This is a genomic window from Nostoc sp. 'Peltigera membranacea cyanobiont' 210A, from assembly GCF_002246015.1.
Taxonomy (GTDB): domain Bacteria; phylum Cyanobacteriota; class Cyanobacteriia; order Cyanobacteriales; family Nostocaceae; genus Nostoc.
Genome location: NZ_NOLJ01000009.1, coordinates 57672 through 170014, shown reverse-complemented (window position 1 = coordinate 170014; position 112343 = coordinate 57672). Strand labels below are relative to the sequence as shown.

Sequence of the window (112343 nt, the reverse complement as noted above, 5' to 3'; positions counted from 1 at the left end):
CACACCCCCCACACTCCCCACACCCCCTGAATTTATCACTTGTGAGAAGTGCAGATATCGCACTTTAGAAATCCAGGAGTAGCCTTAGCTAATATCTAAAGTTTAGGATAGGCAATCCGTTGGTGATGAAATTGCTGCCAAACCTGGACAAAAATATGAGCAATTTGAGACATCTCTGCCCGTGTTAACCCTGAATCTACCAACTGATTATCCTGCCAACGTGCTTTCAGGATTTTATTTACCATTGCCAGTGCTGCTTCTGGGGTTGCGTCTTTAAGGGAGCGTAATGCCGCTTCACAAGCATCAGCCAATATAGCAATCCCCGTTTCTTTGGATTGAGGAATGGGGCCGTCGTAGCGGAAATCTGATTCGTGTAAAACTTTTTCAGGATTTTGTTGCTGTTGCTGTGCTTGTTGGTAGAAATAGGCAATTAAAATGGTTCCTTGATGTTCAGGAATAAATGCCTGAATAGCACTCGGTAGCTTGTGTTGACGAGCCATTACCAACCCTTCGCTCACATGCTTTTTGATAATTTCGGCACTTTTCCAGGGATCATTAATCACATCATGTTTATTAATACCTCCCATTTGATTTTCAATAAATCCTAGAGGGTCATGCATTTTACCAATGTCATGATAGAGAATCCCAGCCCTAACGAGTTCCACATTACAATTTAATGCTCGTGCCGCAGCTTCTGCTAGAGTAGCGACAAACAGTGTGTGCTGGAAGGTTCCAGGAGCTTCATTAGCTAGGCGTTTTAATAAAGGTCGGTTGGGATTGGACAATTCAGCCAGACGAATAGGTGTGACTAGATCAAATAAAGCTTCTAGGTAGGGGCTTAAACCTAGTGCTAAGATGCTCCAAACTAACCCTGCTAAACCGTTGAGGACTGCTGCACCCAGCACAGCATACCAAAGGGGTGCGATCGCAGTGTTGACCAACAAATAAACTACTCCCTGCGTCAACCCAATTAAGATTCCCAAAGTAGCTAATTCCTCTCGCGTTCGCAGTGCTTCTCTACCAGGGAATCGCCATTGTCCCGCCATCAATCCGCCAAGAATTCCGCCAGCTGCACTAGGTACTAAATAATGCCAGCTAAGTTCCGTTCCCATTGAGAGCAATATCGTTAGTAACCCCATAACAGTACCTCCGATCGCAGTACCGTAGAAGCTACCAAGAAGCAAACCAATAGCAGGTAAGCCTGTAAATGATTTGGTCAAGATTATTAGCAACGGCGTACTGAGAGTAAGGAGCAGTATCAAGAGATAATCGCTCCGTCGTAATTTGGCGTAAATCCTTCGTTCTACCAGTTTGAAAACAGCCACAGCCAATGCCACTATTCCACTAAAACGAATCAGATGCAGCCAATCGATTCCACGTTGGCTCAAGTGAAAGTGGTCTAATAGGACAAAATCAGCCTGGGTAATTTTTGTGCCAGCCTGAACGATAACTTCACCTTTTTGAATGCTGACGATCGCCGGTTCTACTGCTTCGGCTGCTTGTTCTGCAATCAGCTTGGTTTGCTCAATATCTTTAATTAGATTAGGTGCGATCGCCGCTGATAGCAATCGCCTTGCTAAAGGTTGTGCTGTTTCTGGCACAGAAACACTCACCTGCATCCCGATTGCAGAGTTCAGGTTAGCCTTGGATAGCCCAGGATAAATGCCCTGTGCTAACATTCGGTCTAAAGTTTGACGCACTTGGATTTGAGTTTTTTGCCAATCTGTATCAGACAGGTTTAAGAAAGTGGCATTGTAAAGGGTTTCGGGTTGGGCATAGACGCTTTGCGTGTTGTCTTTAGACATCGCGCTCAGGGCTTTTAGGCTGATATTATAGCGCTGACGAGCTTGGGCGATCGCTTTTAATAGTTGAGCAAAAGCCTGGGAGGAGTTAGACTCTCGGTAAGTTCGCAGTTTTTTCACTGCTAGCTGCTGGGCAGAATTTAAACCAGTCAGATTGCTATTTTTATCCAAACCTCGTAATACTTGCTGCCATTGAGGTTCTGGTACTTGTCGCAGGTAAGTTTGTGTAGCAGTAGACAACAATGAAGTCTTAACAAAGGGAAAATTGCCCAAATTTTCGCGGATTTGATTGCCTTTTGTGAATAATTGCTGGAGATTTTGGTGAATTTGCTCATTAATTACTGGATCGTCAACCCAGACTGCTGAAGCACCGCTACGAGCCTCCCTGCGTCTTTCTTCTGTTGTTTTTACATCTTCAACATTGGCTGAACTTGGTGCGGTAAGTGTTTGAGGAGCTATCTTATCTACATCCAGCTTTGGTTGGTTATAAAAACGGTAGCCTAGTCCACTGGAGAGAGATAGTACGACAAACACAAACATCCCAGCAGAATAGAGACGGTTTTTTAGATGCGATCGCTTACTCTTAGGTCTAGTTTGCCTGTAATCCCTACGAAATAAACTCAAACATCACCCCCAAAAACTACACCACTATAGTGCTTGTTCATTATACTTGGGCAATTTATCGATATCAGTGACCAATCTATTTTATCTACAACAAAACTTACTTGACATTCCTCCCTTATCTAACTTACTACCCTACTACCGCAGGTATTCTTTAAGGATTGCTCTATTTTAATATTTTGCCATTCTCCCACAGTTGGCGATGGGCTACGCCCCAGCATAGGCGATGGTGCAACCATTCTTTTAGGATGGTTGGACAACAGCACCCGCATAGCGATCGCAACCTATTCAAAATTAACTTTGAATGTAAAAAATTGCCCCGCACTTTGAAAAGCTAAGTAAGTGCGGGGATATTTTATTAGCAGTTATCTTAAAGCCATTTAGCTTCTTCTCTCATGCAACCGCTCATCATTCGTATTAACGTCTAATTCCTCACGACGAACAGTACCTTCGGCTTCAACTGTATCCTGTTCAACTACTTTCTTAATTTTCACTTCCTCGCGCAAAACGGCTTCCTTCTGAATATTCGGGGTTTCTTCATAAAGATCCATCCGAGTAACTTCTCCTTCACGGAAGTTAGCCTCAGCAGGCGATACAGTTCTACCAGCTTCGTTTGGAGTAGTGCGTTCAATGATTACGCGTTCTTTTTCAACTGGCACAGCAACTCTTGCCGTCTCAGTTTCAACGTGTTTGCCAACAGATACTTCTCCTGTCTTAACACGGGATTTATTGGCAACTAAACGTTCTTCGTATAGTTTCAGGTTTTGATGATCCTGCTGATTCATATCGTAAAGATTTGGTTCATCTTCATACGTATATGTATTGCGATCGCTAGAGACTGGTGGAGCATTTACAGGTGTCGATGTCTCTACAGGTGTTGATGTCTCTAAAGATGCTTGTCTCATTGGAGTCCGATAAACTCCACGCACCTGTTCCTCATAATCGTAATCAATCTGTTCCAAATCATTAAAATCTGGTAAATTTTCTACTTGCTCCTTCGTCAGCCCAATGGCATACACGCGTCGATTGCTATAGCTTATTCGGGAACGCCCAATTGGTAACAATACTTGTCTGCCAAAGAACCAAAAACCTGTGTCAACAACTAAATAGCGGAAATGACCTGAATCATCCACCAAGATGTGTTTTACAGTCCCAACTTTATCGTCATTTATATCTGAATAGACATCAAAATCCCTAACTTCATAGCTATCAAAATCTGTATCACCATAGTTACCAGCAAAGTCTTCGATTTTATATAAAGCCATATTCTTTTTCCTCCTACATCTATATTTACAATCGTAAAGATATAATTTTTTAATCCTTCTTTCTCAAGAAAGATATTAATGTCTAAAAAATCATTACTGTTGAATTAATTGTTTTAAAAAATTCGGGTTAATCAAACCAAAAGTAAATCTCTGCATAAGATTATAGAGGCTTATAACTAACTTGTTAGACCTGAAATCAGCAAAAATCTCGGAGAAATTCGCACTTATTGAGCATTTTGTTTATTAACAGGAGTCCGAACAATATACTGATTAGCAGGTAAATTAATAGCAACTGCTTCTATCTTTCCTTGGGAAACTAAAGTTTGATAAACTAAAGCCGTAATCTCTCCTCTAGTTGCAGGTTTACTTGGATTAAGAACTTTAGGATTTGGATAGTTGACCACTATATTTGCTTTAGTTGCGGCTGCTACATCTCCAACTGCATATTGCGGAATCTTATTGGCATCTGCATAAGTGTTAGTAATAATAAATGACGCAGGACGGTTAATATTTACAGCATTAGCTGCTATGGCTGAGGCTTTTGATATTAATAAAGGCTGCATTAAAGTAGTAAATCCAATCGGCATTAAAACACGCCTTTTTACAGGTTTTTGTGCGGTTTTTTGAGGAACTACTCTCTGCATGACTGTGGGTACAGTAACTGCGGATGTACCAGTAGTTAGATTCAGACCTTTATTTAAAGCAACTATAGCCTCAACCTTAGAAACCGATTGATTGGGACGAAAGTATCCACCAGGATAACCTGTCATAAATCCTTGTTGATATGCTTCTTCAATGGGGCGAGTAGCCCAATAGTTAGTAGGAACATCTTTATATACAGCACCACTTGCTATCTGGCGAGTTGGTGGTTGGTCAAAAGCTTTACGAATAATTGCTGCAAACTCATCTCGGTCTACTGGTTGTTCTGGTCGAAATGTACCATCAGGATATCCAGTTACAATATTTCTTGCAGCCAAACCTCGAATAAATGGCTGTGCCCAGTAATTAGGTTGAACATCACTAAAGGTAGTTGTAGGGGAAGATTGAGCAGATGTTTCTAATGCTCCAACTGCTAGTACTGTTAAATTTAAAGTTAGTAAAGATACACCTGCTGAAACGAACTTAGTTAACTGTGTTACGATCCATGCCCCCTGTTTTTTCAATTCTTCATTATTTCTAATACTTCAATAGTTATTAAAAAATAGTGGAAATTTAGTGGAGAAATTTATCCCACAACTTGAAATACTACTAAAGACTGACTATGTTTATTACTTTAGATATAGATAACGCAAAAATGAAAATATCAAAAACGTCAATGTTTTAGTGACGGCTTATGTTAATAGAATAATTTTGGTTCTTCAGTACCTGTTATGCCAAATTATTAGTTAAACATCAAAACTAGACTTTAAAATCAAGTTTAGAAAGCTTAAGTACCAAGAATGGACTAAAATGTTAAAAACAATGCCTGCTTTTGTTGTGCAGCAATATTTTCAGCTTTTTAGCAGATTAATTTAGCATACTAAGTACTGAATAGCCATAATTTTATAGCAATCTTATTTTAGTAGTGAAAAATATAGATTAGGAAACGAACCGCATAGATGCAAAGCGGCCTTCCCGCAGTGTAGGACGCAAAGGAAAGAAAGAAAAAAGAGAAATATAATTTTCACGAATGATTTAGGACTGGTATAAATCTAAGTAATAAAATATAAAACTTGCTTTCGAGAATAAAAATATAGCAGAGTTCTCCACGGCTTTTCCACTATTTAGATTTAATCTAAGTCTCAAACGATAAATTAATGAAATTTTGCTTGTATAAGTTTTTTGCTACCTTGGCTATCAGTTATTTTACTATGTACCCATTTTACGGACAAAAATTAAGTGTTAATTGAATATGAGATACATGTTTAAAAAAATCTTTCTTTGGGTAGTAGAGTTATTGTCTGAAAACGCAAGATGGTTAGCGGTAGGAGGGTAGAATGCGTCAACTCATTATCCAAGTACCACGAGGAAATGGAAAAGCTGTTATCGACATTGCCAAATCTCATAACGGCACAAATCTGGCTCGATTTGAAGGAAATGCAGAAGAACCGATTGATGTAGCGATCGTTCATGTTTCTAATCGAGAAGTTGGCAAAGTTCTGGACAAGTTGCAAGACTTACCCAAAGTACAAATTACGCTCATACCAACTGGTGTGATGACTCTGCAACCCCCTGCATCGGAAGCGCCGCAACAAGTTGTAGATGTGGAAGAACGCAGTCCGATTGAGATTTTTCTTTCTGGTTTGCAAAGTGTTGGCTCTTGGCGAGGTTTTCTTAGTTATGCAGCACTGGCAGGCTTTGTAGTCTGGATTGGCTTGTATACTAATACAGCTTACTTGCTGGTGGCGGCAATGCTGATAGCACCGTTTGCAGGCCCAGCAATGAATACAGCGATCGCTACTGCATGGGGCGATCGCAAACTCTTAGGGCGGAGTATTTTACGATATTTTTCCGCTTTAGCAGTCACAATTGCCACTACTTGGCTACTTAGCCTGATATTACGGCAAGAAATTCCCACCAGTTTAATGGTAGAAAGTAGCCAAGTTTCAGCAGTAGCAGTGATTTTGCCATTGGCAGCCGGAGCAGCAGGAGCGCTCAACTTGGTGCAGTCAGAACGGAGTAGTTTAGTCTCTGGGGCAGCAACCGGAATGTTAGTTGCCGCTTCCTTAGCTCCACCTGCGGGAATTGTCGGTATGGCAAGTGCAGTCGGTAGGTGGGACATGGTAATTTCGGAGCTATTCTTACTGTTTTTGCAACTATGCGGCATTAACTTTTCAGCAGCGCTCTTGTTCCGAGTATTCGGGCTGTCTGCTCAAGGAACTCGCTATCAGCGTGGTAAAAAACGGGTATTCTTTTCTGCCTTAGTAATAACTGTCATCGCATTGGCTCTTTTGCTCACTTGGCAGTTCTCTAATTCTCCCAATTTACAACGCTCTAGCCTTACCCAACGTGCCAACGCCCAAGTTCAGAAAACTGTGGAACAAGTTGGTTTAGCAAAATTAGTTGAGTCGAATGTGCGCTTTACGCGATCCAATATTCAAGGGCAGGATACCCTGCTATCTGTTATTTATGTGCAGCGTCAACCGGGAGTTACAGCGTCTAGTGAAGAAATACGCTCACGCCTCACCCAATCAATTCAAACCCAATTATTGAAACAGGACTTAAATGTAACACCTCTAGTTGATGTCAACGTACTAGAAACCCCTGCTAGTAAACAATAAGACCATTTATGAGTAGATCAAAGCTTTCAGAAAAACAAGCCCTAGAAAAAGAACGTAATGAAGTCTTGCAGCAGTTGGAAGATTGGCTAGAAATTCCAATGCTGGTGCTGGGCTTTGTATGGCTAGCACTATTCATCATCGAGATCATCTGGGGATTAAACTCTTTACTGGAAGCCTTTAGCATCACTATTTGGATTATTTTTATATTAGATTTTCTACTTAAACTAGCGATCGCTCCTCATAAACTTTCTTATATCAAAAGCAACTGGCTAACAGCTATTTCTTTAGTGTTACCAGCATTACGTACTTTTCGGATTATCCGAGTCGTCCGCGTACTACGAACAGCGCGGGCTGTGCGAGGTTTACAGTTGTTGCGAGTTATGACTCGTGCTAACCGAGGAATGCGGGTTTTAGCAGCAAGTATTAGCCGTAGAGGATTTGGTTATGTTGTGGCATTGACAATGATTGTTACTTTAATAGGAGCAGCAGGGATGTATGCCTTTGAAAACGAAGTTCCAGTGGAATCAGGGCTGCACAACTACGGCACTGCTTTATGGTGGACAGCAATGCTAATGACAACGATGGGTTCTGACTATTTGCCCAAAACGCCCGAAGGTCGGGTGCTTTGTTTTTTCTTAGCGTTATATGCGTTTGCCGTGTTTGGTTATGTCACTGCAACTCTGGCGACGTTTTTTATTGGTCGTGATGCCGATGATGACGAAGCAGAGTTAGCTGGAGCGAAATCGATTCAAATGCTTCAGAGTGAAATCGTAGCATTGCGCGGGGAAATTCAAGAATTATTGCATCAAAGTTCTGAGCGTTAACGTTAGCAAAAATTACTTAGTGAGGAAACTTGATGAATGCAGAAATCTCGACAGCTTGGGACAAGGTTCAAAGCATGATTAACGGGTTCATCGCTTTGCTACCCAACATTATCTTAGGATTAATTGTCTTCATCTTCTTTTTGTTTATTGCCAGCAGAATTAAAGCACTGGTCAAGCGATTAACTCGCAACCGTCGCTACGCCCGGAATTTAGGACTAGTACTAGGAAGGTTAGCGCAGGGATTGACAATTTTGATTGGGTTGTTTATCGCCCTTTCCATTGTAATTCCTACATTTCAAGCTGGTGATTTGGTACAACTTTTGGGAATTAGTGGTGTTGCAATTGGTTTTGCTTTCCGCGATATTTTACAAAATTTCTTAGCTGGAATTTTAATTCTGCTGACTGAACCTTTTCAAATTGATGACCAAATTGTTTTTAAAGGCTTTGAAGGAACGGTCGAAAATATTGAGACACGCGCAACAACAATCAGAACTTATGACGGTCGGCGGATTGTCATTCCCAACTCAGAATTATTTACTAATTCAGTAACTGTAAACACTGCATTTGATAATCGGCGATTAGAGTACGATGTCGGCATTGGCTACAACGATGACATTGACCGTGCCAAGCAGTTAATGCTAGACGCAATGCTTAGTGTAGACGAGGTTTTAAAAGACCCGCCTCCTGATGTACTAGCAATGGAACTAGCCGAAAGCACTGTCAACATCCGGGTGCGCTGGTGGGTTCATCCACCACGACGCGCAGATAATCTGATTTCGCGGGATAAAGTGATTATTGCAATCAAGAAAAAGCTGGTTGCAAACGGTATTGATTTGCCCTTCCCAACTCAACAAATTCTGTTCCACGACCAGACAGAAGAGACAGATGGAAACCGTTCCCGTCAGCGTGAAGGTTGGCCCGCAGGTAAAGGTGAAGTACCGAAGCCTCGCCGCATTAGTGATTCACTTAGGTTACTTGCTCAAGCACGCTCCTCACAAGATAACAACGGTAAATTAGATTCTCAAACCAACGAACAATGATAAATGTCAAGATAAGCAAACTGTGGGATCAGCTCCACTCAAGTTACTGGTTCATACCGGCGGTTATGGCGGTAGTAGCTACTGCTTTGGCTTTTACAATGCTTAATCTTGACCGCACAGGCAAGGTAGATATTGATTATTGGTGGATTTATACAGGTGGAGCAGATGGAGCGCGATCACTGTTAGGATCGGTTGCAGGTTCGATGATTAGCGTTGCTGCTACAGCCTTTTCAATTACAATTGTGGCGCTTCAATTGGCTGCTTCCAATTTCGGGCCGCGACTTCTGCGTAATTTTATGCAGGATACAGGTAATCAAGTTGTACTAGGCACATTTATTGGTACGTTCATCTACTGCTTGCTTGTACTGCGAACAATTCATGGAGAAGGAGATGGATACGAACAGTATGTGCCACAACTCTCAGTTACAGTCGGCACTTTACTCGCAATTATTAGCATTGGTGTATTAATTTATTTTATCCATCATGCTTCAACAATAATTCAGGCATCTCACGTAATCGAAAATGTTAGTGAGGATTTACATTCAGCAATTAAGCGGCTATTTCCAGAAAGAATTGGGCATGGTGAACCAGAACATAGACCAGGAATTGAAGAAATTCCCATGTCCTTTGAGAAAGAGGCTTTACCGATTCGAGCTAATGACACTGGCTATTTACAAGCAATTGATAATGGGGAATTGATGGAAATTGCTTGTAAACATAATTTGCTAATACGCCTTAAAGTTAGACCGGGAAAATTTCTAATTCAAGGTAGCGATTTAGCCTTGGTTTTTCCTGGAAAAAAAGTAAATAAAAAACTTACCAAACAAATCAATGATGCTTTTATTTTAGGCAAAGAACGTACAGAACAACAGGATATAGAGTTTCCAATCGATCAATTAGTAGAAATTGCTCTGCGTGCCATTTCCCCTGGAATAAACGATCCATTTACTGCAATTCGCTGTATTGATCGAATTAGCGCAGGACTGTGCCACTTGGTTCAAAGAGATTTTCCTTCGCCCTATCGCTACGATAAAAATCAAAAATTGCGCTTCATTGCCGAAGGAGTTGATTTTCAAGGATTGGTTGATCGTGCTTTTAACCAAATTCGGCAGTATGGAAAGTCGGATGCAGGAGTAACTATTCGTTTGTTAGAAGCTATAGCTGTAATTGCTACTTACACCAACAATTCTAAATATCAAGTAAGCCTGCGCCATCATGCTGACATGATTTTACAAGATAGCCGTGAGGGACTCTCACAAGAACAAGACTACAAAGATGTAGAAGAAAGTTATTATCAGGTCATTAAAAATTTAAATAATGATGACAATAATAAGGATTGGGATTAATCAGAAGAATAGCGTTTTAAATTAATATTTTTGAGGTAATAATTATGAAAATTTTGAATTGGAAAGGTTATCGAATTATCGCATGGATAGGACAGGCGCTACTAACAATTTTTGTCATAGCCGCAGCAGTTCAAGGTAAATGGTCAAATGCCTTGGGTCTTGCAGTCTTCCTTGTCATATCCTTTGTGTTTGTCATCCGAGATGATAAATTACCCACTTTATTTGATTTTTTGTTTGTGTTGGCTGCATTGCTAAATGCTACTGGTTGGGTATGGGATTTATTTGGTATGCCAGGCCCCTATGACGAAATTGTTCATGCTTATACGACTTCTGCAATTACCCTAGCACTTAGTTTTTTAGTCTATAGTTCAATGTTGAATATATTTCGGAATCATACACTTTTGTATTTAGTGACAATTACTAGTTTTGGAATTGCTGTTGGTGCTTTGTGGGAAGTCACGGAATGGTCTGCTGGTAAAATTCTCAATACTCAAGTGATTGAAAGTTTGGATGACACCATTATTGATTTAGTCATGGACACTCTCGGTGCTGGATTAGCAGCTTTAATTAGCCTTTGGGCGTTGCGAAATTGGACAAGTCGTAAAGCAGAGGCAAATCATTCGCAAACTGAGACATACATTTAAATTACATAAGATTTAATACTTTAGAGAACTATGAAGACATCAAAAACTAATTTTTTGGCTCGGAAACTAACAACTTATCTGCTGCTACCTTTTATCGGCATAACGGGAGGATTTTTGAGTAGCTGCTCAACAGATTTTTCTGGAAAAGTTCGTCCTCCAATTGTTACTTCTCCGAGAGTTAAGGAAACACAGAATCAAAGTTCGCGCCCTCTAACACCAACTGCTGAGGACAACAATTTTGTGGTTGAAGTTGTCGAAAAAGTAGAACCAGCTGTAGTTCAAATTAATACTTCCCGAACTATCAGAAGCGCAGTACCACAGTTACCTGATACATTAAATGACCCATTTTTTCGGCGCTTTTTTGGTGACACTGTACCAACACAGCCTCAAGAACGAGTAGTGCGGGGTGTAGGCTCTGGTTTTATCATCGATCCTAATGGACGAATTCTCACCAATGCTCACGTTGTCAACAATGCAGATACGGTGACGGTATCATTTTCTGACGGTCGTACTGTTGAGGGCAAAGTGCTAGGACAAGATACGGTGAGCGATGTTGCAGTTGTGCAAATTCCTGGTAATAACTTACCAGCAGTAGAAATCGCAAATTCCGATACTTTAAAACCAGGACAATGGGCAGTTGCGATCGGTAATCCTTTGGGTTTACAACAAACGGTAACAGTAGGTGTTATAAGTGCGATCAACCGTTCCTTAAATCTCTCCACCAGACCTAGTAGTTATATTCAAACCGACGCAGCAATTAACCCCGGAAATTCAGGCGGGCCACTCTTAAATGCTCGCGGTCAAGTCATAGGCGTTAACACTGCAATTATCCAAGGTGCTGAAGGTATTGGCTTTGCCATTCCTATAGATACAGCTCAACGAATTGCCCAGCAATTAATTACTCAAGGTAAAGTTGAATATCCTTACTTAGGTCTTCAGATGGTGACACTAACACCTCAAGTCAAGAAAAGAGTCAAGGATTATCCAAACAGTAACGTCCGCATTGTAGCAGAGCAAGGAATTCTTATTATTCGCGTTATTCCTAATTCTCCTGCTGCCAGAATCGGATTGCGCCCAGGAGATGTTATTCTCAAAATTAACAATCAACCCGTTACTACGTCTGAAGAAGTTCAGCAAATTATTGAAAAGAATGGCTTAAATAATAACTTACAAATCCAAGTGTTACGCAACGCACAGAACTTAGCATTTACAGTAAAACCTGAATCACTGGCATCTCCAAACAACATCCAGCCTTAAGTTTGTAAAGTAGATAATATTTACCTTAATTTTTCATTGCTTTCAACAGATTATTCGGACTTGCCATTTATCTTACCCAATACTTTTGCGTCGTGATTATCTTTTTTATTTTTGTGCCAGTTGTTGAGTACATCCTCGACTAAAACTTCTTTTATCCATGTTTGAAACACAATTACTAACGGAACAGCGAGAAATACACCCAAAAATCCAAAAAATCTGCCAAAAAACACCACTGCTACCAAAGTAACTGCTGGCAGTAGAGATGCTTGGCTTTTCATCACTAAAGGCACTATAACTAAACTTTCAACCTGCTGAATTCCAAAGTACAAAGCTATAACTGCGGCGATTTTCCAAGGTTCTTCATTTAATGCTAGCAGTGCAGGCGGAATCACACTCAAGGTTGGCCCAACATTTGGGATAAATTCTAATAATCCTGCCAAAATAGCATTAACTAATGGCAATGGTATTCCCAAAATCAACAGTCCAATATAGCTGAATGTTGCAATGACCAGCATAGTCAGTAGCGTGCCTTTTATCCAGCCAGTCAACGAGACTGCACACTTATTTAGAATGTCATCAACTCGCTGACGATAAAAAGCAGGAAATAACATTATAAATCCCTGCCGATATGGCGAGGGATTGACTAATAACATGATGGTAAGAGCTACAAAAAGCAGCAAACCTAAAATAAGAGAAAGCGAGCTACTGACTAAGCTAAAAAAGTTGTTTATTAATCGATTTAACCAATCTTGTAAACCTTGGGTGATATACCTAAGTCCTCGAATATTTTCTAATAGTTGGTCAGGAATTACATTTTGTAACCAATTATTCCACGATCGCAACCGTTCTAGTCCCATAGGCATAATATTACCAAATTGTTGTAATTGGTCAATAAGACGCGGCACAATCAGTGCAAAAAACCCGACTAAAACGACCAATAAGAGAATAACTGATATGGCAACTGCAATGCCTCGATTAATGCGAAATCTTTGAAAAAACCTCACTAGTTGATTTAGGATTGTAGCTAAAACTACTGCTGCAAATACCACCAAAAGTATTTGTCGAATTTGCCATAAAACATAAAGAGATATAACAAGAGCGAGAAACCCGATCAATTGCCCTAAACGCACAATTCACCTCCAAAATTTTGCTATTTATAGCCTAAAAATTCACTTTCCCAACTTCTCCTTTATTCAATAAATTATTTAATTTTATTTTTTTAATTAGCTTGTAATTCCTCAATTTCTAACAAACTAACAATTACCCCAGCAATGGGTATAGAAAGAAATACTCCTAATAAACCAGCTATTTGTGTACCAATTAAAAGAGCAAAAAATACTACTAGGGGATTTAAGTGAACTGTGCTTTGCATTACACGAGGTGCAATCAAATTATCTTGTATTTGTTGCAAAACTATGCAAGAGATTAATACTTTTATACTAATAAACCAACCACTTTGTACCAATACAATTAGAGAAACTAAACTAACTCCTAGTGTAGCTCCGATACCGGGAATCAGGTCAAAAAGTCCCACAGTGATAGCTAGAAGAAACGGGAATGGGATATGAAAAAGTGCGAAAACCAAAAAAGTGGCAATGCTAAGAATCAATGAGATTAGCAATTGACCTCGCAAAAAACCAATGAAGTTTTTTTGAATAGCTGTTGCAAAGCGATCGCGTTGATTATCGGGAATCTTATTAAGAATCAGTTGCCAGATTTTTTCTCCATCAGTCAGTATAAAAAAGGCAACTACAATAATAATGATAAATCCGACATAACTTTCTAATAAATTGGGCAAAAAGCTTAACATAATGTTTATACCAGACACAACCCAGTTGCGAATTTGTGTTTCTACTGTCTCTAAATTTATTTGAATATTTCTAGCGGCTAATGCACTTTGTAATTCATTAACAGGATTGTTACTAGAATTAATAATTTGTAATAGTAAACCTGCTAATTGTTGTATTTGCGTAACCAAAGTATTACCAACAAATAAAAATAGGAAAATTATTGTTAATAAACTGATAACCATAACTGTACCCAAGGCAAAACCTCGCCTCACAAACCTTTCTAAGTAGCGCACAGGATAGTTAAGAATGAGTGCTAAAATTGTCGCAAAGGTAAATATAAAAACTACATTTTTGAAATACCAGAAAACTTTTACTAATACCCAACCACAAGCAGCAAATAGTAAGAAGCGAACTAGTGTATTTGTACTAAGCTTACTCCAAAAAGTTTTTTTAGTTGGTTGTTTTGTAGGTTTATTCATATATTTGGTTATTTTTATTTACTAAAGCTATGTTTTTAAATATTTATCTTCGATTTATACAGTTCAATATTCGAGTGATTAGTTGTGATTGTTTAATATTTTTGTTCATACAATCATCAGCACCGATCGCAAATATTTGCTCAACAATATCTGCTGATAAATTATCAACCAGAAACAGCACTGGTAGCAATTTCCAGTACGGATCGTTACGTACTACCTGACAAAGTTCAATGCCATTGATATGAGGCATTTCTACATCTAAAATTAGCAGGTCTGGAGAAAATTCTGTCAGAGTATCCCAGAAATCTCGTGGATCTTCAAGAGTTTTTAGAGTAAGTCCCAATGGTTCTAAGGTTTGTCGTATGACAGTTAACGCCTGTGCATCATCGTCTACAACCATTACTCTCGCTTCAGTAATACGATTTTGTTGTAAAACTTGGGCCACTGACTCCAAAATTTGGCTAGGAGGCATGGATTTTTGCAAAAAAGCACGTCCGCCAGATCGTGCAACCTCTAGGCGTAGGCGAAGCCCGCCCCAGGCATCGCTAAAATCATTTCGCTCTGTAAAAATTAACACAGGTATTTGTGGCGATCGCTGGGATAATTCTGTTATTAGCTTCAAACTATCTTTCTCAATATCAAGATCGAGTAGCACCACATCAGGATTTAAAGATATGATTATACTTCTGGCGGTGGCGATATTAGTAGCAATCTTAACTTGTAGTTCCTGATTCTCAGCTTCATTTCTCAATTCCTCAACTACTTGTTGATCGTTACTAATTACTAATAGTAGACTTTGGGTTTGTTCAACTGGGGTTTTTTCTAGTTCTCGTTGCAACTCCATCAAAAGATTATCTAAATAAAAACATTTAACTTGGCTAATAGGTTTTTTATTTTGAAGTAAATCTCCAATTTCATTAGCTAATAGCGAACCTTTTGGAAAGCCAAAACTACCCAAAGAACCAGCTAGCTTGTGAGCTTCTTGCTCTGCTTTCTGCCGCAATTGAGCGTCAAGTTTACCTTTTCTTAAAGCATCAGCTGCAAGTTTCAATACTGCAATGCGCGAACCAACCTTATCTTTAAAATTTTCCCGATCTTGAGCAATGGCTGTTAGTAGAATTTGCTGTTGATTTAAATCTATTTCTGACTCAGGTTTAGGGCAACTCTGCTCATTCTCTAGAGCTTTTAAACGATAACCCATTCCATAGACAGTTTCTATAAAATCATAGTTAGCACCTGCTGCTTTTAGCTTTTGCCGTAAACTTTTGATATGAGATTTTATCGTATTTTCTTCAGGTGGATCTTTTTCAGTACTCCAAAGTTGATCTACAATCGTACTCCGGCTAAAGATGCGCTGGTTGTTGCGTAAAAAAAGGTCTAAAAGGCTAAATTCTTTTGCTGTTAAATTTAGAGAAATATCTGCATAAGTCACTTCACAAGTACTAGGATCGAGACGCAACTCTCCCCATTCCAAAACTGGAGGTAAAGAAGTATTTCCCCGACGTAATAAAGCACGAATCCGAGCTGATAACTCTTGAAAATCAAATGGTTTGACTACATAATCATCTGCTCCGGCATCTAAACCGATAACTTTATCAGTTTTAGTGTCTTTTGCCGTTAAAAGCAGAATCAGCATTTGATAACCTGACTGCCGTAATTGTCGGCAAAGACTTATGCCATCTAGCTTTGGCAGAACAATATCTAACAAAATCAGGTCATAGTTACAGACATTAATCAATTCCCAACCGGCTTCACCATCAACAGCAATATCAACCACATAATTTTGTTTTGTAAGAGCTGTTGCTACAGCTTGAGCAAGCAAATCATCGTCTTCAACCAACAGAATTCTCATGAAAATGTTTGCTTTTAGAAGCAACCCTGAGTGCTGTAATCAAATTTCTCTAACTTAGGTTATGCCCTTTTCAGTTTTATATGGCATCTATCAAAGGCAAGGTTTAAGCAACAGATTCGCTGCATCTAACCTATTTTGAAAAAACTTTGTACTTGGGACTGTTACAAGTCAAGACAGTAGAAAACCCGGTAGTAATGTAGCATTAACAGAGCGATACTGATATAGACTAGAGCGAAAACATGATGAACTTGTGATGATTGAGCAGTTATTCACCCCAAGAGTTAAGTAAACTGAATTAATTACACAATGTCATTGCGAGCGATCGCAATGACATTAAATATTTTTGTTCATCTAGTTACGAATAGCTACGGTATGATTACGCCGGATGTCGTTTGACTAACAGCCACACCAGTGATACATCATCGATTTTGTTAGGGTGCGATCGCGTCTCAGTCAGCAATTCAAAAAAATATCTATCGCAATCATTTTCCAAATGGGTATTACAGTCTTTTTTACAACCCACTAAAGTTGTAACCAACTCCGATCATCAGCCCGACATCTGTTTCATCTAAAAACGCCGCATTTACTCCTGCTGTTGCCGTGAGGTTAGTACTCAAAGGAACATCTACGCCACCCGATAAAAGCAAACCAACGTCTGGATCGTCACTAGTTTCAATCGCTACGCCAGCCCCAACGTATGGTGCTAGAGCGAATGTATCTTCAAAAGCATCTGCTGTCCGAAAGTTAAAGTCATAGGTGAGAGGAACCAGAACAACAGGATCGTCCTCAATCGCTACAGATGGTCGTACAGATAAAGTACGCGTCAGCCCAATTTTGCTGATCACCATAAAACCACCTTCACTTAAAGCTGAATCACCACCTAAACCAATGTTGCCAGCAACTCCAATATAGCTGGAGCCACCACGGGTAGTTCGACCTGGAGCAACATCTACTTGCGCCACCTCAGCAGAAGTTTTAGAAGCAGGTTGTGTTGGCTGGGGAACCAAATCGACTGCTGTTGTTGAAATTTTACCAGGATTTGGTATTTGTGCTTGAGCAGATAATCCACTTCCAAGCATTGTGATTGTGGAGAAAATAAACAACGCAGAAAATCGCTGTAACCGAATACTATTCATTTTTCAAATTTCCAAATAATTTTGCATAAATAAATCAGGCATTGAAAAGCAATCTAATATGCAATCAAATTGCTGTTACTTTCCTAACTGATTTAAGCTGATGTCAGCCAACTTCATTAACTGTATGGATAACACCATTTCTCGCCTGAATTACACTTTTGAAGTTATCTAGAAAAAGTGGAAAACTTGTGGATATGAGCAATATTTGCAAAATTTCTCAGAGTTTACCAGACATTTTACCCAGGCTGGCAACAACGGCAATTAACTCAGCTGCTCTAACTGGTTTGGCAACATGTAATTGAAACCCTGCTGCTAATGCCTCTTTGTAATCTTCTACCCTGGCATACCCCGTCAGTGCAACAGCAGGAATCCGCCCACCTCGTTCTGCTTCAATTTCTCTGATTTTACGCATCAGCGCGTAGCCATCCTCGCCTGGCATCCCAATGTCGCTGATTAACACATCTGGATGTAATTCTTCTAGTGCTTTAAGTCCTTGTTCTGTAGAGCTAAAAGTACTAACTTTTGCTCCACACTCTTCGAGTACTACGGTAATCCATTGCCGCACATCTGCCTCGTCATCTACAACCAGCACTCGCAAGTTGGTAAGGGGATTGGGGGATGAGGGAGATGAGGGAGATGAGGGAGATGGGGGAGATGGGGGAGATGAGGNATGGGACTTTTTTCTGGGCGCATTGTGTAATCACACCTTTACGAGATGAGGAGGAAAGACTTTCTCCTCTGCTTTCTTCTAAAATGGGCAACTTGACTGTAAATGTTGCACCTTGCCCTATTCCTTGGCTCTGGGCTTGGATTGTGCCACCATGCAGTTCTACCACATGACGAGCGATCGCTAGCCCTAAACCTAATCCTTTATCTGACCGAGTATGACTACTATCTGCTTGGCAAAAGCGCTCAAATACATGAGGTAGAAAGTCAGCACTGATACCCTTACCCGTATCACTGACTTGAATTTGAACATAGTTAGAAATTGAGGGTTGGGAAAATTCTTCCCCACTCCCCAATTCCTTTGACAACTGCACCTTAATTCGTCCGTCGTTGGGTGTAAATTTAATTGCATTGGTGAGTAAATTTAACACAACTTGTTGCAAGCGATCTGAATCACCCGAAATTTTTTCTATTGAAGTATCAAGTATAGTTTCAATTTGAATACTCTTAGCATCTGCCAGTGATTGTACAACCTCGATCGCGGCTGTAATTACTTCTACTAAATCTACCAAATCAATGGAGAGTGAAAGTTCTCCTCTAACAATCCGCGAAATATCAAGTAAGTCTTCAATAAGTTGCATTTGCAAATTAGCATTGCGTTCAATTATCTCCAGTGCAAGAGTTACTTTAGCTTCATCTAGCGCACCCGTTTGCAACATCCCCGCCCAACCGATAATTGCAGTCATGGGGGTACGTAATTCATGGGATACTATTGCTAAAAATTCATCTTTGGAACGGTTTGCAGCTTCTGCTACACTTTGTGCCGCCTCGCTAACAGCGCGTGCAGCTTGTTCTCGTAGCAGCAGTTGCTCTTTTTCTTCCTCGGCTTGTTTGCGCTCAGTAATATCTTGCATAATTTTAGAGAAGCCGCGTAGATTTCCATCTTCATCTCGTAAAGGTGTGATTACACAATGCGCCCAGAAAAAAGTCCCATCCTTACGGAGATGCCAACGATTTTCTTTAGAAAAACCCTCAGTTACGGCTTTTGTTAATACTTGTTGTGGTTGTCCGCGCTCAATTGCTTCTGGTGAAAAAATTCGCTCAAAAGGTTGACCAATAATTTCTGCTTCTTGATAGCCTAAAATACGTTCGGCTCCAATGTTCCAACTAGTAAAGTTACCGTTGGGATCTAGCATGAAAATTGCGTAATTAGTTACTCCCTCTATTAGCAATCGATAACGTTCTTCGCTTTGGCGCAGAGTGTCTTGAATTTGACGTAGAGACTCGTAATTATCCTGTGCGGCTCGCGCGTTTTTCTGAGCTTGCGATCGCGCATCACGCAGTGCGGTGTTAAGTGAGCTGATCAACACTGCTACCAGCACAAACTGAACCAACCCCACCACACCGAACCCAGTAACAGACAAAGAATAGAAAGGGAGCAAAAGGAAGTAGGCGCAGACTATGGCAGACAAAAAAGTTGCCAACAATCCTGGGTTTAAGCCACCATACCAGGAACTAACCATGACAGCAGCTAAAAACAGTGGGTAAATAGAATTCAGCCTGTGTAGCTGCCATAGAAGCAGTGTCAGCAGTAAAGCCAGTAAAACCGTTAAGAATGCAATGCTATAGCCTTTTAGCTGCGAGAATCGCTGTTCGCGGGGCGTTCCGTAGGGAAGGCGGGGCAAAGCCCATCGTGTCAATCTCCACATTTTCTATTACTTTTGGTCTATTACTTCTGGTTATGTCATAGGTTTATTAAACTTCTACCCTAGTTTTCCACTTTCAAGTTTTACCATTAGAAATTAATCTTAAGAGGATGGTAGCTTTAAACAATGCCCCTCATTACATTGGAATAATTAAAGCACTAAGTAATAATAATTTAAAAAAGGAAAATAATAACGATGACCTCTAAGCAAATCTTAGTTATTGATGATGAAGATGACATCCGTCAATTGATTCAGACTTGTCTGGAAATAATGGGGGGCTGGAAGGTATTGACTGCTACTTCAGGTAATCAAGGATTATTCTTAGCTCAGTCATCTCAACCCGATGCTATCCTTTTGGACGTAATGATGCCTGATATGGATGGTTTGACAACTTTTCAAAAACTACAAGCTAATCAAATAACTAAACACATACCTGTGATTTTCCTTACAGCAAGAGGACGTAATAATGACAAAAGCTTATTTAATAATCTAGGTGTCAGAGGCATAATCAGTAAACCATTTAATCCTCAGAAACTAGCTGTTCAAGTAGCAGCAGCCCTGAGCCTGAGCTAAAGTATATTACAAAATCTAGTGTTTCCAGTTTAGCTATTCCTAAATTATTTGTGGTAATTTAAATGTCAGAGATAAGATTCTTGTAGTCTCTCTACTTTAGGATAGATTTGCTTTAAAAAAAGGTCTATCTATAGTTTTGTTAGTCTCTTTCTGAAGTCATAGTTTTTTCCGAAAACATATATCCTCCACTAGTTTTCCACTTTTACTCTCTAATTTAGAACTCAATCAATAAATAGTAGTTCTGAATTTAAGATAAATTCTTTTCAGTAAAACAACTAGTATTTCAAAAATTAAATACATTAATTAGTGAGTTTTATTATATAGATGAAATTAAACTCTAATTTCCTATATTTACTTAAAATATCTACTTAGGGGGTATATGATCAATAATTTAGAATCACTTTCACATCCACCAAGCAAACAAAAATTTGCTGCTACATTGCGTTTAGTAAGTCGAATTAGCTTTTGGGTACAATTAGTACTTGGTGGTATTTCTGGCATTGCTGTATTGTTAGCATACTTTAGCCGTAACATTACTACTCAGACAAGCAATGCAGGTATAGGGTTTGGGATATTTTTGGCTATTGTTGGTATTTTATTGCTGTGTTTTCGAGTCTATTGGGCTTTGCGTTATCGAAAAATGGCTAAACTTTTACAAACACCAAATTCTCAAAACCATCCCAGAAAGGAAGACGTAATTCAAAATTTACGAATTGGATTGCTTGTGAGTTTAGTAGGCTTATTAATAGCTTTTATTGCTTCGGAAGTGACGGTTTCAATCATTTTGGGTAAAGCAGTAGCACAACCTCAAGGTGTCGCAATTTATCAGCCAGAAAACGTAATTCGTTCGCTAGACATTTTTGTAATGTTAGCAAACGTCAACATGATTGGCGCTCACTTTTTTGGTGGAGTTACTTCTCTGGGTTTACTCTATTGGTTAGAAGACTAATAGGCGCAGTATTGATTTGATTTTGTCAGCTGTTGCCATGGAAGTACTAATCTATATCTAAAGTAGTATTTGCCAAATATATTAGAATTCTCCTCGACTTTTCCACCATTGAGATTTAACCTCAAAATACAGTCTGTTTTCATGTCTCCTCTTTTAGTTGAGCGGCTCAACTTTCCCTAAAGTACATAATCAAAAATTTGAATTATTGCAAAAAAAAATTAAAGATTCTCTAAGTTAAGAGGATTTATCATCTTTCACTAGATGTCACTATTGGGATTTTAAAACAACAAGCAAAGATAAAATTATCAGGAGGTATTTATGTACAAGTTCAATCATTCTTCTTTCAAAAAAGTTGGATCGGTAGGAACAATTTTTGGAACATTGCTGATTGCTTTGTCTGCAATGAGTCAATCAGCAGTAGCACAGCCGCGAATTTCCCAAATTAATCCTTGCCCTAGAATTTTCTACGAAGAACCACACCGTAATCGAGTTATGGTTCCAGCAGGATGTCCACCGAATGCTGCAACTTTAAGATTTGAAAGACAACAGCGAACTACTGGTTCTCAGAGTATTATGGTTCCTGCCTATCCTATGAATGGAAGACGCACAAATGTTAATGTCATACAACCACCTGCTCCAGAAAGTCGGCAAAGTGCGATCGCAACTATCACACCAACAGCAGGTACAGTCGATGTGAAATTGAAAAATAACACTAACGCTGGTATCTCTTATCAAGCAATTGGTCAGACCCAACCTCGATATCTAGCAGGTGGACAAGAGTTTGTCCTACGAGGCTTACCAACACCTATTAGTATTACTTTGGTACGTCAAGATGGTGGACTGCTTAAAGTTATGCCCACGTCTACTTCTGAAGGGACACTCGCAGTCTCGTTAGATGAAACAACCAATTTCGATGACAATCAAGGCGTATTGAGAATTCAAAGAGATGGTCAAGTCTTTTTGAATTAATATAATTCACCGCAGAAATGTTGAACGCCTGAAAACGCTGATAACAACAAATCAAAAATTTTGTAGTCGTTCAATAATATCAGGTTCAGTTTAAAAATTATCACTAGGACTGACGTAAAAGATTTTGAATAATAAGTCACGATCTGAACCTGATAATTAGTTAACCCAAATGGAGATTTTGAAATGACCAACTTTATGCAAACTAAATGGAGTTCTAAAGGAACAATTGCTCTAGCAATATCTGCAATGCTGCTTGGAGGTTGTACCAACGAATTAGATCAACAGGCCGGAGTACCAGAAACCAATGTGACTACAGAAGAAGTCGCAGATAATACAAACGAACTAATTGGTAAAACTGTAACAATTAGAAGTACACCCGTCAGAAAATTGGGGCCGTCAACTTTTACAATTGCCGATAAGCAATTTTTTAGTGCTAAACCAATTTTAGTTGTAAACGCTTCGGGTAAAACTTTCACCCTGCCTACTGACCCAAATACACCAATTCAAGCGACAGGCCCAGTTCGTAAGTTGGTGATTGCAGATATTAATCGAGATTACAACTTGGGCTTAGATCCAAACTTGTACAAAGAGTACGAAACCCAACCTGCAATTATCGCTCAATCAATTGCACTTGCTCCTAAACCAGGTGAAATTACCACAAACCCTCAACTATACTACGGTAAAAATTTGGCAGTGACAGGTGAAGTGGAAAACATCAGAAATGCAAACTCATTCACTCTTGATGAAGACAAATTATTTGGTGGACAAGACTTGTTAGTGATCCGCGCCAGTAATCCGAAAGGAACTGTCAATGAAGGTGAGAAAGTTGCAGTCACAGGTGTGTTGCGCCCGTTTGTTGTAGCTGAATTAGAACGGGATTACGACCTTAAATGGGATTTAACCTTACAAAAGCAGCTAGAAGCAGAATACAGAAATAAACCTGTATTAGTTGCAACAGACGTATATCCCTCAGCAATTCCGCAATAAGGTATTCTATAGCATTGTCTATCAGGAAAGCTTTTCATCAATAGCCTCAAGATAAATAAGAACAAGGACAATGAGTGACAATTCTCAAAGGGGAAATTTCTTACAGGCGTTAGGTCAAGCAGGGGTATTAGTTTTCCTGGTAGCGATCGCTCTAATAGCGAGAAGTTGTAGCTTTTTTGACGCAAAGGCAACTATCACTAACACATCTGAAATCGCTGAAAACACTGACGAATTTATCGGTAACTCTGTAACAATTAAAAGCAGAGTAATTCAGAAAATTGGTTCGAGTTCATTTACGGTTAGTGATGCACGCTTCTTTCGCGGTGAACCTCTTGTAGTTGTTAATGCTTCAGGCGTGCCTTTTAATCTACCATCTGACGAAAATATTAAAGTGCAAGTTACTGGTCAGGTTCGTAATTTAGTAATTCCCAAAATTGAGCAAGAGTTTAATCTCAACATACAGGACGAATATTACAAAGATTACATCAATAAACCTGCAATTATTGCTCGATACCTTGTATTAGCGCCTCAACCTGGCCAAATAACACAACGTCCCGAACAATATTATCGTCGTCAAGTTACAGTTACGGGGAAAGTAGAAAATATCCGCAGTCCGGTTTTATTAACGCTAGATGAAAACCAATTGTTTGGTGGGCAAGATTTGCTAGTTTTATTAAAAGCACCGCCCAAAGTAGCAATAAATCAGAACCAAACAGTATCGATAACTGGTGAAGTTCGTCCTTTTGTTATTACTGAAATTGAGAAAGAATATAATTTCACCTGGGATCTAAATGTCAAAAGAGAGTTAGAGGCTGAGTACGGCAACAGACCTATTTTAGTTGCTGAAACTGTATATCATCCTTCTTAGAAATTCTCAGTTTTTTATGACGGTCTTAAATGCTGTGCTTTCTGTAAGACTCTATGAGATCATTATGTAGCTTTTCAATTACACCTACACAGATTAGAGCCGTAACAAGTTTGGGTGGATAGCAATGAAGTAGCTAATTGAGGATAATGCTGGATTTAGAACACTTTGAACAAGTTTGCTGGCAAGGGTTGTTCACTAATTTTGAACACTGTAGTTAACTTGAAGAAGATTATGCCAAATTCTTTTTCTTTTATTTACTCTCGTTTCTATCGTCGCTGGTTGTATTTATTACTGTCAGTTTTAGTAGCGGTTGGCATTGGTGTGGGTTCACCCCAAAAGACACAGGCAATTTCATTGTTTGACCTCTTGAATCAAGGAATCCAAATATTTCAGCTATCCACTATTTCTGATCGAGAAGAAGTCCAACTAGGCAAGCAGATCAATCAACAGTTAGTTAATAGTGATATTAAGCTTTATCGCAATCAGAATGTGAATCGCTATGTCAATCAAATTGGTCAATGGTTGGCGACAAATAGCACTCGCCCTGATATTCCTTATACATTTCAGGTAGTTCAAGATGAGAGTGTAAATGCCTTTGCCACAATGGGAGGCTATGTTTATGTCACTACCGGATTGCTAAAAGCCGCAGATAATGAAGCTCAATTAGCCAGCGTTATCGCTCACGAAATTGGTCATATTGCTAGTCGACATTCAATAGAACAGATGCGAGAAACAGCGATCGCTCGTGGTTTTGCCACAGCAGCCGGATTAGAACGTAGTACAGCAGTCCAAATTGGTGTGGATTTGGCATTACGCCGTCCTCATAGCCGCCAAGATGAATTTGAAGCCGATCAAAGAGGACTGAGGACTTTAGGACGTTCTGGTTATGCTCAGTCTGCCATGATTGCTTTTATGCAAAAGTTACTCCAACAGCCTTCAGTACCGACATTTTTGAGTACTCATCCCGCAACAAGCGATCGCATTACTGCCTTAAAAAGTGCAGCTAATTCTCAAAAAGCTCATAGAGGTGGCGGTTTAAACAATACTGTATATGAGGAAAAAATTCAACCTTTAAGTTAGTTAATCATAAAATTAAACAGTTTTTACAGGAGTAAAAAACATGGCTTTGTACAAACTTGGCGAATACAATCCCAACTACAAAGATGAAATTTTTGATGCTAATGACATCAAAAAAATTGATGTTTATGCCGATGATAACAGGGTTGGCTTTGTTGTAAATATATTAGTTGATGAAAGTGATGGACGTTTCCGGTATTTCATCATTGATACAGGCTTCTGGATTTTCGGCAAAAGAGTATTGCTCCCGGTGGGGTTAGCTCGTCTTGACTATGAGAAAAAACATCTTTTTGTTCCTAAATTAACCAAAGACCAAGTAAAAAATCTACCTGAATTTAGCGAAGATTTAGCAATCGATAATGATTATGAAGAGAAAGTTAGAGGGGTTTACCGACCTTTAGTGCCATCAGTAATGCCGGGTATGTTAGGTACTCCTGCTCTTTATAATTACACGCTAGAGCCTTACTTTTACGAACTGAACGATCCCAACTTCAGAACCTATGAAGAAAACCTGAGAAATGGGAGAAATCCAAACAGAGCAAAAATTTGATCGGAGGGTGTTAGAAAAGTTCTCTTATCGGTATCAAATTGGCTGTGTTTAATTTCGGAGAAATATAAATTTATGAATACTCGATTCATGCGCTCAATAATTTTACCATTAGGGTTAATTTCTGCATTGTTTTTGGGGATGTTACCCTTTAGTTTTGCACCTGCTAAGGCGCAGACAACCTCAATTACAGGTAGGCTTTCAAAATACTCTCCTGTGAAAGCTCCCTTCCTTAGACCTGGATCTCGTGGACAGCCGGTGAGAGATGTGCAAGCTGTCTTGAAATATTTAGGATTTTATAACGGAGCTATTGATGGTATTTATGGCCCTAGAACTGCTACAGCAGTAGCTACCTTTCAGCGATCGCAAAGAATAGTTGGTGATGGTAGGGTAGGAGCGCTGACATGGCAAGCTTTACGCAGTAATATACCACCCGTGCGTCGTCGTGCTTTCTAAAAATTTTAAAAGTCTAATTTATTACTAGCACTGGCGACTAAAAATTGTGGCTAACAATATTAGTACAAATGAGCAGAAAATGAATAATAAAAGCCACGATTTATCAACACATACTAGTAACAAACAGCAGCCACAAAACACTGTAAACATCCCAGATTCACCCCAAGGTTGGGATAACTTGAAATGGCTAGGCCCTAGTTTTTTGTGGATGCTTTCGGCTGCTGGTTCAGGTGAATTGCTATTTACACCAAGAATTGCCGCACTTTATGGTTACACCCTATTATGGGCGCTACTTGCTGCTGTGGTTTTGAAATGGTTTATTAATGGTGAAGTTGGTCGTTTTTCAGTTTGTACCGGTGCAACCATCCTAGAAGGTTTCAAACAACTTCCCGGCCCCAAAAACTGGGCAATCTGGCTGATTTTGCTGCCGCAGGTAGTGGTAGCAATTTCTACCGTTGCTGGACTTTCAGGAGCCGCCGCGACAGCGCTAATTTTGGTTGCTGGAGGAAGTGTGCAACTATGGACAGTAATTATTATTGTTGTGACAGCTGCGATCGTACTTTTGGGGCAATACAACGTAGTAGAAAAGATTTCTTCTTATGTAGGGATTGCCCGTACTGTAGCAGTGGTAGCTGCGGCTATTTTCGTTTTCCCTAATGTTCGCAAACTAGCAACCGGGTTAGTACCGCAAATTACACAAGATGTGCAGTATCAAGAAATACTACCTTGGCTGGGTTTCATGTTGGCAGGAGCAGCCGGATTAATGTGGTATTCCTACTGGGTAGAAGCCAGAGGATATGGTGCAGCCAGTGTTAAAGGAAAACAGAGTATAGACCCCAAGCAACTCAACCAGGAGCAAAAAAAGAAGCTGCGTGGTTGGCTAAATTTGATGACTATATCCAACACTTTAGCAGTGGTTGGTGCGCTTTTAGCGGCGTTGTCTTTCTTGATTCTGGGTGGTGAGTTGCTGCGTCCCCAAGGACTTGTACCCAAAGAAAATCAAGTAGCGGAAACTCTGGGTAGTCTGCTGGGCGATCTTTGGGGGCCATTTGGCTTTTGGTTTATGGTGGCGATCGTTTTTATTACCTTTTGTAGTACCGTACTATCGGTAGAAGATGGTTTTGGACGAATGTTTGCCGATGGTACGCAGATATTACTGCAAGGGTTTGGCGTGCGGGGACGCTGGACAAATGAAAAGTTTTTGCAACGTGTGTATATTGTAGTGCTACTGGTAGCCTTACCCATCGCCGTTTACCTGTTTTTCGGTGAACCTGTCGGTTTACTACAAACCGCAGGCGGAATTGAAGCTGCTCACATCCCCATCGTTACTGGACTGACTCTTTATTTAAATCATCGAATGTTGCCCAAAGAACTGCAACCATCAAAAATTATCTTTGCTGGAACAGCGATCGCTGGCATATTTTTTGGTGTATTTGCAATTATTTATCTGTTGCAACTGCTTGGTATAATTGGCTCAAGCGGCGCTTCAGGTTAATAAATATAGTGTAGAGAGCAGTTTCATCTTTCTGAATTCTAAATAGTTGCTATGCCGTATGACACTACCCAATTCACCCCTAGAACCAATTAGGCAACCAGTTAAAAAAATAACTTCTCTCCCTTGGTTTGAGCGATTAGCACGATTAGGATACGCAGCAAAAGGTGTCGTTTACTTTATTGTTGGGTTACTAGCAGTCCAAGCAGCCATTGGTTCTGGTGGTCAAAGCACGAATACATCTGGTGCGTTAAAAGCAATTGTTGTCCAACCTTTTGGAAAATTTTTGTTAAGTATCGTTACCCTCGGAATTATTGGGTATGTACTTTGGCGTTTAGTTCAGACGTTTTTTGATCCTGAAAAAAGTGGAAAACCAATTAATGCTAAACGAATTGTTCAACGGATTGGTTATGCTATCAGTGCTTTAGCCTATACAGGATTGGCTTTGACATCTGTAAAACTCATTATGGGTTCAGTTGTTGGCGATAGCGATTCAACTGAGGATTGGACAATATATATCTTGGCTCAACCCCTTGGGCGATGGCTAATAGCACTGATAGGGATGATGGTAGTTAGTGTTGGTCTTTTTTACCTTTATAAAGCGTATAAAGGCAAATTCCGTTACCATTTACAACTTTCTCAAATGAGTCTAACTGAGCAAAATTGGGCAGTGCGTATGGGTAGATTTGGCATTGCTGCCCGTGGCATTGTTTTTGGCATTATCGGCATTTTTTTGATGCTGGCGGCAATTCAATCTGATGGCACTCAGGCTAGAGGGTTGGGTGGTGCATTGGCGGTTCTGACACAACACCCCTTTGGTCTTTGGCTTCTGGGTGTAGTGGGTTTGGGTTTGATTGCTTATGGCATCTATTCAGGAATAGAGGCTCGCTATCGGCATATTGCTAATTTATAATTTTTAACGCAATCGCTAATTTTTGCTGCATTTGTAAAGCTGGTATCTTGCCATTAATTGTTCAACTTTTTAACTAATTATCCTGGCTATTTTAGTATTTTATCCAAAATTACTAATATTTTTGCAAAAATACCATAGTTGAGAACCTTTTGTTATGACTGTTTCGACCAAACCCCTTTCTAATCGCATCGCTATAGTTTTCGATTTTGATGATACTCTGGTTCCAGATACCGTTGATGCTTTGTTAGAAAGCTTAGGTATTGATGCTCTGGAGTTTCGCCAAGAAAAAATTCGACCCTTAATTGACAAAGGTTGGGATAAAATTTTAGCTCGATTTTATGCGCTAATTGAAGAGTCAAAACGACAAGACAACAAAATTACACAAGAATATATTGCTAGCTTTGGTCAAGAATTAGCTCCCTTTGATGGCGTTAATAAAATGTTTGATCGCTTGCAACAATGCGCTCATGAATCAAATTCAAAAGTAGAGGTAGAATTTTATTTAATAACTTGCGGTATGCTAGAAATTGCTCGTCATAACTGTATTGCTCCAAATTTTAAAGCGATGTGGGGTTGTGAATTTTCTTATGGCGATCGCAACGGCATAGAGTTTTTAAAGAAGATTGTCACTCACACAGAGAAAACCCGCTATCTTTTTCAAATTGCCAAAGGTTTTGATGATTATCAAGATGATGGTAAAGCATTTGTATATCGAGATTTACCACCAGAGGAATTGCACATTCCACTGTCACAGGTAATTTATGTTGGTGATGGTGCGTCAGATATTCCCTGCTTTTCTTTAATGAATCAAGAACAGGGTACAGCGATCGCATTATATAAAGACAGCACTCCAGAAGAATGGGGACAAGATTTAAAAATGACTCAAAGTCAACGGGTTGCTAACCTCGCGCCTGTTGACTACAGCGAAAATTCTGAACTGATGCAATCTTTAACACTCGTGGTAGAAGGTCTTTGCAAACGGATTGCTTTGCAGCAATTGAGTGTAAATGAGTAGAACTGCGAAAAACAACGCAGAGTTAGAAATCTAGAAAATATGGAGCCACCATGTTACAAAAATTAGGTAACATCACATTTAATAACGCTAAGACTCCTCATTGGGTTCTTACAATAACTGGAGTAATACTTACTACAGGTTTACTCTCTTGCCAATCACAGACCCCAGGCAACCAAGTTTCTCTTATTGGTGCTGGAGCATCCTTTCCTGCTCCTTTGTATCAAACTTGGTTCGATGTTTACAATCAACAAAATCCAAATATCAAAATTGACTATCAATCAATAGGTAGTGGTGCTGGTGTTAACCAGTATTTAAGAAGAACTGTAGACTTTGGAGCTACCGATGCACCTTTAACAGAAGAAGAACGTCAACAGTTTCGAGCAAAATACAATACTGAACCGATTCAAGTACCGTTAACGGGTGGTGCTGTTGTCTTTGCATACAATTTAGGAGGAAATGTCAACAATTTAAGGCTTTCACGCCAAGCCTACTGTGGCATTATTCAGGGTGATATCAAAACTTGGGACAATCCGCTAATTGCTAAACAAAACCCTAACGTTAAGCTATCAAATACTCCCATCAGGTTTGTTCATCGTTCTGATGGTAGTGGTACTACCTTCCTCTTTACCAATCATATTAGTGAGGTGTGTCCCAACTGGAAAGCAGGTGTTGGTAAGTCAATCAACTGGCCTATAGGTGTTGGCGCTAAAGGTAATGAAGGGATAACAGCGCAAGTTCAACAAACTCAAGGAGCCATCGGCTATGTTGAGTATGTCTATGCCAAGCAAAGTAATTTGAATATGGCAACTCTAGAAAATAAAGCTGGCCAATTTGTAGACCCATCACCAGAGTCTGCCGCTAGAGCCTTGCAAGGACAAACAATTCCACAAAACTTTGCTTTGGAAGTTCCAGACCCTCCAGAACAGCAAGCCTATCCAATTGTAGGTTTAACCTGGCTTTTGTTATATAACCAATACGATAATCCTGCCCAAGCAACGACTCTCAAAAACTTTGTTGACTGGGCGCTGACTCAGGGCGACAAATACGCTTTACAACTTGGATATATACCTATATCGAATGAACTTGCCCAAAGAGTGCAATCAACAGTTAGTGAAAAAGTAGCGGCTCGTTAATGTAATATTAATCACTTTTGTGAGTTGTTGCGATCGCAACTATGCCAGCTTTGTTGAGTCAGAGATGCAGATATACAGCATCCCTGGCTTAATTCCAGCAAGTCTGAGAATGTTTTACTCAGCACTATCATTTACATTTCAGTAATTAAAAACTCATCATTATGCAAAATCTTTGGTACAAAAATGCAATTTTTTACTCCTTGGATGTCGAGACATTCATGGATTCAGACGGCGATGGTATTGGCGATTTCCAAGGACTAACTAAGTGTCTAGATCATCTTTCTGGACTGGGAATTACCTGTTTATGGCTATTACCGTTTTATCCTTCTCCCAATCGAGATAACGGCTACGATGTCATGGACTACTACAATGTCGATCCACGATTGGGGACACTAGGAGATTTTGTACAGTTCATACATCAAGCTAGCGATCGCGGTATTCGAGTTCTGGTTGATTTAGTGGTAAATCATACATCAAATCAGCATCCTTGGTTTCAACAAGCGCGTTTAGATAAACACTCTAAGTATCACGATTACTATGTGTGGTCGGAAAATCCACCTAAAACCAAGCCAGAACAGATAATTTTTTCTGGAGTAGAGGACAGTCTTTGGGAATACGACAAACAAGCTGATGCTTACTATCTGCATCACTTTTATAAAGAGCAGCCTGATTTAAATATTGCCAATCCTGCGGTACGGGAAGAAATCTACAAAATTATGGGTTTTTGGCTGCAACTTGGTGTGTCGGGGTTTCGCATCGATGCTGCGCCATTTTTAATTAATCCACTTGGCATCCCAGATTGTCCAGATTTAGAAACTTTCCTCAAAGATATGCAAGAGTTTATTACCTCGCGTCGAGGTGATGCAATTCTGTTTGCAGAAGCAAATGTAAGTTCTGAGAAAATACCCGTCTATTTTGGTAATGGCGATCGATGTCAGATGTTGTTTAATTTCTTGCTCAACCAATATATGTTTTTAGCTCTGGCACGTAAAGATTCACAAACTTTACTTGACGGGCTGAAATCATTACCTGATATTCCTGACATCGGTCAGTGGTTAAATTTTGTCCGCCACCATGACGAACTCAACCTTGACTTAATTAGCGATTCCGAATGCCAAGAAGTTTTTCAGGCTTTCGCACCGGAAAAGAATATGCAAATTTTTGGCAAAGGCGTTCGTCGTCGTTTACCACCAATGTTAAAAGGTGACAAACGTCGCATTGAACTCACATACAGTCTGTTATTCAGCTTACCTGGGACACCTCTGCTACGCTATGGCGAAGAAATTGGGATGGGTGAAGACCTTTCGCTTGAGGGGAGAAATAGTGTCCGCACAGTCATGCAATGGTCAGATGCAATCAATGGCGGCTTTTCTACTGCTTCATCAGATGTTCTTACCCGACCTGTAATTAAAGAAGGAGAGTATGGTTATAAACGGGTGAATGTAGCAGATCAACAACGCGATCGCAACTCCTTAATCAATTGGATGGAACATATAATCCGTATTCGCAAACAGTGTCCAGAGTTTGGTTCGGGTAAATGGCAAATTATAGAAACCGATCAACCGTGTGTGTTTGCTCACTGCTGTGAGTCGGAAGGTGAAAGTGCGATCGCTTTACATAATTTAGGCGATCGCTCGTGTACAGTCACGCTAAAATTTGATGAGTATAACCATTTAATTGATATATTTGGCGATTCCCAATACGAACCTCTGGATGTTAATTTGCCTTCCATCCCAATAGAAGCATACGGCTATCGCTGGTTTCGCGTTAAGTAATTCAACAGCTTATACCAATTCTCCAAAATCAAGCAAAAGCTCATCAGCAATGGCGCAATAATATCTTTAAGAATATCATCAAGCGGCTGTTGCGGTTCTCTTTGCCTTTTTAGCTGGAGGTATTGTACTCAATGTCCTTAAGGAAGAATTACCAGAACAGCGAGAAAGCCGCTTTTGGGCGTTTGCATTCGGTGTGCGTTCGGCTATGCAATTCTCTTATTAGCTCTTTAATTATTAACTGTCCCGTCGCCGAACCATATTAGTTAAAAAGCTTAGTAACAATATTGTAAAAATAACTATCACAAAAGATATCCAGTTAAATTCAATACTAAATCCTTTTGTGTTATTTATCCAACGGAAAATCCAAAAAGAATTATTACCGATAATAAATGAAGGAACTTCTAAAGTTTTCAATACTGGTATTAGTAAAAAGCTAGAAATTAGCACCAACGCCAAAGCCATAAAAGCAAGGTTTAACAAAGCTTTTACACCTGAACGCTTACCAGTTTTAGCAAAAGGAAGTTCTCGGCAAGTCACACTAGGAGGTGCGTAAATTGCTATGCCTTCTTCTCTATCTTCGACTCGAATTGACTGTGGACAACGTAGCAATTGTACTGCTATCCAGATATCTCCAATTGCACCGCTTGTATTGAATGCAATTACCCAAATTAACCAGCTTGCTTGGGGAAAAATTGCTAGCAGTAACAAACACGCAACATCAAGGACTATCAATGGTGCTAAACCAATGAAAATAAAAGCATTCCGGCGAAACAAGTCACCTGGTGAAGTGGCGTAAGCAAGAGGTAAGAAATACTTAAATTTAAATCCATAACGTGGCGAACCACCAAAGGCAGCAAACGCTATTCCATGCACCAATTCATGAACAATGATGGTGATAAAAGTAATGGCCAGTAAAATCACAAAAGCAAGAATACCTCGCCAAGCTCCACCTCCAGCACTTTCTACACTAAAAATTACTGCTTGTTCGTGAATGATGCTATAATACCAGCTTGCACCTGCTGCTGCCAATATTAACAGTAATGAACCTAAAGTAGTCCAAATCAGTGATATTTCTGGAGTTAAGCGAAATACATAAATTGGCTCATTGCGAGTTGCTATATTCATAATTTCTGCTAATTATTAATCCTTGCTTTCCAAATTAATAATATTTAGTGTTTATTTCATCACTCTACAGGTTTATCTAGCTTCAAAATCCTTATTTGAACGCCTCTTGTAGTTGTTCAGATGTCAAAGATTTTATTAAACTTAACGGTAGTGGTTGCTGACTAATTGTATTAACGTAATCTGGACTCAAGTAGGAAAGATAACTTGACTGTTGGGCAACATACGTTTCAAAAAATGGAACACTCAAAGCTTTAACATAACGACGTGCCAAGGCTGGACTTGAACCGATTACCTGTGTAGGAACAGGTATGGTGGCATTTGGTGATTCTGCAATAGTAGAAAAGTGTGTGCCGCCATTGATAAGTGCTAAATATTTATTTTGAGTTGTTAGCCAAGTAAAAGGTTCAATTTGCTCTGTTAAAGCTGGAGCAACAGTATCAGAACTACCAGATACAATCATTACCGGAATTTTGATTTGACTGAGACTAGCTTGACCAAAAATACTGCTAACGACTGGATCAATAGCAATTGCTGCTTTTATCCTGGGGTCAGATAAGTTGTATTGAGCGTTTGGTAAATTGACCGCCAAACATTGAAGGAGAAGCGAAACATTTAACGTATTTTCCAAAGCTGGGCAGTCAGCTTTCAGTTGCTCAAAATTAATCTTTGCACCCGCCAATGCCAATGCTGTATATCCACCAAATGATTGCCCTACTACACCAACTTGTTCCAAATTTAAACGTCCACTAAATGTTGAATTAGACTTTGATAAACGAGTGAGTTCATCTAGCAAAAATTTAATATCTAAAGGTCTGTCAATTAGTTCTCTAGGATTAGTAACTCTATCTGCTATACCTGCTAATAATGCTTGTATTTGTTGTGAATTACTGCCAGGATGTTCTGGAACAGCAACCACAAAACCATAAGAAGCCAGATGTTCGGCTAAATACGCAAAACTTGTTCTGTCGGAACCAAGTCCGTGCGAAATGACAATTATCGGACGAGGAGTTTGAGCAGTTGGGAGGTAAATATCAGCAGGAAATCTCCTCTGACGTGAGAGGTCATTAAGTGTAATTGTTTGTTTTGAGAAATTAAAACTTCCGGTTTTACCCAAGTCCATTAATGGAACGGTCTTAAGTGTAGAAGCTGTAGTTACTTTTTGTTGGGATTGTTGGTTAATAAATGCTACTGCATTTTGAGTTTGATTGACTAAATTCTGTAATGATTCTGCAATTGCCAAACTCTGGTTCAAGTTAATTGAAATTGCACTTGCCGGAAACTTGCTTAATACATTTAAAAGCGTAAACTCTTTTTGATCTGCGGCTGACAAAATCAGTGCTGCACGAATTGCATAAAATCCTGACAAGTTAGATTCTGTCTGAATAACTTTCCCTAACTTTTCTAATAATCGTTCGCCAATGGGTGTATAAAGAAACTGCGAAACTTCTACTTGATTTAGGGGAATGCGAGTTAGTAAAACTTTTCGCAGTTGAGCTAGTTGCTTTTTGTCTACATACTTTCTATATGCAGCTAAATTCTCGTCCACTTTGCCTGTTCTAGCATAGGTTTCGAGTGAACTAATTGGGATAGACCTTTCTAAAATACCGTAATTGAATCTTATTCTCTCTGCACCTAAAGCGGGATAAGCAGTTAATGTAGGCAGCAAGCCTATACTAAAAATTCTCAAAGCCAATTTTAGCCAAACAGGTTGTTTATTTATAGTTTTAGTCATTAGATATCACTTGAAATACTATATTAGGCAACGATAAAATTAGCAGATAATAAAATTTTATAGAGATTAATATCTCTTTCAACTAAGCAGGCATGACCACTATGAGGTAAAGTTATTGTTTGAGAATTAGGAAAAATATTATTTAAATGTTTTGCCTCTGCTTCTGAAGGCAAAAGTCGATCATCTCTACTAGCAATTAGTAAGACAGGTTGAGTAATTTGAGATAATTTATTCTCATCAACATCAAATTCTCTCATCAGGGATAATCGCTGATTAGCAGTTTCTTGTGGTGCGGAACTAGTTGATTTTGAAAGAGCAAGTCTTGCAGTAGGTGAAATTCGACTTAAATTAGCTAGAAAGGGTAAAGATAAAAATGAGGATATTTTATAAAATAGTTGAGGTGTGTAAGGAAATAAAAGTGAACCTAAGTTTAACCAAGGTACTCGATGAAATGAAGAAGCAGAATTAATTAAAATAATCTTTGTAAATAGCTGAGGACATTTTTCTAATACTTTCAGCGCCAAGCAACCACCGAATGATTCTCCACAAAGATAAACGTGCGATTGCGGTACTTTTTCTAGTTCTATCTTGGTTAAAGTTGCTACTTTTTCTGTCATTTCATCCCAACTTGTTAGAACATCAGGGGGAATGACAAAACAACGTACATCAAAAGCTGCTTCTAAACCTGCTGTTTGAATGTACATCAATTCCTTGCCAGTCTCATCCATTCCAGGTAGAAATACAAAGAGTGGATAATTAGAGTTAGATAATTCGGGAGTTAAAAAATAAGGATGACTATGAATTTTAGATGGCATAAAGAAACTAATTTACGAGAACAAGAGTGATAATTTCGATAAGTTAGTAAAAAATTTTAGCTACGACTCAATTAACTCAGAAGTCAAGCTGTTTTTATCTACATCTTTTTGGCTATTGACATCATCAGTAGTTGCTTGCAAAGAATCTTGATCTATTTGATCTACTAAACGTAAATCAAGCAGACTGGCGACCCAACCAGCCGTCAATCCTTGGAAAAAAACTGTCATCATTATTGTCAAAAATACTAAGGCTTTAATTGAATCACCGCCATTGATACCCTGTTTTGTCAGTGAAACTGCAAACAAAGAGGCTAAAGAAGCAGCTACAATTCCACGAGGAGCAACCCAAGATAAAAATAACTGCTGTTGCCAGTTAAAACCTTGATTCCAGGTAGATATTAAAATATTAATAGGACGCACTATTAGCATCAGCGCTAGAACTGTCAGAACACTACCCCAACCTAAAGCGAAAACACTGGCAATTGATAAGTCTGCTGCTAACAGAATGAACAAAACCGAATTAGCTAAAATGCTCAACTGTTCATTAAACTTACGCAATAAAGATTCTGAAGGTAGGTTACTAGCTCTTAAAACTATCCCCATAACTACAGCAACCACCAAACCAGACTCACCACGTAACACCTGTGCCAAACTAAATAAACCCCAGACACTAGCTAAAACAACTAGATTTTTTAACTCTTGGGATAAGAATTGATCCTGTTTGATAATTTGGGATAGTAACCAGCCTCCAGCAATACCAATAACTACGCCTATACCCAAACGCAAAACTAGACCCTTAATTAAAATGAGCGGCTCCACATTTCCACTCAAAACAAAGTGAAGCACAATCACAGCCAAAATTGCACCAATTGGATCGATAAAAACACCCTCTCCTTCTAAAAGTGTTGAGACTTTTTTTTCTACACCAATTTGTTTGAGGAGTGGATTAATTACTGTTGGGCCTGTCACAACTACTAAGGAGGCATAAAGAAAAGCAATTGACCAAGGAAATTCACTCAGCCAGTGTGCAGCCATTCCAGCACCAGTTAAGGTAATCAGTACTCCCAAAGTGACAAGATTGCGAAGACTACTAGAAACCTCTTTTAACTCTCCTAACTGTAGATTTAAACCACCCTCGAATAAAATCAGCGCCACTGACAGCGAAACCACAACTTCTAAACCAACGCCCAGTAAAGATGGATTTAAAAAATCAAAACCATCTCGTCCCAGAAGAATCCCGAACAGAAGTAGCAAGACTATACTAGGAATGTGAAAATAACCAGCTAGAACTTGAGCAGCAATACCAGCTACAACTGTTGCACTGATCAGAATAGTAATGGGCAAGGATTCTTCCATAGAAAAATTAAGTCGTGCTGTACAACCTCCTATAATTGAATCTTCCTAAATTATGAGGTTTATATTTCAGGAAAAAATATAGCTATTTACGCTGTGCTGTACTAGCTTTTTAACAGGCTGATACTGGCGCGACAGGCGGGAGCATAGTTTACTTCACTAAAGGAGTATACTAACGCACTGCTAGCGATCGCTAACTCAATACGCCTGGGTTAAGGGCTACTGGCAACAATTTTGGGTTTTCGAGACGCGATAAATCGCCGTCTCTACAAATATTTTGTTGCTCATTCTGAACTGTATTGGCTACTAACTCACTTACCTAAATCGACAAGATTGATTTACAGTCGGAGTCTCTTCAAATTGCACCATTATTAAAACAGCTGGCGCATCGCCTACTGTTCCAGATAAGTGACCTTTATGACCTTGCGCGTCTGTTTTCGTACCCTGATCTTCTCCAAAGGAAATTTCGCCTTCCCCCATCTCGACTCGCTGTCCGTCCATAGTCTCCACAAACCAGCGTCCCGACAAAGGGATGATCCATTGGGGTTTTGGGTTTTCATGCCAGTTACCAATCCATCCCACGGGTAGCACAGTAAAGGTGATTGTAGCACCAGACTGCTTCAAATTAGAAAGCCATTGCGGTGAGGTATCCGGGGCTATGCCTTTTTCCATGAAGTCTTCAATTTGACAACGGGATTGGTGACTTATACCGTCGTCGTCAGTCCAGACGTGCCAGTATTCAATTGTTGGTTTGGGTGATGAGTTATTCTGCATAATAATGGCTCTTTTTGATCCGAAATGTATTGAAAGGCGAACTAGAAATTAGGAATTACGAAATTCTAATCGTATAATTGCGTCCTTCCCATTTGCTGCTTTCAATCCAGAAAAAGGTAAAGTTGATGGGCTGTTGCTGATTATTATAAATAGCAATATCTACAAAATTAACCCCTAATTTTGTAGAAGTAGCAGGTGTATTTTTGACGGTTTGCCAATTATCATCTGACCAGTGCAAGTGAAAAGATGCTAAAGCGTGAATTCGCAATGTATAGCCTTTTTTAACTTTGTCTATTTGTCGGTTAAATTTCCAAATTTCCAACGATTTACACTGCTTTCTTTCGCCTAGATATCGATTCGTTACCTGTGGAATCAAATCAAATACCTGACCATCATGATTTGACCGTAGCAATTTGATATACTCCGAATGTGCCCACATCAAAGGCATTGCCGAACCTGTTGGTTTTCCTAAATACAGATGATTCTCAGATATATCTGCTTCATCCCAAACCTGTTCAGGTAGTAAACAGGTATCTGATGCAAATCCTTCTATCGCCTTAATATATGTTTTGACATCGCCGCCCATAGCTAATTCATAATGTCCCCGTTCTCCTGTTAAGAGAGGCCAAGCGCGTCCCTTACCAAAACCAGTATAAGGACTGCCGTTTTCTTGCTGTCCGTAGCCGTCGTGGTTGTAACGATGCCAACAAGGCCCAGCAGATGTATCTACTTTTAAAACTGCATCAATTACTTTGACAGAATCAACAATAATCGGGTCATTTGGTTTGCGAATTCCATAGCGGACTAATTGCAAAAACCCGCCATCAACAATTTCCTTCGCGGGAAATTCTGACGGTTCGCCAGGTGGTTGACTGCTGATAACAAGAGTTCCTTGGTTAGGATTTTCGTTGGGTTGAGGATTATTAATATCTGTAGGAGTAATCCGAATGTAATGGCGTTTGATGCCAGGAACTAAAGTGCCTTCAGTAGTAACTGTCCAAGCTTCGATGTGAGATTCTAAAAAATCAGCGTATTCTTCGATAAAGTTTGCTGTTGCTTCATCGCCACGTTCACGAACAAATTGAGCAGCACAAATTAAGGCGGCAATATTAGATGCTAATGTTGATGGTGAATAACCACTATTTTCTTCCCAACGTTCTTGTTGGGTAGCTGGGCCGTGACGAATTAAATAACCCGCCGCCCGTAAAATCATCGGATAAATATCGAAGTTTAAACAAGTTTTTTGCTGATGCAATAACCATGCTAAGAGAATGGGAAATGCCACCTCATCAAGCTGGATACCTGTCCAATAAGGTTTCCCATCAACCCAGAAATTTTGGGGAAAACCGCCATCTTCCTGCTGACTAGTGGCGAGATAAATTAGCGATCGCACTGCTGTATCAGTTTCCCCAGCAGCCACTAAACCTGATACACTGCTAACCATATCCCGCGTCCAGACAAGGTGATATCCTCCTTGGTCTTGGTCGTCTTTGGCTTCACCCCAAGGGATAGCCAGAGATGCAATTAATGCACCTGGATAGGTTTTGTCTTCATGTGCCAACAACAGACTAATGCTGTTGTGATACAACTTACCCTGATCATAAGAACTATTTTCTAATGGTTTGATGCCCTGGCGCGATCGCTTCCACTGTTCGTTATATAGCTGCTTCTGCTTTTCAAAAGGAATATTGAGTGACTGAAACAGTGTAGAAATGGCATTATGTAGATTTGTCCCAAATGCCAGTCCTAGAGTAAACTCTTTACTGCTGTCTAAATTTAGTTCTCCAGTTAATGCTATGTTGCCATCTACAGCACTATCAAACTCCCAATCCATCTGAAAGTTATCAGCTAAATCTGTCCAGCCGTCACTTTCACCAACGTAGCCAGAAGAAAGACGGGTAAAAGGAATTGTTGCACCCATCGCTAACCATGTTCCTCCTTTCTCGGCTGTGAGAATCCGATGTCCAGCAACTTGTACAGCGTAACCATTATTCCCTCTACCTCCAACTTCTAGATGCGGCGCACACAAAGCGTATAGCTGGAGTTGGGAAATAAAATCGCTATCTCCTGTTAATTTTGTGCGTTGTAAAATACAGGATAAATGTGGGTCAGCAATTACTTCTTTGATTACAGCATAACGCCCTTGTGGATCGGAATTAGTGATGCGATATCCTAAACCATGAGTCCACATCGGTTCAACTTTTGATTTAAGATGGCGTTTCTCTTCGTGAAAAAAGCTTTTTCCATCAGAAATTAGATACTGTAAATCCCGAACTTGGGGACTGTCTACTGTGGGATGGTAGATTTCAGTCACAACACCGTTCCAGATAGTAAACCAAATGTTACTAGAGGTAGAGTAAGCTGTTCCCACTCCATCTTTATTGGCATGAGTCCATCGAGGATCGATACCCGGTGAGCCAAAAGCCTGTCCTTGACCGAGAATTTTTACCATAATTTTTTGTCCAGTTCAGTGCTGTAGTTGATTTTCCTTTGATTCAAAAATTATTGAGAAGTTTGAGAATATTTGCGAGATGCAGTTAATGATTTAGCTTCAATAAAAATTTGTTTTATTTCCGGATGTTTTTGGCTAATTTTTGCTTCTAAACTTTCTACAGTTAAAGCTATTTCTTCACCTGTAAGATTGTGAGAAAATTGAATTTCTAAATTGAGTAATACTTCTTTTGGAGCAAGTTGCATTGTTAGCACCCTGATAACTTCTTTCACTCCTGGTTCTGTTTTTGACAAAGAACGAATATTAGCTATAGTTTGAGTATCTGCACTTTCACCAACTAATAAACCTTTACTTTCTCTCGCTAGTACCACTGCTACTATAGCTAAGATAATGCCAATAATAATTGAGGCGATACCGTCAAAATAAACATTATTAAATAAATGTCCTAAAAATATTCCGATTAAGGCAACGAATAAACCTAAAATTGCAGCAGTATCCTCAAATAATATTGTAATTACTGTGGGATCTTTACTATTTTTGATAGCTTGCCAAAAATTTTGTTTACCCTTAGTCGGCAAAAACTCTTTTAAAGCTACAGTCCAAGAATAACCCTCTAATAATATTGCCACACCTAACACAATATAATTCCACATTGGGTCTTCTAGCGGACTGGGATTAATTAAATGAGTAATTCCTTCATAAATCGACATCCCGCCACCAATGGCAAAGATGAGGATGGCAACAATAAAAGTCCAGAAATAAAGTTCTTGACCGTAACCAAAGGGATGACTATCATCTGCCGGTTTTTGGCTTCTGCTAATTCCCAGCAAAAGTACTAGTTGGTCGCCAGTATCTACAACTGAATGAATACCTTCAGATATCATAGCCGAACTGCCAGTAATAGAGGCGGCGATAAATTTAGTAATAGCGATCGCCAAATTAGCCCCCATCGCCGCAAAGATTGTTTTTTTAGATGAATCAATTGCCATGATTGTAAATATTAGCTTCTAAATAGGTAAGTTTCTCACAGACTTCTTTCTCCTCTTAATCGCAGAATAATGCATCATGTTATGGTGTTCACTATGTTCTTGCTCACTGCCGCTATTCATCATTTTCAGCATATTCGGCCCGCCAGTTTTGAAGAACCGCGCAACCAATAAAGCTGCTAGAGCTAAAAACAAAATATTCAACACTGTAGTGTAGTTAAATTGGATAGATGCCTCAACTACTTTGGCGTTATGTTCTTGTGGTATTAATCCCAAAATTTGGAACAGAATTTCAATTATTAATGCCGCACTTACCATCGCTGCATAAAAAGCGATCGCTAGAAATATACTAATTTTCAAACCGTAATATTTGCGGTAAATATTTAAAATTGGCAGTATAATCAGGTCGGCAAAAATAAATGCAACTACGCCTCCAAAACTAATACCTCCATTCCACAACACAGCAGCTAAAGGAACATTCCCCACAGAACAAACAAAGGAAAATATCGCTACAATTGGCCCGACAATTGGCCCCCATAATTTCGACCATATAGGGTGATCTGTGAGAAAGAATGCTTGCCAAAAGTCGTTGGATACCCAAGCAGCCAAAGCACCTGCAATTACTAATCCCAGTGCAATATCTAACCACACCGAAACCCAGTCCATGACAAAGTAGTGGCTAATGGATGTAAACCCTTTATCAGAAAAAATTCTTTGCCAAATAGAACCTTCTGTTACTGACATGTCCATGTTGGCGTGTCCTTCCATTTTACCGGAAAGTCCCCGGTTGGCTTGCTGTTTAGCTGCTTTCACCATCTGGGCTTTTAGGAATACTTTAAACAGAAATACTAATATTACAATCATCAATAGCCCACCGACATACTCAGCTAAAGTAAATTGCCACCCCATTAATACTGCCAAGATAATGCCTAGTTCAATGACTAAATTAGTTGAGGCAAATTGAAATGCGATCGCTGCTGTAAAGTTACCACCTTTGCGAAAGATGGAACGGGCAAGGGCGACAGAAGCATAAGAACATGACGATGAAGCTGCACCTAAACCACAGGCTACTGCAATCGATTTTGGTGACGCATCTGGTAGTAGTCGGCTCATTTCCCCTTTGGAAATTACCGCTTGAACAATCCCTGATAGTGTAAAACCAAGAATGAGCGCCCAAAGAATTTCCCAGAACATAGAAAATGTCATGCTGAGTGCTAGAAAAATTCCATTTATGGGGTCGCTAAAAGGATTTATAGTGTTCATTTTTATCAATTATCAGAATAGTTTTATCCCAATTCCTAAGTAGTAGAAACTTCTAATTCACCATCGAGATGGGTAACTTCCCATTGGGTTTGTTCGCCATTGCGCCAAAATCGCAATCCCACCGTAGCGTCTCCCACGGACAAATTTGTGAGTTCTAAATCGGGTAAGCAATCTGGTAGATTCGGCTGTACTTTTAACTGTTGTTTGGAAGCATCAGCTTTGAGTCCTAAGATGGTACGAATGAGTAAGAAAATTGAACCAGCAGCCCAAGCTTGGGGTATATTAGCATCTGGGTAGGGGACTGGAAAGCTATCATCTTGGCGTTCAATTCCCGCAAACAATTCTGGCATTCGCCCAGCTTGAAAATAACTAGCAGCAGCAAAGATCCCCTCAGCAATGCGGTTAGCTTCTTGGTGATAGCCATACTTTTTTAATCCCGCCGCGATGATCGAGTTATCATGAGGCCATACACTACCCCGTTGATAACTAATCGGGTATATGCCGGATTTTGAGATGAAAGAGTCCGTACACCCCAACCACACCACATATCTGGTTGAAAAAGTCGGTTAACAAGTTTTTCTGCTCGTTCCTGTGGGACAATACCAGACCAGAGGAGATGACCAGGATTTGAGGTAATTGATTGAATTTGCTGCTTTTTATCGTCTAATCCTAAACAATAAAAGCCAACTGAATCCATCCAGAATTGTTCATTAAATCGTTGATAAAGTTCTTCGGCTTTTTGACGCAGCTTTTTGGCTTGTTCTTTTTCGTCCCAGATTTCATAAATTAAAGCTGCCCTTAGCCACGCATCATAAACGTAGCCTTGAACTTCACATAAAGCGATTGGCGGCTCGACTAACTGCCCATCGGGGTAAACTATTGCGTCACCCGAATCTTTCCAACCTTGATTGCGTAATCCTTTTGATGAACGAGTTAAATACTCAACAAAGCCATCGCCGTCAAAGTCGCCGTATTTGTCAATCCAATTTAGGGCTTTTTCTAGTGGCGCTCGACATTCATCAAGCATACTGACATCGGCGTTCCAGTTATAGGCTTCAGATAAGGTAACAATCCAAAGGATGGTAGTATCTACTGTTCCGTAGTAGGGATGATATGGAAGTAGGTTGAGTGTGGTTAACTCATCGCGCCGCATTTCGTGGAGCATTTTGCCTGGTTGGGCATCGTGCCAATCATCCAACTCAGTTGCTTGGAGTTGAGCTAGTTTCAGTAACGTGCCACGAGCAAATTCATGATAAACTGCGATCACTTGCAAGCTAGCAATTATTGAGTCACGTCCAAAAACAGCAACAAACCAGGGAATACCAGCAGCAGGCATCCAAAATTGATGTCCATTATCATCCACCTCAATGCGTAGCGCCCCCATATCTGCGATCGCTTGCTGATAGTATTCGGCAATTTCAGCATTAGACGATCGCAACTTTGTGGCATTAGTCAGAAATTCATCCCTAACCTTTCCCGCTTTCGTACTGTGAGGCACAGCACAGGTGTTTTGAGGTTTGAAGATATTTCCATCTGCTAAGGCTGTAAAATTGACACAAGTGTGCCATGTTTTCCCAGGAGGAATGACCACATCAAACATTAAACGACCATTGGCATAGCGTGGCTCAGAAGTACCACAAACTGGCTCAATCACAATACCTCGCAAGAAAGAGCCATTACGATATTCAGTAGTGAGTACACCATTTTCCCATCTGGTTTGTGTTTCACCTCGCGTCAAAATTTGCTGTGATTTGACATCAAAAATATCCGCAAAATCAGAACGCACAGCTAGCATTAATTGAAACTCAACAACTTCATTGTGATAGTTAGTTATATCAATATCTTCATGCATACCTTCCACAATATCGCGCCGAACAGTTACAAGCAAACTACCAGGAGGTAAAGAGTCGTTGATAGTAGGAAGTTGTGGGTTAGTGAATTGGTAAAGTGCATTATGATGGGTGATATTGCTAGAGGCTAACAGCGAAAGTTGGTAGCGATTAAGAGAAATTTCGTAGTAAGAAATTAGCCGTGTGTCCCAAACAAAAAAACCTTGAGGTAAATTCTCGTCGATGGAACCATCACTAGCCGTTACTAAAAAAGAGGAACCATCGTTGATGGTTATCAAACCCGAATTGACAGTAACTTTTGTAGGCATTTTCAATTAACCAATTCTGTGGCTTTAATTCCCCCGCTGACAACAAGCGGCAAGTTTTCTGGCTCTTTTTAAATCCCAGTTACAAAACTTAAGTACGAATTACGAATTACAAATTACAAATTACGAATTACGAATTACGAATTACGTTAGCGTAGCGGGGCGTAGCCCATTACGAATTATCTTAACCATTCTCTGTAAAACCCGGATACAAAGTCATCCCACCATCTACAAACAGTGTTGTACCATTGACATAATCAGAGTCATCAGAAGCCAACCAAACTGCTGCTTTGGCGATATCTTCTACATCACCCACACGTTTTGCTGGAATCAATTGTAGTAACTTCGCCTCTGCTTGTGGAGTATCCCAAGCTGATTTATTAATTGGGGTTTTGATTGCACCAGGAGCAATACTATTAACACGAATTTTGTGAGGGGCAAGTTCTTGGGCAATACTTTGCATCATCATATTAATACCACCCTTGCTAGTAGCATAATTGACATGACCTGCCCAAGGAATTACCTGATGTACGGAACTCATGCAAATAATTTTACCTGCCGCACAAGAAATATCAGGCTTCACACCTCGACGCAAGAATTCCTTTGCGGCTTCCCTAACACACAAGAATTGTCCCGTTAGATTTATCCCAATCACTGCATTCCATTGATCGAGGGTCATATCTATAAATGCTGAGTCTTTTTGAATGCCTGCATTACTTACTAAAATATCAATAGTGCCAAATTGTTTAAGCGTCTGGCTGAACATTGCCTTTACTTCGTCTTCTTTGCTGACATCAGCTTGAATAGCGAACGCTTCTCCATTAGCAGCTTTGATATCATCAACAATTTTTTGGGCTGATTCAGCTTCAGAATGGTAATTGATGGCTACTGCTGCACCTGATGCAGCCAAATAGCGAGCGATCGCTTCACCAATTCCAGAACTAGCACCCGTCACAAGTGCTTTTTGACCTTTAAGTAGGTAAGGGGAATAACTCATAATACTTTTTCAGAATTTTTGCTATGTATTTTCATTTGCAAAGTTTGAGGATAGCTGATATTGAAAATTTATGATTGAATCCAAATTGAAGCAAGCTGTCCTACGTTGAAATTTTTATACTAATTACAGATTTTGCTTATGTGTTTAATTTTTGACAGCTATTTTGGTGATTCTGGCATTACTTTAGAGGTTTGCAAGAACGAACGCTTCTAGCCATTGGAATAATAAATATATCTACCGAAAGAACTATAAAAATTTCATCACAATTTCATTATTGGATGAAATCTTTAAAGGATGAAGTCAATGAGAAGAAAAGGGGCAGGGAGCAGGGATAAAACCCCATAAATAAATTTATTAAAATTGGAAATTGGAGGAATTTAGCTAACAGGAAATCATAATTTATTTTTAGATAAGTCATCCCTAAGATAGTAGCTTTTTGCTCTATCTTTTAGGTATTAATTGTTAGGAATTCTAAATCTTGTCAGCATCAGCAAAATTCAAAATCTCCAAACAGTCAATACTGAATCCTATTTTTTACAAAATATCTAAGTAATCACAACGCCTGATACCCCAAGGAAAAAGCGATGTCTGCCTTACCTCTCAATAGCCAGAATCTACCATACCCCGATCCTTTGCACCCAATTATTGTTCACTTTGTGATTGCAATGGTGGTTTTTTCTTTTTTCTGTGATGTGGTGGGATATTTTAGCCGCAATGTGCGTTTATTTGAGGTGAGTTTCTGGAATATGTTTGTGGCTGCGATCGCAATTTTCATCGCGATTATCTTTGGCCAGTTTGAAGCAGGACTAGCCCAAGCCCAGAAAGCAGCCCAGTCAACGCTGAATTATCATACCGTCTTGGGTTGGTCACTGGGGGCAATTGTTGCCGCGATCGCAGCTTGGCGTTTTGTGATTCGCAACAGCAGTTCCCGAAGAGTACCGCCTGCTTATTTGGGTGCTGCAACATTGTTAGTGTGCCTAGTATTTGTGCAAGTGTATTTGGGGAGTAAACTGTTTTGGGTATATGGGTTGCACGTCGAACCTGTAGTTCAAGCCATGAAACAGGGAGTTTCACCATGAACCCGCAACTGATTGAGCAGTTGAGATTGCGGTTGGGCGCTAACGGATTACCTTATGAGATTCCTATACATCCGCAGTTAGTACATCTAACGCTGGGTTTGTTCATCATTGCCATCATTTTTGATATAGCAGGAGTGTTGTTTTCTTTAGAAAAACCTATTTTCAAATTTTTGGGATTGGCTGCCATCCGTTCTAGCTTTTTTGATGTCGGCTGGTACAACCTCATAGCAGCAGCAACTATCACGTTTTTCACGGTTGCGGCTGGTTTTTTTGAGCTACTTTTGGCAAATCCACCAGTCAATCAAAAGAGTGCTTGGGGGTTGACTGCTGGCTGGACAATGCTTTTACATGGTTTGGGTGGCGTTTTGCTGTTGGCGATCATTGTAGCCATGACTGTATGGAGAGGCTTGGAACGCTATCGCTGGCGTAAGGATGCTTCCAGACAGGTGCAGTGGAGTTACTTGTTAGCGGGGATTGCAATACTAGGCATATTATTCGTTCACGGAACTTTGGGGGCGCAATTGGGAGAGGAATTTGGGATTCATGTTACTGCTGCTAATACAATTTCCAGAAATGTTTACAACAAATAATTAAACGAGAATTTATCGAATTTTATGTTTAGTGTTTTTGAATATGTATTAATAGCGGTTTATGTAGCAGTACTGCTCGTCGTCAGTCGGTGGATTGGGCAGCAGGCGTTTTTTTGGATGCCTCCCCAAGCTACAGCAGAAGCACAACGGGTAGATGATTTATTTAGCTTCTTAGTCTCAATTGGAGCATTTATCTTACTTGGGCTGGTTGGCGTTATGGTGTATGCGATCGCATTCCATCGCGCCCCTCCAGAAGACTACAGCGAGGGACACCCCTCTAGAGGTGATGCAAGGCTAGAAATATTGTGGACAGCAACCCCAACTTTATTAGTAGTGTGGATTGCTTTCCAAAGCTTCAATATTTATCAGCAGTTAGATATTTTAGGTCTAAACCAAATTGTGCATTTGCATACACCCATAGAATCTGCCTCCGCCGCAACCATCACTGATGCTACCAAACCTGCGTCTGAAACTATTGATGTTTTCGTTAAGCAATGGGATTGGTCTTTTCGTTATCCAAATAATGTTACTAGCAATCAACTGCATCTACCGATCAATCAAAGTACTCGCTTAAATCTGCAAGCGCAGGATGTAATCCACGGCTTCTACGTCCCTGAGTTTCGCTTAAAGCAGGATATTATTCCAGGACGCGACATTGATATTGTGCTAACACCCATTCGCCCAGGCAAATATCGGCTAAAAGATTCTCAATTTAGCGGTACTTACTTTGCCTTAATGGAAACGGATGTATACGTTGAATCCCTCGATCAATATAACCAGTGGCTCACGCAAACTGCTACTAGCGAACAAACTCCAGTAAATCAGGCGGTTGCCGAAAATATCCAACCACCAAAAACATTGTTTAATAGCGGCTGGTATACCGTCACACCTGCTCAACCTGGTATTGCCAATAAGAGGAAGCAAAATAATGACACATGATTTTAGTCAAGAGATTACCGGGGATCGAGAATCGAAAAATTACCAGAACCAGCAGGGTAATACTTGGCGGCAATATTTCAGCTTCAATACCGATCATAAGGTGATTGGAATTCAGTACATGGTGATGACCTTCATTTTCTTCCTGATTGGTGGGTTATTGGCAATGCTGATTCGGGCTGAGTTGCTCACCCCAGAATCAAATTTGGTCGATCGCCCGCTTTATAACGGTTTGTTCACCATGCACGGGACAATCATGATTTTCCTGTGGATTATTCCCTTCAATGCAGGTCTTTCTAACTACTTAGTGCCGCTAATGATTGGAGCGCGGGATATGGCTTTTCCTTTGCTCAACGCCATCTCTTTTTGGATGTTGCCACCCGCAGGTCTTTTACTACTATCTAGCTTCTTCTTGCCAAACGGGACTGCACAAGCTGGGTGGTGGTCTTATCCACCAGTTAGTCTGCAAATTCCAGGTGGTGAACTGATTAACGGTGAATTTATTTGGATAGTCAGTTTAGTTTTGATAGGTATCTCTTCAATCATGGGGGCTGTCAACTTTATGACAACCATCTTTTGGATGCGGGCCCCAGGGATGACATTTTTTCGGATGCCTGTGTTTGTTTGGTCAGTTTTCAGTGCCCAGTTATTGCAACTGATTAATTTACCTGCCTTGACGGGTGCATTGATCCTGCTGTTGCTTGACCTATCCGTTGGTACACAATTCTTTAAACCCGATGGGAATGGCGATCCGATCATTTATCAACATCTATTCTGGTTCTACTCTCACCCAGCAGTTTATATCATGGCACTACCAGCCTTCGGTATTTTTGCTGAGATTCTGCCTGCATTCTCTCGCAATCCCCTATTTGGTTATCGGTCAGTTGCGATCGCCACCTTGGGTATTGCTTTAATCAGCATCTTCGTTTGGGTACATCACATGTTCACCAGTGCTACCCCTGGTTGGATGCGGATGACCTTCATGGCTACCTCAATGTTAGTTGCCATACCCACCGGTATTAAAGCCTTCGCTTGGACTGCCACCATCTGGAGAAGCAAGCTACATCTAGAGACACCAATGCTGTTTGCAATGGGAGGTGCAGCCATGTTTATTTTTGGCGGTGTTACTGGTGTAATGCTTGCTGCCACGCCCTTTGATATCCACGTTAATAATACTTACTTTGTTGTGGGACACTTCCACTACATCGTTTTTAACACGATTACAATGGCAATCTTCGCGGCAATTTACTACTGGTTTCCCAAAATAACTGGAAGGATGTATGCCGAGGGTTGGGGCAAGTTACATTTTTGGCTGACCTTTATTCCTGCCAATATTACCTTCTTCTCCATGCACCCATTAGGTTTACAAGGGATGCTACGCCGAGTTTCTTCCTACGATCCACAGTATCAAGGATGGAACGTCATTGCTAGCTTGGCTTCATTTTTACTAGGAGCATCTACCCTGCCTTTTATTGCTAACATAGTAGGCTCTTGGCTTTACGGGCCGCGAGCAGTTGACAATCCTTGGCACGCTACTGGATTAGAATGGACAACCTCTTCACCACCTCCGCGAGATAATTTTGAAGAGATTCCAACTGTCACCAGACCTCCTTATGACTACGGCAATCCAAAGTATTCAGTAATCGAAAATTCTAATAATGGTGAGTCTCTCTAGGGACTAGAGACTGGAGACTGAGAAATAGTTATCAATTCTTCAATCTCTAATCCCAATGCCCAATTCCCAATGCCCAATTCCCAATTCCCAATTCCCCAATTGAATTATGCAACGTCGCACTATTCATATAGATGAAAGTCCAATCCGTTTTGATCTGTGGCGGCGACGCTTGCCAAATTGGTTACAGCGCTTCCTACCAAGTGGTGGCGGCAGTCATGAAGATCATCATGGTAAAGGAATGTTCGGATTTTCCGTGTTCCTGCTGTCAGAAAGTATCATTTTTTTGAGTTTTATCTTTACTTATGTTGCTCTACGACTGACTACTAAAAATTGGCTGCCACCCGGTATATCGGGGCCGGAATTGTCTACAATTGTGGTTATTAATACGGTAGTATTACTTTCTAGTAGCTTTGTCATTCAACCAGCAGAAAATGCCCTCAAGCGTAATCAACTCACGAAATTTCGTTGGCTATGGTTAATAACGATCGCAATGGGAAGTTACTTCTTAGTTGGTCTGTTAATTGAGTGGAAAGGTCTCGACTTCAAAATTACTACAGGGTTAGTTGGTTCGACATTTTACTTACTAACAGGTTTCCACGGTCTACACGTCTTGGCTGGTGTTGTGCTTCAGATAATTATGCTGATTCGTTCATTCATCCCAGGCAATTATAATAAGACTCACTTCGGTACAAGTGCAACTACCCTTTTTTGGCACTTTGTTGATGTAGTTTGGGTCTTTCTTTTCTCACTTCTCTACCTTTGGCGAGCATAAAAAAAAATTCAGAAATTCCAATATTTTAAGGAGTAATGTGATGAATCTATTCTTACAAGAAAGACCAGCCTCAAAACGTACCCTAAAAACAATTCAAGAAACTCCAGCACCAGTTCAAGATCCACTAATTGCACGCGGATTACAAAAAGAGCAATATGCTGGCATTATTGGGCTAGCGATCGCTCTGATTGCTGCTGTCGGATTTTTTAGTCGCAGAGTGGAATATGCTATTGCATTTGCTGTGTTCCTCAGTGCTATTTTGATAGCTTTATTTTTATTCATCTAGTAAAGCTTTCATTATCTGATTTAACAAGATTTGCGAGGGATTTTATGAACAGCCCAGTTTATCAAACTGTAATTGTCGGCGGTGGTTTTGCAGGACTATTTACAGCCTTACATTTAGCTCACGAACATTATCCTCGTTCTGTTATCTTGATTGATAAAGACGAGCGCTTTTGCTTTAAGCCGCTACTATATGAATATTTCGATGGCGAGATGGATACTTTTCAGGTAGTGCCACGCTTTTCGGAACTACTTAAAGGTAGTGGAGTCATCTTTGTGCAAGATACAGTGCAATCGATAGACTTGCATCAACGGGAAGTCAAATTAGTATCGGGAAACTCCTATAATTACAGCAATTTAGTATTAGCCTTGGGCAGCGTTACTGGCTATCATCAAGTTGAGGGTGTTAGAGAAAATGCCTTTCCTTTCTGGACGCAAGCAGATGCGATCGCTCTTGAGCAACATTTACGTGACTGTTTGCAAAAAGCCATCCAAACTGAAGATGTAGAACAACGCAAAAAACTATTAACAGTAGTTATAGTTGGCGGTGGTGCAAGTGGTGTAGAAATGTCCGCTACTTTAGCTGATTTTCTCCCACATTGGTATAGCGCTTTGGGAGGAAATTCAAGTGAAATTCGTGTGATACTACTCAATCATGGTCAAAAAATCCTTGATGGCGATATTAACGATCCACTGCGCCCAATTGCTGAGAAAGAATTACAAAAACGCACTATACCAATTGAAATCCTCACGGGAGCAGAAGCCACTGCTATTCACCCTAATACAATTGAATATAAGAGCAATAATCAAGTTAACACACTGCCAACATACACCACAATTTGGACTGCTGGCACTTCCACTCATCCACTCATTCAAGACTTGCCAATTCCCAAAGAGCATCGGGATCATCATAACCGTCCCCTAGTCACTCCCACGATGCAACTACTCGACTTTCCAGAAGTTTTTGCCGGCGGTGATTGTGCAGCAGTTCAGGATAGTTCACTACCACCTACGGCTCAAGTGGCTTATCAACAAGGAGCCAATATTGCCCAGAATTTGAAAGCATTAGCGTTAGGAGAAGAACTCAAACCTGTTAAGGTTAACATCCGAGGAACTCTCTTAAAATTGGGGTTAAATGATGCTGCTGCTAACCTTTTCAATATTTTTGAAGTTGCAGGCGAATCTGGGCATTTAATCCGTCAAGGCACTTATTTAACGCTATTGCCAACACCAATTCATGACTTTAAAGCAACAACTGAATGGGTGGATGAAGAGATTTTTCATCACCACCTTGACTCTCACGATGTAGGTAAAAAAGTCGTGCAAGCAGTGGAAGTAGTTGGTGCAGGAGTTGTAGGTGTTTTAGTTGCGAGAAAATTATTAAAAATGTTGGGAGACGAGGAGAAAAGTAAATAAGGATTAGGAAGTGCTAAAAAGCTTTTTCCCTTGACATAATCTCCTTTAACAGAACGTTAATTATAAGTACAGAGGCTGTTGAATATGTCTAGTCAAACCGATGTACAAGTACAAAGAATCAGAGCTATTGGCTTAACAGTAACAAACTGTAATCGCTCTGTTGATTTCTACACACAAGCACTTGCTTTTGAACTCGTTTCTGACATTACTGTTGAAGGACAGGATTACAGCGACTTAGAAGGTGTGAATGGGGCAAAAATTCGCATTATCACTTTACGATTAGGTGATGAACTTATCGATTTGATGGAGTATCTTAATATTCAGGGTAAACCCATCCCCAGCGATTCACAAAGTAATGACCTGTGGTTTCAACATCTGGCAATTGTAGTGAGTGATATAGATCGCGCTTATGCACAAGTGTGTTCATTTCCCATTGAACCAATTTCAGTTGCTCCCCAGACAATACCACCTGAAAATAAAGCATCTGGTGGTGTCCGCGCTTTTAAGTTTAAAGACCCTGATGGTCATGATTTAGAGTTAATTTGGTTTCCGCCTGATAAAGGACAAGATAAATGGCATCAGAAAAACCATCGCTTGTTTTTGGGAATTGATCATAGTGCGATCGCTATTTCCAACACCGAGCAGAGTCTACACTTTTACTGCAACATCCTGGGAATGCAAATTGATAGCCGCAGTCTTAACTGGCGTGCAACCCAATCTCGCTTGGATAATTTACCAGGAGCCGAAGTCAAAATTACAGGACTGCGACCTGTTCAAGATGGTGTAGGAATTGAACTGTTAGACTATATTGTGCCTGGAAAAGGCCGCCCAATGCCGAGTGACTGGAAAAGTTGCGATATTGCACATATCCAAATTGAGCTAGTTGTAAATAATCTTGAGCAGTTAGTGGATAAGCTACGGCGTAACGGGGTTCAGTTTGTATCATCGCGGATTGTGCAGTTTAGCGATCGCTCTTTTCCTTACAAGCAGAGTTGTTTAGTTAAAGACCCTGACGGACACGCAGTCTTGCTGATTGTGGAATGATCTAAATCGAAATTTTTCAACCGTTTATTTTATACCGCCCTTGCTCTTCCCAAAATATTATGTTAGAGTTTCATTGAATGAACGTTCAATCAATGAAATATGCAAGGAAAAAGTTCACGACAGCAACAAGCTGTCGTGCGACGTGAACACCTAGTAGATACAGCATTAGCGCTGTTTTCCGAGCAAGGTTATGATGCAACGAGCATCAAGCAAATTGCAGTAAGGGCGGGTGTAGCAGTGGGACTGCTATATCATTACTTTCCAAGTAAGAGCGAGGTGATGAGGGCAGTTTGGGAACGGCACAGTTTTTTGCCAGAGTTACACGCGTTGCTTTTGGTTGAACATGGCGAGGCGGCGGCGCACGTTCTGCAAGACGTGGCAGAGAGGTTTTCGGCCATGCTCGATCGCAAAGAAGCGCTGTTTCGCCTCATGGTGCGTGAAAGCCAGAGTAACCCCGAAGTTGCGGACTGTCTGCACGCGATCGTGGAAGAAAGCATCACGGCGTTGGGGGCTTATCTGGAAACACGCGTTCGGGTTGGGGAACTGCGTCCCCACGATGGAACTTTGACCGCCAGAATGCTACTTGGAACAGTTTTGACCACGCACTTAGCGCGGCTGCCGACTCGCCCGTGGGCAGAAATAGTTGCCCAACTGCTAGACGGCATTAATTCTCACCCAGACTGAGATTAACTTTCATTGGAGGTTAAACACATGGAGACAACAATGAAAACGGACGTTATTATCGTCGGAGCAGGCCCCACCGGGCTTTCACTCGCCGTACAATTGATACGTTACGGCATCAACTTTGTAATCTTTGACAAAAAAGAAACTATCACAGATTTGTCAAAGGCTCTGGTTGTTCACGCCCGTACCCTGGAGATTTACGACCAAGTAGGTCTAGCTCAACAAGCTGTTGCAGACGGCGAGATCGTGCAGAAAGTCAACCTCATGCATGACGGCAAAATTAGCGCCCAAATCGATTTTTCCAACTTCGGCGGACAACTCAGCCCTTTTCCTTTTATGCTAGTTTTTGAACAAAACAAAAACGAGCGTCTGCTTTACGAGCATCTTCAACACAACGGCAAAGAAGTTCAATGGCAGACCGAAATGGAAAGCTTAACGCAAGATGCAAACGGCGTGAAAGCAGTTCTAAAAAATGCAACCGGCGAAACACAAACCATTGAAGCCCAGTATCTAGTGGGTTGTGACGGTGCAAGCAGTCCAACGCGCCATCTCCTCGACTTCCATTTTGAAGGTTCGACTTACCCACGTCTGTTTTATGTCGCGGATGTGGATATGGAGTTCGCAGCAGACAAGGCAACGTTTTACGTCACTCTGGCAGAGAATTCCTTCGTGCTGATCGTTCCCATGCAAGGCGAGAAGCACTGGAGATTAATCGGCAACCTGCCCGAATATGATGAGCAAGGCGATCGCGAAGTAACCTACAATGAAGTAGAAAACAAGGTCAAGCAATTGGTGCAGCGACCATTGGAGATTACAAACGTGCGCTGGTTTTCCAGTTACAAAGTACATACTCGTCGCGCCGAGAAGTTTTCCAAAGGTAGATGTTTTCTGGCTGGCGATGCGGCGCATGTTCACACACCTGCGGGGGGTCAGGGAATGAATACGGGTATCCAGGACGCTTATAACCTGGCATGGAAAATCGGGTTTGTTTTGAAAGGCTATGCCAAGGATTCAATTCTGGAAACTTACAATGAGGAACGTCTTGCCAATGCGAAACGGCTCTTGCAGACGACTGACAAGTTTTTTGATGTCGCGGCGGGCAACCAGTGGTATCTACAGTTTTTCCGTGACAACATTTTGCCAAGCCTTGCTAGTGTTGTAACACGATTTAGCGCAGCAAAAGAGTTTATCTTTCAGCTAGTTTCTGAAATCGGGATAAACTACCGCAACAGTTCTTTAAGTCTGCATCCAAGCGATTCTCGTGCCGAGAGGCTGCGCCAACGCTCCTTTGAGGTCAAAGCTGGAGACCGAATGCCCTATTTTCTGGCGGACGGCACTAACGTTTACGATCGCCTCAGCGCTCCGAAATTCCACTTACTTGTGTTCTCCAATGGGGAACACGACTATGAAGATTTGCAAGCGGAACTCGCAAACAAATACGGCGATTTTATCGATTTCAACGTTGTTCCGCTTTACCCACGCGTCGTGGAAATCTTCGGCAGTAATAAGCCTTTCAAAGTTTTACTAAGACCAGATAACTACATCGGACTGATCTCTACAGAATTATCCTTGGACGATCTCAAAAGCTTATATGGATGAGTTTATCGTAATTGAAAAGAAGCCCAAAACTCTGTCTGTTTAGAGTAATGAGAATACAATCTATTTAGCGATCGCTCTTTTCCTTATCGGCAGGGTTGTTTAGTTAAAGATCCTGACGGACACCCAATTTTGCTTGTCACAAAATTATCTAAATGAAAATACAAGGACTAAAATATTGCAATAAATATACGTTAAAACTGCATCAATTAAGCTTTTGTTCAAGGGTAGTGAGATAGTCGTAAGCACACATCGCATAAGCACGCACAATATTAATTTCATAGTGCTTACTATTTTCTTCCGTGAGATTGAGCAAGCTTCCTAAACTTTTGCTGACTTCCTTTGAAGTGAGAAGCCCCACTATCAATGCAGGATCAGTATTAATATTGAGATCCTTGCAAAGTTCTTTAGATGGTTTTGGGTTAGCACGGTGCTTCCAGCAGTTGGCAAATAACCGCAGAACTTTTAGCTCAAAGTCGCCTGGGATCTTTTTAAGATCAACACCTGTCTTATCAGAAAAGAGATTGCGACTGTCCATATAGGATATTTTCTTCGTAGAGAATTTATCTGGCAGAGCAGCTACAAGTAGTTTCATTTCACGCTCTACCCAATGAGATATGTCCACTAAGAGCAACTCTGCAAGTTTTATAAGTTCATAATTCCAGTCAGCTAAGTCGTCGAAGCACCTTTCTTTCTCGAAATCATCGGTAGCGCTTAGAGCCTGTGAGTAGAGCGTCTCTTGTTTTTCAAGGAGAGCATTAATGATAGTTTCTATACTCTCGGTGTGAAGTCTAAGTCCAACTTCGTATGGGATAAAAGAATTACGCATTGTCATATTTAGTGAACTCAGGCAAAGTTTTGAGCTTGGCGATAGATACTTTCAATTATCTCTCACAAAATTGCCTGTTTGGTACAATGTAGTGTTAACGATAAAATAACTCAACTTCCAAAAATCAAAGCATCGAGCGAATAAGCACCAGGGCCTAAAACCGCGATCGCAATCAGCATAACGCAATACATAAAAGCCTTTTCCCAACTTGGCGGTTCACCTTGTCCTAAAGCACCTTGATACTGTTCTTGAGGAATTAAGTATGGATCTTGAGCTACAAAAGGCTTACTTCCAGAGATGTGCAAATATATCGCAAAAATCATTGAGCAGAGAATGGGCAAAGTTGCTAAGAGTGTGAGGAATCCAATAATCAGAAAAATTCCGCCACCTAACATCGATGCAGCTGATAAAAAGCAAAGAAAGACAGGCGTTTTTAGAGACTCAGCCCACCGTCGAAGATGCGTTATCTTGGGATAGCCATGTAATATAAACAACCAACCAAGGCTAACTCTTAGTAGTAAAAGTGCTAATCCGGGAAATCCGTCAGGATACACAGGAGAAAGTGAACTTAACAAGTGTGGACTTAGCTGTGGGAAATTAAATGCAGCTAGGAAAAAAGCGAGTTCCTTCGGAATAGCTCCGCTTAACGCTACACCCAACCCAAATTGATAAATCATAGTTGTACACCACGGGTATTAAGGTCGATAACATATAACGAATGACCGGCTGTGATAAATAGGCGATCGCCTTCTTTACCACCGAAAGTCAGGTTAGCTGATGTCTCCGGTACAATAATTTTTCCTAAGCGAGTTCCATCGGGGGCGTATATCTGCACACTGTCTTGAGAACTAGTAAAAACATTGCTATGTTCGTCAACCCGCAGTCCATCCGGTTGTCCTGGTTCAATGACTGCAAATACACGCCCATTCTTTACATAGCGATTGCCCACAACTTCATAGACACGAATGTGATGAGGCCCTCCAGGAATATTAAATGCAGCTGTATCTGAAACATACAAAAGGCTTTCGTCTGGACTGAAAGCCAACCCATTAGGGCGTACCATATCTGTTACTACAGGATAAATCTCACCTGTTGCCGGGTCAAAGCGATAGACGTAACTTCCGGGTTGTTCCTGTTCGCCGCCGTAACCTTGGTTTGGCTCGGTAATCCCATAAGGCGGATCGGTGAACCAAATTGTACCGTCGCTTTTTACTACCAAATCATTTGGACTGTTCAGGCGTTTGTTGTCGTAGCGATCGACTAAAACCTTCCATTCACCATCATGTTCGCGTCGGATAATAGCACGCAGACCAGAGGAACAGGCAATCAGACGACCCTCTAAGTCACGGTAATTACCGCTTTGGTAATCAGATGGATCTCGTAGGACAGTCACATTGTCAGTGGGACTCCACCGCAACAGGCGGTTGCCGTGAGCATCGCTCCACACAACACTGTCATCTTCATGGAAGTAAACAGGCCCCTCGCTATGGACTGCACCGTTGGCAAGCTTTTGAAGTGAGGCTCCTGGGCGTACAATAGCAGGCAGGCGATCGTCATAAATCTCAATGGCTTCAGGCATAGAAATCTCCTGTTATTTAACTTGGCTACTGACGATAAATAGCAGGTTTAAATTAATACTAAAATACTATAGATGTATATTTAATATCGTGTAACCAACTGAGTACGCCACGGCGGAAATAGAGCAACCATTTAAAACCCCTAAAAAATTGATTCCATAATACTTTTGACTTCCGGCTTGCGGTACTGAGTGTAAAGTTTCTAGCTGTTTTCATCAGTTACTAAATACAATATTAAAGTTAATTATTATAAAGCTAATTCTTACTTTATTGATTTCTATTAACATTGAACCATAGATACAGCACTTCCTGCTGCTATGAGGTACAGATACTTGGGATGCTATTAGTAGTCTCTCAAGCTAGTAATGAAAAGTTTGTAGTAAGCACTTTAGTGCTTAGAAAATAAGGACTGAAGTCCTTACTACGAACTTTCTTACCTATTAATTTAAACTTGACAGACTATTAGCACAGATCAACGATAATTCGATCGATTAGTGTACCTCATAACTTCGGGAAGTGCTGTATAGATTGCACCAAAAGACTATTTTTATTCAAAATAAAGTTATTCATTTTTAAAATTAAATATTTTTTAACACATCAAATTAATAGCTTCATCAAAAATGCCAAGCAAAATTTATTTCCTATTTTTGTAAAGAGATTACATAGCTAATTCATACAATAGAAATAAAAAATGAAATTAAAATGAAATATTAACCTGTCTTTAGGCATAAATAAATATTAATCCATTAGAGAGAAGCAATATTGTAATTAAAGCTTTAGTCTAAGCATAAGAATCTGTCTTTAGAGCTATTTAAATTTTGATAAAATTTATAAATTAACTTAAAATATTGCCAAATTACTTGACGGCATCAAAGAAATTAAACCGTAATTAATATGAAATTACTAATTATCAATTATGACTAGCATCACAGAACATTACGACATCATTATTATTGGTACAGGAGCCGGTGGAGGTACATTAACTCACCGTCTTGCACCCACAGGTAAAAAAATTCTAGTGCTAGAAAGAGGCGACTTTTTACCGAGAGAGAAAGCTAACTGGAATCCAGAGGAAGTCTATCAAAAACATCGTTACCATACTGATGAGCAGTGGTATAACAGGGAAGGTAAAGCGTTTAAGCCTCAGACAGGCTACTGGGTTGGTGGCAATACCAAACTCTACGGTGCAGCCCTAATTCGATTCCGGGAGCGAGATTTTGAAAGGGTAATTTATAAAGAAGGAATTTCTCCAGAATGGCCTTTGAAGTATCAAGACTTTGAGCCATACTACACCCAAGCAGAAAAGCTATATGACGTGCATGGACAGGAAGGAGAAGACCCTACCGAACCACCTCGTAGCGAACCATATCCTTATCCGCCAGTGAGTCATGAGCCAGATATGCAGTCTCTTGCTGATGGCATTCGGGAACTGGGTTACTACCCATTTCATTTACCATTGGGATTAAAGCTTAATGAAAGCGATCGCACCAAGAGTCCCTGCATTCGCTGCGATACTTTTGACGGATACCCCTGTCTAGTACAAGCAAAAGCCGATGCTGATGTCAACGCCATTCGTCCGGCTCGTGAAAAGTATGCCAATGTTACTCTCTTAACTAATACCAAAGTCTTGCGGCTGCATACCAGTGAGTCGGGGCGAGAAGTGACAAAGGTAGAAACTGAAATTGGAGGAGAGCAACATTGGTTCACAAGCGATATTGTGGTTGTTGCCTGTGGTTCTGTCAACTCAGCTGCTTTGCTGTTGCGCTCTGCTAATGACAAACATCCCAACGGATTAGCAAATAGTTCCGATCAAGTGGGGCGGAATTTCATGAAACAACTGGAAACAGCCATAGTTTCCATACATCTAGAAGTGAATCACGCCAACTTTCAAAAAACCATCGCTGTCAACGATTTTTACTGGGGAGAGCCAGATTTTCCTTATCCGATGGGCATGGTGCAGAATACAGGTAATGTCCTAGCTGATATGATTCCCGGAGAAGCACCACCACTGATGGCTCCATTTGTCAAGCTGATTCCTCATTTTGAGCGCCATTTGCTGGCCGAGCGATCGGTGGGCTGGTGGTTGCAAACAGAGGATTTACCAGATCCAAATAATCGGATTCGGGTGGTGGGCGATAAGATTCATGTTGACTATACACTGAACAATATCGAAGCAAGCGATCGCTTAATTCATCGCTGGACATCTGTACTCAAATCAATTCCGCATTCAGCGAAACACGTCCTGCCATTTAGCATTTATCCGCGCACTCATATACCAGAACAAGCAGTTGCTCATCAATGCGGTAGTTGTCGATTTGGCACAGATCCCAAAACCTCAGTCCTTGACATCAATTGCCGTACTCATGATGTCGATAATCTCTATGTGGTAGATAGTAGCTTCTTTCCGTCAAATTCCGGTGCTAACCCTACACTCACGATTATGGCAAATGCGTTGCGTGTTGGCGCTCATCTAGCTGAACGTTTGAAGTAGAAAGTTTATTATTTCTAGGATGGACAAATTTATGAACGATCGACAGACTGATTTAGAAACGCAAAATCAAAACTCTCCAGAATCATCCTCTAATACTCATCCTATTACGACGGGATTGGGAGTTGTAGGAGGCGGGATTGCTGGAGCCGCACTAGGCCGCTCAATTGGTGGTAAAGTTGGTGCTGCAATTGGTGGAGTTGCGGGTGCGATCGCACTTGGAGTTGCAGCCAATGAACTGGTAGGATACACCGAGCAATTGATTGAAGAACTCCAACCAACAGTAGGCTTAGGATTAGGAGCCGATCATAAACCCGTTGAACTACCCTCTCACTATTCTTGGGAAGAATTACAAGCACTATCAAAACCTCAAGGTGAAAAAATGCAAGCTACCTAAGCCAAAAATTTTAATTACGAATTACGAATTACGAATTAATCATGTTTCCACTTTGGTTAAAAGCGGGTTTTTGGGATTTATTGCTGCTTTTGTCTTGAGTAAACTCGCTTGAAATTCCAACTTCAACTGTCTCTTGTAAATTGTGTGGGGAAACGTAATTGCAGTCATCGTGGCATTTATAGCAACGGATAGGAGGCTTAGTACACGTAGCGAAAACACCGAAATAAACTCTGCGTTACTTTGCGCTCAACTCTGCGCCCCTTTGCGTTTTAATAAACTTGTCCTAACACCTTTGGCGACTGCTATAACTCCTTATTCAACTTTCAACTCAATCACTTGTGGTTCACACACTCTAGGAATAATACTGACTTGTCCACAAAATTTCATTTTTGTATGGATTTCAAAACTATGCAGACATCAGTCTTAAGTAGAATCCAAATTTCATAATTATTTCACTTTTTTGTGAAAGCGTATTTAAATAAGGCTTTTAGCACTGGGTTGACTATGCGGCTGATATTAGTTGAGGATGAAGCAGATTTAGGTGCAGCAATAAAACAAGTCCTGAGCCATGAGGCGTATATAGTTGACTGGTTTCTAGATGGTACTCAGGCATGGCAATATTTAGAAACTGGCTGGACTGAGTACACACTTGCGATTTTTGATTGGATGCTGCCTGGAGTATCGGGGATAGAGTTGTGTAAATGGTTGCGCGATCGCCAATTAACTCTACCTGTATTGATGCTAACGGCTAAAGACCGAATGGAAGAAAAGATTATCGGTTTAGATAGCGGTGCAGATGATTATTTAATTAAACCCTTTGATATGGCAGAGCTGCTGGCAAGATTGCGGGCATTACAACGGCGATCCTCTTACGTAGGAACAACGCTGACACCTCAAGTCCAACCCCGACGCTTACAAGTAGGTTGCCTGACCCTCAATTACAGCACTCATCAACTTACTCGTCAGTATGGTCACGGTGAAAATCAAGTATTCTCTTTAACTGTCAAGGAATTTCAATTGTTGGAATATTTCATGAGACATCCTAACCAAATTGTCAGCCGCGACCAAATTATTAATCAGCTTTGGGAAATTGGTGCAGAACCAGTTAGCAATGTCGTAGCAGCGCAAATTCGCTTATTGAGACGCAAATTAGGAGAAGAAGAGAACGAATCTTTAATTGAAACTGTTTATGGTGTGGGCTATCGTCTCAATATTCCGGCTGCGGAAATAAGCAGATGATTTCTGCTAAGACAGCGACACTTTCACCAAGGTTATAAAAATATGGAACGCAATCCCATCTTTCACCAGACTCGGTTGCGCCTAGCAGCTTGGTATACCCTCGTCATGGGCGGTATTTTAGGGCTATCTAGTTTGGGGGTTTATAGTGTGGTTGCCCATGTCTACTATGAAACTATAGACCAGGGATTGCAATCAGTCGCAAATGCACTCCATAAAAGTATTGAACCAGCTTGGCAGCAACCCGGACAATTACAACGCCTGAATAAAGAATTTTCTTTAGAATTATGTGTGGCTCAGACAAATTGTTTGCCTAAAACAACAGCTATTAAAAAATCAATAACAGAGGCGGCGAATCCAGTTAATTACTATATACGTTTATTGGATCGCTCAGGAAAACTTTTTGCTAGTGGAGGCATAGAATTTGACAATTTTCCAATTACCTCAGCATTAGAGCATTGGCAAATATTAACAGATGACTCTGGCACTCGATACCGCGAAATCACTTTACCTTTGTATACTCAAAACCAGGTTTCGGGTTATCTACAAGTGGCGCGTAGTATCACTGATTTAGACCAACATCTGGTTTATTTAAGATTAGCTTTGGTATTAGGATTGCCAATTTCGATGATTTTCGTTGGTTTATCTAGTTGGTGGTTGGCAGGAAGAGCAATGCAACCTGTATATCTTTCCTACCAACAAATGCAACAATTTACTGCTGATGCTGCCCATGAGTTTCGCACACCTTTAGCAGCCATGTATTCTACTATTGAAGCTGCTATAAAGTTACAGCAAGAACCAAAATCCAATGGGGGCATTTTAGATGTACTCAAACGCCAAAATCGGCGCTTATCACAATTAGTTGGAGATTTGCTGTTATTAACGAGGATAGACCAAAAAGAACTAACAGGAGAATATCAGTCTTGCTGTTTGAATGATTTAATTAGCGACTTAATTGAGGAATTAGCATTTTTGGCAGTAGAAAATAAAGTAAATCTCTCTAAACAGGTGCAAGTCTCAGAGAAACTGTATGCGATGGGAAATGAAGAACAGCTTTATCGCTTAATTTCCAACTTAATTGCTAATGCAATTCAAGCTACATCTAGCGGTGGAAAAGTCACGGTTTTTTTAGAAAAAAGTGAGCTTTACACCATGATTAAAATTCAAGATACAGGAATTGGTATTGCTGTTGAACATCAACAGCGAATTTTCGATCGCTTCTACCGAGTAGATCGCGACGCCTACGGCGGGCTGCGCCTACGCTCTCGTACCTCTGGCGGTTCGGGTTTGGGATTAGCCATCGCAATCGCGATCGCCAGAGCGCATAAAGGCAATATTCACGTTCAAAGTCAACCTGGGCTAGGTAGTACATTTACAGTTCGACTTCCTCTTTCATCGTGATTTCTGGAAATAAATGTTGCTATTTAGTGCATTATTTATCTTGATAACGATATTCTATGCTAAGTAAGTTGGTGGGAATAAACCAAATTATACAGCAGAATTCAGAATTAAGGAGTCAGAATTCAGGAGTAAAACAGGCTTTGTACCTGGCTTTGAGACTTAGTTTGTGTACTTCACTAACTTGAAATCCGCTGTATTACAAAACATAAATATGCTTAAAACCCTTACCAATGACTAATGACTAATGACTAATGACTAATGACTAATGACTAATGACTAATGACTAATGACTAATGACTAATGACTAATGACTAATGACTAATGACTAATGACTAATGACAGTTAGCTTTAATTACACCGACTTACTTAAAGCTTTTGTTTAAAATCCAGAAGCTAAAACCATTTGATTTGGAGGAGTTTTGATAAATAATATTCGCGATCGCTTTAGGGGTTTTAAGCGCACAAGGGTTGAACCATCACAACTCAAACAGTTGGTACATGAATTGCTGGAAGAGTCTAGTCTCGACGCAACATATTTGATTTTGATTATTGGCTCATGTGCGATCGCTACATTTGGTCTACTTGCCAATAGCACTGCTGTAATTATCGGCGCAATGATTATCGCACCTTTAATGTTGCCAATTCGAGGTTTAGCCTTTGGTGCATTAATTGGAAATATTAACCTATTTCGTAAAGGCGTAATAGCAGTATTCTTAGGCACATTACTAGCACTTTTAATTTCTTGCAGTATCGGTTGGATCGTTAATCTACCTAGTTTCGGCAGTGAAGTGCTATCTCGCTCCAAACCTAATCTGCTTGATTTGGGTATTGCAGTCGCAGCAGGTTGTATCAGTGGCTACGCTAAGGTGAATTCAAAAATATCTGCTAGTGTGGCAGGGACAGCAATAGCTGTTGCCCTTATGCCCCCAATTTGCGTCATCGGTTTAGGTCTAGCAAAATTTAACTTGTCACTCAGCTTAGGAGCGACTTTGCTCTACCTAACGAACCTTTTGGGTATTAGCCTTGCTTGTATGCTGACATTTTTATTCACCGGCTATTCTCCTGTCGATCGCGCCCAAAAAGCGCTGCTATGGGCATTGGCGTTAACAGGTGCTTTATTGATACCTTTAACTGTGAGCTTTACCCGATTAGTTAGACAAGCAGAACTCGAAACCCATTTGAGAAAGGCACTCCTGAACCGAACTGTAACTTTTCAGCGTTTGGAACTACTGAAAACTGATACTAATTGGCTGAGTAATCCGCCTCAAGTTCGCTTAAGTGTTAGCGCACAATCACCTGTAACATCAAAGCAAGTAAGTCTGTTAGAAGCGTTTCTTGAAAAAGAAACTGGGCAACGTTTTTCCCTGATTTTTGAAGTTAGTCAGGTGAAAGAAGTCAGAGGAGAAAAATCAGATTCTCCTCACAAATAAGATAGATATCGACCGAATTTAAATATACGTTATTCTAAACTCTTCTACAGACGTATATAGCAATCCTATTTGATTAGTATTATATTTAGACCGTCCGTTTGTGCCTGGAGAATATATTCGCCTACCTATAAATTCCCAGCTTTCTGAGGAGATATTTGGACGGGTGGAGTCTATTGGACTGCGTTCTACTAAAATTCGTACTGTGGCGAAAAGTACTTTATTTATTGTCCCTAACTCAATATTAGCAAATCTGGAAGTGGAGAATATTAGTCGCGGTAAAAAGATAATGGTATTGCTCTACCTTGATTTTAATAAAAAGTTAGGAGAAAAAGAAGAAGCCTTAGTAGAACAGGTAATCAAAGAAAGTACTGATTCCTTGTTTGGGATCGATCCAGGTAGTACTAATATCGCTTTACCGAAGGATTCAGAAAGGGAAAATACCAGAGCTAGAATTACATTTTTTATTTTAGGCTCCAGTGAAAATTCTCTGGAATTAAGGAAGCGATTACTAGAATTGGCGAATGAAAAAGTTTCCAAAAAATTAAAATCATTTGGAATTGAATTTGTTATGCAAGAGCCTAATATTTATGTGGAATCTCCAGTAACTATGTAGAATTGAAAAACGACACAGGATGAACACTGTATCCAAATCTTTGGGGAAATACTCTAGCATCGCCCAGATGCCAAACAATACTAACTTTGACAACTTGGTATAGTTAGATATCAAATATAAATTTGTTTGAGTATATTATGATGCGTCGTTCTCTACGTTTTTCCTTTTTCTACTTAGTAGGAATTCTGCTGGTGCTTGGTTTGTGGTTGAGTCCGGGAATGGCACAAACTGGGTCAAAAGCTGCTGTAGTTGTGGATGGATACCAGATTTTTCAAGTCAGTGAGTCTGGTGAATTTAGCGCCAAAGAACGAGCTAACTTAATCAATTTACAACTAAAGGAGGCGGTAAAATCTGACAAAGCCATTCAGGTAAAAATTGAAGAACGTAACCAATTACCAACGATTTTATTGGGCGATCGCTATTTGCTAACTGTCACTAAAAATGATACTTTACCAGGCAGCAAACCTGATGAACAGGCTTCCCTTTGGGCTAAACAAATTCAGGAAGTATTACAACAATCTCAAGCAGAGCGAAGCTCACAATATATTCGCAACACTTCCATATTGAGTGCAAGTATTTTGCTGGGAGCATTTGCTATCTCCTGGTTACTCGGATTGTTCAGAAAACGGATTTTACGAATTGTACAGAGAAAATTAAATGATGCAAATGCAGAAGTTATAAATGCTGATTTACCCAAAGGATTAGCATTACTATTTGATTTAATCCTTTTCTTTGCCCGTGCTGGTATCTGGGCAAGCACTATTATTTATATCACTAATTTATTTCCCTACACTCGTCAATGGAGCTATCAAATCACCTATATTTTAAATTCTAGTTTCACATCTAAATTTATTACTCTGGGCAACAATTCTTACTCTTTAATCAACCTGCTAATTCTAGTGAGTTTATTATTCGCCTTAATAATCTTTGCTGGAACCATGACTAATATCCTGCGCTCTCGTGTTTTAAGTGTTGCAGGTATTAACCGAGGCGCTCAAGAGGCGATCGCCATTTTAACGAAATACAGCTTGATTGTAGTTGGTAGCATAGTCTTGCTGCAAATTTGGGGACTCGACCTCAGTTCTGTGACAATTTTAGCTAGCGCCTTGGGTATTGGGATTGGCTTTGGCTTCCAGGATATTGCAAAAAATTTCGGTAGTGGTTTGATTTTAGTTTTGGAACGTCCAATTCAGGTAGGTGATTTTATCGAAGTAGGAGATTTGCATGGCACTGTCGAGCGTATCAGCGCCCGCAGTACGGAAATCAGAACTCTCGACCATATTTCCATCATCGTACCTAATTCACGTCTTTTAGAAACTGAAGTGATAAATTGGAGCCACCGTAATCCCGTTTCTCGCTTACATTTACCTGTTGGCGTGGCTTATAGCGCGGAACCTGATTTAGTCAAAGAAGCATTACTAGATGCAGCCAAAGACCATCCTAATGTTTTAAATACACCTCCTCCCCAAGTACTTTTTAAAGGTTTCGGTGATAGCGCTCTCAATTTTGAGTTGCTGGTGTGGACAGCAGAACCTCACAAACAGTTTTTAATTAAGAGTGATTTATATTTTTCCATCTATGAAGTTTTATGCAAGCGGCAAATAGAAATCCCCTTTCCTCAGCGTGACTTGCATTTGCGTTCTGGGACTTTGGGACTTTCTCCGCAAATAGAGAAGGCTTTACAGCGACTATCTGAAGAATCTGCTAAGGGATACAATGATACAGCAACTTGATATCAGACCTGCCAAAAAAATGGTAAACATTCAAAATGTAAAAAAAGAAGATTATTGACCGTTTTTTCATCCTATTTATAGATAGGAAAAACTAACTAAAGGTGGAGTTCAATATCAGGATATTTTTATATTCTTATTAAGATTGACTAATTAAGCAAGTAAGATCATGAATGCAGATATATCCGCACTCTGGGACAGAGTTCAGGGAATGATTAACGGATTCATTGTCCTACTGCCGAATATCGTGCTGGCATTGATTGTCTTTGCAATCTTCTTCGCGGTGGCTAGAGCGATTAAGAGAGTAGTTAAACGATTGACTCGCGATCGCCATCAAGCTCGGAATCTAGGACTAGTACTGGGACGCTTGGCGCAAGGTACAATACTGTTAATTGGGCTATTTGTTGCTTTGTCGATTGTAATACCGACATTTCGAGCCGGAGATTTGATACAACTACTGGGGATTAGCGGCGTAGCGATCGGCTTTGCCTTTCGTGACATCCTACAAAACTTCTTGGCTGGGATTCTGATCCTCTTGACAGAGCCGTTTCAAATTAATGACCAAATAGTTTTTAAAGATTTTGAAGGGACTGTAGAAAATATTGAGACACGAGCGACAACAATTAGAACTTACGATGGTCGTCGCATTGTCATTCCTAACTCAGAATTGTTCACTAATTCGGTAACTGTAAACACTGCCTTTGACAGTCGCCGACTACAGTATGATGTCGGTATTGGTTACGGCGATGATATAGACCGAGCCAAGGAGTTAATGCTGGAAGCATTGCATAGTGTGCCGGAAATACTGAAAGACCCTGCACCTGATGTGCTGCTCATGGAACTTGCCGAAAGTACCGTTAATATCCGCGTTCGTTGGTGGATTAACCCGCCACGACGTGCAGATGACCTCGCCTCACGGGACAAGGTGCTTTCTACAATTAAGAAAACGTTAGTTGAAAACGGCATCGATTTACCCTTTCCCACACAGCAAATTTTACTCCATGACCAGACAGAAGAGATAGATGGAAACCGCTCCCGTCAGCGAGAAGGTTGGCCATCTGGTAAAGGCAAAGTACCAAAACCCCGCAACATTGGTGATTCACTTCTTTTACTTGCTCAAGAGCGCTCCTCACGAGATGACAACGGTAAGGTAGATGCTCAAATCAACGAACAATGAGAAATGTCAAGATAAGCAAATTGTGGGATCAGCTCCACGCAATGCACTGGCAACTCTATTGCCTCTGTGGTTCGATGAAAAAATAATTTTAAAACTATTTAATTCATGCTAAATATTCTATTTAACTGGAATCCCTTAATGGTCTTAGATTCTACCACAAGTGAAGTTGTAATTGCAGAACAACTCAAGCAATTTCTACTAGTATTATCTGTATCATTGGGTGTAGCAACACTACCACAAATTTTTAGTTGGTTTCGCCGCATTCCTTATACACTCTTACTGGTCATAGTGGGATTAGGGTTAGCATTCGTAAATGTGCGATTGGTTAATCTCTCTCCTGAATTGATTCTGATGATTTTCTTACCGCCACTGCTGTTTGAAGCTGCTTGGAATTTGAAATGGTCAGACTTAAAGCGGGATTTGTTACCTATTTGTTTATATGCAGTAGTAGGGGTAATAATTTCTATTGCTGGAGTGGCACTCGGTCTTCATCAATTCGCTGGACTTGAACTTAGCATTGCTCTATTAGTTGGAGCTAGTCTATCAGCAACCGATCCGGTTTCGGTAACGGCTCTATTTCGGGAACTTGGAGCAAGCAAACGTCTAAGAACGCTGATGGAAGGAGAAAGTTTATTTAATGATGGTATGGCCGTTGTGGCTTTTGGCTTATTAGTTGCTCTGCCGTTAGGTACTGCCAAACTTGATTTACAGTCTGCAATATTCGAATTTTTTCAAGTAGTAGGCATTGGTATCAGCGTTGGAGGATTAATTGGGTTTGGTATTTCCTATCTAACACAACGTTTCGACTTACCATTAGTAGAACAATCTCTTACCCTGGTTTCTGCCTACAGCACTTACCTAATAACAGAATATTTAGGTGGTTCTGGAGTGATTGGAGTTGTCACCACAGCTTTAATTTTGGGCAACTTTGGCTCACGCATTGGCATGAACCCGCGCACGCGGATCATTGTTACTGAATTTTGGGAATTTCTAGCTTTTTTTGTAAATTCGATTGTTTTTCTCTTAATTGGCGATCAAATTCGCTTTGCTATCTTAGGAGATAACCTAAAAAGTATTGCAGTCACAATTGTGGCGATGATTGTGGCACGGGCAGTATCTATTTATGCTTTAAGTAATCTTAGCAACTGGTTAGCTAAATCCGAAATTCCTTTATCTGAACAAACTGTATTGACGTGGGGTGGGCTACGCGGCTCTGTCTCCATTGCTCTGGCTTTGAGTGTACCAGCCATACTCCCGCAAAGGGAAGAAATTATTGCCACTGTATTTGGAGTAGTTTTATTTACCCTGTTAGTACAGGGCTTAACCATCCAACCATTATTAGAAAAACTCCAACTTTTAGGTTCGCAACCGCTACGTCAACAATACACCGAAGCAATTGCCCGTCAAGTTGCTCTCCAAAGGGCGCTGGAATATTTAGAAACAGCACAAAACCGTCCGGGAATTGAGCCAGAGTTTTATCGCTACCAGAAGACGCTGCTTTCAGGAGAAATTACCTTTTTGCAAGAAGAAATTGACAAGTTACTTGATGAATACCCAAATTTGCAAGAATTTTCAACCGAAGAACTGCGAGGGGAATTGCTGGCAATTGAAGCTGATACATACGCTGAGTTTGTCCGCGCAGGTAAGTTAAATAAAGAACTGTTACCTTTTTTGCAAACAAACTATGACAGAGCAGATGGGAAGGAATAAGTCTATACTGCATGGTAAGCGATCGCCAATTAACAATATTTTGACAGTTTTAATCGTCTTCCACAGCCTCAAATCCTCTCCCCATTATTCAGCAATTCGGGATGGTAATCAAATTACCATTCCTGAAAATTACTTATCCAAAGACTACAAAGCACCGGGATTTCGCCTTTCCTCCCTCGACAGTCCATTAAATCCATCAAATGGCAAAGAATCTGCGGAAACTCAGCAATAATACTAAACTAAATTAATTGGTGGAGATATACCATGCGAATACTGACTTTATTAGCATTAGCGATCGCAATCGCAGCTGTGACTTTCGCACTGCAAAACTCAGCCCCGGTAGCAGTACAATTTTTAGTGTGGCGATCGCTAGACTTGTCAATGGCGCTAATACTTCTGCTTACCTTTAGTTTTGGCGTGTTATTTGGCTTCATCATCTCATTATTTCCAGCCATCAAAGGTATGAGAAAAAGGTCTGAACTCAGGCGGAAAATCGAACAACAGACCGACGATATTGAAGACCTCAATCGTCAACTAACAGAAGCAAACAATCAACTTCAGGTGCTGCAATCTACACAACCACAACACTATTTACCTCAAGACGCATCGTCAAATTATTCTTCAGATGCCTATCTTGAATGATGTTTATTATCAAAACAAATTATCAGGGTTGGTTGCAATGGACTTTATAAGTATAATTCAACACTGGCTAAAAGACCCAACAGTGGAAAAACTTATCCAAGTCTGCATAGCTATTTTAGTTATCACTCTCATCGTCCGCACCTTAAGTAACTCTGTACCCCGCTACATTTAGGATAATGATACCCGCTATCACCTCCGCAAGACAATTAACTTCATTGGCTGTGGGTTGATTTTTCTGTTTGCTGCAAGTATATTTAGCGACAACTTCCGCCAGTTAACAGTTATTTTCGGGGTTATTGGTGCTGGTGTCGCTTTTGCTTTGCAAGAGGTAATTGCCAGTTTTGCCGGCTGGGTTGCTATTTCTTTCGGTCAATTTTATAAGCCTGGAGACAGAGTTTTACTTGGAGGAATTAGGGGAGACGTGATAGATATCAGTATTCTCCGTACCACCATCATGGAGTGCGGTATCAGCCCTATCTTTGATAAAAACGTGATACTCAATATAGCAAATTAACTCAACTAAAGTGCAGATATGCACGGGGTGAGATGATGACAACTCCAACCCAAGAAGAAATTAGATTAGCAGAAGCCCAAAATCACATAGCCCATTGGCGCAGATGGGGGCCTTATTTAAGCGATCGCAACTTACACAAAATTGTAAACTCTTTAGGTTCTGTCTTCATTTGCTCCAGCCGTCAAAAATACCATCCGTTTAAAGGCTCCCAAGAACAACCACAGGTAATTGAACGCTCACTTTAGTACCTGTCACGGTGTCAGACTCAATGGATAATTCTCCACCATGAGCATTAATGATACGTTTGCTAATGGCAAGCCCCAACCCAGTACCGCTTGGTTTTGTGGAAAAGAACGGCTGCGTTAGCTTTGACAAAACCTCTGAAGGAATTGGCTCACCACCATTGCAGACATTAATGCAGATTTTATCAGGAGACGAACTATCCACTTCCCATTTAATCACATCTCCTGCTGAGACTGCCTCACAAGCATTGCGAACAATATTAATAAACACTTGTTTTAGCTTATCTTTATCTCCTAAGATTTTGACTGTAGGTAACGCTGGAATAAATTCGATTTGCCGTGAGAGCGCTTCTGGCATCTCGCACATTGGCATCAGTAATTCACAAATAAATTCATTCACATCCAATTCACACAGTTGCAACACCTGGGGTTTGGCATAAAGCAAAATTTCACTCAGCAGATTTTCTAGCCGACTAGCCTCACTAAGTGCCAACGATAATCGCTCAAGAGCCGCTTCAGTCAGAACAGTTTTCTTAAAATACTTCAATCCCATAATCATCGTTGTTAGTGGATTGCGAATTTCATGCACAATCATCGCCGCAAATTCACCAATAGCTGCCAGCCGTTCCTGTTCTAAAAGCTTGGCTTGGGCTGCTTGTAGTTCTGCGGTGCGTTTTTCTACCTCAGTCTCCAGAATATGATTAAATTGGCACTGCTGCTGGTAAAGATGGTAATGGTCGATGGCAGTAGCAGCACGTTCAGCGAACAATTCCACAATTTGGATTTCTTCTTTGGTAAATTCCCTTGCTTGCCGATGAAAAGAGCAAACAGTACCGAAGACTTGACCTTCGGTAGTTTGCAAGGGTATACCTAAATATGCAGGGTAACCTGGCGCAGGTTTACCATATTCTGGATTAGCCACAGCATCCTCAACAGCTAATGTGCGCCCAATTTGCATAACTGTAGCAATCAATCTACCATGCAGTGCATAAACACGAGGTGTATCTTCGGACATTTCCAGACTACTCGCTAGAATAGTTTCAAACCCTTCTTGGCAAAAGGTAACAACCGTCCAATCAACTGCAATCAGTTCGCTGACTCCACAGGCAATGTTATGTAAATAGCTACCTATCTCACCAGTGCGATAGTTCAAAGAGGACAAACGTGCTATTATCTGCCGTTCCCTCTGCCAAGGCTGTTGCAACAACATTTCTTCATCATCGGCTCTGCTCATGGATGCTTGTTGCATGGTTTAGCAAAATAAGTGAAAAAATCAAATATTAAATATTGGATTTTCCAGGTATTAACTCTGGATATCCTAATAATTTTGATGGGGAAATTTTACTAGATAAATGTGCTATTTATGCAAGAAAAGTATGAAATTTTACCTAAATAAATGTAAATTTATACAACTGGCAAGCAAACACTAGGTTAGTTATTAGCATTTTACCGTATCTTTTTTTACATTTAATCACCCATAACCTAAAAATTTAAATTTTGCTGAGAAATCTGTAAGAAGTTTCTAAGGTAAATATCAGTTTTTGAGATATCAATCCTTATCTATTCATAATCCTTAGATAAATTATTTAAGCAATAATCAGTTTAAAGTTCAAGCCAAGAGCTATATTGCTGATTGATGCACTGAGGAATTGAAATTATGAAATTAAGATATTTATTAATACTGGGCTTGTCTTCTCTTATCATGGTTGGCTGCGTCCGCGAAGTCTCAAAGAAACAGGCTAATGAAAGTCCTATAGCTGTGAATGCCTCTGTTCCCATGTCTTCAACTCAGGCGAAACCGTTAGCCAAGTCAGCACAATCTCCAAATTCAACTGCGATGAAGTCAGGCACATTTGTTTCTGGAGAACAAACAACTCAAGGGAAAGTTCGTATTACCACTAAAGACGGCAAATCATTTCTACAGCTTGAGGAATCATTTAAAACCTCCGAATCAGGGCCAGATTTAGTAGTAATTTTGCATCGTTCAGATAACGTGATTAATTCAACTAAGCCACCATCGTATCCTCTAAATAAGGAAGACTACACGATCCTTGCTCCGTTACAAAAATATAGTGGCGCTCAAACATATTCTATTCCTCAAAACACCAATTTAGGAGACTACAAATCCATCGCTATCTGGTGTCGCAAGTTTAATGCTACTTTTGGCGCTGCTAGTTTGAGTTAGTAAATATTAACCAACAACTTATTAAAAAATATTCCGCTTGGTCGCTTCGGTCAACCGCAAGACGTTGCTTCTTTAGTCGCGTTTCCAGCTACGGTTCCGAGGTATGGTCTTGAAATTATTCCTCCACCTACTGCATCTTCGCAGATATAGCCCAACATCACTAAAAGTATTAAACAGGAACAACGATGCTAGAAAGTCTGGGAAGAATTAAGAATCCATTAGTCAGAAGTATAGCCGCAGCAGCTACAGTTGGTTCGGTAATTACCTTATCTGCTGCTGTTGTAATTGGAGTAACCAATGCCAAAGCTAAATCTGCCTATCAATTCGGTGTCTATTCCTCACTGTTTGGAGTAGCTAGTGGTACAGTATTTGGCTTAGTTTATACAAACAAAGCAAGTGGAAATAAATCTACTTCAGACCTCAAAGCATCAGATAGTCATGTTTGGCAAGATTGGCGCAATTTTGTTATTGTTCGTAAGGTGAAAGAGAGCGAAGAAATTACTTCTTTCTATTTACAAGCTGAAGATAAAGGGGAATTTCCCAACTTTCAACCAGGTCAATTTTTAACCATCAAACTTGATATACCTGGACAGGATAAGCCTGTAATTCGTACTTACTCACTTTCAGATTATCCTGAAAAATGTGAATACTATCGCCTCTCAATTAAGCGGGAAGCTGCACCGAACGGATTAGATGTTATGCCCGGTATAGCATCTAATTTTATGCACGATCGCATTCAAAAAGGTTCAGTAATTCTAGCAAAACCACCAAACGGGAAATTTATTTTAGATGTGCAGAAATCTATCCCCATAGTATTGATTAGCAATGGTGTGGGAATTACACCGATGATTAGTATGGCGAAAGCTTGTAGTCTTCTTAATCCTATTCGTCCTATTTGGTTTGTACATGGTGCTAGAGACGGAAAATTTCATGTTTTTCGGAATGAAGTGAGGGAAATTGCAGGGCAAAATCATAATCTGAATATACATTTTCGCTATAGTCGTCCTACACCTGAAGATAGAGGTAAATACCACAGTGTTGGTTATGTTGATGCTGCTCTTATTCAAGAGTTAGTACGACAAGAAGCTGAGTATTTTTTGTGCGGTTCTTCATCTTTTATGCAGTCCATAATGCAAGGATTGAAGGAATCGGGAGTACCTGACAGTAGAGTATTCTTTGAATCTTTTGGTAAACCGATGAAAAGTCAGTCTGATAAACAAACTGCGGGAGCAACTGGAGATGAAAGATTTGCAGAGATTGTCTTTGCAAAATCTGGCAAAACTTTGACATGGCAACCTAGTGATGGCACTATCCTAGAATTTGCCGAAGCCAATGATATTAATCCACCTTTTAGTTGTCGTGTAGGTGTTTGTGGTACTTGTATGTGTAAAATCCGTGAAGGTGTAGTTGCTTACCAAGAAGAACCAACTGCAACAACTGATAAGGGTTCGGTGTTAATTTGTATTTCTCAACCTGGAACGGCAAAATTGGTGTTGGATATTTAATAAATTCCTCTAATAATCAAGTAATATCAAGCATATTATCTATCAGGCTTAATATCGGTACAAAATTTTATTAGAGGAGATATGAAATTGTGCAAGTTATCTCAGTCAACGTAGGACTTCCCCGTGAAGTACTTTGGGACTTTCGGAAGCTTACTGCTCCTAAGCGGACAGCGCCTTGCGGTAAACAATTTTGTCAGCGCCCGCTTGATAGAAGTCGCGTATCCGTGCTTCCTCCTCATAACCGCACTTGCGGTAGAAAGCTCGCGTGCGCTCGAAGTCCGGCGTCCCCGACGTTTCCACCAGCAGTACACGCCCACTGCGTGCCATCAATGTTTGCTCAACGTAGCGTAGCAGGGTCGCACCACGTCCTTGTCCTTGGCGGTCGGGTCGGATCGCAATCAACTGTAGATTCCATGTCTCATCAGTCATCCGTTCCATCTCACAGTAAGCAACCCCCACGGCCCCATTGTCGTCGTCGGTAATCCAAAAGCGATTACTGTCGCTGCTACAACTGAAGTACTCAGACAGCATTTCGCCAAGCTCCTCAAGTTGGTTCGGTTGGAACAGTCCGCTTGCGTCTGCTAAGGCAATCAGTGCGGTTGTGTCATCGGGTATGGTCGGTCGAATCATTGCGAACTCCGTGTGTAAAACAGGTTAGCCTCTGGAGTAAATATCACAACAGTTGTTATGTATTCTTAAAACATAACAACTGTTGTGATAAGATGTCAAGATACTTGTTTCATGTTGCTGTAAACCGAGGAGAGCTATGAGTTATGACGATCGCCGTATTGAAGTCACTAAAGCAGCATGGCGGGTGATTGTCCGTGAAGGATTGGATCGTGCCAGTATGCGGGCGATCGCGCAAGAACTTGGCTCTTCAACCGGGGTTGTTACCCATTACTTCCGAGATAAAGAAGAACTCACCCTATTTGCTCTGGAACAGGTGTTTGAAAACGTCCTAGAGGAAATGAAAACCTGTGCCGAGGGGCAACAAGGAATTGACAGACTAGCACAGATGATTTTTGTGGCTCTACCTCTGGAGGACATTGACAAAGCTGATTGGAAGGTTTGGGTGGCATTTTTGGGCTATTCTATCGGGCGCGATCGCCTTGTTCAGGAACACCGAAAACGCTATGACTTTTTACGGCAGATTATTTGTCAAGAATTAGCTGACTTACAAAAAGCCTTGCTAATTCGAGCCGATCTTGATTTAACCCTCGAAGCCAATGCACTCATCGCCCTAGTGGATGGCATTGGCACTGGTGTTGTCATTTGTCCTGAGCAGTTCTCCGCAGATCAACAAAAATATCTCGTGCGGCGACATATCAATGCTTTACTGACATCATCTTGAACATTGACGGACAGATGATATCGAAACGATTGTTTATTTTGATTAGGACTTACGCAAAAAATGTTAAAAAGCTTAATTTATCGAACCGCCAAGACGCCTTCGCGAAGCGTCTCGAAGAGAAGAACGCCAAGAATCGTAGAGTTTGCGTAAGTCCTATTGATAATAAAAATTAATATAAATTTTTCCTGAGTTTATCCTAGATTTTTATTTATCAATTCACCTAGCAAATTTTAATCAAAGTATTAGCCCCATCTTCGATAAAAACGTGATACTCGATATAGCAAGTTAATTAAAATAAAGTGCAGATATGCACTTTCTTGAGATGATGACAACTCCAACCCAAGAAGAAATCAGATTAGCAGAAGCCCAAAATCACATAGCCCATTGGCGTAGATGGGGGCCTTATTTAAGCGATCGCCAGTGGGGAAAAGTACGCGAAGACTACAGCCCCAACGGTACAGCCTGGGACTATTTCACCCACGATCAAGCCTGTTCTACGCACCTACCGTTGGGGTGAAGATGGAATTTTTGGTATTTATTTTTGGTATTTATGATAATCATCAGCGACTTTGTTTTGCGACGCCGAATAGCCCGTCGTAGACATCGCTCTGTAGCTGAATAAACTCGGTTCTTCATCTATTAAATAAAGGAGTTCACAACCGAATGTCAATTCATAACTTTACTCTATCCCGCCAGTTATTACGCAACTTGTCCATCATTTCGCTGACTGTTTTACTTTTATATGGTGCATCTCGTGTGATACTTCCTGCTCCGGCCACTGATATCTCGACTGCCATACCGCAGGGAAAGCAAGTAGCGGTTTTCGCTGGTGGGTGCTACTGGGGAATGGAAGCCGTTTTTGAGCATCTATTAGGTGTTTCTGATGTTGTTTCTGGCTTTTCTGGGGGTGATGCAAGAACCGCAGACTACACACTTGTCAGTGCTGGATTAACTAATCATGCTGAATCCGTAAAAATCACTTACGATCCATCAAAAATATCATATAATCAGCTTCTAAAAGTCTACTTTTTGGTAGCGCATGACCCAACAGAGTTAAATCGACAAGGCCCAGACTCAGGTAAGCAATATCGTTCGGCGATCTTTTTTGCTAACGATGAGCAGAAACAGGCTGCACAAAAATATATCGCTCAACTCAACAAATCGCGAATCTTCGACAAGCCGATTGTGACAGAATTAGATCCTTTGAAAGGTTTTTATCAGGCTGCGGCATACCATCAGAATTATATAGTGCATCATCCGAGCGATCGCTATGTTGTAATGAATGACTTGCCGAAGCTGGCTAAACTTCAAACAAAGTTCCCTGATATGTATAGCAAGTAAGGGGATTTGCAGCATTCGACTTTTAATATCCCCTCAATCCGGTGAAAGATTAGCCTATCCTGTAAGATGCTCGTCCATGCTTCTCCAGATATTGCTGATGATACTCTTCTGCTCTATAGAATTGTGATGCAGGTACAATCTCCGTCACAATTGGATTTTTGTGATAGCGAGAACTATTTTCAAGCTGCTCCTTGGAGGCTCTTGCTAATAATTCCTGCTCTGGAGTGTGGAAAAATATCACTGACCGATATTGATAACCAACATCTGGTTCCTCGTGGTTTGATGCTGTGGGATTGTGCTTATTCCAAAACACATTTAGCAGTTCATTATAAGATACTATTGCTGGATTGTATTCCACTTCCACTACCTCAGCATGTCCAGTTTTGCCTCTACAGACATCTTCATAGGTTGGATTCTCAAAGTGTCCGCCACTGTAACCAACTGCTGTAGAAGTTACTCCTTTTACTTGACGAAATGCTGCTTCAACTCCCCAGAAACAGCCTGCTCCAAATGTCGCTTTTTGTAGATTAGCGTTTTGCATATCTTTGATAACTATTTTGTGATAATTTTAAATGAAACTCATCAAATCAGACAGATACTTGAGAAGGAAATATTTCCTCAATACTGCCTGATTTATTTTAATTATTAGAATTACAGATTATCCTGATACGAGTATGATATAAAGCTGAATATTATCTAAGAATTGGAAAAAATAGTTAAATCTAAAATTAATATACTACTACAGTACGGCGTAAATAAAACACCCATTCCAAATCAATGAAAGGCTTGCAGTATCCGAATTACGAACTTGTACTGAGCGTAGCCGTACCACTTGCCTACGGCACGCTCCGCGAACGTGGAAGCAAGTACACGTAGCGTATCGTAGAGAAGTATTACGAATTACGAATTACGCCGTACTGTACTAGCTTTTGCTAACTATAGGAATATTTCTTAGAATACTCACTATTTCAATTGGGTCTAACCGTTTAGTATAATCTGCATCAACAAAAGCATAAACGATTTTTCCGTCTCGAGCGACTACAAATGTAGCTGGAATAGGTAGTTCAAAAGACTCATCTCCATTGTATCTAGGTAACACATGACCCTTTGACTCTAATATAGGTCTTAGATACTCCGGGATTTGAAACACAATTCCAAATTGACGAGCAATCATATTGCTGCGATCGCTTAATACTTCATAAGTTAGTTCATGTTTTTCTACAGTTGATATGGTATGACGAGTAGTTTGAGGTGAAATAGCAATTAGTGATGCTCCTAATGTTTTAATTGCAGGTAATGCTTGCTGGAGTCCTGCTAGTTCTAAGTTACAGAAAGGACACCAAGAACCTCGAAAAAAGGAAATAACTACAGGCCCACTAACTAGTAATTTTTGTAATTCTACTGCTTGACCGAAAGCATTAAGTAGAATGAAATTAGGAATAATATCTCCTACCTTTAAAGTTTGGTCAATTATACCTGAAGAAATTAGCTCATTTTTGATAGACTCTGTAAAATTCATCGTAATTTTCCTGAAAGTTAACTTATACTTTTATGTACCTTTCTAGAGAAATACTGTTGCAGTGAATTTACTGAAATGAGAAAAGTAGACCCTTGGATTTGCATTACTGGGATAATTGCTTTAGGTTCCAAGGCATGATTATCATCTACTATTCTTGTTGTTTTTATACACGTTAAGCCATCCGTTCAATGAGCCGGGAATAATCCGTTCAGCACAAGTGGCGCAAGTGTTTTCGCCGCTTAGTAGTTCGTACAATAACGGCTTGAAACTGAAGCGATCGCGCTGTTCAATTAAAATAATCGGATGGGAATAATTTTGCTGGCTTACAGTGTAAAGCTGTAAACAGTCCAGCGAAGCCACCACCCAGGATGACTGTGGGATGAGACTGAGACGCTCGAGAAGAATAATTGAGAATGTATCGCTAAGATGCAGAAACCACCCATGCCGAAAAACTGGATTATTAAAGTAGACAACTATTTCCATGCAAACCCCAATTGCATTATCGCCACCGCCCATGTGGACACGTTTCCCACAAACCTACCCCTAGAACCCAACATCCGCGAACCCAACCGCAAAAGTGCAACCTACAGACAAATCTTTGACTCTGTGACGACTCAACCAGAAAAATTCTTCTCTCGTCACAGTGGAATCGTTCTGTCAGCCAATAAAGTTAAACCTAGCAAAAACAAAACCGAACTGGAGCTAGAAGTTTTAGAAGCTAGCGAGGGGGGTAGCGATGGCATTATCAACGGAGGTCACACAGTTTTAGCTTTTGAAAGTGCTAAAAATTACAAATATGACCTCAGCCTTGCCAGAGTCAAAGTTACCATCCACATTGGACTCCAGGAAGAGGAGGCTAAAGATATAGCCCTCGCCTCAAATACTACTTCTCCTGTCGATTCTCGCTCCAAAGTCAACGCCAGGGGTGATTACAAATTTATCAAGCAGTATTTAGCCCAGTTAGAAAGAGCAGAAGATAGAAAATTTAGAATAGCCTATTACCAAAACCAAAGCGGCGCTCCTAGAAATGCCCAGTGTAATGTTAACCACTTATTCAAGCTGATCAACTGCCTCGACAGAAATAGATACAACCCTGACGGGAATAAAAGAAGCAAGCACCCTACAGGTACGAACACCCCAAGCCAAATCACAGACACTGAGAGGGAAAGATTAACTCTTCTATTGCCTCTACTTCCCAAAGCTCTGTGGATAGAGCAAAGACTGTACGAAATCATCCAAGAACATATCAGCAACCCCAGAAGAAAGGGTGTCAACGATTTAGCATCAATTGATACACGCAAAACGACCCTTCTCCCCGACAGCAAGTACTCGTTTGGGTTTGGTGCGCCAACTGACCTCGCACTACCCATAATTGCATCCTATCGCGTATTCCTAGACCAAGACTATAACTGGATTATTCCTTTTGACGAATTTGCGGAAAACTTTCTCCAACACCTGTGGGGTAACTATTACCGTAAATACTTGATATCGGAGAAAACAGCAGGAAATACAGTGGGGACTAAAATTTGTCGCAACTCAGAAATTTGGGAAAGTCTGTACATTTCGGCCCAAAGTTATTTAAACCAACATTTGGTGAAAATTGTCAATTCCAGCAAGCATGAAGAATTAACACTCACACCAACCTAAAATGTCCACTTAACAATTAATTGTCATCTAAAAAGAGATTATAGGCATTTTCTAGAATGCCAGTCTCTAGGCAAAGCCTAATTGTGTTGCGATCGCCCACCGTAGGCGCTTTGTGCCATCGCAGCGCAAGGGATTTTCAAAATACAGGTTCTGTGGGTTGGCAATTACCGTCTACCCCTAAAACCTGTAGCCTTTACTAGAAAAGGATTTCCGGATTTAAATAGCAAATTAGACTTGACACGATGGATTTTACGGCGTACCAAGGTAGGTAAATTGCGCTTTCACGAGAATTAAACCTCGTCCAAGTTGAAAAGGGAACTCTTAATAGGCGAAAGTATAGGATTTGGGAGTAAAACCCGATTAAGAAAAACTATGGGTTTCAAAGTAGACGCGGTTTATCTGCACTTTATTGGTGCGATGGGCTTACGCCCCGCCTTCTTGCGATCACCTCCGGTCGGTCGGAGACCATCGCACTCCTAAACAGTTGCTCCCGTTCACCTGCGGCGGCTTGGGAAGAAGCTAACAGCACCAGCTTCCGGAACAAACACGGGCAGTGAATTAATGTCAGAATGTCTATTCCAAGAGTAGTTTTGGATACTGTGCCTGATGAAGACCCTTGCTCTTGAGTATCAGAAAACCGACTCGTGCGTTCACACAAGTTAACATTTCAATTAATTTGGCAAAACCCTTTTTGTTAGTAGTGAGTAGAGTAGCAAGGGGGAGTAGAATGAGACTAAAAATGTCTGGGAACAAACGTTATCGGACATTTTTTGGGGGCGGATAAACCCGCTTTATCCCGCGTATTATTTTGAGGCTGTGTGATGACGTTATCACGTACAGACGCAGGTGTAGATACAGAAGAATTAGGGGTGGCGCTCGCTCAGTTATCACCGGAACAACTAGCGGTGATCAAAGCAACAGTCGAAGCGGTGGTACAGGCAACTGGCACACCCAAAATCACTGGGGCGGAAACTACCAGCGAACTGTTTTCTAGTTGGCTCACCAGTAGGGAGTCAGAGCAAACTGTGCGAGCATACCGAAATGACGTGATGCACTTTGTTCAGTGGCGACTAGGCATTGACTATCCAGACTTAGATAATTTAAACCTGCACACCACCACCAAAGAAGATGTGGACAATTACAAAGCCCACCTACTTAAAAAAGAGAAAACAGGGGAAATTGCTCGTGCTTCCGTCCGCCGTCGCCTTGCTTCCCTTAAAAGCTTTCTGCGCTACGCTTGCGATGTAGGCTACTTGCGGGCCAACCCTGCAATGTTGTTGAAAGTACCTCCGGAGCGCAAAAAAATTAAGGAGCGCACCCTGACTGAGACTGAGATTGAAATCCTATTCGATGCAGCTGCACAAGTTGTAGAACAAGCCCCCACTCCTCACAAAAAGATACAAGCGCAACGCAACCAACTAATTCTGGAGCTTTTTTACTACGGTGCTATTCGGGTAGGTGAGAGTGGTTTAACCTGGGCTACCATGCATTCAAATCAGTCCGGGCTACCTTACATTAAAGTGGTAGGCAAAGGAGACAAGGAGCGCGATGTTCCCATACCGATAGAACTTTACCAATACCTTTTGGCTAATCGACAACATACTAAAGACAAAACCGAGCCGCTTTTCACAAGCCAAAAAACGGGTGAACCCATTTGCGATCGCCACATCCGCCGCATCATCAAATCCATTGCCGAAGTAGCAGGGTTAAGTCGCATCCCCTCCCCACACTGGTTACGGCACAGCCACGCTACCCATGCTGCTAAAAACACACCTATTCACATCATCACCAAAACGCTGGGCCACTCGTCAGGGAAAATCACGATAGACAACTATCTACACGTGGGTGAAGATGAAGCTAGCTCTCTTAATCTCAAACGATATCGCTGAGACTTTGTGAGACATGCCCCGATTAGAAATTAGCGGCGATCGTAGCCCATTGCGCCACTACCCCAGAAATGTGAACGCAAGCGTCACCTGAGCGGATGATACAGTTCGTCAAGAGCATTCCATTCCCAACCCACGCTCATTGGATCGCGGTTACGTGACCAACTCAAAAATTCTTTGGTGCTGAGTTTTTCTCTTTCAGCAATCAGGCTTTGGGGGCTAACACCAAGTCTTGGGGCAAGACTTTCGTTTGTCCTGGGTTGTAATTCAACTTGTGTTTGTTGGTATGGGTGCACTTGTCTTCGCGGTTTGTTGTTGCCCAATCTCCCAGAGGCGATTGCCCGTTCGATTAGCTCCAGCTTTTTGGTGATAGCTTCAAGTTTTGTTTCCACCAAGGAGCCAAGATCTGCAAGATGGGATTCCAGTTTCTCCAGCTTTTTCTCTAGCTGTTTGACTGATTTACTGCCTGCCGTTACATCGATATCATTATTGATATCAAATTTTATTAGTAATTCCTCTAAGGCTTGCAGCAAGGCAATTGTATGACCCTGCCTGTGTAGTTTTGATAGTCGCCGAACCACCTTAATTAGTGGAACGGGCACACGAATCATCTCGCTTGGTGGGGACTTTTGGTCAGGCATTTGATATCATTTTTGATATCGACATATTGATTGTAAAAGGTTTGGCGCAAAGCTATAATTTACTGAGTATTAATTGTGCCCATATTTTAAAAGATTGTTACATTTAGAAACAATCTGCTGTAGAGGAATAAAAAAGTTCAACAATAAATAATAAAGTCCAACAATTTCTGTTAGGTGCTTTACCCCGCTCCAGGCATCCGTCCATAAATCGCTCGCTTGCCTGTACATCGCGCCCACGCTACGTTATTACTAGAGCGATCGCTTCTCAAAACAACTGATTTTCATAGCGTTGAGGTTAGCATCAGTTCCAAGCGCGTACAATTTTTCCGTTTTGGCACAGTGATGCCAATTGGGATTTCACTACACGGTTTGACCGCCATCAACGACCAAGGCGTGCCCGACAACGAAGGAAGACGCATCCGAACACAGCCAGACCACGGCATTGGCGATCTCTTCGGGCTGTCCCATCCTTCCAATCGGTTCCTCTGAGATTACCTGTTCTCGTCCTTCAGGAGTGCCGCCGGTGAAGCGATCCATCATCGACGTGTCGATATAGCCAGGACAGACGGCGTTGATGCGGATGTTCTGCGAGGCGTAGTCGAGAGCCGCCGACTTGGTGAGTCCGATCAAGCCGTGTTTTGCGGCGGTGTATGCGGCTCCGCCCTTGATGCCGATGACCCCAGCACCCGATGATGTGTTCACGATTGCGCCGCCTCCTTGCTTGAGTAGCAGCGGGATTTCATACTTCATGCACAGAAAAACGCCGCGCAGGTTAATGTTGACGATCCGATCCCACTCTGACTCTTCGATTTGGGCTGTTGCTGCATTCTTCTGCTCCACACCGGCGTTGTTAAAGGCAAAGTCCAGCCGCCCGAAGGTCTCGATGGTCTTGGAAAGAGCCGCCTTCACGTCCTCGCTTCGCGTCACATCGCACTTGACGGCGATCGCTCGGGAGCCGAGTTCTTCGATCATGCGTGCCGTTTCTTGATTGCCCTGTTCTGAAACGTCGGCGACCACTACATTAGCGCCCTCACGGGCAAACGCCAGCGCCGTAGCTCGACCGATGCCGTTCGCTGCTCCGGTTACAAACGCAACCTTTCCCATATAGTTTCCATTCTCGTTCGTTGTCATTTTTTAACTCCTAACTTTTATTCCAATCAAGATTTCTGAAAGCCGTCATTTCGCGTCAGCTTTATATTCCTCGTCCGTCACAGGCTTGAGCCAATTCACCTGACTGTCGCCTTTGTAGTTGGTAATTACAACGTGCGTCATCGGAGATTCGGGTGATGCGCCGTGCCAGTGTTCAATGTCGGGATTGCAAAGAATTACATCGCCTTTGTTAATCGTTTTGATGGGTTTGCCTCTTTCTTGATAAAGCCCTTTGCCCATCGTCACGAGTATAGTTTGTCCTGCCGGATGGTTGTGCCAGTTTGCCCGTGCGCCCGGCTCGAAGGTCACACTGGCGATTGAAAAATTATTGTTTTCGGTTTTTGGAGCGAGTGGCTGCACATAAACCGTTCCTGTAAAAGTTTCCGCCGGGGCTTTTTCGCCCTTTGGAAAAATCGTGTTTTCAGTTTTATTTTCCGCCTTTTCCACTTTTGTTTGCTCCGTATTAGCCGATTGCTGATTGCTGCATCCAACGGCTAAAAAAAGTGCCGCGCATAATATCAATCCGATTGTTATATTTTTCATAATTTTATTCTCCCGGTGATTACTCCAATTCAAACGTCACCGTTACGTTTCCTGATCCTACTGCGGCTTCAAGCCCTGAAAGATCGTCCATCCGTCCGAGTTTTGTATAACTGTATTGCGTCGGAAATGTTTTATAGAAAAGCACTAAGGTATTGCTTCCCCAAACCATCAGATCGCCTTTGTTGATTGTTTTGGGATTGGAAGAGTCGGTCGGCAAATTGTTCGAGAAATCATATTTTTTCTCGTTGCCGTTCAGTTCATCCATCTTCAGCGTCAACGGCAGCATCGCTTTGAAAGCGTTTGCCGTCGCATTGTCAAAGAGTGTGGCATTGAAAGTCTTTGACCCGATTTTAATCTTTATCTTATTGCCTTTAGTCTCGTTGGCAGCATTATTGCTTTGATTATTAATATTCGTATTACCAGCAAATGCCGATTGGTCTTGACTGCAACCGACGGATCTGCCGAAAAGAAATGTTGCTGAAAACATCATTACGATTAAGAATTTCATATTGCTCATTCGTCTTTTTTCAAAGTGAAACGACTTCTTGGTTTCTGCTTCCTGATTACTTTAGATTCGTTTTGAAAAAGCCTTCCAGCTTGTCAAAAGGAATCAGATCGGTTTTGTCGTATAAATCAACGTGTCCGGCATTCGGAACAATAACCAGTTCTTTCGGTTCGGCTGCGCGTTTGTAAGCATCCTCACTAAACTCTTTTGAGTGAGCCTTATCACCCGTAATGAAAAGCATCGGACGAGGGGAAATCGTTTCAATGTCATTGAACGGATAAAAGTTCATAAACTTAGTGTTACTGCTCAATGTCGGATGCGTCGTCAGTTCCGGCGACCCTCCCTTTGGGGTATAGTCACCTCGCGGAGTGCGGTAGAATTCATAAAATTCACGCTGAATAGGATGAGTGTTTTCATCCAACTTATGAACAGTCCCGCCCGTATATTTGGTTTCGCCGCCGGTAAACTCTGCGTAACGCTGCTCCGCAGCCTCAGCTATAAGTTTCTTTCTCTGCTCTAGGGTTTGCGAAAGATTAAGCGCATTGCGGCTCGCTGCTCCCATGTCATACATACTGACTGTGGCAACAGCTTTCATTCGCGGATCAATCTTAGCGGCACTGATAACAAAGCTTCCGCTACCACAAACTCCAATTATTCCGATTCGGTTTCTGTCAACAAATGGACGCGTCCCAAGAAAGTCAACTGCTGCACTGAAATCTTCAGAATAAATATCAGGCGCAACAGCGTTGCGTGGTTCGCCCTCACTCTCACCCCAGAAAGACAAGTCAAGAGATAAAGTCACAAACCCTCGTTCAGCCATATTTGCAGCATACACATTGGCACTTTGTTCTTTTACAGCTCCCATAGGATGCCCAACAATGATCGCCGAATGTTTTTTACTCTGATCTAAATTCTTGGGAATAAATAGATGTCCCGCAACATTCATTTTGTATTGGTTTTTAAAAGTAACCTTATACATCGTAACGTTGTCGCTTACCTTAAAAGTTGTATATCCCTTTGGTGTTATTTGTTCCATCTCTGCTGTTTGTTTTGATTGTCCTTTTTGTTCTGTTTGTGTGTAAGCTTGCCCGCTTATCATAGGAGCTATCATCGCTAAAATTAATATATATTTCATATACTTTCTCCCCTTTTCATTGTGAGATTTACAGATTGAAATTGTTGCTCTATTAATCTGAAATTTCTCCAAATATCAATCTGGTTTTATCAGCAACGTTTCTACCGTTTGCTGTATGAGTTCAATTATGCGGGCGTGAGAACGGATAGCGTGAGGACGTTCATTGAAAAAAACCGGACAATTCTCCAAAAAATCGCTATGCAACGTGCTGAACAGAAACAAAATGTTTAATATAAATTTATGAACGCAAAAGAAGCAGAATTTGAAAAGCGAAAGATGCAGCTCAATCGGGAGGAGCTGATCGAAAGAATGATTCGTCTCGCTCCCGAAAACAGCCTTGTGGAAGTGTTTCCGGGCATTTTCATATATCAATCGTCGAAACCGACCGAGAGCCAGATATCCGTATTAAAGCCTGCCTTCTGCGTCATCGCGCAGGGCAGCAAGGATGTGCTTTTGAACGATGAATTATTTCACTATGATTCCGGTCATTACTTAATCTCGACGCTTGATTTGCCGATTATGAGTAATGTCGTCGAAGCGTCCGAGGAAAAACCTTATTTGAATCTTCGCATAGACCTCGATCCGGCACTTGTTGCTGCGGTGATGATTGAATCTGGCATCGAAACTAAAAAAAGCGGCACCGGAGTCAAGGCGATGGATGTCAGCCCAGTTGATGCCGATTTGCTGGAAGCGGTCGTCAAATTGGTGAAACTATTTGACACGCCGGACGAAATGAAGTTTCTCGCGCCGCTCATCATCCGCGAGATCATCTACCGGCTTTTAAAGGGAAAACAGAGCGCACGCCTCAGCCAGCTTATCACTACCGAAGGCGACGCGCAGCGCATCTCCAGGGTGGTCAAGCAAATCCGCGAGAATATTGATCAGCCGCTGAAAATCGAAGATACAGCCCGCGAGATCGGTATGAGCGTGTCAGGCTTTCACCAACATTTTAAGTCCGTCACGGCGATGAGTCCTTTACAGTTCCAGAAACAAATACGGCTTCAGGAAGCGCGCCGTCTGATGCTCGGCGAAAACATGGACGTGGCGATCGCCAGCTTCCGCGTCGGTTATGAAGACCCTTCATATTTCAGCCGGGAATATAAAAAACTATTTGGTATTCCCCCGCATCGTGACATCGCCAAACTGCGTAGCAATTTAGGCCAATAACAATTGGACAGTTTAAGAAGTGAACTTAAGACATCACCTCATAATTTGGTTGAAATTCTAGTGTCCCTTTGCGTTGATTAGTTTCATAGGTGGGCTAGAACCAACAGAGTGTTCTGATTATTCTGTAACTAGCTAAAATTTTAACCATGTAGGGGTAGAGCTACCAATGTAGGCAAATGACCGAACTATATAAGGCTGGAATCATTGAGGTAACAGAAGCAGAAGATGAGGATGAAGATGAAGATTTATTTGAGGCCGCAGTGCATTTTGATGGCGATATTTTTCTTCCCAGCATTGTTTTTAAAGGAAAAGACCACGCATTGCGGCAAGCTAAAAAGCTCTATGATTGGCTAGAAGCTAATCCAAAAGAAATCAAGGGAGAGCAACTGCGTTGGCAATCATACACAGTTAATCGTGAATCTCTAAGAGAGTATCCAGCCTGCTATTTACCTTACTACTATTCAAGGTATGAACAAAGTTTAGAAGTTTCAATTATTGAGCGAGACCAAGAAGCCATTGCTTATGGTTGGTTGAGCGCTGAACCTTTACCTTACTATATGGACAAAGAAGATGGTTTGGTAGTTCTTGGAGACATTTCAGATGATGCTGTGCTTGCTGGTTGGCATAAAGCTATTGATATACGCATTCACATTTACTCTTTTATCTACCAGTCAAATAGCAGTCACAAGCTTTAATAATCAGTTAACAATTAGGAGCTTTAGGTGCAGCGAAAAATCGAGTTAAAAAGGGGTGTTGATAATACATCTATTGAAGCCTATTTGGTAGATTTAGTCCAAAGACATATTGATGATTATGTCAATTATTGGGTAGAAAGCTTAAGGTTATTTAGTCAAGAAGATAAATACTGGGATTGGATATTCAAATTAAGATATATTGACAATCAAGAAAATCTTGAAGGTTACGCAATTGAGTGCGAAAACAAAACTCAAGGATTAATGATAATAGAAACACAAATGCACGGTTCTCGGTTAAATATTGGTAAGAGGCTAGTTTATGTTGATGGTATTGCCACTGCCCCCACTAACCGAATCGAGATTCAACGCCCACCTCAATTCAAAGGTGTTGGTCAAGCACTATTAAATTTCGCAAGAATTAGAAGTGTTGAGTTAGGGTATGAAGGTAGAATTGGGTTGCATTCCTTACCAAGGTCTGAAGGATTTTACGAAAAACAAAACATGTTGAACTGCGGTTCGGAAGAAGAATATGATAATTTAGTCTACTTTGAGTATGGTGTATTGAGACGAAGATAAGGGCTGATCCGGGTAAAAATTTATGAATCATCAACAGCAAAAGGATAATTCTGAGGCAAACGAGTCAATAACAACCCAAGAAGCTATAGATTTACTTTTTGGTGAAGGATGGCTCGAAGAGGCTGTTTGCATCGAAGATGAAGCAAATTGCACTATTGGCGCTGGTTTGGATTGGGGTAATGCATTACCACCTTTAATGCTCAACCTTCCTTTATTTGGTCGTCTATCAACGCTGCGTGTATCTCTCAACCGCGAAGTCAGGCTAATAATTGAAACATGGGATTTAGGTATAGGTACAACTTCTGCAACAGAGACTGCAAGGGCACGTATTAAAGAGCGGTTGCTATCTCCTACGCCTGAGTTAATACCTCACTTGGAAGCTACTTTGTTGCAAGATGATTTATACGGTGAAGAATTTATATCTAACCGCGAAGCCCTCAAATCGCTACTTGCAGTAGTTCTTACTGATTCTGATAGAGAAGAAATTGCAGAGAAGGCTGCTAATTCAATACGCACACAAGTTATGTCACAGGTGAATTTTTCCGGAAAACTTTCTGCGTAATGTCATATGCTGTTTCATACGCGCAGACGGGGAAATGTATCACCAGGACAACTATCTTTGTGGTAGAAAAGCCAGTAGTTTAAGACAAATTAATAGTAGATAGTTATCATAAAGGTAAAAGATAAATATTATCTTTATAAGTCAACATCACAACATTTGCTGACGCAACAACTTCGTTGAAAAATTGAAGTTGTATAGACATGAAAACTACTACGAATTCTAACCTAAAAACTAACAAACAATTAGTAAAATCTGCACAGCAAATTCAAAAAAGAAGCACCTTCATAAGCGAAGCAGATTACTACGAGTACGAAGCAGAATTAGCACAAGAAAAATCAGACTACTATCACTTGCGGTACGGATACTAAATTCAATCTCCCTTCAAGTATCAACTCTTTTTAGTCAACAACGAGTAGCAGTTAGTTGCTACTCGTTTTTCATATAAGAAGTAAATTATGACTCAAGCAATTGAACGCGAAATCAACCAACTCACTCTCAAAGAATTAAGCCTAGATGCTGCTAAACTTTGGTCACAGATAGAAGAAGCAAGCGAGTTAGGAGAAGAGGGTAATGTAGAACAACTCTTACAAGAACTTATGGGTGTTCAAGATGGTATCGAAACCAAAATCGATGCGATCGCCTGGGTAGTTGACCAGTTAAATCTTGACCTTGAAACCTGGGAGGAAAGAAAAGCGCGAGTAGCTGAACTCCACGACCGGGTAATTTCACGTCGCAAAACTCAACTTGAACAAATCAAGCGCACCCTCATCCACCTACACGAGATTGGATTAATCAATGACAAAAATATCGGTAAAGAAAGGGTAATTGAAATCAGGGATAACCCACCAAAAGTCGCTAACTTACTAGTAGAGGTAGATGATGAAGATTTTCCTGATGAATTTAGAGTTATTAAGTACCAAGCTAATAACAAGGCAATTATTGAAGCCTATAAATCTGGTAAAGATATTAGCAATCTTGCCGAGGTAACTATCGGGAAGCAGGTGCGGTTTAAGGTGCAATCAGGTAGTAAGTCTCGCAACAAGAAAAACCACAACTAATGGCATACGCCCCAACCATGTGAATCAAACATAGGTATATCCCATCATTTTACAAAAATATCATCAAATGGTTAAGGGTCAAATCTTAATCATTTTTATTTTTTCTAACCTATAGCCCCATTTTAAACTTATTAAAAAAATCATCAAAACTTTGCCTAAATTTAAACTCAGTGAAGATATAATCGATGAAATTGTAGATATCAATGACAGCAACAGTAACTATGTCGTGCTAGGTACAAATATCGTTACAATAGGTTGGTATATTTAACCTTATTTAGTGTGGTTAAATAGGTAATTGCAATTGATTAGGTAGTTTCTATTTTCAACTATCAATATGATAATTCAAACTACTGCTAAGTTTAAGTTTAATCTGAAGGGATGCAATCACCCTAAATAAAAACTTAAATATTAGGTATTGGGAGCAGCCTTAAATGTCATATCATAAGAACCGAAGTATAGTTATCCGTAACGCTATTATCGACAGTTTTTTTATCCTCTGGTGTTTAGTTTGGCGCACTGGTTTGGGGCTAACCTTTTTTATCATCTATGCTTCCCTTGGCTACATATATAGCTGGCCATTCTATCTTCCAATTTCGATTATTTTGGGATTTGCCCCTTGGGGTTGGAAGGTACAAGAAGAAAGAAGGGATAGAGAAGAAGAACAAAAAATGAGGAAGTTGGAAAATAAAATTGGGGATGGTTTTATCTATGCCAAAGCTGAATCAAATATCGAGATAAATTACAGGGGAGTTATCTTCCTCAAGTCAGTATTTGGTCTATTTTTTAGCGGATTTTGGGGGATAATACTTGGCTGGAAAGCTATTTTTAGTATGGTAGTACAGTTAGTAGATAATATCAAAACAATTGTTAAATATATATAAAATAAAATTTTCATATAACTACTAAACCAAGCCCAAGAGTTATTTCATTACTGTTTCAGCATCATTTGGAGACAGTAAGTATTAAAAGATAACTTATTCTTGAGCCTTGAATTAATATAAAATTTATTAATATTTACGATAAATAAGCACCAATTAAATATTTTTACGTCATTCAATAATATTCAATATCTCTGGTTTTGGGATAATATCAAAGCTGACAGAGTAATTTTGTAAAAAAGCATTTTTAATATCACACAAGCTCACGCTTAATATAAATAGAAAGCTGGCATATCGCTTCATAAATAGCCAGTTACTAGTTATATCAACAGGAGTTACAACAATGGAATTAGCACAGTATATGCTGACAGGGCTTCTCTACGTGATTATTTACGGATTTTCCACTTTCTTTATTTTCCAGTTCTTAATAGAGATATCTATCGCTTTTAAAAAACACTGTAACCGCACTACATCTATAAAACCCACTGTAATTAAAACCGAAACATTAACTGAAAAATCCAAAATTTGGATATCTACCAAAAACAAAAATCAAGTATCTACAACCAAACAGATGACTGTTCAACAGTTAAGAAAAAGATGCTCACAAGCTGGAATAAAATGGAGTTACGCTATCCAAGAATCCAAAACAGGTAAGAAACGACATCTCAACCGAGAAGAAATGTTAAGAGCCTTAAGCCAAATTAAACAGTCAACATAATAAAAATATAACCTGATAGTAATTTATTCTATTATCAGTTTATATAAAATGGACAATTACTGTATTTGTTGGCGAAGAAAAAATTCTAGTAAAGAAGCATCACCCTTAATTTTCACTCATCCAAATTCTAGACAAGAAGCAATGATAAGAGGTGATTATGGTGAGATGGAATTATGGGATAACCTAACTGCTGCTCAAGCAGAAGTAGAAAAATTTAATCACAGATACCCCAATCTTTTCTTTTGGGTAAAAGAACCAAATGTCAAATAATCATCCCTACAAAATTATTCCTGACAGAATTACCAAACTAGCTTCATACCAGATTTTCGTATTTGGCAGCAACACTGAAGGAAGACATGGTGCTGGAAGTGCTTTATTTGCGCGACAGTACTGCAATGCAGAATACGGCAATCCCCAAGGACGACAAGGACAATCCTGGGCGATAGTGACCAAAGACCTAAATAAGGGTATCCGGTCAATTCCGCTTCCCCAAATAAAATCCCAAATTGAGAAACTAGTCGAATATGCAAAGACTCATCCTGAACTAGAATTCCTAACAACTAGGATTGGATGCAACCTTGCAGGATACACCGACCTAGAGATAGCTTCCCTGATTAGCAATTTCAATCTTCCTCCCAATATATGGCTGCCCCAGGAGTTTGTTGATTGCCTCATAGAAGATAAACCAACCCTAAAAGTGGCATTCATGGGAAACAGGCATCAAAAATTTGATGAGTCGGGATGGAAGCAGGTGCGTAGCCGACTCGAAGGCATGATTGTTCGTGCTTGCGATCGCGCCCTTGAGTGGGGCTACAAACGCATCCAGTTCTATTCAGGCATGGCATTGGGAGTTGATACCGCAGCAGTAGAGATAATCTTAGGCTTAAAGGATAAGTACCCTATTGAGATAAACCTCACTGCTGCCGTACACTGCATCAACCAAGATGCCAAATGGAATAATCTCGATAAGCAGAAGTATCATTGGCTGTTATCCCAATGCGACGCTATCAAATTTATCTCTAATTTACCTTATCAAGAAGCTGGAGGAATCAAATGTTTAAATGCTCGTAACCGATGGATAATTAATCAAATAAGAAATGTCCACGATATGATGATTGCTATCTGGGATGAACAACCTGGAGGAACAGCTAATTGTATTGCCGATGCAACAAAATTAAACCGCAGAGTCATAATTTATAACTGGGTTACAAACACTTATCAAAAGTTAGGAATTTGGTAAATTAATCAGCAGTCAATGAGACTGCTGATTAATATTTATAAATACTATTATTAAAATCTAACAGCGGATGCCCCATTCCGGCTCCTCGGCTTCGGAAGCTGTCGGTAGTCCTCATTGGAAACTCCCCGAATTCGCCAGCAACATCATCCATTATAGGATTTCTACATACCCTTCTGTTCCATGTACACGAATTCGTTGCCCATCTTTTATCAGTTTGGTAGCATTTTCTACTCCAACAACTGCTGGTAAGCCATATTCACGTGCGATAACTGCTCCATGGGTCATCAGTCCACCAACTTCGGTGACTAGACCTTTTATGGATACAAACAATGGTGTCCAGCTAGGGTCAGTAAAGGAGGTGACTAATATATCTCCATCTTCTAGATCGGCATCTTCCATGTTTAAGATGACACGTGCTCGTCCCTCTATAACTCCGGAAGAAACAGGTAGACCTACAATAGCTTCGGCTGGGAGATTTTCTCGTTTGTACTCACCTGCAATGATTTCACCGTCAGAGGTGATAACACGTGGGGGAGTTAGTTTTTCATATAATTTGTAATCGTCTTTTCGTTTGCTGATGATCTGGTAATCCAGCTTATTGGTGCATACGGCTTCGTGAAGTTCTTCAAAAGTGAGATAGTATATATCTTCTTTTTCATGAATAACGCCCGCTTGTACGAGTTGTTCGGCTTCTTTCAGTAACGCCTGCTTATAAACAAAACAGTTGGGACAAAATCCCCGACCGACTGTGGCTCCACTATCGCCAATGACCTCGTAATATTTAACCTCTCCAGCGATCGTGACGGCATCGCGCAAGACAAGGAGCGCCGCCGCAAATGCGCTGCCCGTTGGCAATCGCGACAATGGCAATTGCCCATAACAATTGGCTCTGCCGAACATTCGTAGCGGATAGTTCCACATAAACAACCACCTGTAAAAGGTACTTTCATCCTACTTCTCCTGTGTTTTCATCGAGCAGAACAACATGGCAGGGATGAAAGCCGCGTTGTGCCAGGTATTCAGTGGGCCTGCAATCGGCCAGCGACCGAAAATCGTGAATAAAATGTGCTTGGTCGAAATAACCACAGGCGATCGCAATGTCCGCCCAATCAACCTCATCTTTACCGGATACTAGGTCAAGGACTTGCTGTAAGCGTCGAACTCAACAAAATAGCTTGGGGGTTAGCCCCACTTGATCTCGGGATAGTTGGTTGAAATGGCGGGCACTGAAGCCAATTTTATCTGTTACTTCGCTCACTCTGGTGGTTGGATATCTCCTAAACTCTTGCAATGCCATAGCGATGGCGGCATATCGATCTAGCGGTTTCATTACCATCAGCAAAAATTGCTCCAAAACCCAAAAGCGGCTTGCTACTGTTGGCGATTCTAGAAGGCGATGGCGCAGTTCAACCGCCCAACCCTGCCATAATTCATTTAATGAAATTCTCTGGTTGTGCAATTCCCCCGCAGGCAACGTAAAAAATGGGGTATTGCCCCCAGGTTTGAAATGTACGCCCATCATCGATATCTTGCTGTCATTGTTGATAATGAAGCTTTCAGAATGCGTACCGCAAATCATCATGCCGTTGGTGCTGCCGATTTGCGCTCGACTGGAGCTATCGAATAGTGGAATCCTGTCTTCATGTAGATTGATAACCAACTCCATCGAACCGATCGGCAACAATCGAGACTGCGCTTTAGGTAAGTTCTCACCTTCTCGACTCCAGAGCAGTTCAACAAATTGCGAGAGCGGCGATCGCGGTTGGTAAGTCTGGTAAATCATCTGGTTTTGCCAGTCAATCAACACTAACAGATCATCTTTAGGCTACCGCCGAAACCGATGATTTGACGACTTTACTCCAACTCGTACACCATACTAAACGATACTCCACCTATCCGATTGACGATCTCGCTCCCTGGTACTTTGATAAAGCCTGCTCGTTCATACAACCTCAGACACTTATTAAGTCTGGGAGTGAGCAATGCCGTAGCCGATAAAATCACGCTTCAGGTCACAGAAGTAGATTTCTCTGGCACTAATACTTGGTCATTTTAATAATTATGACAAAGAATGCTAGATAATAAGGATAAACGCGAACGCCATATAGTTTATCTGTACTATTTTAGTCAAAATTTAGAACCCCTTTAACTATCATTTCGTATTTGTTCGTTCATGAGTTGAGATTGCTTGTGGTAGATCCAGTATCGAGGTCAACGTACCATTTTATAAATTTTCAACTTTAATAATTCCTGTACTATTTTTAGTATTCCCAAAATCAAATTTCTATACCCCCAGTTGATAACAAGCCGTTCAGGAAACCTATACTTGTGATGTCGAGTCTGCCGTACAGTCATGGGGTTCGGCATTATGCACAATAAAGTTAGGGTCTGTAATGGTTTTGACTCTTTGGCGAAAGCGTCTCTATGAAAAAGGTCGAGAGTGAGTCATATCTCGTAAATAACTGGCTCTTTTTATAGAAGAAGCGAATATACGGTAGCAACCGCTTTGGGTTAATCATGTCCCAAAGCGGTTATTGAAATGTTATGCCATTGCTTTCCGCCGAAATAAAGACCTGTGGGAGATGTCGGAATTGTTGACGGGTATGTTGAAGAATTCGGGTGAATAAAAATTAATAAACTAACTGATTAGAAGAGATTAATATTATTCAATAACTGGTATTTCAATCTGTTTGATAAGATATTTTTACGGAATTTATCAAGTCACCTAGAAAACGAAACTCAGTCCAAATAATTCTCAAGGGTAGGAGTATGAAATCAGATGCATTAGAGCTATGTCATCAAGAGTTTAAAAATAATTCTGTGAGGTTTTTGTCAGCAATCGCAATTGAGCCTGGATATTTTCAAAGCTTTGAAGAGATAGTACAGGCTGTCTCGCTTGAAAGTGCTATCCCATACAAAGATTTAGCATCTTATGAAAAGGACTTTCTTCGTGGCTCTTATGAGGTTTATGAAAAGGCTTGTGCTGAGGCTGACCGACGAAAAAATGGGGGAAGTCCTAACTTGAACTGGTTTGATAAGCTTGGCTGAAGCCAAAATATTTCTCGGAGTGCTTTAAATCCTTGGACAGGAAATAAATCATGATTATTGATACATAAATTTTAGTAGTTTTAAGTATCAAGTAACGAAAAGGGAATTATGACTAAAACTAAACTTGAAAAAAAGCTAAAACGACAGCAACGTATCAGTAAGGCTTATGAGATTACCCCGAACGAACTCAAAAAACATCTGCTAGCTAAAATTCAAAATACTGATTATTTAGAAGGTAAAACTATTGATGAAGAAGTTCTCTCAGTAATTGCAATCGAGGTACATAAAGAATTTATCCTTCCATTGGCTCACGAAATAGAGAATCTTAGGTATCGACCCGATCAGGCGATTGCTATTGATCCTCATGATAGCCAAGATAATTCTTTACTGTAGATTCATCTTGATTAATACAAAAAGGGAATTTTGAACAATGCTGATATTTTTAGGAAATTTAATTGCACAAATCAGAAAATCTAATTTTCATCCTGATGATACTCATGTATTAGAAATAAGATTTTCCGATAATCCAAATTTTAATTTGGGCTATGATTACTGCGGCACTTTTGAAGATTGCATTAGAGAAGCTATAGCAAGTTTTAAAGATTTAGCTAGATTTAGTTAATTAAAACAAAAAGGGAATTAGGTCAAGCGGGAGACGCGATTGACTCAATTTGCAGCGATTTGGACAAGCACCCGCAAACACGAGGTCATGGGGCAATAGAGTTGTCTATGGGACTAAGATTAAGTGGGAAGGGAACCTTTCAACTTGTGAAGAAGTAGCTAAATTTATTGAAGGTATCTTATGAACAACAAAAAATCAAACATCAAAACTTATGGTATCTGGGATATTGAGTGGGAAGACGGCCGAAATTATGCTAAAGGGCAAGTTGCAACTCCACACGGTTTTGTGCTTGTTTATTCTGAAAAAGGTGAAAGATCCTACACTTATTTAAGATTTATTTGGAATGGGATTGAGTATTACAGGGGAATTGCCAAAAGCTATTCACAACCGTATTTGGTAACATTAGCTAGAAGATACGCAGAAGAAATTGTAATTAAATCCGAACAATCTAATTTAGAAACATTATGGAACCAGCCAAAATTGAATCACGAGTTAAGGAATTAGACGCGAATTTAGAGTTAACTTCTGGGGAAATTTTTGATACTGTTTGCGGTGAATTTGGACTTAATATTACTTCTTTGGAATCAGAATTTGGCTGCAAGTGTCCGTTTGCATTAGTTGGCTATTTGTCAGAGTGCGAAACAGTCAATCATGAATATTAGCAAAAAAATGGAGGATTTTGGATTATGACGGAATCTGAAATAGAAGAATTTGAGCGACTAAAACGTAGAATTAGAGGTGATTGGATTGCAACAATTCAAATGGAGCTAATAAAGCTTGATTATTGTGCAATGCTTGTAACTATAGATAATCATGAGGCGTTTTTGGGGCTTAGACCATCGCTTGCCGCTATTAGAGCTATTCAAAATCTTTATGAAAATACCCGTGGTGTTTGAGGAATAGCATTATGTATACTGACATGAATTTTCGCTTATAAAACCGAAATTTCTTACCCAGAAGGAGATGACATCCACTTAATATAAGTGCGAGTTTGGGAATTAAATGAAAATCTAAAATTAACCACTGAAGATATTTTTGATGTTGTGTGTCAAGAATACCACTTGAATGCTAATTTGATAGAAAAAGAACTAAATTGTAAATGTTCATTTGCATTAACTGGCTTTTTAAGTGAGTTAGAACCGCTAGAACTTTCCTATTATTTGAAAATTTAAGAAATGGTTGAGTTAGATAAACAGTAGTAAATTATGTCAACAATCCAACGCTTATCAAACGGATTAAACCTAATTGTTAAGTACGATGAATCAGCCAATGTTGGTATTGGCTCAGAGATAAACGAGTCGGGTATCATTTATGTAGAGGATAAGTCTTTGAAAACTTATACTAATATGTCAGAACTTGAACGTCATAATATGAATTCTTGGGGTTGGAAGTGGGATAATGGATTGTGGATAATAGATTTAGATTAAGGTATTACTGGACAATAGGAGTGGGCAGTAGATTTTAAGTTAGCTTGCGGTTATTTTTAAGAGAGCATAGATGCAAAGTTTTATGTTATTATTGGCGCTCAAGTACGAAATTACATTGCGCCTCTTGCTCTGTTTATGGTTTAGAATTTTTCTCATTTTTTAGTTCAAAGCACAGTTACACAACTTTAAGTTATGTTGAAGTAAAACTTAGGAAAGAAGTGTAGAGAAAAATATGAGCGATCGCTTAATGGAAAAACTGTTTAATGAGGCAGTCAGCCCAATCTTCTCTTCAAACAACTTAACTAAATATTCAGCGCTCAAACAAAGAGAAGACGAATTCAAAGCATTATTTAATATTGAACTAGTAGAATATGTTGACTCGAAGAGAGGATTTAATTTTTCTCTATTTATCCGCGACTTTTTGAGCGAAGCTAAATTGCCATATAGCAGTGCTGTTCAGCAAAAATATGGAGAGCGAGCGGCGAATTTGATTGGGGAATTAATTTGTATTTGAAAGCCAGATTTTTTCTCAATTAAACTAAAGCATAAATAAGGATTTTAATTTATTTTTTAGTAGCTAAAGCATTGCAGAAATCTAAGTTGAGCCTAATTAAAATGCTGCTTGAGAAGTGGGTAAATTTGTGCAGCCATAGATTCAAATTTATCCCCATCTGGATAGGGTCTGGCAATATCATTTCCATCTTCATTCAGCCAAAAATGCTGATTTGGAGAATAATACAAGGATAATATTGCTCCACGCCACCATCCTCCAAGAATTAGTTCATCTTTAAAGTAATTAAGAGAAAAATCCACTCTCATATTTCGGTATAAATTGCTATTAGGATTTGGGTCAGGGCGATTTTTGGGGTTAAATTGTTCAGTAAAATATCCTTGAAATTCTATGGTAATAAAATCCTCAGATATTTTAACAATCAGCTTGTATCTAGTATGTGCATAGGCTTGCGCTGCAATCGCGGAAACAGCCAACTCCAATTCTAATGATAAGTTTGATAAATTCATAGCTCTTTTTTGCTGTCAACTCACCACCACATTAGGGACACCTTAACTGAGTTTCCCCACGCTTAATATCTTCACCCTAAACTTCGACTTTCTCAAGGTTAATTACTCTGTTGCATTAGTAGTGAAGCATAAAATGGTTCTTGTCAGATTTTGGTGATGATGAAAGGTTACGCGCTTTAAGGCAGAAGGCAGGAGGCAGAGGGCAGAAGGGTTTAAAACGTTTTCTTATCCGGGCGTGGGATTTGTGACTTCACTCTTGCGATCGCTTACGGCTTTCAAGTGATGCAGATGTTCTATAATCCAAGCAAAGCTTCAATTGTGGGAATTTTTTCTTCCTCTTCCTTCTGCCCTATACCGTCTGCCTTCTGCCTTACCCCAACCAGGATCACCAAAAGTTGCCAAGAACCCATAAAATAGCCACTTAGTTTTCCAAGCATATTTTGACCTTTTTATAGTGTAAGTCACAGAATGCTAATCGCTCTCACCAATATTGTTGTATCGAATATTCACATCCTTAGTTCTTCCTTTGGACAAGATAGCCTTGGCGGTAATCACTCTTCTTTAATTTGGAAGCTTGACGTGCAGACCACTGACGCATAGGAGTAACTTTCTCTACATGAAGTAGCTGATGGCGATAAGTATCATTGCCCGTTAGTTGAGCGATCGCACCAGCAATAAATCGAGCGCAGCGTTCTGGCTGAGACGAGACTTGTTCTTCTGCAAACCGGATGACTAGCCAGTTGGCATCGACAAAACACTTGTTTCGGTAATCATCCTCGCCGATACAGTGGGTAGGCTTAAGAGTTGCAAACGAAATTGGCTCATCGACCTCCAAATCTATGTGTAAGCCAGTATTTGGTTCAATAATAAGAAAATCAGCCGTAAATGGTAGTCGATGCCCTAGAGGAAGCATGACCTGCTGGGGAGAAACAATTTCACCAAAATAGTGTTTGAGAACATTTTCAAACAGCCCCTCACTTGCCCCGATTGGTGCATCTCCCTGTCCAGAAGGAAAAACTAAAGGGGTAAACTGTTTTTTTTCTTTAACTAACTCTGGGATAACAACAATTGGATATTCTGGTGTCTTTGCCATACTTGCACTAACTCTTCATACTGCAATTATCTAAATTCACAACGCCATTACACAATCAACAAAATACTGAAACTCAATCAACTTTTTTCTAATTTATGGACGCAATAATTAGAAAATTATCAGTTCTCGTACAGCATCTCTTCTGGATAAGATTACTTCTGAGTACGCTACAAGCAACTAAGATGAAGTCTAGCTTTGACTATCTAGAAGACCTTCTTGCGGACAACTATCCAATCATCGCCTGCGAATCTCCCCTCCAAGAACGTCACCGCCTCCTCACCCTGATCACTACTTACTGTCAGCAAGCAGGCAAAAAAGCCTACATCTGGAATCTCAGCGAGGACAGTATTAAAGAACTAGTAGTCAGCGCCGAAGAAAATCTGGTTCTTCGAGAGTTTGACGACTATAAACCTTCCATAAAACAAAATAAAGAAGACTATTTTCAAGTACTCAATTTCTGGAAGGTTTATTCTAGCACTGGAGTATTAATCGTAGAGAATATCTTCCCTTGGATAAAAGAAAATACACCTAAAGAAAGCGATTTTATTATATCGGAATGGATTAAGTCGTCGTTAGTTAACCTCAAGTTTTATACAAAACATAGTGGTAAAACTACTATATTAATAGGAGCAAATGCCGAAATAGCAAGCGAAATAGCGGCAGAAATTCCCCTATGGAGTCAAGAACTACCAGATGTACAAGAAATTATTGACAGTTTAATTAAAAGCAAAAATTTTTCTTTCACATATACGGATCAAGACTATTTAGAAATTGCTAACGCTAGTGCTGGGTTGTATATTTCTGATATTATGTATTGCCTAAACGATATTAGTAAAAATCATGATTTAGAAAATTCCAGTGAGATAGCCAAGCTTCTGCTATCAAAAAAAATTCAACTGCTCAACCGCTTGTATGACATCGAATTCTTACCTCCGCCAAAAGTCCAGCTTGGTGGGTTGGAACTCATGCAGCAGTCATTCAAAAGGTTCAAGCGATTGCTTACCCCGCGTGCCAAACAATATAATCTGCGTGTACCCAAAGGGATTATGCTTGTGGGGCCACCGGGAACAGGAAAATCACACTCAGCAAAAGCCTGTTCCCAGAATATGGGTATTCCCCTTATCATGGTCGATTGGGGCAACTTTAGAAGTTTTGGCAACCAAGCAGAAATGAAACTCAAACGCTTGTTGCGACTGGCAGATAGGCTCAACCAAGTAATTTTGTACTTTGACGACTTTGATAAAGGCTTCGCTGGGGAGGATGACCTCGCCAAACGGCTTGCTGGCCAGCTGTTGACGTGGATGCAAGAGCGCACGTCAGATGTACTGGTCATCGCCTCAGTCAACCGAATGGAATGGCTGCCACCCGAACTCACCCGTGCCGGACGGTTTGACTATTTATTTAAGGTAGACCTGCCCAATAATGGGGAAAGATATAGTATCTTCAAACTGCACGCTGCCCGATTTGACGAACGTTTTCGCAATGGCGGCGACCCCTGGAGCGAGGAACAGTGGCGCAGAATTCTGAAAGCCACCAATCGGTGTGTAGGTGCAGAAATCCAGACAATTGTAGAACGCGCCGCTAGTACCATATTCTGCGAAACAATAACGGAAGATACCTACGCATCAAGCAAACTCCCCGCACTCGAACTAACAATCGAAGCATTGCTAGAAGAACGCCGCCAGATTAACCCGCTTGCGATCCGCGAAGCCGATAGAGTCGAGTCGATGCGTAACAAAGCTGACCAACAAGCTTTACCTAGTAGTCCCCTCGATGAAAGCAAGTTTGCTGTTGGTAACATCGAGATTTTTAGCTAATGAAAGGAGCCAGAATACAGAATTCAGGAGTCAGAAGAACTCCAGCCATAAAGGAAGGAGTTTCGCACTGGTGGTTAAAAACTTTTTTGTTTTGCTTAACAACTCTGATGAGGCTTTAAACCAACAGTTAAGAGTCATTCGTACAAAGTTCTCAAGCCTTACGCAAGCTTTCTCCTGAGTTCTGACTACTTCTTTGTAAACATCATAAATCAATTCAAAGTTTCATCATGTTTGGACGAAAGCAAATGTAGCCAAAACATTTCAACAGATCATAATGCTTGCCATTTCTAACCACTCTACTACTTTATTTATCTAAAACTATGGAAGTTACAAGACAAACCGCTCAAACCAACATTCAAACTAAACAAGCACAAAATCCAGAAAAAAGCTTATTTTTCAAAATTCTCAATATCGTTGGGCCAATTGCTGGTTTTACTGCTGCCCTCTCACCCCTACCACTATACTTTTGGACTCGCCAGCCCCAGTATCTACCTATTGGTGCAACCTTTACCAGTAATAATCAGACAGTTGAACTCGAACTAGCAGACGATAGAAAAGAATATGCCCACGGACTCAAATTTCGTGACTCTATTCCCGAAAATCACGGAATGCTATTTGTCCTCAAAAAACCTGAAAAAGTTAAACTTTGGATGCAGGATACGTATATTCCTCTAGATATGATATTTCTCCAAGACGGAGTTATTAAATCAATCGTAGAGGCGGCTCCCCCCTGCAAAACAAAAACCTGTCCTAAGTACGATTCCATCTATCCTGTTAACCAAGTTATCGAACTACCTGCTAACAGTACCAAAACCCTCAACCTCAAAGTAGGCAAGAAGCTCCATCTCGACTTCAACCCAAATCAAACGCAGAATTAGTTGACGGACAATTTATTTCACTGGGTAAATTAACGGTAAAACGCCGTAATTACACTACCTCATATATCAATTACTGACCCCCGATATAGACTATATCGGGGGTCAAACATTATGAAATAAACCACTGATTTAAATGTTGAAAGTTGTCAATGCAATTTTTCTAATTTTTTACTAATGATTTACTGAAAATCATAGTGTTTAAAAATGGAAAATTCTTAGATGCTTTTACGGATATTAATTTAATAAAATAGGTTTACAAGCGAGAAGTTGGAGCAGAGATTTACTCCAATCCAAACTATGTACTAGGGGCAGACTCCGCCAACGGAATAAAGCAGTAATTCAGTCGTAATTACCCCTACAAAGTTTCATCCAGTAATTTCCAAAATCATCTACTTTTTTTATGAGAACAGACTACGAATCTAATTTTAGCAACGACCGCATTCCTTCCTACGAAGAATACGGATACCCCGCTCCCAGTCGTCGCCGTCGCAACTGGAAAGAAAACGTCAGCATCGCCGGACTAATGGCAGTTGGTACTGGCTTGATGATTGCAGATATCTCCATTCATCACATGGTAATGGCATCGCTCGCGTTTGGAACTGGCATTGTAGCGTTACTACCCAAGGAAGCAAACTTGCTACTTTCCAACTTCGAGAAATGGCAGCGCAAGTATGGCATCAATATTTATACTGTCTTGTTCTGCTTGGTAGGTGTAGTATTTATGTTGGATATCGCCGCTGCACCTGCAAACGCCCAGTTCATGCAAAATGCAGAGGACTTCTTCACAGAGTATTTTACAGGTGTTGACGCAGACATCATTAAATACGTATTCGCAGTACTGCGCGGTTTGTTCTTAATTTACCTTGGTATTGGTCTGATCCGGGTTGTTCAATCAGCCAGAAACGACGAGGATTGGCAAACGATCGCCCGTACACCAATTATCGTTGCCCTCACAGTTGTAGTCGGAGATTTGCTTGCAGGGCTGGTAACAGGCTGATACCAAGTCTTCAAAAAAGCCACCACGAGTGGCACAATTCCACAAGTGCCACTCATCAAGATTTCAAAAGCTGACTTTTGCCTTTCGTAATAATGACAAGAGTTCGGGAATTTCGTACCGTCAACCGCGTATTAGGAGACCAACCACGCCTCGGGCCATTCCCAGCCGACCAAATTGTTCCCTGGAGTGCGATCGCTCTGATCTCCTACATGGTAGTCAAGGGTTTTATGCAAGCTTCTTGGCTTGCAACCGGAATTGTAACCGCCTGGGGATGGGCAACCTGGTGGACAGTAAGTTCCAACAAAGCCTTTTTCGGTAAATTTGTCGGCACACCCCGCATCACCCGTGGTTACAAACCTTTTGTCTCCCTCGTTAATCCTCTACAACCTCAACCCAAGAAAAAGCGCAAGCTGAAAAAACGCAGATAAAGCTTCTGAATTAATACCAGCGAACAAAACTACAGGCTATGAGTTCGACCACCTCAACGAAAATAAAGCACAAAATTGGTAAAAAATCTCTCGATACCGAACAATTAGGTGTTGTCAAAAATCTGACACCGTTTGAGGATATTACTCATTTAGCCGGGATTGCAAGTATCTCGCTTGCTGGTCGTAGAGATATCGGCGCACTTATTCTCCAGAAAAAAGAGGATATTCAAATCAAGTTCTGCTTTGACGTACAGGGAATTCACCCGTCCTTGCCCGAAGAACAGATTCTCCCCATTTTTGAAAATATTGAGGGCGGACTCAAAGAACTTCCCGAACGAGAAACCTTGACAATTCATCTTGGTTCGTTCACTGATGACTTTCTCCGGCAGCAGGAACTAAAAAAGATAGAGGATAAATGCGATCTAGAGCAATTAACTTTATTAGTGCGATCGGAACGTCTGCGAGCAAGAGAACTCACTGAAGCAGGAACTCGTAAAAATAAGTTTTTACGTTTCTGGTGTACCTATAGTGTCTTGGCTTCTGAAGACAGTCGCTCAAATGATGCGATTGAAAAAACTATCAAACAATTGCAAAATGCCTGGTTCAAATTTACTGGTCAAATTCACGGTGTTCGGCAAGAACGAATCGAAACAATTTTACGGGATAGTTTTACCTCTGGGTTTCAACGGTGGGAACAACTTTTTACTAACTCAATGGGGCTTTCAGTACGAGCAGTCACAAGTGAGGAAGTATGGTCAATTCTTTGGAGTCAGTTTAACCGTAGCGATGCACCCAAAGTTCCCAATCCCCTCATATTAGATGAAGAAGGGCTTCGAGAAGTTCAAACCAGCGATTTCCATATTCGCCACCTGATGCTGGAGAACGAAAAATCTGTCCCGTTTCTCGATCGCAGCTGGGTAAGACTACAAGACAAGTATATCGGTGTCCTGCAATTTAGCGAAAAGCCCCAAGGGTGGGTAGACGAATACGCCCAGCTTCGATACCTCTGGGAGGTAATATCCAAAGAAAAAATCTCCGACACCGAGATTATCTGCCAGCTATCTAAAGCCAACCAAGGGTTAGCAAAAACTGCCCTTCAACGGATTACCAAACAGTCAATTACCTCTAGCGCGATGTCTTCTGAGAAGGGATCAATTGACGTAAAAGCCAATATGAACATCGAGGAGGCAGTTAAGGCACAAGAAACTATCCTCAGAGGCAGTCTCCCGATCCATACTGCTGTTGTTTTTTGTGTTCATCGTCATAGTCGTCAAAAACTCGATGAGGCTTGCCAATATCTTTCTAGCTGTTTCTTACGACCTGCCGTAGTTGATAGAGAAATCGAGTATGCCTGGAAAACATGGTTACAATGTGTACCTATTGTCTGGGAAAACCTACTTACAAGACCCTTTAACCGTCGCCTCCCCTATTTCTCATCAGAAGTTCCCGGACTCATGCCGATAGTTAGAACGGCTACGGGAGATAAATCCGGGTTTGAGCTAATTGCTGAAGAGGGAGGAACTCCAGTACATCTCGACTTGTACAAGCAGCACAAAAATCTCGCCATTTTCGGTACTACCCGTGCTGGTAAATCTGTCTTAGTAGCAGGTCTATTAACACCTGCCTTGGCTCAAGACATTCCCGTAATTGCACTTGATTATCCCAAACCCGATGGTACTAGCACGTTTACTGACTACACCAAATTCATGGGAGAAGAAGGGGCGTATTTCGATATTAGTAAAGAATCTAACAACCTATTTGAATTACCAGATTTAAGGGGGTATGAACCTGAACTTATTAAGGAAAGGATGACCGATTTCAAGGAATTTCTGAAATCAACATTAATGATAATGGTACTAGGGACAAACCCTGTAGGGGTAAGTGCCACAATGATATCAAATATCGAGAGTATCATTACAATCACAATTGAAACTTTCTACAACGATGAGGATATAAAACTTCGATATAAACTTGCACTAGAAAATGGAGTAGGAACAAGTGAATGGGCAGATATTCCCACACTTAAAGATTTCTATAATTATTGTTCGCCTGGGTTTATCAAACTCGATTCAATCACCAATAATAGTAAAGAAATTCTTGATGCCCTTGACCAAATCAGATTGCGATTAAAGTTCTGGTTAAACTCACGAGTTGGACAATCAATCGCCAATCCATCTAGCTTTAAAACTGATGCCCGACTACTGGTATTTGCATTGCGATCGCTTGGGAGTGAAGCTGATGCCGCAGTCCTTGCCCTTAGCGCTTATTCCGCAGCATTACGTAGAGCTTTATCATCCAAAGTATCAATATTTTTCTTAGACGAAGCGCCGATTTTGTTCAGTTTTGACAGCATAGCCGAGCTAATTGGTAGACTCTGCGCCAACGGTGCAAAAGCAGGTATACGAGTAATTTTATCTGCCCAAGAACCAGAAAGTATTTTCCAAAGTAAGTCTGCCTCCAAAATATTTGCTAACATCACGACCCGCCTTATCGGTCGGATTCAAACATCAGCTGTTGACCCATTTGTTAACAGGTTTAAATACCCTTATGAAATTATCTCACGCAATAGTACCGAAGCATTCTTTCCAAAACGCGAAAGTATCTACTCACAGTGGTTACTTGACGATAATGGCAAACTTACTTTCTGTAGATATTACCCTGCTTATTGTTTACTTGCAGCAGTAGCAAATAACCCGAATGAGCAAGAATTACGCACTCTCTTCCTCAATAAATATGCTGATAACCCAATGCTGGGTATGGTGAGATTTTCTGAGGCATACATACAGACACTTCGGGGAGATGAGTTAAGCCAAGAAGCACAACAATTACTGGATAACAATAACAATAGGCAATTAAAGCCAGCATAAATTATATAAGACAAACTAACAAATAATCTGGACTGGGAAAAACAAGAATCAATAAATCATAGAAAAGTGGCTTAAATTTAATTGCCACATTGGTTATTTTATCCACCGAAAGTATGAAACCAAAGTTCAAGTTTACTAAGAAAGGAGTAATAATCGGGTCAATCATTGGTCTGGTTACTTTACTCGGTACAGCACCCAGTTATGCCTTTTCAATTGACGATTTTTTCAAGGTTTTAGGCAAATTCAATAACTATTTTGAAGAAACCAAAAACGAACTCACCGCAGCAGCTAATGAATGGGGTGGGATGAAAGGCGAAGCTAAAACTGCTATTCAGACTGGCAGTATGGATATGCCAGACCCAGTAAATTCAGCCGAAAAGCTCAAAGAGCAACTCAAGGAAAAGGGTAACTGGAATGAAAGTAACACAGTTGAAGGTGCTGTAGGTGCAGCTAACGAACTGGAGAGAGAAACCACCCGCGCCACAATCGCCAGCGTCTTAGGGGAAATCGGTCAGGAACGTACCAAAAATGAAATAGAAGCAACTGAACAAACTGTAGCTGAGGCCAAAGAACTTGCGGAATCTGCACAATCAATGGATGCTTCACAAAACATTCTCAAGGTAATTGCTGCCCAAAACTCGCAAATTGTCTCAATGTTGGGGCAATCCCGCACCGACGGACTGCAAGCACGGCACGATGTCCAGCAAACTAACCTGATGCTATCTCAACTTGCCGAACAGGGGGCAAGCGATCGCCGTCGTCAAAACCTGATGATGGACGGTATCAGCGCCCAGTACATCGAAATCAGCGGGTTTAGTAGTCTCAAAACTACTGCTGGGCAATAATTCACCCTAATTAGTTGGTCATCTCTGCAATTGAGATGACCAAACCTTCACGCCTGTTAACCAAGTGCTATGTTAGAACACCTCATAATTGCAACCGACCCATTTTTTGGACAAGACATCTTAGAAAATGCCGCCGCTGGAGCGCAATTAGTAGCTGAAGGTTTCAATGAACTTTGGCAAGAAACCCTCAACGGTAGCTTGTATGGCTCGATGTGCAAAGTTGGTCAGTTTTTTGCGATCGCAACTCTCACCCTTTTTATGGTTGAGTTAGGCAAAAACTGGATAAATCAAGAGGATATGAAAGCTCTCTCCAGTTGGATATGGCCCATCCTGGTTATCGGGCTACTAGCTAACAATGGCACTTTACTCAGAAGTGGAACACTCGCCATACGAGGATACATTAATACTGTCAATAGTGACATTCTTGAGTTTACTGCTGCCGGAGCCAACCTAGAAGTAGCATTCAATCGCGCAGTTGGCAATATTGCCCTCCAGCAGCAAGTAGGGGCAGCAATGGAAAGATGCCGCTCAATCCCTGGTAACACGCAAGATTCAATCACCTGCTTGCAACAAGCAGAAGCAGAACTCAAAACCTCTGCGCCCGATCTATTCAAAGGAGAAGCCCCCGATAGCGGTAGTTGGGAGTTTAACCCACTTCAGGCTTTATCTGATGCCAAAGATGCGCTCGACGACCTCTCCCCCGGTCAAATTGCCGAAAAGATTGGTAATTCTATCACCAGTACAATCGGCTCAATGATCACCGGATTTGTTGCAGTCATCCTCCTCGCTCTCAATAACGCCTACCAGTGGGGTATCGAATTCACGATGCTTTTAACTGCCCTACTTGGCCCGTTGGCAATAGGCGGTTCACTACTCCCCTTTGGCGCAAAACCTATTTTCGCTTGGCTAACTGGTTATTTCACCGTTGGAATGGCAAAACTTTGCTTCAACATGATTATTGGTTTGTGCGGACAACTTATTGCTAATTCCGAACAAAACCAACCGATGATATTTCTCCTTTTTGTCGGATTGGTTTCTCCTATCCTTTCATCTGCATTAGCCGCAGGTGGTGGAATAGCCGTTTGGACAGGATTAGGTAAAACAGTAGCATTTGGCTCTGAAATTGCAGCAGGAATCGCTACTGGTGGAGCAAGTACAACTGCAACGGTTGCTGTCAATGCCACCAAATTTGTTAGTTCCAAAATTAAAGTTAAAAAGTAATTAGTCAGAATTCAGAATTCAGAAGTCAGAATTCAGGAGTCAGCTAAGACATTTCAATATTTGATAGTTTGGCAAAAAGCACCTCAGTTTGTTTTATTAGTATATCAATTTACCAGTAAGTTCCCTAAATCGGAAATATATGCTTAAACCTAAGTCTAAATCTCAACCAGCTCGCCTTCTCAGTTATGGTCAATCTACCTCTACACCTATTGCAATGGCAATCACCATAACAGCAGGAGGAACTATTCTATCTATCCTATTGCAAATAATAAATATTGGCATGAGTTCTAGCACAAATCATCATGTCAAAGGCATGACGGTTGTTCAACTCCAAGATGGCTCCATTTCACCTGGTAAATTTGCTGCTCCCAACGAACGCGAAGATGAAACTATCAAACGCTTTATCTCAGATAGCATGATTAAAATGTTTGGTTGGAACGGAATAATCGAAGCAACAGAGAATGGCGAAAACGTTACCAAACCTGATAAAGGAATAGATGTTCAAACAACAAAAAATAGTAGAAAAAGAATTCCGACTAGAGCTTGGGAAGCTGCATTTGCACTATCTGAAAATCAAGATTTTCGGGCAAACTTCCTCAAAAAGTTAGCAGAAATTGTCCCAAATGGTGTATTTAACGGTGAAGTTCAAGTCTCACTCGTCACCCGCCATATCTCTGAACCCAGAAAAATCAAGGATGGAAAGTGGGAGGTTGATTATATCGGCACGCTTGTAAGCTTTGATAGAAATGAAAATCAAGGTAAAGGAATCGCCTTTAACAAAACAATCACTGTCGAAGCTATCGATACTCCCAAGTTACCAGCCAAGCCAAACGAACTTGATAAAAAAATTTATTTAGTACGAGAGCCAGGTTTAGAAATTACTCAAATTGTTGATTATAATCTCGGCAAAAAAGAAAATAATTAGTAATTAGATACAAAAATATGTTGCAACTACAAGATGAGGCTTCAAATAAGCATGAATTATCTTCCGTAGATAGTCTTTTACCAATTGAGAGTAAAGATATAAAACCTGTAGAAGATGAACTGGAGGGTTCACAATATGAGGTAGCTGAAGAAGACGATCTGGAAGTAGAAGACCCCGCATTAATACAAACTAAACACGATTTTGTCACATCCCCCTGGTCAAGATTAGGAATTATTGGTGGTGCATTCGGTGCTGGGTTCCTAGTTATATTTGTTGTCCTCAACGGCATGATGAATGGGGGTGGTAAAAATGCCAAAAAACCAGAAGTAACCCCTACCCCCACTCCCACGGTTGCCGCATCTGAGAAAAAAGATGGGGATGTTTATGCCAAGCTTGCCCTTGCCAAGCAACAGGAAGAACTTGATGCACTAAATGGTAAAGGCAAAACGGAAGACAAAGAAGAGAAAAAGGAAGGTACTGAAGAAGAACAATCTAAAAATAAAGAGAAAACACGTTCTATTCGACAACGAAGGGTAGTCGCTCAAGAAACTCCCCCTACTTCCAGAAGACGTGTATACCGAGAAGAAGCACCCGAAACTGTTAGACCAAGACGTAGAGAAGTCGCTTCACAGCCAATACCACCCCTGCGTCCTAGCGCTCCTCTGCCAAAATTTGCCAAACAAATAGTTGCCAGCAACCA

General features: G+C 40.6%; 110 protein-coding genes and 7 pseudogenes (1 of these 117 only partly in view). 79 read left to right on the top strand and 38 right to left on the bottom strand.

Annotation, left to right across the window (positions count from 1 at the left end):
* Positions 1 to 95: 95 nt before the first annotated feature.
* From CDG76_RS27070 to CDG76_RS27060, 3 genes are all read right to left on the bottom strand, one after another.
* Entirely contained in the window at positions 96 to 2342 is a 2247-nt protein-coding gene (locus CDG76_RS27070; protein WP_094351970.1) for an HD family phosphohydrolase, read from the bottom strand.
* Positions 2343 to 2803: 461 nt separating this feature from the next.
* Positions 2804 to 3688 carry a DUF2382 domain-containing protein gene (locus tag CDG76_RS27065; protein ID WP_094351969.1) on the bottom strand — a complete coding sequence of 295 codons (885 nt, stop codon included), beginning with the start codon at positions 3686 to 3688 and terminating at the stop codon, positions 2804 to 2806.
* A 224-nt stretch (positions 3689 to 3912) separates the two neighbouring features.
* Positions 3913 to 4851 carry an S-layer homology domain-containing protein gene (locus CDG76_RS27060; RefSeq protein ID WP_223265408.1) on the bottom strand — a complete coding sequence of 313 codons (939 nt, stop codon included), beginning with the start codon at positions 4849 to 4851 and terminating at the stop codon, positions 3913 to 3915.
* A gap of 813 nt (positions 4852 to 5664) precedes the next feature.
* On the opposite strand from CDG76_RS27060, the gene CDG76_RS27055 reads away from it, so the two are divergent.
* The 6 genes from CDG76_RS27055 to CDG76_RS27030 are packed head-to-tail and all read left to right on the top strand — an operon-like array spanning position 5665 to position 12059.
* A complete protein-coding gene (locus tag CDG76_RS27055; RefSeq protein ID WP_094351968.1) occupies positions 5665 to 6948 on the top strand; it encodes a DUF389 domain-containing protein in 1284 nt (427 codons plus the stop codon).
* Between the two features lie 8 nt (positions 6949 to 6956).
* Positions 6957 to 7772, top strand: coding sequence for an ion transporter (locus CDG76_RS27050; RefSeq protein WP_094351967.1), 816 nt, complete (start codon positions 6957 to 6959; stop codon positions 7770 to 7772).
* Positions 7773 to 7804: 32 nt separating this feature from the next.
* Positions 7805 to 8812, top strand: a complete 1008-nt coding sequence (locus tag CDG76_RS27045; RefSeq protein ID WP_094351966.1) for a mechanosensitive ion channel family protein — start codon at positions 7805 to 7807, stop codon at positions 8810 to 8812.
* Complete coding sequence (locus CDG76_RS27040) at positions 8809 to 10158, top strand: DUF2254 domain-containing protein (protein WP_094351965.1); 1350 nt, start codon at positions 8809 to 8811, stop codon at positions 10156 to 10158. Before CDG76_RS27045 ends, CDG76_RS27040 begins: the two co-directional genes overlap by 4 nt.
* A gap of 44 nt (positions 10159 to 10202) precedes the next feature.
* Entirely contained in the window at positions 10203 to 10802 is a 600-nt protein-coding gene (locus CDG76_RS27035; RefSeq protein ID WP_094351964.1) for a hypothetical protein, read from the top strand.
* 30 nt (positions 10803 to 10832) lie between these two features.
* Positions 10833 to 12059, top strand: a complete 1227-nt coding sequence (locus tag CDG76_RS27030) for an HhoA/HhoB/HtrA family serine endopeptidase (protein ID WP_094351963.1) — start codon at positions 10833 to 10835, stop codon at positions 12057 to 12059.
* Positions 12060 to 12109: 50 nt separating this feature from the next.
* Here the strand turns inward: CDG76_RS27030 and CDG76_RS27025 are convergent, their stop codons facing one another.
* The 5 genes and pseudogenes from CDG76_RS27025 to CDG76_RS27005 form a co-directional block, all read right to left on the bottom strand.
* Positions 12110 to 13189, bottom strand: coding sequence for an AI-2E family transporter (locus tag CDG76_RS27025; RefSeq protein ID WP_094351962.1), 1080 nt, complete (start codon positions 13187 to 13189; stop codon positions 12110 to 12112).
* A gap of 89 nt (positions 13190 to 13278) precedes the next feature.
* The gene (locus CDG76_RS27020) at positions 13279 to 14328 is read right to left on the bottom strand and encodes an AI-2E family transporter (protein ID WP_094351961.1); all 1050 of its coding nucleotides are present in this window, start codon (positions 14326 to 14328) and stop codon (positions 13279 to 13281) included.
* A gap of 43 nt (positions 14329 to 14371) precedes the next feature.
* Positions 14372 to 16180: a response regulator gene (locus tag CDG76_RS27015; protein WP_094351960.1), complete on the bottom strand. Its 1809-nt coding sequence runs from the start codon at positions 16178 to 16180 to the stop codon at positions 14372 to 14374.
* Between the two features lie 512 nt (positions 16181 to 16692).
* Positions 16693 to 17316 carry a hypothetical protein gene (locus CDG76_RS27010; protein WP_094351959.1) on the bottom strand — a complete coding sequence of 208 codons (624 nt, stop codon included), beginning with the start codon at positions 17314 to 17316 and terminating at the stop codon, positions 16693 to 16695.
* 217 nt (positions 17317 to 17533) lie between these two features.
* Positions 17534 to 19691 (bottom strand): annotated as a pseudogene (locus CDG76_RS27005) (ATP-binding protein).
* A gap of 192 nt (positions 19692 to 19883) precedes the next feature.
* Between CDG76_RS27005 and CDG76_RS27000 the strand changes: the two are divergent.
* The 13 genes from CDG76_RS27000 to CDG76_RS26940 all read left to right on the top strand — a co-directional run bounded on the left by CDG76_RS27000 (position 19884) and on the right by CDG76_RS26940 (position 32442).
* Positions 19884 to 20261, top strand: coding sequence for a response regulator (locus CDG76_RS27000; RefSeq protein ID WP_094351958.1), 378 nt, complete (start codon positions 19884 to 19886; stop codon positions 20259 to 20261).
* A 379-nt stretch (positions 20262 to 20640) separates the two neighbouring features.
* Positions 20641 to 21210 carry a DUF3611 family protein gene (locus CDG76_RS26995; RefSeq protein ID WP_094351957.1) on the top strand — a complete coding sequence of 190 codons (570 nt, stop codon included), beginning with the start codon at positions 20641 to 20643 and terminating at the stop codon, positions 21208 to 21210.
* A gap of 318 nt (positions 21211 to 21528) precedes the next feature.
* Positions 21529 to 22179 (top strand): hypothetical protein, encoded by a 651-nt coding sequence (locus tag CDG76_RS26990; RefSeq protein WP_094351956.1) that lies wholly within the window; start codon positions 21529 to 21531, stop codon positions 22177 to 22179.
* Between the two features lie 183 nt (positions 22180 to 22362).
* The gene (locus CDG76_RS26985) at positions 22363 to 23166 is read left to right on the top strand and encodes a hypothetical protein (protein WP_094351955.1); all 804 of its coding nucleotides are present in this window, start codon (positions 22363 to 22365) and stop codon (positions 23164 to 23166) included.
* 70 nt (positions 23167 to 23236) lie between these two features.
* Positions 23237 to 24034 carry a hypothetical protein gene (locus tag CDG76_RS26980; RefSeq protein ID WP_094351954.1) on the top strand — a complete coding sequence of 266 codons (798 nt, stop codon included), beginning with the start codon at positions 23237 to 23239 and terminating at the stop codon, positions 24032 to 24034.
* 231 nt (positions 24035 to 24265) lie between these two features.
* Positions 24266 to 25114 (top strand): M48 family metallopeptidase, encoded by an 849-nt coding sequence (locus CDG76_RS26975; RefSeq protein WP_190240996.1) that lies wholly within the window; start codon positions 24266 to 24268, stop codon positions 25112 to 25114.
* A gap of 40 nt (positions 25115 to 25154) precedes the next feature.
* Positions 25155 to 25661 carry a PRC-barrel domain-containing protein gene (locus tag CDG76_RS26970; protein WP_094351953.1) on the top strand — a complete coding sequence of 169 codons (507 nt, stop codon included), beginning with the start codon at positions 25155 to 25157 and terminating at the stop codon, positions 25659 to 25661.
* Positions 25662 to 25733: 72 nt separating this feature from the next.
* On the top strand, positions 25734 to 26114 hold the full coding sequence (locus tag CDG76_RS26965) for a peptidoglycan-binding domain-containing protein (protein ID WP_094351952.1): 381 nt from the start codon (positions 25734 to 25736) through the stop codon (positions 26112 to 26114).
* Positions 26115 to 26193: 79 nt separating this feature from the next.
* Positions 26194 to 27609 (top strand): Nramp family divalent metal transporter, encoded by a 1416-nt coding sequence (locus tag CDG76_RS26960; RefSeq protein WP_094351951.1) that lies wholly within the window; start codon positions 26194 to 26196, stop codon positions 27607 to 27609.
* Between the two features lie 58 nt (positions 27610 to 27667).
* Positions 27668 to 28519, top strand: a complete 852-nt coding sequence (locus CDG76_RS26955; protein WP_094351950.1) for a DUF1206 domain-containing protein — start codon at positions 27668 to 27670, stop codon at positions 28517 to 28519.
* 154 nt (positions 28520 to 28673) lie between these two features.
* Positions 28674 to 29534 (top strand): HAD family hydrolase, encoded by an 861-nt coding sequence (locus tag CDG76_RS26950; RefSeq protein WP_094351949.1) that lies wholly within the window; start codon positions 28674 to 28676, stop codon positions 29532 to 29534.
* A 50-nt stretch (positions 29535 to 29584) separates the two neighbouring features.
* Complete coding sequence (pstS, locus tag CDG76_RS26945) at positions 29585 to 30667, top strand: phosphate ABC transporter substrate-binding protein PstS (RefSeq protein ID WP_094351948.1); 1083 nt, start codon at positions 29585 to 29587, stop codon at positions 30665 to 30667.
* A gap of 161 nt (positions 30668 to 30828) precedes the next feature.
* The gene (locus CDG76_RS26940; RefSeq protein ID WP_094351947.1) at positions 30829 to 32442 is read left to right on the top strand and encodes an alpha-amylase family protein; all 1614 of its coding nucleotides are present in this window, start codon (positions 30829 to 30831) and stop codon (positions 32440 to 32442) included.
* 234 nt (positions 32443 to 32676) lie between these two features.
* Here CDG76_RS26940 and CDG76_RS26935 read toward each other — a convergent pair whose 3' ends face one another.
* From CDG76_RS26935 to CDG76_RS26890, 11 genes and pseudogenes are all read right to left on the bottom strand, one after another.
* On the bottom strand, positions 32677 to 33567 hold the full coding sequence (locus CDG76_RS26935) for a DUF3267 domain-containing protein (protein WP_094351946.1): 891 nt from the start codon (positions 33565 to 33567) through the stop codon (positions 32677 to 32679).
* Positions 33568 to 33658: 91 nt separating this feature from the next.
* Positions 33659 to 35299, bottom strand: a complete 1641-nt coding sequence (locus tag CDG76_RS26930; RefSeq protein WP_094351945.1) for an alpha/beta hydrolase — start codon at positions 35297 to 35299, stop codon at positions 33659 to 33661.
* 23 nt (positions 35300 to 35322) lie between these two features.
* The gene (locus CDG76_RS26925; protein WP_094351944.1) at positions 35323 to 36114 is read right to left on the bottom strand and encodes an alpha/beta fold hydrolase; all 792 of its coding nucleotides are present in this window, start codon (positions 36112 to 36114) and stop codon (positions 35323 to 35325) included.
* 171 nt (positions 36115 to 36285) lie between these two features.
* A pseudogene (locus CDG76_RS26920) lies at positions 36286 to 37470 on the bottom strand (cation:proton antiporter); the annotation flags it as partial.
* 312 nt (positions 37471 to 37782) lie between these two features.
* A complete protein-coding gene (locus tag CDG76_RS26915; protein WP_094351942.1) occupies positions 37783 to 38241 on the bottom strand; it encodes a cupin in 459 nt (152 codons plus the stop codon).
* Between the two features lie 55 nt (positions 38242 to 38296).
* The gene (locus CDG76_RS26910) at positions 38297 to 40693 is read right to left on the bottom strand and encodes a glycoside hydrolase family 15 protein (protein ID WP_094351941.1); all 2397 of its coding nucleotides are present in this window, start codon (positions 40691 to 40693) and stop codon (positions 38297 to 38299) included.
* A 50-nt stretch (positions 40694 to 40743) separates the two neighbouring features.
* The gene (locus CDG76_RS26905) at positions 40744 to 41682 is read right to left on the bottom strand and encodes a cation diffusion facilitator family transporter (RefSeq protein WP_094351940.1); all 939 of its coding nucleotides are present in this window, start codon (positions 41680 to 41682) and stop codon (positions 40744 to 40746) included.
* An 18-nt stretch (positions 41683 to 41700) separates the two neighbouring features.
* Entirely contained in the window at positions 41701 to 42942 is a 1242-nt protein-coding gene (locus tag CDG76_RS26900; protein ID WP_094351939.1) for a permease, read from the bottom strand.
* A 35-nt stretch (positions 42943 to 42977) separates the two neighbouring features.
* Positions 42978 to 43292, bottom strand: coding sequence for a hypothetical protein (locus CDG76_RS38645; RefSeq protein WP_223265405.1), 315 nt, complete (start codon positions 43290 to 43292; stop codon positions 42978 to 42980).
* 80 nt (positions 43293 to 43372) lie between these two features.
* Positions 43373 to 45100, bottom strand: a complete 1728-nt coding sequence (locus CDG76_RS26895; RefSeq protein WP_223265404.1) for an amylo-alpha-1,6-glucosidase — start codon at positions 45098 to 45100, stop codon at positions 43373 to 43375.
* Between the two features lie 181 nt (positions 45101 to 45281).
* Entirely contained in the window at positions 45282 to 46094 is an 813-nt protein-coding gene (locus CDG76_RS26890; RefSeq protein ID WP_094351938.1) for an SDR family oxidoreductase, read from the bottom strand.
* Positions 46095 to 46678: 584 nt separating this feature from the next.
* Here CDG76_RS26890 and CDG76_RS26885 point away from each other — a divergent pair.
* The 10 genes from CDG76_RS26885 (at position 46679) to CDG76_RS26840 (ending at position 56171) form a co-directional block, all read left to right on the top strand.
* Positions 46679 to 47173, top strand: a complete 495-nt coding sequence (locus CDG76_RS26885; protein ID WP_094351937.1) for a DUF2231 domain-containing protein — start codon at positions 46679 to 46681, stop codon at positions 47171 to 47173.
* Positions 47170 to 47763, top strand: coding sequence for a DUF2231 domain-containing protein (locus CDG76_RS26880; protein ID WP_094351936.1), 594 nt, complete (start codon positions 47170 to 47172; stop codon positions 47761 to 47763). The genes CDG76_RS26885 and CDG76_RS26880 overlap by 4 nt, the downstream gene beginning before the upstream one ends.
* 24 nt (positions 47764 to 47787) lie before the next feature.
* Positions 47788 to 48702 (top strand): cytochrome c oxidase subunit II, encoded by a 915-nt coding sequence (locus tag CDG76_RS26875; RefSeq protein ID WP_094351935.1) that lies wholly within the window; start codon positions 47788 to 47790, stop codon positions 48700 to 48702.
* Positions 48692 to 50374 carry a cytochrome c oxidase subunit I gene (locus CDG76_RS26870; RefSeq protein ID WP_094351934.1) on the top strand — a complete coding sequence of 561 codons (1683 nt, stop codon included), beginning with the start codon at positions 48692 to 48694 and terminating at the stop codon, positions 50372 to 50374. The genes CDG76_RS26875 and CDG76_RS26870 overlap by 11 nt, the downstream gene beginning before the upstream one ends.
* A 106-nt stretch (positions 50375 to 50480) precedes the next feature.
* Positions 50481 to 51146, top strand: a complete 666-nt coding sequence (locus CDG76_RS26865; protein WP_094351933.1) for a cytochrome c oxidase subunit 3 — start codon at positions 50481 to 50483, stop codon at positions 51144 to 51146.
* Between the two features lie 40 nt (positions 51147 to 51186).
* Positions 51187 to 51432 (top strand): hypothetical protein, encoded by a 246-nt coding sequence (locus tag CDG76_RS26860; RefSeq protein WP_094351932.1) that lies wholly within the window; start codon positions 51187 to 51189, stop codon positions 51430 to 51432.
* Between the two features lie 44 nt (positions 51433 to 51476).
* The gene (locus CDG76_RS26855; protein WP_094351931.1) at positions 51477 to 52844 is read left to right on the top strand and encodes an NAD(P)/FAD-dependent oxidoreductase; all 1368 of its coding nucleotides are present in this window, start codon (positions 51477 to 51479) and stop codon (positions 52842 to 52844) included.
* An 84-nt stretch (positions 52845 to 52928) separates the two neighbouring features.
* A complete protein-coding gene (locus tag CDG76_RS26850; protein WP_094351930.1) occupies positions 52929 to 53888 on the top strand; it encodes a VOC family protein in 960 nt (319 codons plus the stop codon).
* A 99-nt stretch (positions 53889 to 53987) separates the two neighbouring features.
* Positions 53988 to 54572, top strand: coding sequence for a TetR/AcrR family transcriptional regulator (locus CDG76_RS26845; protein WP_094351929.1), 585 nt, complete (start codon positions 53988 to 53990; stop codon positions 54570 to 54572).
* Positions 54573 to 54599: 27 nt separating this feature from the next.
* On the top strand, positions 54600 to 56171 hold the full coding sequence (locus CDG76_RS26840; RefSeq protein ID WP_094351928.1) for an FAD-dependent monooxygenase: 1572 nt from the start codon (positions 54600 to 54602) through the stop codon (positions 56169 to 56171).
* A gap of 202 nt (positions 56172 to 56373) precedes the next feature.
* Here CDG76_RS26840 and CDG76_RS26835 read toward each other — a convergent pair whose 3' ends face one another.
* The 3 genes from CDG76_RS26835 to CDG76_RS26825 form a co-directional block, all read right to left on the bottom strand.
* Positions 56374 to 57003 (bottom strand): hypothetical protein, encoded by a 630-nt coding sequence (locus CDG76_RS26835; RefSeq protein WP_094351927.1) that lies wholly within the window; start codon positions 57001 to 57003, stop codon positions 56374 to 56376.
* A gap of 104 nt (positions 57004 to 57107) precedes the next feature.
* A complete protein-coding gene (locus tag CDG76_RS26830; protein ID WP_094351926.1) occupies positions 57108 to 57674 on the bottom strand; it encodes a DoxX family protein in 567 nt (188 codons plus the stop codon).
* A complete protein-coding gene (locus CDG76_RS26825) occupies positions 57671 to 58576 on the bottom strand; it encodes an SMP-30/gluconolactonase/LRE family protein (RefSeq protein WP_094351925.1) in 906 nt (301 codons plus the stop codon). The genes CDG76_RS26830 and CDG76_RS26825 overlap by 4 nt, the downstream gene beginning before the upstream one ends.
* A 914-nt stretch (positions 58577 to 59490) precedes the next feature.
* Between CDG76_RS26825 and CDG76_RS26820 the strand changes: the two genes are divergently transcribed.
* The 14 genes and pseudogenes from CDG76_RS26820 (at position 59491) to CDG76_RS26760 (ending at position 72157) form a co-directional block, all read left to right on the top strand.
* A complete protein-coding gene (locus tag CDG76_RS26820; RefSeq protein ID WP_094351924.1) occupies positions 59491 to 61065 on the top strand; it encodes a GMC oxidoreductase in 1575 nt (524 codons plus the stop codon).
* A 31-nt stretch (positions 61066 to 61096) separates the two neighbouring features.
* Complete coding sequence (locus CDG76_RS26815) at positions 61097 to 61459, top strand: hypothetical protein (RefSeq protein WP_094352096.1); 363 nt, start codon at positions 61097 to 61099, stop codon at positions 61457 to 61459.
* Between the two features lie 504 nt (positions 61460 to 61963).
* Entirely contained in the window at positions 61964 to 62698 is a 735-nt protein-coding gene (rppA, locus tag CDG76_RS26810; RefSeq protein WP_094352095.1) for a two-component system response regulator RppA, read from the top strand.
* A 42-nt stretch (positions 62699 to 62740) separates the two neighbouring features.
* Positions 62741 to 64096, top strand: a complete 1356-nt coding sequence (gene rppB, locus CDG76_RS26805) for a two-component system sensor histidine kinase RppB (RefSeq protein WP_094351923.1) — start codon at positions 62741 to 62743, stop codon at positions 64094 to 64096.
* 419 nt (positions 64097 to 64515) lie between these two features.
* The gene (locus CDG76_RS26800) at positions 64516 to 65526 is read left to right on the top strand and encodes a DUF389 domain-containing protein (RefSeq protein ID WP_094351922.1); all 1011 of its coding nucleotides are present in this window, start codon (positions 64516 to 64518) and stop codon (positions 65524 to 65526) included.
* Positions 65527 to 65599: 73 nt separating this feature from the next.
* Positions 65600 to 66139 (top strand): annotated as a pseudogene (locus tag CDG76_RS26795) (mechanosensitive ion channel domain-containing protein); the annotation flags it as partial.
* Between the two features lie 137 nt (positions 66140 to 66276).
* Positions 66277 to 67872: a mechanosensitive ion channel family protein gene (locus CDG76_RS26790; protein ID WP_094351920.1), complete on the top strand. Its 1596-nt coding sequence runs from the start codon at positions 66277 to 66279 to the stop codon at positions 67870 to 67872.
* 166 nt (positions 67873 to 68038) lie between these two features.
* Positions 68039 to 69046 (top strand): mechanosensitive ion channel family protein, encoded by a 1008-nt coding sequence (locus tag CDG76_RS26785; RefSeq protein WP_094351919.1) that lies wholly within the window; start codon positions 68039 to 68041, stop codon positions 69044 to 69046.
* Between the two features lie 138 nt (positions 69047 to 69184).
* A complete protein-coding gene (locus CDG76_RS26780) occupies positions 69185 to 70756 on the top strand; it encodes a Na+/H+ antiporter (RefSeq protein ID WP_094352094.1) in 1572 nt (523 codons plus the stop codon).
* Entirely contained in the window at positions 70731 to 70988 is a 258-nt protein-coding gene (locus tag CDG76_RS26775; protein WP_143854181.1) for a hypothetical protein, read from the top strand. The genes CDG76_RS26780 and CDG76_RS26775 overlap by 26 nt, the downstream gene beginning before the upstream one ends.
* A 32-nt stretch (positions 70989 to 71020) precedes the next feature.
* On the top strand, positions 71021 to 71398 hold the full coding sequence (locus tag CDG76_RS26770) for a LapA family protein (protein WP_094351917.1): 378 nt from the start codon (positions 71021 to 71023) through the stop codon (positions 71396 to 71398).
* 37 nt (positions 71399 to 71435) lie between these two features.
* Positions 71436 to 71570 carry a hypothetical protein gene (locus CDG76_RS39210; protein WP_262984366.1) on the top strand — a complete coding sequence of 45 codons (135 nt, stop codon included), beginning with the start codon at positions 71436 to 71438 and terminating at the stop codon, positions 71568 to 71570.
* A gap of 54 nt (positions 71571 to 71624) precedes the next feature.
* The gene (locus CDG76_RS38640) at positions 71625 to 71912 is read left to right on the top strand and encodes a mechanosensitive ion channel domain-containing protein (RefSeq protein ID WP_333783394.1); all 288 of its coding nucleotides are present in this window, start codon (positions 71625 to 71627) and stop codon (positions 71910 to 71912) included.
* 32 nt (positions 71913 to 71944) lie between these two features.
* Positions 71945 to 72157 carry a hypothetical protein gene (locus CDG76_RS26760; RefSeq protein WP_143854180.1) on the top strand — a complete coding sequence of 71 codons (213 nt, stop codon included), beginning with the start codon at positions 71945 to 71947 and terminating at the stop codon, positions 72155 to 72157.
* On the opposite strand, the gene CDG76_RS26755 is transcribed toward CDG76_RS26760, so the two are convergent.
* Positions 72111 to 73403 (bottom strand): ATP-binding protein, encoded by a 1293-nt coding sequence (locus tag CDG76_RS26755; protein WP_442946392.1) that lies wholly within the window; start codon positions 73401 to 73403, stop codon positions 72111 to 72113. The two genes, CDG76_RS26760 and CDG76_RS26755, sit on opposite strands and share 47 nt — an antisense overlap.
* A 408-nt stretch (positions 73404 to 73811) precedes the next feature.
* Between CDG76_RS26755 and CDG76_RS26750 the strand changes: the two genes are divergently transcribed.
* Both CDG76_RS26750 and CDG76_RS26745 read left to right on the top strand, forming a co-directional pair.
* Positions 73812 to 74339 carry a DM13 domain-containing protein gene (locus CDG76_RS26750; protein WP_094351915.1) on the top strand — a complete coding sequence of 176 codons (528 nt, stop codon included), beginning with the start codon at positions 73812 to 73814 and terminating at the stop codon, positions 74337 to 74339.
* A gap of 185 nt (positions 74340 to 74524) precedes the next feature.
* A complete protein-coding gene (locus CDG76_RS26745; protein WP_094351914.1) occupies positions 74525 to 75844 on the top strand; it encodes a 2Fe-2S iron-sulfur cluster-binding protein in 1320 nt (439 codons plus the stop codon).
* A 159-nt stretch (positions 75845 to 76003) separates the two neighbouring features.
* On the opposite strand, the gene CDG76_RS26740 is transcribed toward CDG76_RS26745, so the two are convergent.
* Positions 76004 to 76474: a GNAT family N-acetyltransferase gene (locus tag CDG76_RS26740; protein WP_094351913.1), complete on the bottom strand. Its 471-nt coding sequence runs from the start codon at positions 76472 to 76474 to the stop codon at positions 76004 to 76006.
* Between the two features lie 136 nt (positions 76475 to 76610).
* On the opposite strand from CDG76_RS26740, the gene CDG76_RS26735 reads away from it, so the two are divergent.
* The 3 genes and pseudogenes from CDG76_RS26735 to msrA (CDG76_RS26725) all read left to right on the top strand — a co-directional run bounded on the left by CDG76_RS26735 (position 76611) and on the right by msrA (CDG76_RS26725) (position 78536).
* The gene (locus CDG76_RS26735; RefSeq protein ID WP_094351912.1) at positions 76611 to 77195 is read left to right on the top strand and encodes a TetR/AcrR family transcriptional regulator; all 585 of its coding nucleotides are present in this window, start codon (positions 76611 to 76613) and stop codon (positions 77193 to 77195) included.
* 325 nt (positions 77196 to 77520) lie between these two features.
* Positions 77521 to 77774 (top strand): annotated as a pseudogene (locus CDG76_RS26730) (hypothetical protein); the annotation flags it as partial.
* An 84-nt stretch (positions 77775 to 77858) separates the two neighbouring features.
* Entirely contained in the window at positions 77859 to 78536 is a 678-nt protein-coding gene (gene msrA, locus CDG76_RS26725) for a peptide-methionine (S)-S-oxide reductase MsrA (protein ID WP_094351911.1), read from the top strand.
* Between the two features lie 49 nt (positions 78537 to 78585).
* Here msrA (CDG76_RS26725) and msrA (CDG76_RS26720) read toward each other — a convergent pair whose 3' ends face one another.
* The 3 genes and pseudogenes from msrA (CDG76_RS26720) to CDG76_RS26710 all read right to left on the bottom strand — a co-directional run.
* Positions 78586 to 79077 carry a peptide-methionine (S)-S-oxide reductase MsrA gene (gene msrA, locus CDG76_RS26720; protein ID WP_094351910.1) on the bottom strand — a complete coding sequence of 164 codons (492 nt, stop codon included), beginning with the start codon at positions 79075 to 79077 and terminating at the stop codon, positions 78586 to 78588.
* A 381-nt stretch (positions 79078 to 79458) separates the two neighbouring features.
* The gene (locus CDG76_RS26715) at positions 79459 to 80055 is read right to left on the bottom strand and encodes a peroxiredoxin-like family protein (RefSeq protein ID WP_094351909.1); all 597 of its coding nucleotides are present in this window, start codon (positions 80053 to 80055) and stop codon (positions 79459 to 79461) included.
* 231 nt (positions 80056 to 80286) lie between these two features.
* A pseudogene (locus tag CDG76_RS26710) lies at positions 80287 to 80470 on the bottom strand (hypothetical protein); the annotation flags it as partial.
* A gap of 26 nt (positions 80471 to 80496) precedes the next feature.
* Here CDG76_RS26710 and CDG76_RS26705 point away from each other — a divergent pair.
* From CDG76_RS26705 to CDG76_RS26700, 3 genes are all read left to right on the top strand, one after another.
* Entirely contained in the window at positions 80497 to 81702 is a 1206-nt protein-coding gene (locus CDG76_RS26705; RefSeq protein WP_094351908.1) for an AIPR family protein, read from the top strand.
* Between the two features lie 56 nt (positions 81703 to 81758).
* Positions 81759 to 81902: a hypothetical protein gene (locus CDG76_RS37730; protein WP_190240995.1), complete on the top strand. Its 144-nt coding sequence runs from the start codon at positions 81759 to 81761 to the stop codon at positions 81900 to 81902.
* Between the two features lie 621 nt (positions 81903 to 82523).
* Complete coding sequence (locus CDG76_RS26700; protein ID WP_094351907.1) at positions 82524 to 83591, top strand: tyrosine-type recombinase/integrase; 1068 nt, start codon at positions 82524 to 82526, stop codon at positions 83589 to 83591.
* Between the two features lie 83 nt (positions 83592 to 83674).
* Here CDG76_RS26700 and CDG76_RS26695 read toward each other — a convergent pair whose 3' ends face one another.
* The 5 genes from CDG76_RS26695 to CDG76_RS26675 all read right to left on the bottom strand — a co-directional run bounded on the left by CDG76_RS26695 (position 83675) and on the right by CDG76_RS26675 (position 87561).
* Complete coding sequence (locus tag CDG76_RS26695) at positions 83675 to 84229, bottom strand: hypothetical protein (RefSeq protein ID WP_094351906.1); 555 nt, start codon at positions 84227 to 84229, stop codon at positions 83675 to 83677.
* A 360-nt stretch (positions 84230 to 84589) separates the two neighbouring features.
* Positions 84590 to 85360: an SDR family oxidoreductase gene (locus CDG76_RS26690; RefSeq protein ID WP_094351905.1), complete on the bottom strand. Its 771-nt coding sequence runs from the start codon at positions 85358 to 85360 to the stop codon at positions 84590 to 84592.
* Positions 85361 to 85405: 45 nt separating this feature from the next.
* Positions 85406 to 85921 (bottom strand): (R)-mandelonitrile lyase, encoded by a 516-nt coding sequence (locus CDG76_RS26685; protein WP_094351904.1) that lies wholly within the window; start codon positions 85919 to 85921, stop codon positions 85406 to 85408.
* A 19-nt stretch (positions 85922 to 85940) separates the two neighbouring features.
* Entirely contained in the window at positions 85941 to 86429 is a 489-nt protein-coding gene (locus CDG76_RS26680; protein ID WP_223265403.1) for a cyclophilin-like fold protein, read from the bottom strand.
* 55 nt (positions 86430 to 86484) lie between these two features.
* The gene (locus CDG76_RS26675; RefSeq protein ID WP_190240994.1) at positions 86485 to 87561 is read right to left on the bottom strand and encodes an alpha/beta hydrolase; all 1077 of its coding nucleotides are present in this window, start codon (positions 87559 to 87561) and stop codon (positions 86485 to 86487) included.
* A gap of 240 nt (positions 87562 to 87801) precedes the next feature.
* Here CDG76_RS26675 and CDG76_RS26670 point away from each other — a divergent pair, with 240 nt between their 5' ends.
* From CDG76_RS26670 to CDG76_RS26630, 10 genes are all read left to right on the top strand, one after another.
* A complete protein-coding gene (locus CDG76_RS26670; RefSeq protein WP_094351903.1) occupies positions 87802 to 88728 on the top strand; it encodes an AraC family transcriptional regulator in 927 nt (308 codons plus the stop codon).
* A gap of 176 nt (positions 88729 to 88904) precedes the next feature.
* Positions 88905 to 89423, top strand: coding sequence for a hypothetical protein (locus CDG76_RS26665; RefSeq protein WP_094351902.1), 519 nt, complete (start codon positions 88905 to 88907; stop codon positions 89421 to 89423).
* Positions 89424 to 89450: 27 nt separating this feature from the next.
* Positions 89451 to 89999 carry a GNAT family N-acetyltransferase gene (locus CDG76_RS26660; protein ID WP_094351901.1) on the top strand — a complete coding sequence of 183 codons (549 nt, stop codon included), beginning with the start codon at positions 89451 to 89453 and terminating at the stop codon, positions 89997 to 89999.
* A 22-nt stretch (positions 90000 to 90021) separates the two neighbouring features.
* Entirely contained in the window at positions 90022 to 90561 is a 540-nt protein-coding gene (locus tag CDG76_RS26655; protein ID WP_094351900.1) for a hypothetical protein, read from the top strand.
* Between the two features lie 200 nt (positions 90562 to 90761).
* The gene (locus CDG76_RS37725) at positions 90762 to 90929 is read left to right on the top strand and encodes a hypothetical protein (protein ID WP_190240993.1); all 168 of its coding nucleotides are present in this window, start codon (positions 90762 to 90764) and stop codon (positions 90927 to 90929) included.
* Between the two features lie 87 nt (positions 90930 to 91016).
* Positions 91017 to 91619, top strand: coding sequence for a siphovirus Gp157 family protein (locus tag CDG76_RS26650; RefSeq protein ID WP_094351899.1), 603 nt, complete (start codon positions 91017 to 91019; stop codon positions 91617 to 91619).
* Between the two features lie 431 nt (positions 91620 to 92050).
* Complete coding sequence (locus tag CDG76_RS26645) at positions 92051 to 92500, top strand: hypothetical protein (RefSeq protein WP_094351898.1); 450 nt, start codon at positions 92051 to 92053, stop codon at positions 92498 to 92500.
* 340 nt (positions 92501 to 92840) lie between these two features.
* The gene (locus tag CDG76_RS26640; protein WP_094351897.1) at positions 92841 to 93215 is read left to right on the top strand and encodes a hypothetical protein; all 375 of its coding nucleotides are present in this window, start codon (positions 92841 to 92843) and stop codon (positions 93213 to 93215) included.
* A 48-nt stretch (positions 93216 to 93263) separates the two neighbouring features.
* Positions 93264 to 93485, top strand: coding sequence for a hypothetical protein (locus tag CDG76_RS26635; RefSeq protein WP_094351896.1), 222 nt, complete (start codon positions 93264 to 93266; stop codon positions 93483 to 93485).
* Positions 93475 to 94455 (top strand): A1S_2505 family phage non-structural protein, encoded by a 981-nt coding sequence (locus CDG76_RS26630; RefSeq protein WP_094351895.1) that lies wholly within the window; start codon positions 93475 to 93477, stop codon positions 94453 to 94455. The genes CDG76_RS26635 and CDG76_RS26630 overlap by 11 nt, the downstream gene beginning before the upstream one ends.
* A 150-nt stretch (positions 94456 to 94605) precedes the next feature.
* Here the strand turns inward: CDG76_RS26630 and CDG76_RS39725 are convergent, their stop codons facing one another.
* From CDG76_RS39725 to CDG76_RS26615, 3 genes and pseudogenes are all read right to left on the bottom strand, one after another.
* On the bottom strand, positions 94606 to 94854 hold the full coding sequence (locus CDG76_RS39725; RefSeq protein WP_442946393.1) for a PEP-utilizing enzyme: 249 nt from the start codon (positions 94852 to 94854) through the stop codon (positions 94606 to 94608).
* A 306-nt stretch (positions 94855 to 95160) separates the two neighbouring features.
* Positions 95161 to 95333 (bottom strand): annotated as a pseudogene (locus CDG76_RS39720) (GFA family protein); the annotation flags it as partial.
* A 284-nt stretch (positions 95334 to 95617) separates the two neighbouring features.
* Positions 95618 to 96259 carry a DUF6597 domain-containing transcriptional factor gene (locus CDG76_RS26615; protein WP_223265401.1) on the bottom strand — a complete coding sequence of 214 codons (642 nt, stop codon included), beginning with the start codon at positions 96257 to 96259 and terminating at the stop codon, positions 95618 to 95620.
* Positions 96260 to 97224: 965 nt separating this feature from the next.
* On the opposite strand from CDG76_RS26615, the gene CDG76_RS26605 reads away from it, so the two are divergent.
* The 8 genes from CDG76_RS26605 to CDG76_RS26565 all read left to right on the top strand — a co-directional run bounded on the left by CDG76_RS26605 (position 97225) and on the right by CDG76_RS26565 (position 100066).
* Positions 97225 to 97503, top strand: coding sequence for a hypothetical protein (locus CDG76_RS26605; protein ID WP_094351894.1), 279 nt, complete (start codon positions 97225 to 97227; stop codon positions 97501 to 97503).
* A gap of 108 nt (positions 97504 to 97611) precedes the next feature.
* A complete protein-coding gene (locus tag CDG76_RS26600; protein ID WP_094351893.1) occupies positions 97612 to 97896 on the top strand; it encodes a hypothetical protein in 285 nt (94 codons plus the stop codon).
* Positions 97897 to 97933: 37 nt separating this feature from the next.
* Positions 97934 to 98125 carry a hypothetical protein gene (locus tag CDG76_RS26595; RefSeq protein ID WP_094351892.1) on the top strand — a complete coding sequence of 64 codons (192 nt, stop codon included), beginning with the start codon at positions 97934 to 97936 and terminating at the stop codon, positions 98123 to 98125.
* A 180-nt stretch (positions 98126 to 98305) separates the two neighbouring features.
* A complete protein-coding gene (locus CDG76_RS26590; RefSeq protein WP_094351891.1) occupies positions 98306 to 98629 on the top strand; it encodes a hypothetical protein in 324 nt (107 codons plus the stop codon).
* On the top strand, positions 98590 to 98787 hold the full coding sequence (locus CDG76_RS26585; protein WP_094351890.1) for a hypothetical protein: 198 nt from the start codon (positions 98590 to 98592) through the stop codon (positions 98785 to 98787). Before CDG76_RS26590 ends, CDG76_RS26585 begins: the two co-directional genes overlap by 40 nt.
* Positions 98788 to 98811: 24 nt before the next feature.
* Positions 98812 to 99021 (top strand): hypothetical protein, encoded by a 210-nt coding sequence (locus tag CDG76_RS26580; RefSeq protein WP_094351889.1) that lies wholly within the window; start codon positions 98812 to 98814, stop codon positions 99019 to 99021.
* A 309-nt stretch (positions 99022 to 99330) separates the two neighbouring features.
* Positions 99331 to 99552 carry a hypothetical protein gene (locus CDG76_RS26570; RefSeq protein ID WP_094351887.1) on the top strand — a complete coding sequence of 74 codons (222 nt, stop codon included), beginning with the start codon at positions 99331 to 99333 and terminating at the stop codon, positions 99550 to 99552.
* Positions 99553 to 99784: 232 nt separating this feature from the next.
* Positions 99785 to 100066 carry a hypothetical protein gene (locus CDG76_RS26565; RefSeq protein ID WP_094351886.1) on the top strand — a complete coding sequence of 94 codons (282 nt, stop codon included), beginning with the start codon at positions 99785 to 99787 and terminating at the stop codon, positions 100064 to 100066.
* A gap of 92 nt (positions 100067 to 100158) precedes the next feature.
* On the opposite strand, the gene CDG76_RS26560 is transcribed toward CDG76_RS26565, so the two are convergent.
* The 3 genes from CDG76_RS26560 to CDG76_RS26555 form a co-directional block, all read right to left on the bottom strand.
* A complete protein-coding gene (locus CDG76_RS26560) occupies positions 100159 to 100572 on the bottom strand; it encodes a hypothetical protein (RefSeq protein WP_094351885.1) in 414 nt (137 codons plus the stop codon).
* Between the two features lie 293 nt (positions 100573 to 100865).
* Positions 100866 to 101009: a hypothetical protein gene (locus CDG76_RS37720; protein WP_190240992.1), complete on the bottom strand. Its 144-nt coding sequence runs from the start codon at positions 101007 to 101009 to the stop codon at positions 100866 to 100868.
* A 77-nt stretch (positions 101010 to 101086) separates the two neighbouring features.
* The gene (locus tag CDG76_RS26555) at positions 101087 to 101665 is read right to left on the bottom strand and encodes a hypothetical protein (RefSeq protein ID WP_094351884.1); all 579 of its coding nucleotides are present in this window, start codon (positions 101663 to 101665) and stop codon (positions 101087 to 101089) included.
* A gap of 182 nt (positions 101666 to 101847) precedes the next feature.
* Here CDG76_RS26555 and CDG76_RS26550 point away from each other — a divergent pair, with 182 nt between their 5' ends.
* From CDG76_RS26550 to CDG76_RS26505, 10 genes and pseudogenes are all read left to right on the top strand, one after another.
* The gene (locus CDG76_RS26550) at positions 101848 to 103482 is read left to right on the top strand and encodes an ATP-binding protein (RefSeq protein ID WP_094351883.1); all 1635 of its coding nucleotides are present in this window, start codon (positions 101848 to 101850) and stop codon (positions 103480 to 103482) included.
* A gap of 320 nt (positions 103483 to 103802) precedes the next feature.
* On the top strand, positions 103803 to 104360 hold the full coding sequence (locus tag CDG76_RS26545) for a DUF192 domain-containing protein (protein ID WP_094351882.1): 558 nt from the start codon (positions 103803 to 103805) through the stop codon (positions 104358 to 104360).
* Positions 104361 to 104760: 400 nt separating this feature from the next.
* A complete protein-coding gene (locus tag CDG76_RS26540; protein WP_094351881.1) occupies positions 104761 to 105357 on the top strand; it encodes a hypothetical protein in 597 nt (198 codons plus the stop codon).
* 92 nt (positions 105358 to 105449) lie between these two features.
* Entirely contained in the window at positions 105450 to 105785 is a 336-nt protein-coding gene (locus CDG76_RS26535) for a hypothetical protein (protein ID WP_094351880.1), read from the top strand.
* A gap of 38 nt (positions 105786 to 105823) precedes the next feature.
* Positions 105824 to 108652: a hypothetical protein gene (locus CDG76_RS26530; RefSeq protein ID WP_094351879.1), complete on the top strand. Its 2829-nt coding sequence runs from the start codon at positions 105824 to 105826 to the stop codon at positions 108650 to 108652.
* A 113-nt stretch (positions 108653 to 108765) separates the two neighbouring features.
* The gene (locus CDG76_RS26525) at positions 108766 to 109497 is read left to right on the top strand and encodes a hypothetical protein (protein ID WP_094351878.1); all 732 of its coding nucleotides are present in this window, start codon (positions 108766 to 108768) and stop codon (positions 109495 to 109497) included.
* 69 nt (positions 109498 to 109566) lie between these two features.
* Complete coding sequence (locus CDG76_RS26520) at positions 109567 to 110718, top strand: hypothetical protein (RefSeq protein ID WP_094351877.1); 1152 nt, start codon at positions 109567 to 109569, stop codon at positions 110716 to 110718.
* A gap of 30 nt (positions 110719 to 110748) precedes the next feature.
* Positions 110749 to 110859 (top strand): annotated as a pseudogene (locus CDG76_RS26515) (four helix bundle protein); the annotation flags it as partial.
* On the top strand, positions 110858 to 111643 hold the full coding sequence (locus tag CDG76_RS26510; RefSeq protein ID WP_094351876.1) for a hypothetical protein: 786 nt from the start codon (positions 110858 to 110860) through the stop codon (positions 111641 to 111643). The pseudogene CDG76_RS26515 and the gene CDG76_RS26510, both read left to right, overlap by 2 nt.
* Positions 111644 to 111660: 17 nt before the next feature.
* Positions 111661 to 112343: the 5' end (the start) of a TrbI/VirB10 family protein gene (locus CDG76_RS26505; protein ID WP_094351875.1), read on the top strand. 1162 nt of this gene lie beyond the right edge of the window; only the first 683 of its 1845 coding nucleotides appear in the window; its start codon is at positions 111661 to 111663; its stop codon lies beyond the right edge, outside the window.

Coding starts and splice junctions, on each gene's coding strand:
- CDG76_RS27070 (WP_094351970.1), bottom strand. CDS start 2,342: ATGTTTGTGTTTGTCGTACTATCTCTCTCCAGTGGACTAGGCTACCGT.
- CDG76_RS27065 (WP_094351969.1), bottom strand. CDS start 3,688: ATGGCTTTATATAAAATCGAAGACTTTGCTGGTAACTATGGTGATACA.
- CDG76_RS27055 (WP_094351968.1), top strand. CDS start 5,665: ATGCGTCAACTCATTATCCAAGTACCACGAGGAAATGGAAAAGCTGTT.
- CDG76_RS27050 (WP_094351967.1), top strand. CDS start 6,957: ATGAGTAGATCAAAGCTTTCAGAAAAACAAGCCCTAGAAAAAGAACGT.
- CDG76_RS27045 (WP_094351966.1), top strand. CDS start 7,805: ATGAATGCAGAAATCTCGACAGCTTGGGACAAGGTTCAAAGCATGATT.
- CDG76_RS27040 (WP_094351965.1), top strand. CDS start 8,809: ATGATAAATGTCAAGATAAGCAAACTGTGGGATCAGCTCCACTCAAGT.
- CDG76_RS27035 (WP_094351964.1), top strand. CDS start 10,203: ATGAAAATTTTGAATTGGAAAGGTTATCGAATTATCGCATGGATAGGA.
- CDG76_RS27030 (WP_094351963.1), top strand. CDS start 10,833: ATGAAGACATCAAAAACTAATTTTTTGGCTCGGAAACTAACAACTTAT.
- CDG76_RS27020 (WP_094351961.1), bottom strand. CDS start 14,328: ATGAATAAACCTACAAAACAACCAACTAAAAAAACTTTTTGGAGTAAG.
- CDG76_RS27015 (WP_094351960.1), bottom strand. CDS start 16,180: ATGAGAATTCTGTTGGTTGAAGACGATGATTTGCTTGCTCAAGCTGTA.
- CDG76_RS27010 (WP_094351959.1), bottom strand. CDS start 17,316: ATGAATAGTATTCGGTTACAGCGATTTTCTGCGTTGTTTATTTTCTCC.
- CDG76_RS27000 (WP_094351958.1), top strand. CDS start 19,884: ATGACCTCTAAGCAAATCTTAGTTATTGATGATGAAGATGACATCCGT.
- CDG76_RS26995 (WP_094351957.1), top strand. CDS start 20,641: ATGATCAATAATTTAGAATCACTTTCACATCCACCAAGCAAACAAAAA.
- CDG76_RS26990 (WP_094351956.1), top strand. CDS start 21,529: ATGTACAAGTTCAATCATTCTTCTTTCAAAAAAGTTGGATCGGTAGGA.
- CDG76_RS26985 (WP_094351955.1), top strand. CDS start 22,363: ATGACCAACTTTATGCAAACTAAATGGAGTTCTAAAGGAACAATTGCT.
- CDG76_RS26980 (WP_094351954.1), top strand. CDS start 23,237: ATGAGTGACAATTCTCAAAGGGGAAATTTCTTACAGGCGTTAGGTCAA.
- CDG76_RS26975 (WP_190240996.1), top strand. CDS start 24,266: ATGCCAAATTCTTTTTCTTTTATTTACTCTCGTTTCTATCGTCGCTGG.
- CDG76_RS26970 (WP_094351953.1), top strand. CDS start 25,155: ATGGCTTTGTACAAACTTGGCGAATACAATCCCAACTACAAAGATGAA.
- CDG76_RS26965 (WP_094351952.1), top strand. CDS start 25,734: ATGAATACTCGATTCATGCGCTCAATAATTTTACCATTAGGGTTAATT.
- CDG76_RS26960 (WP_094351951.1), top strand. CDS start 26,194: ATGAATAATAAAAGCCACGATTTATCAACACATACTAGTAACAAACAG.
- CDG76_RS26955 (WP_094351950.1), top strand. CDS start 27,668: ATGACACTACCCAATTCACCCCTAGAACCAATTAGGCAACCAGTTAAA.
- CDG76_RS26950 (WP_094351949.1), top strand. CDS start 28,674: ATGACTGTTTCGACCAAACCCCTTTCTAATCGCATCGCTATAGTTTTC.
- pstS (WP_094351948.1), top strand. CDS start 29,585: ATGTTACAAAAATTAGGTAACATCACATTTAATAACGCTAAGACTCCT.
- CDG76_RS26940 (WP_094351947.1), top strand. CDS start 30,829: ATGCAAAATCTTTGGTACAAAAATGCAATTTTTTACTCCTTGGATGTC.
- CDG76_RS26935 (WP_094351946.1), bottom strand. CDS start 33,567: ATGAATATAGCAACTCGCAATGAGCCAATTTATGTATTTCGCTTAACT.
- CDG76_RS26930 (WP_094351945.1), bottom strand. CDS start 35,299: ATGACTAAAACTATAAATAAACAACCTGTTTGGCTAAAATTGGCTTTG.
- CDG76_RS26925 (WP_094351944.1), bottom strand. CDS start 36,114: ATGCCATCTAAAATTCATAGTCATCCTTATTTTTTAACTCCCGAATTA.
- CDG76_RS26915 (WP_094351942.1), bottom strand. CDS start 38,241: ATGCAGAATAACTCATCACCCAAACCAACAATTGAATACTGGCACGTC.
- CDG76_RS26910 (WP_094351941.1), bottom strand. CDS start 40,693: ATGGTAAAAATTCTCGGTCAAGGACAGGCTTTTGGCTCACCGGGTATC.
- CDG76_RS26905 (WP_094351940.1), bottom strand. CDS start 41,682: ATGGCAATTGATTCATCTAAAAAAACAATCTTTGCGGCGATGGGGGCT.
- CDG76_RS26900 (WP_094351939.1), bottom strand. CDS start 42,942: ATGAACACTATAAATCCTTTTAGCGACCCCATAAATGGAATTTTTCTA.
- CDG76_RS38645 (WP_223265405.1), bottom strand. CDS start 43,292: ATGCCAGAATTGTTTGCGGGAATTGAACGCCAAGATGATAGCTTTCCA.
- CDG76_RS26895 (WP_223265404.1), bottom strand. CDS start 45,100: ATGCCTACAAAAGTTACTGTCAATTCGGGTTTGATAACCATCAACGAT.
- CDG76_RS26890 (WP_094351938.1), bottom strand. CDS start 46,094: ATGAGTTATTCCCCTTACCTACTTAAAGGTCAAAAAGCACTTGTGACG.
- CDG76_RS26885 (WP_094351937.1), top strand. CDS start 46,679: ATGTCTGCCTTACCTCTCAATAGCCAGAATCTACCATACCCCGATCCT.
- CDG76_RS26880 (WP_094351936.1), top strand. CDS start 47,170: ATGAACCCGCAACTGATTGAGCAGTTGAGATTGCGGTTGGGCGCTAAC.
- CDG76_RS26875 (WP_094351935.1), top strand. CDS start 47,788: ATGTTTAGTGTTTTTGAATATGTATTAATAGCGGTTTATGTAGCAGTA.
- CDG76_RS26870 (WP_094351934.1), top strand. CDS start 48,692: ATGACACATGATTTTAGTCAAGAGATTACCGGGGATCGAGAATCGAAA.
- CDG76_RS26865 (WP_094351933.1), top strand. CDS start 50,481: ATGCAACGTCGCACTATTCATATAGATGAAAGTCCAATCCGTTTTGAT.
- CDG76_RS26860 (WP_094351932.1), top strand. CDS start 51,187: ATGAATCTATTCTTACAAGAAAGACCAGCCTCAAAACGTACCCTAAAA.
- CDG76_RS26855 (WP_094351931.1), top strand. CDS start 51,477: ATGAACAGCCCAGTTTATCAAACTGTAATTGTCGGCGGTGGTTTTGCA.
- CDG76_RS26850 (WP_094351930.1), top strand. CDS start 52,929: ATGTCTAGTCAAACCGATGTACAAGTACAAAGAATCAGAGCTATTGGC.
- CDG76_RS26845 (WP_094351929.1), top strand. CDS start 53,988: ATGCAAGGAAAAAGTTCACGACAGCAACAAGCTGTCGTGCGACGTGAA.
- CDG76_RS26840 (WP_094351928.1), top strand. CDS start 54,600: ATGGAGACAACAATGAAAACGGACGTTATTATCGTCGGAGCAGGCCCC.
- CDG76_RS26835 (WP_094351927.1), bottom strand. CDS start 57,003: ATGACAATGCGTAATTCTTTTATCCCATACGAAGTTGGACTTAGACTT.
- CDG76_RS26830 (WP_094351926.1), bottom strand. CDS start 57,674: ATGATTTATCAATTTGGGTTGGGTGTAGCGTTAAGCGGAGCTATTCCG.
- CDG76_RS26825 (WP_094351925.1), bottom strand. CDS start 58,576: ATGCCTGAAGCCATTGAGATTTATGACGATCGCCTGCCTGCTATTGTA.
- CDG76_RS26820 (WP_094351924.1), top strand. CDS start 59,491: ATGACTAGCATCACAGAACATTACGACATCATTATTATTGGTACAGGA.
- CDG76_RS26815 (WP_094352096.1), top strand. CDS start 61,097: ATGAACGATCGACAGACTGATTTAGAAACGCAAAATCAAAACTCTCCA.
- rppA (WP_094352095.1), top strand. CDS start 61,964: ATGCGGCTGATATTAGTTGAGGATGAAGCAGATTTAGGTGCAGCAATA.
- rppB (WP_094351923.1), top strand. CDS start 62,741: ATGGAACGCAATCCCATCTTTCACCAGACTCGGTTGCGCCTAGCAGCT.
- CDG76_RS26790 (WP_094351920.1), top strand. CDS start 66,277: ATGATGCGTCGTTCTCTACGTTTTTCCTTTTTCTACTTAGTAGGAATT.
- CDG76_RS26785 (WP_094351919.1), top strand. CDS start 68,039: ATGAATGCAGATATATCCGCACTCTGGGACAGAGTTCAGGGAATGATT.
- CDG76_RS26780 (WP_094352094.1), top strand. CDS start 69,185: ATGGTCTTAGATTCTACCACAAGTGAAGTTGTAATTGCAGAACAACTC.
- CDG76_RS26775 (WP_143854181.1), top strand. CDS start 70,731: ATGACAGAGCAGATGGGAAGGAATAAGTCTATACTGCATGGTAAGCGA.
- CDG76_RS26770 (WP_094351917.1), top strand. CDS start 71,021: ATGCGAATACTGACTTTATTAGCATTAGCGATCGCAATCGCAGCTGTG.
- CDG76_RS39210 (WP_262984366.1), top strand. CDS start 71,436: ATGGACTTTATAAGTATAATTCAACACTGGCTAAAAGACCCAACAGTG.
- CDG76_RS26760 (WP_143854180.1), top strand. CDS start 71,945: ATGATGACAACTCCAACCCAAGAAGAAATTAGATTAGCAGAAGCCCAA.
- CDG76_RS26755 (WP_442946392.1), bottom strand. CDS start 73,403: ATGCAACAAGCATCCATGAGCAGAGCCGATGATGAAGAAATGTTGTTG.
- CDG76_RS26750 (WP_094351915.1), top strand. CDS start 73,812: ATGAAATTAAGATATTTATTAATACTGGGCTTGTCTTCTCTTATCATG.
- CDG76_RS26745 (WP_094351914.1), top strand. CDS start 74,525: ATGCTAGAAAGTCTGGGAAGAATTAAGAATCCATTAGTCAGAAGTATA.
- CDG76_RS26740 (WP_094351913.1), bottom strand. CDS start 76,474: ATGATTCGACCGACCATACCCGATGACACAACCGCACTGATTGCCTTA.
- CDG76_RS26735 (WP_094351912.1), top strand. CDS start 76,611: ATGAGTTATGACGATCGCCGTATTGAAGTCACTAAAGCAGCATGGCGG.
- msrA (WP_094351911.1), top strand. CDS start 77,859: ATGTCAATTCATAACTTTACTCTATCCCGCCAGTTATTACGCAACTTG.
- msrA (WP_094351910.1), bottom strand. CDS start 79,077: ATGCAAAACGCTAATCTACAAAAAGCGACATTTGGAGCAGGCTGTTTC.
- CDG76_RS26715 (WP_094351909.1), bottom strand. CDS start 80,055: ATGAATTTTACAGAGTCTATCAAAAATGAGCTAATTTCTTCAGGTATA.
- CDG76_RS26705 (WP_094351908.1), top strand. CDS start 80,497: ATGCCGAAAAACTGGATTATTAAAGTAGACAACTATTTCCATGCAAAC.
- CDG76_RS37730 (WP_190240995.1), top strand. CDS start 81,759: ATGCCAGTCTCTAGGCAAAGCCTAATTGTGTTGCGATCGCCCACCGTA.
- CDG76_RS26700 (WP_094351907.1), top strand. CDS start 82,524: ATGACGTTATCACGTACAGACGCAGGTGTAGATACAGAAGAATTAGGG.
- CDG76_RS26695 (WP_094351906.1), bottom strand. CDS start 84,229: ATGCCTGACCAAAAGTCCCCACCAAGCGAGATGATTCGTGTGCCCGTT.
- CDG76_RS26690 (WP_094351905.1), bottom strand. CDS start 85,360: ATGACAACGAACGAGAATGGAAACTATATGGGAAAGGTTGCGTTTGTA.
- CDG76_RS26685 (WP_094351904.1), bottom strand. CDS start 85,921: ATGAAAAATATAACAATCGGATTGATATTATGCGCGGCACTTTTTTTA.
- CDG76_RS26680 (WP_223265403.1), bottom strand. CDS start 86,429: ATGAAATTCTTAATCGTAATGATGTTTTCAGCAACATTTCTTTTCGGC.
- CDG76_RS26675 (WP_190240994.1), bottom strand. CDS start 87,561: ATGAAATATATATTAATTTTAGCGATGATAGCTCCTATGATAAGCGGG.
- CDG76_RS26670 (WP_094351903.1), top strand. CDS start 87,802: ATGAACGCAAAAGAAGCAGAATTTGAAAAGCGAAAGATGCAGCTCAAT.
- CDG76_RS26665 (WP_094351902.1), top strand. CDS start 88,905: ATGACCGAACTATATAAGGCTGGAATCATTGAGGTAACAGAAGCAGAA.
- CDG76_RS26655 (WP_094351900.1), top strand. CDS start 90,022: ATGAATCATCAACAGCAAAAGGATAATTCTGAGGCAAACGAGTCAATA.
- CDG76_RS37725 (WP_190240993.1), top strand. CDS start 90,762: ATGAAAACTACTACGAATTCTAACCTAAAAACTAACAAACAATTAGTA.
- CDG76_RS26650 (WP_094351899.1), top strand. CDS start 91,017: ATGACTCAAGCAATTGAACGCGAAATCAACCAACTCACTCTCAAAGAA.
- CDG76_RS26645 (WP_094351898.1), top strand. CDS start 92,051: ATGTCATATCATAAGAACCGAAGTATAGTTATCCGTAACGCTATTATC.
- CDG76_RS26640 (WP_094351897.1), top strand. CDS start 92,841: ATGGAATTAGCACAGTATATGCTGACAGGGCTTCTCTACGTGATTATT.
- CDG76_RS26635 (WP_094351896.1), top strand. CDS start 93,264: ATGGACAATTACTGTATTTGTTGGCGAAGAAAAAATTCTAGTAAAGAA.
- CDG76_RS26630 (WP_094351895.1), top strand. CDS start 93,475: ATGTCAAATAATCATCCCTACAAAATTATTCCTGACAGAATTACCAAA.
- CDG76_RS39725 (WP_442946393.1), bottom strand. CDS start 94,854: ATGGAAGATGCCGATCTAGAAGATGGAGATATATTAGTCACCTCCTTT.
- CDG76_RS26605 (WP_094351894.1), top strand. CDS start 97,225: ATGAAATCAGATGCATTAGAGCTATGTCATCAAGAGTTTAAAAATAAT.
- CDG76_RS26600 (WP_094351893.1), top strand. CDS start 97,612: ATGACTAAAACTAAACTTGAAAAAAAGCTAAAACGACAGCAACGTATC.
- CDG76_RS26595 (WP_094351892.1), top strand. CDS start 97,934: ATGCTGATATTTTTAGGAAATTTAATTGCACAAATCAGAAAATCTAAT.
- CDG76_RS26590 (WP_094351891.1), top strand. CDS start 98,306: ATGAACAACAAAAAATCAAACATCAAAACTTATGGTATCTGGGATATT.
- CDG76_RS26585 (WP_094351890.1), top strand. CDS start 98,590: ATGGAACCAGCCAAAATTGAATCACGAGTTAAGGAATTAGACGCGAAT.
- CDG76_RS26580 (WP_094351889.1), top strand. CDS start 98,812: ATGACGGAATCTGAAATAGAAGAATTTGAGCGACTAAAACGTAGAATT.
- CDG76_RS26570 (WP_094351887.1), top strand. CDS start 99,331: ATGTCAACAATCCAACGCTTATCAAACGGATTAAACCTAATTGTTAAG.
- CDG76_RS26565 (WP_094351886.1), top strand. CDS start 99,785: ATGAGCGATCGCTTAATGGAAAAACTGTTTAATGAGGCAGTCAGCCCA.
- CDG76_RS26560 (WP_094351885.1), bottom strand. CDS start 100,572: ATGAATTTATCAAACTTATCATTAGAATTGGAGTTGGCTGTTTCCGCG.
- CDG76_RS37720 (WP_190240992.1), bottom strand. CDS start 101,009: ATGCTTGGAAAACTAAGTGGCTATTTTATGGGTTCTTGGCAACTTTTG.
- CDG76_RS26555 (WP_094351884.1), bottom strand. CDS start 101,665: ATGGCAAAGACACCAGAATATCCAATTGTTGTTATCCCAGAGTTAGTT.
- CDG76_RS26550 (WP_094351883.1), top strand. CDS start 101,848: ATGAAGTCTAGCTTTGACTATCTAGAAGACCTTCTTGCGGACAACTAT.
- CDG76_RS26545 (WP_094351882.1), top strand. CDS start 103,803: ATGGAAGTTACAAGACAAACCGCTCAAACCAACATTCAAACTAAACAA.
- CDG76_RS26540 (WP_094351881.1), top strand. CDS start 104,761: ATGAGAACAGACTACGAATCTAATTTTAGCAACGACCGCATTCCTTCC.
- CDG76_RS26535 (WP_094351880.1), top strand. CDS start 105,450: ATGACAAGAGTTCGGGAATTTCGTACCGTCAACCGCGTATTAGGAGAC.
- CDG76_RS26530 (WP_094351879.1), top strand. CDS start 105,824: ATGAGTTCGACCACCTCAACGAAAATAAAGCACAAAATTGGTAAAAAA.
- CDG76_RS26525 (WP_094351878.1), top strand. CDS start 108,766: ATGAAACCAAAGTTCAAGTTTACTAAGAAAGGAGTAATAATCGGGTCA.
- CDG76_RS26520 (WP_094351877.1), top strand. CDS start 109,567: ATGTTAGAACACCTCATAATTGCAACCGACCCATTTTTTGGACAAGAC.
- CDG76_RS26510 (WP_094351876.1), top strand. CDS start 110,858: ATGCTTAAACCTAAGTCTAAATCTCAACCAGCTCGCCTTCTCAGTTAT.